Annotated in this window: 87 protein-coding genes (1 of these 87 running past the window's edge); 57 read left to right on the top strand and 30 right to left on the bottom strand. The window is 51.3% G+C overall.

What is annotated here, in order from left to right; genetic code table 11:
- The 4 genes from V8I28_RS04550 to V8I28_RS04565 form a co-directional block, all read left to right on the top strand.
- Positions 1-204, top strand: partial view of a PTS transporter subunit EIIC gene (locus V8I28_RS04550; protein WP_341778930.1) — the 3' end only. It extends 1,089 nt beyond the left edge of the window; 204 of the gene's 1,293 nt are visible here — the last part of the coding sequence; the start codon falls outside the window, past its left edge; the stop codon is at positions 202-204.
- The gene (locus tag V8I28_RS04555; protein ID WP_341778931.1) at positions 185-994 is read left to right on the top strand and encodes an alpha/beta hydrolase; all 810 of its coding nucleotides are present in this window, start codon (positions 185-187) and stop codon (positions 992-994) included. The genes V8I28_RS04550 and V8I28_RS04555 overlap by 20 nt, the downstream gene beginning before the upstream one ends.
- Positions 995-1,055: 61 nt before the next feature.
- Positions 1,056-1,871, top strand: coding sequence for a Cof-type HAD-IIB family hydrolase (locus tag V8I28_RS04560; protein ID WP_341778932.1), 816 nt, complete (start codon positions 1,056-1,058; stop codon positions 1,869-1,871).
- Positions 1,872-1,953: 82 nt separating this feature from the next.
- Positions 1,954-2,604 carry a hypothetical protein gene (locus V8I28_RS04565; RefSeq protein ID WP_341778933.1) on the top strand — a complete coding sequence of 217 codons (651 nt, stop codon included), beginning with the start codon at positions 1,954-1,956 and terminating at the stop codon, positions 2,602-2,604.
- Positions 2,605-2,820: 216 nt separating this feature from the next.
- On the opposite strand, the gene V8I28_RS04570 is transcribed toward V8I28_RS04565, so the two are convergent.
- Positions 2,821-3,777, bottom strand: a complete 957-nt coding sequence (locus V8I28_RS04570; protein WP_341778934.1) for a nucleoside hydrolase — start codon at positions 3,775-3,777, stop codon at positions 2,821-2,823.
- Positions 3,778-3,934: 157 nt separating this feature from the next.
- Between V8I28_RS04570 and V8I28_RS04575 the strand changes: the two genes are divergently transcribed.
- Positions 3,935-4,978 carry a PrsW family intramembrane metalloprotease gene (locus V8I28_RS04575; RefSeq protein ID WP_341778935.1) on the top strand — a complete coding sequence of 348 codons (1,044 nt, stop codon included), beginning with the start codon at positions 3,935-3,937 and terminating at the stop codon, positions 4,976-4,978.
- On the opposite strand, the gene V8I28_RS04580 is transcribed toward V8I28_RS04575, so the two are convergent.
- On the bottom strand, positions 4,963-5,718 hold the full coding sequence (locus V8I28_RS04580) for an alpha/beta hydrolase (RefSeq protein WP_341778936.1): 756 nt from the start codon (positions 5,716-5,718) through the stop codon (positions 4,963-4,965). The two genes, V8I28_RS04575 and V8I28_RS04580, sit on opposite strands and share 16 nt — an antisense overlap.
- Before the next feature lie 45 nt (positions 5,719-5,763).
- Here V8I28_RS04580 and V8I28_RS04585 point away from each other — a divergent pair, with 45 nt between their 5' ends.
- Positions 5,764-6,756, top strand: coding sequence for an NAD(P)/FAD-dependent oxidoreductase (locus V8I28_RS04585; RefSeq protein WP_341778937.1), 993 nt, complete (start codon positions 5,764-5,766; stop codon positions 6,754-6,756).
- 282 nt (positions 6,757-7,038) lie between these two features.
- Here V8I28_RS04585 and V8I28_RS04590 read toward each other — a convergent pair whose 3' ends face one another.
- Positions 7,039-7,353 (bottom strand): hypothetical protein, encoded by a 315-nt coding sequence (locus tag V8I28_RS04590; protein ID WP_341778938.1) that lies wholly within the window; start codon positions 7,351-7,353, stop codon positions 7,039-7,041.
- A 139-nt stretch (positions 7,354-7,492) separates the two neighbouring features.
- Positions 7,493-9,583, bottom strand: coding sequence for an LTA synthase family protein (locus tag V8I28_RS04595; RefSeq protein WP_341779016.1), 2,091 nt, complete (start codon positions 9,581-9,583; stop codon positions 7,493-7,495).
- Positions 9,584-10,427: 844 nt separating this feature from the next.
- Between V8I28_RS04595 and V8I28_RS04600 the strand changes: the two genes are divergently transcribed.
- Together V8I28_RS04600 and V8I28_RS04605 are read left to right on the top strand one after the other, a co-directional pair.
- Positions 10,428-11,093: a histidine phosphatase family protein gene (locus V8I28_RS04600; protein ID WP_341778939.1), complete on the top strand. Its 666-nt coding sequence runs from the start codon at positions 10,428-10,430 to the stop codon at positions 11,091-11,093.
- 15 nt (positions 11,094-11,108) lie between these two features.
- Positions 11,109-11,543 carry a GNAT family N-acetyltransferase gene (locus tag V8I28_RS04605; RefSeq protein ID WP_341778940.1) on the top strand — a complete coding sequence of 145 codons (435 nt, stop codon included), beginning with the start codon at positions 11,109-11,111 and terminating at the stop codon, positions 11,541-11,543.
- Positions 11,544-11,693: 150 nt separating this feature from the next.
- On the opposite strand, the gene V8I28_RS04610 is transcribed toward V8I28_RS04605, so the two are convergent.
- Positions 11,694-12,173, bottom strand: coding sequence for a C40 family peptidase (locus V8I28_RS04610; RefSeq protein WP_341778941.1), 480 nt, complete (start codon positions 12,171-12,173; stop codon positions 11,694-11,696).
- A gap of 202 nt (positions 12,174-12,375) precedes the next feature.
- Between V8I28_RS04610 and V8I28_RS04615 the strand changes: the two genes are divergently transcribed.
- Positions 12,376-12,846: a MerR family transcriptional regulator gene (locus V8I28_RS04615; protein ID WP_341778942.1), complete on the top strand. Its 471-nt coding sequence runs from the start codon at positions 12,376-12,378 to the stop codon at positions 12,844-12,846.
- A 57-nt stretch (positions 12,847-12,903) separates the two neighbouring features.
- Here the strand turns inward: V8I28_RS04615 and V8I28_RS04620 are convergent, their stop codons facing one another.
- On the bottom strand, positions 12,904-13,545 hold the full coding sequence (locus tag V8I28_RS04620) for a methyltransferase family protein (RefSeq protein WP_341778943.1): 642 nt from the start codon (positions 13,543-13,545) through the stop codon (positions 12,904-12,906).
- 131 nt (positions 13,546-13,676) lie between these two features.
- Between V8I28_RS04620 and V8I28_RS04625 the strand changes: the two genes are divergently transcribed.
- Together V8I28_RS04625 and V8I28_RS04630 are read left to right on the top strand one after the other, a co-directional pair.
- Positions 13,677-14,213, top strand: coding sequence for a PadR family transcriptional regulator (locus V8I28_RS04625; RefSeq protein WP_341778944.1), 537 nt, complete (start codon positions 13,677-13,679; stop codon positions 14,211-14,213).
- 2 nt (positions 14,214-14,215) lie between these two features.
- Positions 14,216-15,658 carry an MFS transporter gene (locus tag V8I28_RS04630; RefSeq protein ID WP_341778945.1) on the top strand — a complete coding sequence of 481 codons (1,443 nt, stop codon included), beginning with the start codon at positions 14,216-14,218 and terminating at the stop codon, positions 15,656-15,658.
- Between the two features lie 420 nt (positions 15,659-16,078).
- On the opposite strand, the gene V8I28_RS04635 is transcribed toward V8I28_RS04630, so the two are convergent.
- Positions 16,079-18,859 (bottom strand): MMPL family transporter, encoded by a 2,781-nt coding sequence (locus V8I28_RS04635; RefSeq protein ID WP_341778946.1) that lies wholly within the window; start codon positions 18,857-18,859, stop codon positions 16,079-16,081.
- A gap of 202 nt (positions 18,860-19,061) precedes the next feature.
- Here V8I28_RS04635 and V8I28_RS04640 point away from each other — a divergent pair, with 202 nt between their 5' ends.
- Both V8I28_RS04640 and V8I28_RS04645 read left to right on the top strand, forming a co-directional pair.
- Entirely contained in the window at positions 19,062-19,304 is a 243-nt protein-coding gene (locus tag V8I28_RS04640; RefSeq protein WP_341778947.1) for a hypothetical protein, read from the top strand.
- 93 nt (positions 19,305-19,397) lie between these two features.
- Positions 19,398-20,375 carry a linear amide C-N hydrolase gene (locus tag V8I28_RS04645; protein WP_341778948.1) on the top strand — a complete coding sequence of 326 codons (978 nt, stop codon included), beginning with the start codon at positions 19,398-19,400 and terminating at the stop codon, positions 20,373-20,375.
- 304 nt (positions 20,376-20,679) lie between these two features.
- On the opposite strand, the gene V8I28_RS04650 is transcribed toward V8I28_RS04645, so the two are convergent.
- Positions 20,680-21,666, bottom strand: coding sequence for a YdcF family protein (locus V8I28_RS04650; RefSeq protein WP_341778949.1), 987 nt, complete (start codon positions 21,664-21,666; stop codon positions 20,680-20,682).
- Positions 21,667-21,782: 116 nt separating this feature from the next.
- On the opposite strand from V8I28_RS04650, the gene V8I28_RS04655 reads away from it, so the two are divergent.
- Entirely contained in the window at positions 21,783-22,406 is a 624-nt protein-coding gene (locus V8I28_RS04655) for a glycoside hydrolase family 73 protein (RefSeq protein WP_341778950.1), read from the top strand.
- Positions 22,407-22,852: 446 nt separating this feature from the next.
- Here V8I28_RS04655 and V8I28_RS04660 read toward each other — a convergent pair whose 3' ends face one another.
- Positions 22,853-24,160, bottom strand: coding sequence for a serine hydrolase (locus tag V8I28_RS04660; protein WP_341779017.1), 1,308 nt, complete (start codon positions 24,158-24,160; stop codon positions 22,853-22,855).
- Positions 24,161-24,416: 256 nt separating this feature from the next.
- Between V8I28_RS04660 and V8I28_RS04665 the strand changes: the two genes are divergently transcribed.
- The 3 genes from V8I28_RS04665 (at position 24,417) to V8I28_RS04675 (ending at position 27,421) form a co-directional block, all read left to right on the top strand.
- Entirely contained in the window at positions 24,417-25,208 is a 792-nt protein-coding gene (locus V8I28_RS04665; RefSeq protein ID WP_341778951.1) for a TerC family protein, read from the top strand.
- 763 nt (positions 25,209-25,971) lie between these two features.
- Positions 25,972-26,838: an NAD(P)-dependent oxidoreductase gene (locus V8I28_RS04670; RefSeq protein WP_341778952.1), complete on the top strand. Its 867-nt coding sequence runs from the start codon at positions 25,972-25,974 to the stop codon at positions 26,836-26,838.
- 163 nt (positions 26,839-27,001) lie between these two features.
- Entirely contained in the window at positions 27,002-27,421 is a 420-nt protein-coding gene (locus V8I28_RS04675) for a hypothetical protein (protein ID WP_341778953.1), read from the top strand.
- A 68-nt stretch (positions 27,422-27,489) separates the two neighbouring features.
- Here the strand turns inward: V8I28_RS04675 and V8I28_RS04680 are convergent, their stop codons facing one another.
- The 5 genes from V8I28_RS04680 to trpX are packed head-to-tail and all read right to left on the bottom strand — an operon-like array spanning position 27,490 to position 30,918.
- The gene (locus V8I28_RS04680; RefSeq protein ID WP_341778954.1) at positions 27,490-27,807 is read right to left on the bottom strand and encodes a hypothetical protein; all 318 of its coding nucleotides are present in this window, start codon (positions 27,805-27,807) and stop codon (positions 27,490-27,492) included.
- Positions 27,808-27,818: 11 nt separating this feature from the next.
- Positions 27,819-28,250 carry a GNAT family N-acetyltransferase gene (locus tag V8I28_RS04685; RefSeq protein ID WP_341778955.1) on the bottom strand — a complete coding sequence of 144 codons (432 nt, stop codon included), beginning with the start codon at positions 28,248-28,250 and terminating at the stop codon, positions 27,819-27,821.
- Positions 28,251-28,260: 10 nt separating this feature from the next.
- The gene (locus tag V8I28_RS04690) at positions 28,261-29,031 is read right to left on the bottom strand and encodes an ABC transporter ATP-binding protein (protein ID WP_341778956.1); all 771 of its coding nucleotides are present in this window, start codon (positions 29,029-29,031) and stop codon (positions 28,261-28,263) included.
- Positions 29,024-29,923, bottom strand: a complete 900-nt coding sequence (locus V8I28_RS04695) for an ABC transporter permease (RefSeq protein ID WP_341778957.1) — start codon at positions 29,921-29,923, stop codon at positions 29,024-29,026. Before V8I28_RS04695 ends, V8I28_RS04690 begins: the two co-directional genes overlap by 8 nt.
- Positions 29,923-30,918 (bottom strand): tryptophan ABC transporter substrate-binding protein, encoded by a 996-nt coding sequence (gene trpX / locus V8I28_RS04700; RefSeq protein WP_341778958.1) that lies wholly within the window; start codon positions 30,916-30,918, stop codon positions 29,923-29,925. Before trpX ends, V8I28_RS04695 begins: the two co-directional genes overlap by 1 nt.
- Before the next feature lie 829 nt (positions 30,919-31,747).
- Here trpX and V8I28_RS04705 point away from each other — a divergent pair.
- The 7 genes from V8I28_RS04705 (at position 31,748) to V8I28_RS04735 (ending at position 39,908) form a co-directional block, all read left to right on the top strand.
- Positions 31,748-32,650, top strand: a complete 903-nt coding sequence (locus tag V8I28_RS04705; RefSeq protein WP_341778959.1) for a DegV family protein — start codon at positions 31,748-31,750, stop codon at positions 32,648-32,650.
- A gap of 679 nt (positions 32,651-33,329) precedes the next feature.
- Entirely contained in the window at positions 33,330-34,301 is a 972-nt protein-coding gene (locus tag V8I28_RS04710) for an ABC transporter substrate-binding protein (RefSeq protein WP_341778960.1), read from the top strand.
- 24 nt (positions 34,302-34,325) lie between these two features.
- Positions 34,326-35,294: an ABC transporter permease gene (locus V8I28_RS04715; RefSeq protein WP_341778961.1), complete on the top strand. Its 969-nt coding sequence runs from the start codon at positions 34,326-34,328 to the stop codon at positions 35,292-35,294.
- Positions 35,224-35,994: an ABC transporter ATP-binding protein gene (locus V8I28_RS04720; protein ID WP_341778962.1), complete on the top strand. Its 771-nt coding sequence runs from the start codon at positions 35,224-35,226 to the stop codon at positions 35,992-35,994. Before V8I28_RS04715 ends, V8I28_RS04720 begins: the two co-directional genes overlap by 71 nt.
- Before the next feature lie 594 nt (positions 35,995-36,588).
- A complete protein-coding gene (locus V8I28_RS04725) occupies positions 36,589-37,926 on the top strand; it encodes an APC family permease (RefSeq protein WP_341778963.1) in 1,338 nt (445 codons plus the stop codon).
- Positions 37,927-37,998: 72 nt separating this feature from the next.
- Complete coding sequence (locus V8I28_RS04730) at positions 37,999-38,781, top strand: cyclase family protein (RefSeq protein ID WP_341778964.1); 783 nt, start codon at positions 37,999-38,001, stop codon at positions 38,779-38,781.
- Between the two features lie 14 nt (positions 38,782-38,795).
- Positions 38,796-39,908: a 5-methyltetrahydropteroyltriglutamate--homocysteine S-methyltransferase gene (locus V8I28_RS04735; protein ID WP_341778965.1), complete on the top strand. Its 1,113-nt coding sequence runs from the start codon at positions 38,796-38,798 to the stop codon at positions 39,906-39,908.
- A gap of 1,036 nt (positions 39,909-40,944) precedes the next feature.
- On the opposite strand, the gene V8I28_RS04740 is transcribed toward V8I28_RS04735, so the two are convergent.
- Together V8I28_RS04740 and V8I28_RS04745 are read right to left on the bottom strand one after the other, a co-directional pair.
- Entirely contained in the window at positions 40,945-41,637 is a 693-nt protein-coding gene (locus V8I28_RS04740) for a CPBP family intramembrane glutamic endopeptidase (protein ID WP_341778966.1), read from the bottom strand.
- A 76-nt stretch (positions 41,638-41,713) separates the two neighbouring features.
- Complete coding sequence (locus tag V8I28_RS04745) at positions 41,714-42,097, bottom strand: VOC family protein (protein WP_341778967.1); 384 nt, start codon at positions 42,095-42,097, stop codon at positions 41,714-41,716.
- 215 nt (positions 42,098-42,312) lie between these two features.
- Between V8I28_RS04745 and V8I28_RS04750 the strand changes: the two genes are divergently transcribed.
- Both V8I28_RS04750 and V8I28_RS04755 read left to right on the top strand, forming a co-directional pair.
- Positions 42,313-43,836 (top strand): ABC-F family ATP-binding cassette domain-containing protein, encoded by a 1,524-nt coding sequence (locus V8I28_RS04750; protein ID WP_341779018.1) that lies wholly within the window; start codon positions 42,313-42,315, stop codon positions 43,834-43,836.
- A gap of 102 nt (positions 43,837-43,938) precedes the next feature.
- Complete coding sequence (locus tag V8I28_RS04755; RefSeq protein ID WP_341778968.1) at positions 43,939-44,475, top strand: L,D-transpeptidase; 537 nt, start codon at positions 43,939-43,941, stop codon at positions 44,473-44,475.
- An 84-nt stretch (positions 44,476-44,559) separates the two neighbouring features.
- On the opposite strand, the gene V8I28_RS04760 is transcribed toward V8I28_RS04755, so the two are convergent.
- The 3 genes from V8I28_RS04760 to V8I28_RS04770 form a co-directional block, all read right to left on the bottom strand.
- Positions 44,560-45,471 (bottom strand): proline-specific peptidase family protein, encoded by a 912-nt coding sequence (locus tag V8I28_RS04760; protein ID WP_341778969.1) that lies wholly within the window; start codon positions 45,469-45,471, stop codon positions 44,560-44,562.
- 260 nt (positions 45,472-45,731) lie between these two features.
- On the bottom strand, positions 45,732-48,170 hold the full coding sequence (locus V8I28_RS04765) for a Xaa-Pro dipeptidyl-peptidase (protein ID WP_341778970.1): 2,439 nt from the start codon (positions 48,168-48,170) through the stop codon (positions 45,732-45,734).
- Between the two features lie 547 nt (positions 48,171-48,717).
- The gene (locus tag V8I28_RS04770) at positions 48,718-50,124 is read right to left on the bottom strand and encodes an APC family permease (RefSeq protein ID WP_341778971.1); all 1,407 of its coding nucleotides are present in this window, start codon (positions 50,122-50,124) and stop codon (positions 48,718-48,720) included.
- A gap of 413 nt (positions 50,125-50,537) precedes the next feature.
- Here V8I28_RS04770 and V8I28_RS04775 point away from each other — a divergent pair, with 413 nt between their 5' ends.
- The 9 genes from V8I28_RS04775 to V8I28_RS04815 all read left to right on the top strand — a co-directional run bounded on the left by V8I28_RS04775 (position 50,538) and on the right by V8I28_RS04815 (position 57,667).
- Entirely contained in the window at positions 50,538-50,963 is a 426-nt protein-coding gene (locus tag V8I28_RS04775; protein ID WP_341779019.1) for a bis(5'-nucleosyl)-tetraphosphatase, read from the top strand.
- Positions 50,953-51,513, top strand: coding sequence for a guanylate kinase (locus V8I28_RS04780; RefSeq protein ID WP_341778972.1), 561 nt, complete (start codon positions 50,953-50,955; stop codon positions 51,511-51,513). The genes V8I28_RS04775 and V8I28_RS04780 overlap by 11 nt, the downstream gene beginning before the upstream one ends.
- Positions 51,514-51,595: 82 nt before the next feature.
- Entirely contained in the window at positions 51,596-52,054 is a 459-nt protein-coding gene (locus V8I28_RS04785; protein WP_341778973.1) for a Fur family transcriptional regulator, read from the top strand.
- Between the two features lie 107 nt (positions 52,055-52,161).
- Positions 52,162-52,701: a hypothetical protein gene (locus V8I28_RS04790; protein WP_341778974.1), complete on the top strand. Its 540-nt coding sequence runs from the start codon at positions 52,162-52,164 to the stop codon at positions 52,699-52,701.
- Between the two features lie 20 nt (positions 52,702-52,721).
- A complete protein-coding gene (locus V8I28_RS04795; RefSeq protein ID WP_341778975.1) occupies positions 52,722-53,663 on the top strand; it encodes a DUF6681 family protein in 942 nt (313 codons plus the stop codon).
- Positions 53,664-54,761: 1,098 nt separating this feature from the next.
- Positions 54,762-55,502 (top strand): amino acid ABC transporter ATP-binding protein, encoded by a 741-nt coding sequence (locus V8I28_RS04800; protein WP_341778976.1) that lies wholly within the window; start codon positions 54,762-54,764, stop codon positions 55,500-55,502.
- A 20-nt stretch (positions 55,503-55,522) separates the two neighbouring features.
- Positions 55,523-56,359, top strand: a complete 837-nt coding sequence (locus tag V8I28_RS04805; protein WP_341778977.1) for a transporter substrate-binding domain-containing protein — start codon at positions 55,523-55,525, stop codon at positions 56,357-56,359.
- The gene (locus V8I28_RS04810; protein WP_341778978.1) at positions 56,356-56,994 is read left to right on the top strand and encodes an amino acid ABC transporter permease; all 639 of its coding nucleotides are present in this window, start codon (positions 56,356-56,358) and stop codon (positions 56,992-56,994) included. Before V8I28_RS04805 ends, V8I28_RS04810 begins: the two co-directional genes overlap by 4 nt.
- 19 nt (positions 56,995-57,013) lie before the next feature.
- A complete protein-coding gene (locus V8I28_RS04815; protein WP_341779020.1) occupies positions 57,014-57,667 on the top strand; it encodes an amino acid ABC transporter permease in 654 nt (217 codons plus the stop codon).
- 643 nt (positions 57,668-58,310) lie between these two features.
- Here V8I28_RS04815 and hflX read toward each other — a convergent pair.
- Complete coding sequence (gene hflX, locus V8I28_RS04820; RefSeq protein ID WP_341778979.1) at positions 58,311-59,588, bottom strand: GTPase HflX; 1,278 nt, start codon at positions 59,586-59,588, stop codon at positions 58,311-58,313.
- Positions 59,589-60,024: 436 nt separating this feature from the next.
- Here hflX and V8I28_RS04825 point away from each other — a divergent pair, with 436 nt between their 5' ends.
- The 7 genes from V8I28_RS04825 to V8I28_RS04855 all read left to right on the top strand — a co-directional run bounded on the left by V8I28_RS04825 (position 60,025) and on the right by V8I28_RS04855 (position 70,502).
- Positions 60,025-61,656: a peptide ABC transporter substrate-binding protein gene (locus V8I28_RS04825; RefSeq protein ID WP_341778980.1), complete on the top strand. Its 1,632-nt coding sequence runs from the start codon at positions 60,025-60,027 to the stop codon at positions 61,654-61,656.
- A 272-nt stretch (positions 61,657-61,928) separates the two neighbouring features.
- Positions 61,929-63,554, top strand: a complete 1,626-nt coding sequence (locus V8I28_RS04830; RefSeq protein WP_341778981.1) for a peptide ABC transporter substrate-binding protein — start codon at positions 61,929-61,931, stop codon at positions 63,552-63,554.
- A 1,086-nt stretch (positions 63,555-64,640) separates the two neighbouring features.
- Complete coding sequence (locus V8I28_RS04835) at positions 64,641-66,269, top strand: peptide ABC transporter substrate-binding protein (RefSeq protein WP_341778982.1); 1,629 nt, start codon at positions 64,641-64,643, stop codon at positions 66,267-66,269.
- A 193-nt stretch (positions 66,270-66,462) separates the two neighbouring features.
- Positions 66,463-67,392 (top strand): oligopeptide ABC transporter permease, encoded by a 930-nt coding sequence (gene opp3b / locus V8I28_RS04840; protein WP_341778983.1) that lies wholly within the window; start codon positions 66,463-66,465, stop codon positions 67,390-67,392.
- Between the two features lie 11 nt (positions 67,393-67,403).
- Complete coding sequence (locus tag V8I28_RS04845; protein WP_341778984.1) at positions 67,404-68,429, top strand: ABC transporter permease; 1,026 nt, start codon at positions 67,404-67,406, stop codon at positions 68,427-68,429.
- A gap of 13 nt (positions 68,430-68,442) precedes the next feature.
- The gene (locus tag V8I28_RS04850; RefSeq protein WP_341778985.1) at positions 68,443-69,543 is read left to right on the top strand and encodes an ABC transporter ATP-binding protein; all 1,101 of its coding nucleotides are present in this window, start codon (positions 68,443-68,445) and stop codon (positions 69,541-69,543) included.
- Entirely contained in the window at positions 69,543-70,502 is a 960-nt protein-coding gene (locus V8I28_RS04855) for an ABC transporter ATP-binding protein (RefSeq protein WP_341778986.1), read from the top strand. The genes V8I28_RS04850 and V8I28_RS04855 overlap by 1 nt, the downstream gene beginning before the upstream one ends.
- Positions 70,503-71,101: 599 nt before the next feature.
- Here the strand turns inward: V8I28_RS04855 and V8I28_RS04860 are convergent.
- Both V8I28_RS04860 and V8I28_RS04865 read right to left on the bottom strand, forming a co-directional pair.
- Positions 71,102-71,758, bottom strand: a complete 657-nt coding sequence (locus tag V8I28_RS04860) for a histidine phosphatase family protein (RefSeq protein ID WP_341778987.1) — start codon at positions 71,756-71,758, stop codon at positions 71,102-71,104.
- Between the two features lie 99 nt (positions 71,759-71,857).
- Positions 71,858-73,714, bottom strand: a complete 1,857-nt coding sequence (locus V8I28_RS04865) for a cation:proton antiporter domain-containing protein (RefSeq protein ID WP_341778988.1) — start codon at positions 73,712-73,714, stop codon at positions 71,858-71,860.
- Positions 73,715-74,536: 822 nt separating this feature from the next.
- Between V8I28_RS04865 and helD the strand changes: the two genes are divergently transcribed.
- From helD to guaA, 4 genes are all read left to right on the top strand, one after another.
- Entirely contained in the window at positions 74,537-76,834 is a 2,298-nt protein-coding gene (gene helD / locus V8I28_RS04870; protein ID WP_341778989.1) for an RNA polymerase recycling motor HelD, read from the top strand.
- Between the two features lie 268 nt (positions 76,835-77,102).
- Positions 77,103-78,026: a type I pantothenate kinase gene (coaA, locus tag V8I28_RS04875; protein ID WP_341778990.1), complete on the top strand. Its 924-nt coding sequence runs from the start codon at positions 77,103-77,105 to the stop codon at positions 78,024-78,026.
- Between the two features lie 11 nt (positions 78,027-78,037).
- The gene (locus V8I28_RS04880) at positions 78,038-78,628 is read left to right on the top strand and encodes a hypothetical protein (RefSeq protein WP_341778991.1); all 591 of its coding nucleotides are present in this window, start codon (positions 78,038-78,040) and stop codon (positions 78,626-78,628) included.
- A 141-nt stretch (positions 78,629-78,769) separates the two neighbouring features.
- On the top strand, positions 78,770-80,311 hold the full coding sequence (guaA, locus tag V8I28_RS04885) for a glutamine-hydrolyzing GMP synthase (RefSeq protein ID WP_445928182.1): 1,542 nt from the start codon (positions 78,770-78,772) through the stop codon (positions 80,309-80,311).
- A gap of 155 nt (positions 80,312-80,466) precedes the next feature.
- On the opposite strand, the gene V8I28_RS04890 is transcribed toward guaA, so the two are convergent.
- Entirely contained in the window at positions 80,467-80,820 is a 354-nt protein-coding gene (locus V8I28_RS04890; protein WP_167850142.1) for a helix-turn-helix domain-containing protein, read from the bottom strand.
- Positions 80,821-80,992: 172 nt separating this feature from the next.
- Here V8I28_RS04890 and V8I28_RS04895 point away from each other — a divergent pair, with 172 nt between their 5' ends.
- Complete coding sequence (locus V8I28_RS04895; RefSeq protein ID WP_341778993.1) at positions 80,993-81,949, top strand: CAP domain-containing protein; 957 nt, start codon at positions 80,993-80,995, stop codon at positions 81,947-81,949.
- A gap of 257 nt (positions 81,950-82,206) precedes the next feature.
- Here V8I28_RS04895 and V8I28_RS04900 read toward each other — a convergent pair whose 3' ends face one another.
- Positions 82,207-82,782, bottom strand: coding sequence for a hypothetical protein (locus V8I28_RS04900; protein ID WP_135367609.1), 576 nt, complete (start codon positions 82,780-82,782; stop codon positions 82,207-82,209).
- 136 nt (positions 82,783-82,918) lie between these two features.
- On the opposite strand from V8I28_RS04900, the gene V8I28_RS04905 reads away from it, so the two are divergent.
- The 6 genes from V8I28_RS04905 to V8I28_RS04930 all read left to right on the top strand — a co-directional run bounded on the left by V8I28_RS04905 (position 82,919) and on the right by V8I28_RS04930 (position 88,001).
- Complete coding sequence (locus V8I28_RS04905) at positions 82,919-83,299, top strand: hypothetical protein (protein ID WP_135367608.1); 381 nt, start codon at positions 82,919-82,921, stop codon at positions 83,297-83,299.
- Between the two features lies 1 nt (position 83,300).
- Complete coding sequence (locus V8I28_RS04910; RefSeq protein WP_135367607.1) at positions 83,301-84,371, top strand: cell division protein FtsK; 1,071 nt, start codon at positions 83,301-83,303, stop codon at positions 84,369-84,371.
- 2 nt (positions 84,372-84,373) lie between these two features.
- Positions 84,374-84,937: a hypothetical protein gene (locus tag V8I28_RS04915; protein WP_135367606.1), complete on the top strand. Its 564-nt coding sequence runs from the start codon at positions 84,374-84,376 to the stop codon at positions 84,935-84,937.
- 204 nt (positions 84,938-85,141) lie between these two features.
- A complete protein-coding gene (locus V8I28_RS04920; protein WP_341778994.1) occupies positions 85,142-86,290 on the top strand; it encodes a Rep family protein in 1,149 nt (382 codons plus the stop codon).
- 258 nt (positions 86,291-86,548) lie between these two features.
- A complete protein-coding gene (locus V8I28_RS04925; protein ID WP_404819915.1) occupies positions 86,549-86,758 on the top strand; it encodes a DUF3173 family protein in 210 nt (69 codons plus the stop codon).
- Positions 86,745-88,001, top strand: coding sequence for a tyrosine-type recombinase/integrase (locus tag V8I28_RS04930; protein WP_318531298.1), 1,257 nt, complete (start codon positions 86,745-86,747; stop codon positions 87,999-88,001). Before V8I28_RS04925 ends, V8I28_RS04930 begins: the two co-directional genes overlap by 14 nt.
- A 219-nt stretch (positions 88,002-88,220) precedes the next feature.
- On the opposite strand, the gene V8I28_RS13105 is transcribed toward V8I28_RS04930, so the two are convergent.
- The 6 genes from V8I28_RS13105 to V8I28_RS04955 form a co-directional block, all read right to left on the bottom strand.
- Positions 88,221-88,322, bottom strand: coding sequence for an IS3 family transposase (locus V8I28_RS13105; RefSeq protein WP_445928183.1), 102 nt, complete (start codon positions 88,320-88,322; stop codon positions 88,221-88,223).
- A gap of 418 nt (positions 88,323-88,740) precedes the next feature.
- Positions 88,741-88,971: a helix-turn-helix domain-containing protein gene (locus tag V8I28_RS04935; protein WP_341778995.1), complete on the bottom strand. Its 231-nt coding sequence runs from the start codon at positions 88,969-88,971 to the stop codon at positions 88,741-88,743.
- A gap of 58 nt (positions 88,972-89,029) precedes the next feature.
- Entirely contained in the window at positions 89,030-89,374 is a 345-nt protein-coding gene (locus tag V8I28_RS04940) for a hypothetical protein (RefSeq protein ID WP_341778996.1), read from the bottom strand.
- 204 nt (positions 89,375-89,578) lie between these two features.
- On the bottom strand, positions 89,579-90,088 hold the full coding sequence (locus V8I28_RS04945; protein WP_341778997.1) for a hypothetical protein: 510 nt from the start codon (positions 90,086-90,088) through the stop codon (positions 89,579-89,581).
- 372 nt (positions 90,089-90,460) lie between these two features.
- Entirely contained in the window at positions 90,461-93,178 is a 2,718-nt protein-coding gene (locus V8I28_RS04950; RefSeq protein ID WP_341778998.1) for an FtsX-like permease family protein, read from the bottom strand.
- A 10-nt stretch (positions 93,179-93,188) separates the two neighbouring features.
- On the bottom strand, positions 93,189-93,893 hold the full coding sequence (locus tag V8I28_RS04955) for an ABC transporter ATP-binding protein (protein WP_135367601.1): 705 nt from the start codon (positions 93,891-93,893) through the stop codon (positions 93,189-93,191).
- A gap of 128 nt (positions 93,894-94,021) precedes the next feature.
- Here V8I28_RS04955 and V8I28_RS04960 point away from each other — a divergent pair, with 128 nt between their 5' ends.
- The 4 genes from V8I28_RS04960 (at position 94,022) to V8I28_RS04975 (ending at position 99,872) form a co-directional block, all read left to right on the top strand.
- Positions 94,022-94,633, top strand: a complete 612-nt coding sequence (locus V8I28_RS04960) for a TetR/AcrR family transcriptional regulator (protein ID WP_341778999.1) — start codon at positions 94,022-94,024, stop codon at positions 94,631-94,633.
- 514 nt (positions 94,634-95,147) lie between these two features.
- Entirely contained in the window at positions 95,148-95,678 is a 531-nt protein-coding gene (locus V8I28_RS04965) for a hypothetical protein (protein WP_341779000.1), read from the top strand.
- Between the two features lie 398 nt (positions 95,679-96,076).
- The gene (locus tag V8I28_RS04970; protein WP_341779001.1) at positions 96,077-99,382 is read left to right on the top strand and encodes a mucin-binding protein; all 3,306 of its coding nucleotides are present in this window, start codon (positions 96,077-96,079) and stop codon (positions 99,380-99,382) included.
- Positions 99,383-99,548: 166 nt separating this feature from the next.
- The gene (locus V8I28_RS04975; protein WP_341779002.1) at positions 99,549-99,872 is read left to right on the top strand and encodes a hypothetical protein; all 324 of its coding nucleotides are present in this window, start codon (positions 99,549-99,551) and stop codon (positions 99,870-99,872) included.
- The last annotated feature ends 182 nt before the right edge of the window (positions 99,873-100,054 follow it).

A 100,054-nucleotide genomic window follows, 5' to 3' on the forward strand; every position in this document is an offset into this window, starting at 1 on the left:
CTTCACTGGGTACCAGCGGCGGCATATCCCTTGGCCAATGGGACGCCGGGGATCTTGCAGGCCTATCTGGGTACCGGCGGCAGTTTGGCCGCTTTGACCTTATCGGTGGTCGAATTAGCCCTGAGCACGGCCATTTATTACCCGTTCGTCAAGTGGGCGGGCATCGCGGAGGAGGTGGTCGCTCATGAAACGACGATTTCGTAGCGTGTTGGTGATTATCCTGGGATTGGTGTTACTTTGCGTTCCCGGTTTTCTGTGGCGCCCGCAACAGCGTACCGCCGTTCAGGCGACCTACCGTAGTGCCATGGCGCCGGTCTTCTTGGTGCCCGGGTCCAGTGCCACGCAGAACCGCTTCAACGCATTGGTCGCGGGAATTAACCAGAAGGCGAAGCATCGGCACAGCCTCTTACGCGTAGAGGTCATGACCGATGGCACCCTGAAGTACACTGGGAGTATCCGGGCCAACGACACCCAGCCCATCATTGTGGTCGGTTTTGAGAATCATCATGATGGGTATGCCACGATTCAGAAGCAGGCGAAATGGTTTACGATTGCCTTTCAAGCCCTACAGCGGACCTATCACTTCAATCACTTCTCGGCGATGGGGCATTCCAATGGCGGGCTGGTTCTAACCATCTTCTTGGAGGACGACTTGGCCAAGACTAAGGCCCACGCCGACCGCTTAATGACGATTGCCTCGCCGTTTAACCTCGAGGAGTCGGACCAGAACGTCGATACGCCACTGTTCAAACAACTCAGTGCGGGGCGGCAACGATTGCCTAAGGAACTGACCGTCTATTCTATTGCCGGAAGTCAGGGCTACTCGGGCGATGGCATCGTGCCATTCGACAGTGTCAATCGCGGAAAATTAATTTTTCAGGGGCAAGTCAAAAGTTTTACGCAGATGACGGTGACCGGCGCGAACGCCAATCACGCCGATTTGCCGGAGAACCAGCAGATTCTCGCCCTCATTCGTCAGGACCTTTTAGCGTAGTCGAGGTTCACTTCGCGGCCACTAACGTGTAAACTAGAGGGTATACGGAGGACGAAAACGAATGATAAAAATGATTGCACTCGATCTAGACGAGACGCTACTGAATACCGATAAGACGATCAGCGAAGAAAACGCCGCGACTTTACGGCGGTTGCACACCGCGGGGATCAAAGTGGTGCTGTGTACCGGCCGGCCAATCAATGCGATTTGGGGTTATCTGGAGCAACTTGGTTTGACCACGAGTGAGGACTACACGATTACCTTCAATGGCGCGCTGGTGATTCAAAACACCACGAAGGAGGCCCTGGCCCAAAGCGGGTTGAGTAAGCACGACTTTCAACCCCTGCACGCCTTTGCTCATGAGAACGGTTACCCGTTGGATATCCTGGACTTTGATCAGGTTTATCCGGTGTCCGACCTGACGCCATCGGTGTATCAGCACATGCTTAAGGCCCCAATGGACTTTGTCCCGACTAAGTTTGCGGATTTGCCGGATCATCTCTTCAGCAAGGCCGTGATGGCAACGGACGCGCCCGTCTTGGACGCGGTCGTTAGCAAGCTGACGCCGGCGCTAAAGGATCGCTACCACGTGGTTCGGTCGCAGCCCAAGATTCTCGAATTCTTGGCGGCGGACATGGATAAGGCCGTGGGCTTGGGTCAGCTATTGACGCACTTTGGCTGGGACTTTAGCAACCTGATGGCCTTCGGTGATGCCGAAAACGACCTCGGGATGATTAAGGCCGCCGGAGATGGCGTGGCGATGTTGAACGGTCAGCCGGAGATTAAGGCGGCCGCCGACCACCAGACGCCGACCACTAATAACGAGGCCGGTGTGGCGGCTTATTTGAAGCAGCGTTTTGTCGATATCCTGAGTTAAGGGTAGCGATTGTTTGCAATTTCTGAGGAACAATGGCACTATAAAAATTATAATGTGTGGATTAATAAGGAGGAGTATGGTCATGAAACGTTTATTGGTTAAGTTAGGACTAACAGTGATGGCATTGGGTACTTTGGGTGGCGTCGTTGCGCCCAGCATCTCTGCTAGTGCGGCGAAGAAGCCAACGATCAACAACACCGATTTAAAACGGTATTATAAGAATGCCAAATCCAAGACAGCCTTTTACTTTAAGACGTACAAGTCAGGTGGCAAGACCGGTTCGCTACTGATTTTCGGTGACTTCGGGTCCACCCCTAACGTGAAGTATGGGGTGCCAACGTCGACTAAGCTGAGCAAGAATCGTCAGACCTTGACCACGAAATACAAGTTGATCCAATTCAAGACGGTTGATAAGAAGACGACCACGTCTCTGACCAAGAAGACGTACACGTTCAAGCTAACCAAGAAGTCTAGCACGAAGTTCACGGCTAAGATTGCCGGGACCAAGGCCAACCGGCGTTTAGCAACGACTGGTAAGACCTACACGTACACGAAGACGAAGACCAGCCCCGCAGCGGCTTATGGCAAGAAATACGTTAAGCCAGTGCTCTACAAGGAATACATGAAGGCCTTCGACTCACTGTCAGCGGCCAACCAGAAGAAGTTCGCTAACCAATACGCGAACGCTGGGGTCAAGACCATGACCAACAACTTCAATTACAAAGTTAAATAACGCAAGAGAAAGGGTCTGGGGATAAAATTCCCAGACCCTTTGTGTCTCTGAATTTCTGGTGTTGAAGCCGGCTGCCGTTTGTTGCCCTCTTTTTTTCGGAAGTGGGTGAGGACTGGCGGAATTTCCGGTAGCCACAGCCAATCGCGATAAGCCTCGCCTAATCAAAAAAGCCACACCCACCGTGATTGATGAGTGTGGCTTTAGCTGTTAAAAGGGTTAGTTCTTCTTGAACAGAGCCGTCAAGTATTCCATGAAGGTCTTCAGGTAACGGTCCTTATCAACCGCTACGGCGACCTTGACATTGGTTGGTTCGTTCAACCGGTTGTCGTCACCGATCGTCCGACCATAAGTTTCCTTGTTGTAGTTAACCACCATGTTCAAGTCAATCGTGGTAACGAAGCTTGGGTCCAAAGCAACCCCAACGGCAAGTGGGTCATGCAAAGCACAGCCCCCTAAGTTATCGTTAACGTCGACGTAGGCTTGAATGTAGTAGTCCACGATGTCGGCAAATTTTTCACCGGCTTCGGTCCCTAAGTCACGCCATTGTTGGGTCTCCTTCTTGGTTAAGAGGGTCCGCAACGTCACGTCCAGACCAACCATAGTTGAATGCATTGGGCTAGTCAGAACCGCGTTAGCCGCTTCGGCATCTTGGTTGATGTTAGCTTCGGCATAGGCCGTGACGTTACCAGGAACCGTTAAGGCCCCACCCATGAAGGTCATGTTGCCAATTTCCGTGGCGATTTCTGGAGCCTTCTTGAGGGCCGCTGCCAGGTTGGTCATTGGGCCAGTTGGGACTAACGTCAAATCTTTGCCGTACTTGTGAACGGCGTCGATTAAGAAGTCCACACCGGATTCCTTTTCGATAGCCCGCTTGGGTGCGGGTAAGTCAACTTGGCCGATCCCGTTTTCACCGTGAATGTCGGCACTAACTTGCATCCGGTCAAAGTGATCGCTAGTTGAGGAGTGACTTTCACCTAAGTATACGGGAATGTCGGTGTGACCGAGCAGTTCCAAAATCTTCAATGAGTTTTGGCCACCAGCTTCGACCACCACGTTACCGTAAGAACCGATAATCCCGATTAAGTCTACGTCTGGAGCACCTAAGGCGTAAGCAATTGCCAAGGAATCATCGATACCTGTATCTAAGTCTAGAATCATTTTACGTTTTGCCATGATTTCGTACGTCCCCTTTGATCGATATATATTAAATGGGCTGAACACCTACACTAACTATAATGTAACGGTTTACATTTAGCAACCCTTCTTGGAAGCAAGTTGAAGCGCGACGCTATTCACGGTAAACTAGAACGCGAATAAGGGGGAGTGTACCATGGCCAATAAAGAGTCCGTTAAGCCGGTCAAACGGCATTTTGAGTATCACAACCATTTACTAGATGACGCCACCAAAGAGATGAACGAGTGGACGGGCGAAAATAAAGTTGTGGAAATCCATTTATTTTCCATGTTTTCCGCCGTGTTTAAACACCACGATTTAGACGATGCCGAGTCGTTATTTATCGTCGGCACCAAAGAAACCACGCCATCGCTGGAGGCCGTCTCGGCGGCGCCGGTGAAACCGTGGCTGTTTTCGCGCGTCTTTGCCGTACTCGGGGCCAGCTTCGTCTTGCTGGCGCTTCTGTTCTTGGGATTTCGTAGCAACAATGCCGTGCCGGGGATGATTTTCATCGGCTCGCTGACCGTCCCGTTTTCATTAATGATTATGTTTTTTGAAATCAACGTCTTTCGTAACATTTCCGTCTACCAATTGATGGCGGTCTTCCTGGTGGGGGGCATCCTGTCGCTGGTGGCGACCATGATTCTCTACTCGCTGATTCCGTCCGGTAACGGCGTGTCATGGGAGTCGGCGCTCATCGTGGGCTTTATCGAAGAGACCGCCAAGATGCTGGTGATTGCCTTTTTCGTCAACCGTTTTCGCTTAAATTATATTTTTAACGGCCTGCTGATTGGGGCCGCCATCGGGGCGGGTTTTGCCGTCTTCGAAACGGCGGGGTACACCGGTCAGTATGGTCTGGTGACCCTGCTGATGCGCAGTTGGCAAGCCATCGGGACGCACACCATTTGGTCGGCCATCATGGGCGCGGCGATTATTCTCGCCAAGGATCGGCACCAGCCTGTGACCGGGAGTAACATGGTCGCGCCGAAATTCCTGCGGTTTTATTTACTGGCGATTCTGTTGCACGCCGGCTGGGATTGGAACGCGCCATTTGCCGTGCTGGACATCCTGTATCTTCAGCAGTGGGCGCTGATTGCCATCGGCTGGTTGGCCATCTTCGTGTTGATTAACGCCGGCCTGCGGGAGGTGCGGACGCTCCAGGGACAACGCATCCTGAAGAACAGTCAGCTTGGCGGATAGAGAAAGTTAATGATTTGCCGGTCGATGCCGGGATTCTCGTGGAGGAGCGAGTGCTGCATGTCCCAGACGGGGCCGTCGAGCTCTTCGAAACGGTAGCTGCCCACGCGGCCGGCCACCAGTCGGTGCATCGGCGTGGTGGTGTCCACGGGCACCTCGCTATCGTTGCCGATTCGGCCAATGTTGCCGGCTAAATTAAGAATATGAAGCTGGGGATAGCTGGTATGCAGGGGGGCGCGACCGGGGAAGTCGGCCCCGATGCAGACCAGTCGGCTGACGGTGACCGGCGCGTGTTGGCGTTGATTGAGATAGTCGTAGGCGATGGTACCGCCCGAGGAGTGGCCGACGAAGTTGACGTGGGTAATGCCGTAGCGGTCGTGGAGTTGTTGGAGGACGGGCACCAACTGCCTGGCCTCGCGCCGGGCATGGGTGTTATCCTTGAAGAGCACGGGGACCAGGACGTTGGTAGTCAGGCGTTGGTGCTGTTGCCAGCGGACGTGGCCGTCGAAGGCCACCTTGGCCGTTAAGCCGAAGTGGCCGAGGTGGGGCCGGTTCAGACTCAGCACCATATCTCGCATGGACAGCCACCCGCCACTGTTGCCCGGTAGAAATAGGGTGGCCGTACGGGTCTGGGGCACGCGGACATTGGCCAAGGCGGCCTGGCGCGCATGCCAAGCCCCAACGAGGCCCCCGAGAGTGAGTAATGCTGTGAATAGAATAGTCAGACCACGCAGGTGTTTCATGACGACCACCTCCTCATCGTGTGGTTAAAGAATGGAGTTAAAATAATGACAGAAACTTATGATATTACCATTGTTGGCGGCGGCCCAGTCGGCATGTTTGCGGCCTTTTACGCCGGGATGCACAACGCCAAGACGCAGGTCATCGAAAGCTTGGCGGAACTGGGCGGCCAGGTGAACGCCCTGTATCCGGAGAAGACAATTCTGGACGTGGCCGGGTTTCCCGGCATCAAGGGCCGCGACCTTATCGCCGGCCAGCGCGATCAGCTCAAGCAATTCCCGTTGACGATTAAGACGGGCGAGGCGGTCACCAACGTGGTGGCTAATACTGACGGCTTTGCGGTGACGACGCCCAAGGGCACCAGCCAAACGCGAGCGATCATCGTGGCCGTGGGCAACGGAGCCTTTGCGCCACGTAAGCTCAACGTGGCCAATGCGGACGCACTGACGGGCAAGCACCTCTTCTACAGCGTACGTGACCTCGAACATTTTCGCGGCAAGAACGTGATGATTGCCGGGGGCGGGGATGCCGCCATTGATCAAGCGTTGCTGCTGGAAACCGTGGCTAAATCCGTGACGCTCCTGCATCGCCGGGCCCAGTTCAGGGGGTTAGCTCACATGGTGGACTTGCTCGAAGCGTCCACGGTTAACGTCAAGACGCCGTACTTGATTCGCGACCTCCAGACGACGCCGGACGGGACCGTGGACGTCACCCTCAAACAGGTGGGGTCGACCGATGAGTTGACCCACCAAGTCGTCGACGATCTGGTGGTCAGCTATGGCTTTACGGCGGACCATTCGGCCTTGGCTGCGTGGGACGTGGACCTGGCCGAGGATCACCGTTTGATTGCTGTTGACCGGCAGATGACGACCAGCGTTCCCGGCATCTATGCGATTGGTGACGGGGCGACCTATCCCGGTAAGTCGCCGCTGATTGCGATCGGCTACGGTGAGGCGCCCATCGCCGTGCAGGCCATCATGAGCACGTACTTCCCCGATCGCCGTGGGCCGGTGCACAGCACGTCAATTTCACTGAAGTAAGTGGCTCCCTGTTGTTGGCGACATAGCTCTTGCTGGCCGCCTTGCCGTTCGCGGAATCTAGGCTGGATCGCTGGGGAAGGACGGCCCGAGCCACAGGGCGGTCTCGGACCTTGCTTTGAGCCGGAAAACCACCGTCTCAAAGTCACCGATTTAGCGGCAAAGCCCACCGCTAAATCCCCCGGCTGAGCCTAGATTCCGCTTCACTCACGGCTCCGGTACGTGTTATCCCGCTGCGTTTGGCTGAACCCATTACACGTCAGCCATCGACGGTCAATGTTAATATCAATTTCTCGTGGCGGCCACCCGACCACTGCCGGCAGACACCAGCATTTCACGACAAGTCAGTGGTGACTCACGACCCGCACTGAACCAATTGCTGCGGCCGACCGCTAACCTAGCCGGGAGTGAAGCCCCAGATGAGCTCAGCCGTGGGATTCCCTTAGCGGCTGGTTTTGGCCGGTTAGGGAATGGCGACTTGGAAACGCCGGACTTTGGCGGTTCCAAGCGAGGACTGAGACCGCTTCTCAGGCTCAGGGCGTCCTGCCCACCGCGTTCCAGCTCATCTGGGGCGAACGGCGAGGCGGCCAGCTCCAACAATGGTCGCCAAGAACATCTGGCCGGTGTCCCTGACCTTCAGGTAAACCTTAGAATGCACGCTGATTAAATGCAAAGAAGCTATCCGCTCAACCTGATGATTGAACGGATAGCTTCTTTATTTTGACTTCAGCTGGCCAGCTTACTTGCCGCTGGTGTCGTCCGGATTGGTAATCTTGATCCGGTTGGAATCGGTTTGCTTGTGGTTCAGTTCCGGTGCATCGGTCTTGTAGAGGCCCTGCGTGGACTTGTCGCCATTCCGGGAGAAGAGGCTTGTAGACTTCAAGCCCAGCTTCTTCTCAATCTTTTCAGCCTTCTGTAAGCCATCGGAATAGTTGTAATCGCTGGGATCAACCGCGGTGAAGCCTTTAGGATGGTAGAAGCGTAACAGGTTCTTGGAGTTCAGGGAATCCGAGTAACTCAGTCCCTGGTTCACGTGTTGCTGCATCTTCTCAATCTTAGCCTTGAGCTTGCCGGTCGGGTGAATCTCCTGCTTGGTCTTATTACTGTAAATCGTGCCGTCAACGGACGTGTAGCCGGGGCTTTCCCAATCCCGGTTCCGGAAGGCCACGACCTGGTTATGTTCGCTGGAGAACAGGTCGGTGCCGAACTGCAGGTACTTCTTGGTACTCATCCCCATCAGGTGCATCAGCGTTGGCAGAACGTCAATTTCGCCGCCGTAGGTGTGTTCAACCTTTCCCTTGGTGTAGCCGGGCATGTTAAACATCAACGGGACCCGTTGGAGCTGGGCGTTGTCGTAGTCGTTCCAGTCGTCCGGATCGACGCCTAACAACTTCGCCAGGCTCTTGTTGGAGGAATTAGAAATCCCGTAGTGGTCCCCGTAGATCATAATCAGCGAATTCTTGGCCAGCCCCGATTTGTTGAGGTAGTGGTAGAATTCCTTGATCGATTGGTCGAGGTAGTTGGCGGTCTTAAAGTAATTATCGACCGTCTTATCGCCGGTATCTGGCGTCTTAAAGGTGCTGTCTTCACTATCCAAGGAGAACGGGAAGTGGTTGGACACGGTCAGATACTTCACGTAGAACGGCTGTTGGAGGTGTTGCAGGTATTTCACGGAATCGTTGAACAGCAGTTTATCCTTCAAGCCATAGCCCAGCGACTTATCGCCCGAGGTATCGTAGTAGCTGGCGTCGAAGAAGTACTGGTAGCCGAGGTTCTTGTAGGTGTTGTTCCGGTTCCAGAAGCTCCCCACGTTTCCGTGGAAGACGGCGGTGGTGTAACCGGCCTGGTCAAAGATGGCCGGCGCTGCCTGGAAGGTGTTGTCGTTGCCCAGCTGGGTAAACAGCGACCCCTGTGAGAGGCCATACGTGCCGGTCTCCAACATAGTTTCGGCATCAGAGGTCTTACCTTGGCCGACTTCGTGGAAGAAGTTGTCGAAGCTGTAGGTGGCTTTACTCTTGTAGAGCTTATTCAGAAATGGCGTAACTTCCTGGCCGTTGACCTTCTTGTTGATCAGGAACTGCTGGAAGCTTTCCAGGTGAATGATGATAACGTTTTTCTTCTTAGCCACCCCGTAGAGCTTCTTATCGGGAGCGGCGTAATTCTTGTGGACGTATTTTAGAATCCCACTGAGCTCGGACTTCTTGGCGTGGGAGCGCATCTCGCTGGTGTGTCCGGACTTGATGCCGTCGTAAACGGTGAAGGCGTCCAGCCCGAGGTATTTAACCACGTAGGTCCGATCGAAGGTCCGCGTTAACAGTTGCGGCCGGTCCATTTCCCCCAGCGTCAGGTTGACCGAGAAGGCCAGTAGGGCAGCGGAGGTCACGGCCAGGCCGACGCGCTTGTTGACCGGCCGCGGGTCCACGTAGATTCGCCGCGTCAGCATCAGAATCAAGACGATGACTAAATCCAGCCAGTAGAGAATATCGTGCGGCGAGGTCAGGGCCAGCGAACTGCCGGAGAGTCCTTGGTCCACCTTGGAATAGCCCAATACGGTGCTCACGGTCATGAAGTCGGTGAATTCCCGGAAGTAGATGACGTTTATGTAGAGCAATAGCGTATTCAGAATATCGATTAAAAATAAAAACGGATAGAAGAATCGGGCCCGCTTGAGATATAGGGCCAATCCGAAGAGTAAGACGGTCGTCGCAATGGGATTCAAGACGACGATGAGAAACTGGAAGGGGTCGCTCAGCCCCAGTTTGAAGTCGACGAAATAGGCGACTAATGTCTTTAGCCAGAAGAGCACGACTAGGAGGGTGACAAAGCCCATCCGTGTGCCGGTTCTGGCCCAGATTCTTTTGAAACGTTCCAAGTTATTTCGCTCCTTCATTTATAAATAAGTAGTCTTATTCTACCATAGTTAGGTCGTGTTGGCTGGCGTTGACGAAAATGGCATTTTCCCTATCCTAGCAAATAATGCGGTGGGATAGTCGTTCTGCCGCCAAGTTTAGGAAAAGTTTAAGTCCCAGCCAAATTTTTCGGCAACACGGGACGGGCTGGCCGCCTACCGTTCGCCCCAGATGAGCTGGAACGCGGTGGGCAGGACGGAGAAAGCCTGAGAAGCGGTCTTTTTCCTCACTTGGAACCGCCAAGAGTCGACGTTTCCAAGTCGTCATTCCCTAACCGGCGAGAACCAGCCGCTAAGGGAATCCCGCATCTGAGCTCATCTGGGGCTTCATTCTCGGCTCCGGTAGCGGTTGACTATCAGATTGGCTATGCTTGGTGGTGTTATCGTAAAATTGGGCTAACGCTAATTTTGGGGGTAACCACCTATCCTGCCGGAGATCGCCAGTAGTGGAGCCAGCTGTGACAACGCCGTTAGCTGGCGTTTTTAGCCAGGTTACAGCGTGGACGACTTGGGAGACTTACGATCTGTGTAAGGCTTCCAAGCGAGCCGGAAGCCCGTTTCTTGGCTGTAGGCGGTCCCCACAGCAGGCGGAACTGCTGGCAGGCGTAGGCACCTGGTTTTACCAGTTTCGTGGTTATCGGCAAGGTTAGACTAGCTTTGGGCGAACGGTAGGCGGCCAGAGCAAAGAAATCAATACCATTATTGGCGTTATTTGGTACACTAGAGTCAGACAAACCTGTCAGTAGAAGAAAGGTGTGAAGGCGTTATGGACAAGCAAATCACGTTGTATGTGGTACGGCACGGACAGACTTATTTCAACATCTATAATAAATTGCAGGGGTGGAGTAATTCGCCGCTAACCGAAGCGGGGATTGCGGATGCCCAGGCGGCCGGTGAGCGGCTCAAGGATGTCCAGTTTGCGGCGGCCTATTGTAGCGATACCACGCGAGCCGAGCAGACGGCCAAGACGATTCTGGCCGCCAACCATTCCCAACCGGCGGCCAAGTTGACCACGGCCCCGTATTTTCGCGAGGAGTTCTACGGTTACTACGAGGGCACCGACATGGCCCAGGCGTGGTACGTAGCCGGGGCGCCTCACGGGGTGCCGACCTTTAAGGCCATCGAGGAGAAATACTCCATCGGGAAGGCCAAGGACTTCTTAAAGGAAGCCGATCCCTTCCGTCAGGCCGAGAATAACGAGGAGTACTGGGCCCGCGTGGACCAGGCCTTCGACTTGATTCGGGCCAACCCGGACCTAAAGGATGGCGACAAGGTCTTGATGATTAGCCACGGCAATACGCTACTGAGCCTGATGGAACGTTACGGGCAGGGAAAATACGACCTGAGCGTGCGGCCGGCGAATGGCAGTTTGACCAAATTATTACTGACACCGGACGACATTCAGGTGTTAAGCTACAACCAAAAAGATTAGAACGAGGATGGTTTGATGGAAATTAGAATGGCTTGGGGAAAGTTGAACCCTGTCTACCAGAACGCTGTGCAGATTCGAAAGGACGTGTTCATTGCCGAACAGGAGATTGACCCGCAGGTAGAGCTGGACGGCACGGACGAGGATAAGATGCACTACGTGGGTTACGTGGACGATCAGCCCGTTACCACAGCACGAATCGACATGTTGGCGGGTAACCGCGTCAAGATTCAGCGGGTCGCCACGGAAAAGGCGGCGCGCCATCACGGGTACGCCGGTGAATTGATTAAACAGATTATGGCGGATGCCAAGAAGTCCGACGTGAGCCGCGTGGAACTGGATGCTCAGCTAACGGCCATGGATTTCTACAATGAACTCGGGTTTAAGCCCGTTGGTGAGGTCTTTGAAGAAGCAGGAATTTCTCATCGGACCATGCGCTATACCGTTAAATAAAGCAGTTTAAAAAACGTCATTGGTTAAGTGGGAAACCCACTAGCAGATGACGTTTTTGGTTACAAAAAACACGTTACCGTAAGCCAATTGCTTACGCGTAACGTGTCAGAATTATAATCGTTCAGTTGAATTCATGAGGTTCAGTTAGAACTAGTCGGCGTCAGTAGCCGTGGTTACGCGAGCGTAACCCACAGCGTGCCACCAAGGGGCATGAACGGCTTCGCGAACGACACCACGGTTTTGGGCATCAATCATCTTACCGTTACCTATGTACATCCCAACGTGAGAGATAGAACTCTTGCTGTAACCAAAGAAGACTAAGTCACCCTTTTGGATGTTCTTGTAACTAACGTGCTTGTACTTGTTGTATTGAGCCTGTGCGGTCCGTGGCAACGTGGTCTTAGCGCCCTTCTTGTAGATGTAGCTGGTGAAGCCAGAGCAATCGAATGCGGAAGGACCAGTTGCACCGTAAACGTAACGAGCACCTAAGTGGGACTTAGCTACCTTGTAGACTGACTTGAAAGAACTGTTGGAAGCGGCTGATGCGGTGGTCGTGGTGCTCATCGAAACGGCGAAGACCCCAACCAAAACTAATGCAAATGCGGCTAATATTTTAACAACTTTCTTCATTCCTACTAACAACTCCTCATGAATTATTACAGTTATTAGCCTACCAATGTAATGTGACAAATATGTAACAGGTCGTTTGCAAACGGGTTAAATGTCTTAAACAAATCGTTACTTTCTGCAATTTAGTTGCAATATTACCCGAAACCTTGGTATTATCTAACAGGATTGGTAAGTAAGTTAACATGGGGAGGAAGCGTGAGCAATGGCAGTATTTTCAGAACAGATTCGCGAAGCCTTTGACTTTCATCGGTTAGTCTTTCGCATCGGGGAGTTATCAGCGATGACCGATGTGTCTGCTAGGCAGCTCCGTTACTGGGAGAAGAAAGGGCTGATCACCTCTCGTGAACGAGACGATGGCCAGCAAGCGCGGGTCTATACCTTCAAGACCTTTATTAAGGTGTCGATCATGAAGTATTTCATCGATAACGGGTACACCCTGAACGGGGCGGCCAAGCAGGCCCAGGCGCGCGAAGACCGGGTTAAGGATATCCACCGGTTCATCTCAACTGGCATGAAGGGATTCGCCCAGATCGATGGCCGGATGGCGCTTAATCTGGGTCGTTTCGATGACGACCGGACGTTGATGGCCGTGTTACCGGACGAGGGCGACGTGCAGTATAAATTATTACCCAACGCCGAAGCGCAGCGATTGACCGCTGAAATTGACATGTAACATTAAATAAACGGGTCCAGGATGGCATTCATCTCGGACCCGTTTTCATGTGCAATTTTACCAGATAAACGGAATTAGTTCCTTGGTCTCCCGTTGGTAAGCGGTGAAGGCCGCGCCATACTTGTCGGCGAGATACCGATCGGCCGTGGGAATGTAGGAGAAGATGAAGAGCGCCAGCAACATCAGCGGAATCAGCAGGGCGAATGGATTGCTCGTTAAGAGCGCACAGCCCAGGACCCAGAGGACGTCGCCGAAGTAGTTGATGTGAATAGCGTACTTAAACAGGCCGCCTCGGTAGAGTTTGCCGGCATTTCGGGGGTCGGCCTTGAAGGGCTTGCGCAGGAGCTCGGCGGTGGTATTGATTAGACTCCCCGCGACAAAGCAGATGAGTCCCAGCACGTAAGCGACCAGGTTGAAGTGACCGCCATGAATCAGGAGAAGCGGAAAGCCCAGGTAGTAGAGCGCAAAGGCTAGACTATTGCCGAGCGCTTCGGGCCAACCGATTCCTCGGGGCAGCCAGAGAAACATCATCGCGTTGAGCCGGAAGAAAATTACCGCCAGGCAGCCGGCCATTGTCCAGGTGAGCAAGCGTGATTGGTTGCCGGTCGTTAACCAGTAGCCGCTCAGGCCGAGGTACAGGCATTGCGCCACGAGAATGGTGAGCTTAGCGCCACTGGCGGAGTGTTTTAAACCATACATGGGATCATCTCCTTTAAGCCAGCGTACACCTTCAGTCGGCCGAAATAAAGGTGATACCCATTTCGGGAGATTTTTGCTGGTATATATCGGGACGATATACTATAATGAGTCAGCGATAAGGAGTTGACGAGATGTACGAATTATTTATTCTGGGCCAGCTGATGGACCACGCCATGTCGGGCTACCAGCTCCGCAAGGCCTTGGCGACGGTGGTCGGGCCGGAACAGACTGTCAGTTACGGCGTGCTCTACCCGTTGCTGGAGCGTCTGGCCCAGCGCCAAGAGATTACGCTGGCCACCGAAACGGAACGGCCACGACCCAAGAAGGTAGCCACGATTACCGCCCAGGGGCGTACCCACTTTGCCCAGCTGGTGATGGTGCCGGTCGCCATTAACAAGCAGGCGCAGTTGGCGTTTCAGATTAAATGTAACTTTTTACACTTACTGTCACCGGCGGCTCAACGTACGATTCTCTTGAATTTTCAGCAATTTAGTCAGTATCAGTTACGAAACTTACAGAACGTCCGCGATTATTTAACGGACCATCCCCGCATGGTACCGACCGACGTGGCCGATGCCTGGCAGGTCAATCAACTTCAACAATTACGGGCGCAGGCGCAGGCCGACTGGATAGTAGCGCGGCTGGCCGACCGATCAAAGGAGCACTGAGTATGGCAGTGAAAAGTTTTGCGGACAACCCGCAAATTCAGAAACATCGTTGGTGGATCTTGGTGGCAGTCTGTCTCTTTACCTTTATGTCCACGCTAGACGCGAGCATCGTCAACATTGCCTTGCCGGTCATCAGCAAGGACTTAGCCATCCCGATGAATCAGGCGGAGTGGGTCGTGTCCATCTATCTGATTGTCATCTGCGCGTTACTCCTGCTCTTTGGCAAACTGGGCGACACCCGCGGTAAGATTCGCATCTTTAAGATTGGATCCGTGCTGTTTACGGGGGGCTCGTTACTCTGCGGCTTCCGGTTGGGTCTAGGCTTTCTGCTGGTCACGCGGGCGATTCAAGCCGTGGGGGCTGCCATGACTATGGCCACCAATAGCGGCATCATCACCGAGGTCTTTCCGTTTAACGAACGGGGACGGGCCTTGGGGATGATTGGCTCGTTCGTCGCGCTCGGCAGTATCGCGGGGCCCGGCGTTGGCGGCTTGATTCTGGCGCATCTGAGCTGGGGATACATCTTTTGGATTAACGTGCCGATTGGCGTCGTCGCCTTTCTCATCGGCCAACGCATCCTGCCCAGAGATATGACGATTAGTCGCCAACCGATCGACCGGCCCGGCGCCGCGCTGTTTGCGCTGATGATGGTCACCATCTTTGTCGGCGTCTTCGTGGGCCAAGAGATTGGCTTCATGCGGCCCGTGATTCTCGGACTATTCGTCGTTGCGGCGGTGACCACGGTCGTCTTCGTGCGGTTGGAACTACGGGTGGCTCATCCGATTCTAGCCCTGCACCTCTTTGAAAATAAACGCTTTGCCGTGAGCATTCTCTGTGCCTTTCTGATCTTCGTGGCCAACTTCTTCTTCAACGTGGTGGCTCCGTTCTACCTGGAAAACGCGCGAAACATGCCCGCCAATTATGCCGGGTATGCGCTGATGACCTTTCCCATCGTGCAGGTCGTGGTGGCGCCCATCGCCGGGAGTATCTCGGATAAGATTGGCCCGGAAATCCTGACGTTCGTGGGTCTGATCTTGATTTCCATCAGTCAGGTCGGGTACATGCTGGCCAACTTAGCCACACCGCTGTGGGTGTTCATGTTCTTCGTGGGCCTGGTCGGCTTCGGCAACGGGGTCTTCATGGCACCCAACAATTCGATTGTCATGAGCGCCGTGCCGCTGAAGGACCTGGGTGTGGCCGGTGGGGTCAACGCGTTAGCCCGTGAAATGGGGATGATTGTGGGTATCTCGGTGGCCACCACGGTCCTCTTCGCCGCGATGGGGCACTACGCCGGGCATAAGGTCACGGCCTATCTGCCGGCGCACCCGGAAGTCTTCATTGCCGGGATGCACGTGGCGTTCATGGTCTCGCTGGCCATCTGTTTGGTCGCCAGTGTCATCACCGGCTGGCGGGTGTTCCACCGAACGACCTCGATTAAGGGCTAGTCACCATAGTCGTGGCTGGCCGCCTTGCCGTTCGCGGCATATGAGCTGGAACACTGGACTAATCCGAGCCTGCGCCTGCCAGGGGTTCCGGCAGGGTAGTGGCTTTCCCCGAAGGTGAGGGCTACCGGCAACAACTGGTGTGACGCCAAATCAAGTACTGCGGACAAATTGCCATCATAGCCGAGAATGAAGCGAAATATGAGCTCAGCCGTGGGATTTTTCAAATGGTTCCTTTGGAAAATGGCGCCTTGGAAACACCGGTTTTGGGTGGTTCCAAGCGAGGGACGAGACCGTTTCTTAGGCTCGTCCCGGTCTTTCCCACCGCGTTCCAGCTCATATTTGGCGAACAGTAGGGCGGCAATTCAACACAGTCTAAAAAAGCAGCTCCCACATCTGGTGGGAGCTGCTTTTGCTTAACATTTACTTGGAATCATCACTTGATTGCTTACTGCGCTTAGATGCGCGCGTCTTTGGCTTGCGGGCTGTCCGCTTGCGTTTCCGGAATTGCATCGGCTTTTGTGCCGGGATAATCACGGAAAGCTTACCGAAGGACGCGGCCATCAGCGGCAAGGCTAAGTTGAAGATAATCGCGGTGAAGATGGTGATCAGCGTTACAGCGGTCAACGTCTGGGACTCTGCGGCTAAGAGGCCGAGTACCCCGGCGATGATGATGAACAGTGAATGCCGCATGGTCTGACCCACTTCATGGATGCCTGGCAGTAACCACTCGAGCAGTGGGCCATCGTTCAAGCGGTAGCTCAGTGCCAGTTGGGTTAATTCAACCACGGCGAGCACGGTCAGCGGAATGAAGGCTAACAGTGGCACTTGCCAGTTGAATTCGTTGTTCCCGGTCAACCAGCCCATGATGAGCAGGGTCAATTGGTAACCAGCCGCAGCGGAAGCCAGGAACGTTAAGAACCAGTAGCCGGCTTGCAGCAGGGAACGACTGAACAGGACCAAGAGGAGTAACGTAATCCCGAAGACCAGGATTAAGACCCGTGGCAAGTCGTGTTGATACTGCGTTTGAATGGTGCTGGCGACGACAGGTTGGCCGCTAAAGGTCAAGGTCGCGTTGCTCAGAATGGTTCCGCGCAATTGACTCTTGGCCACTTGCTTCAGTTGGGTCAACGTCTGCGTGGTGGTTTTGGCGTTCGGCGCCTGCTTCAACGTAATGGTTAAGTAAGTCGTCTGAACTTTTGCGTCCGTGTAGTTAGTCAGCGCTTGTTGGAAATCACCGCTGGCAATCTGGGTGGGCGACAGGTACAGTGACTTGGCCGCCTCGGAGGACTGCAAACCACTGAGGTACAGGTAAATCTTGTTCAGCGACGTCTGCATGCTGGCCACTTGCTTCTTCGATGAGTTTAAGCTATCGCTGATGGCCTTGATGGCTTCGGCGTAAGCACTCAGGTAGGTATGCGCGGACGTGGCGTCGGTGTTGACGGTGCTGATGGAATTGGATAACGTGGTCAGGTCATTGACGGCGGTATTCAATTCGGTGTTGACGGCGTTCAATTGGTTAATGTATTGCGTAATGCGTTTGGACGTGCTGGAGGTTCCAGCGGCGGTCGAACGACTCAGTGCGGACTGGAGCGACGTTTGTAAGGTGCTACTATCGCTCATCAAAGCGCTGGTCTGCTTCGTCAGCTTGTTCAGCCGCTTGACTTGGGACTTCAGAGTACTGCGCTTCAGGTTGGTCCGGTCGGCCTGCAAATCATTCCGGACGGTGCCTAATTGGCCCACGATTCCGGTGATATTTTGGTCGAGCGAACTCAGTTGACTCGAGACGTAGTATTGCGTGATGGGTTGCCCACCAGGCTGGGTAACGGAAGTGACGGCTGAAACGCCCGGTTGGGCCCGGAGCTTCTTGGTCAGGTTATCCAGTTGATAGAGTTGATTTTGATTGTCGAGGCGTTGGTTGGTCGAGATGTACAGCGTGACTGGCGTTGCTTTCCCTTGACCAAAGTGCGCACTTAATACCCGAGCACCCTGCACGGCTTGATTATTCGGAATATCTTGAGCGTTGTCATAATTGAGGTGGGTTCGATCGGCAAAGACGACGGGGACGATTAAGTACAGAACCACCGCTACGGCGATCCAAGGTTGCCACAGACCGAACTTGGTCAGGTGGAACCATAACTTATGATCCTTGAGCCGTGGCCGCGTCTTCTTCGGCCAGAAGAGGCTATTCCCCAGCATCCCCGTAAAGACGGGCACTAAGGTTACGCTGGCAATCCCGGTGATGGCAAAGCCAATGCCGAGTAAGCCGAACGCCCGAATCGTGGAGAAGTCGAAGAGCATGAGACTGCCAAAGGCAATCGTCAGGCTGAGCGTGCTAATCAGAATCCGGTAACCCAGATCGTTGACCACTTTGGACGTGGCGGCCTGACTGTCGGCCCCATCGTCAGTGAGGTTCCGCAGTTCGCGGAAGAACCAGAAGCTGGTTAACAGCGTAAAGAGGCTGATGCCGAGCAACAGGAAGATCGGCGTGTACTCGGAGTACGCGAAGTTCCAGTGGTAGGCCAAGTTCGTTGCCAGGGAGAGCGTCGTCACGTAACTAATTAAAATAGCTAAAAATGTAATAATTGGGGCAATAATCGACGCAAATAAAATTCCCATGGCAATTAACGCAATCAGCATGGTCATCAGAATGACGATCAGGGTGAAGGACGAAATGTGAGCGTTAGCCGCATCGCTGATAATCTCGGGGCTCGTGACATAGGTGTTTAAGCCCGCGGTCGAGATTTGCGATTTCAGCTGGGACGTCATTTGCCGGACGGTCCCTTGGTTGTGGCTAACCTCTAACTGGACAATTTCCGTGGATTTATCCTTGGAAAGCAGTTGGGTCTTGCTCGTTGGCGTGTTGGTCATGGTCGTGATCTTTTGGACGCCGTAGTAACTCGAGCGCTTCTGCAATTCGGAGACCGTCTTGTTGACGGAGGCGAGTTGCTTGTTGGTTAAGGCGCCGTCGGGGTTGTTAAAGACCGCGTTGACGGTGTAGGTGCCGTTAAGGTTGCGTCCCCAGTTGTTCTTAATCTGGGTCGCCTTAACGGGTTGACTCGTATTCGCCAATTGTGGTTGACCATCATATTGGATGATAGTCTTAACGTTTGGCAAGGTGACGATGGCCGCGAAGACCACGACTAACCAGAATACGAGTGCAAAAATTCGGTTATGGTGAAGCTTTCTTATCCGTTCTCGCATATGTAATCTGAGTCCTCTCTATCTAATCATTTTCCCGCCGTGCAAGCAGGGTGCAGTTCACTCTCAATTTTACCATATTGGGGGAAGATCTGGCCGATTTCAGCGTTATTTAAGAAAGTTTAAGAAACCCTTTCGTTGACACGTCAGATAATTCGGGTAAAGTAGAAGACCTTGTACGAATTAAAAGAAAGAACGTGAGAAAATGACGAAGCACCATCAACCTTATCACAGCCCCTTTGCGGCGATGCTGACCCCTGAACGCTTTGCGCTGGCGACCCAGCTCGCGGCGCAATACCACCTTGATGAGAGTCAAGTGATGTTTGCTTACCTACAGATTACGGCAGCGGTGGCGGAACCCGGCCAGACGGTGACGGCGCGCCAAAAAGAGATCGATCGGCGGTTCCAAGCCTTTCTGGAGGATGCGGGGACGCCCAAACCACTTTAATTGCGGTTTAGGTCGTTTTCACGTAAACTTAATTAACTAGATTAATCTTGTGTGGACTAATGGGCTAGGCGGTCATGAAGGAGGGTGTTTGTCGTGTGTACCAGTATTTTACAAATTGCCAAGGATGGCAGTCATATCCTGGCGCGGACGATGGATTGGCATGCGCTCTACGTGCAGCCGCTGTTCGTACCGCGGGGTTACCGGTGGCAAAGTGTCTTTGACAATCATTGGCATACCAATCGTTACGCGATGATTGGTGGTGGGGGCGCCCACCATCATGAAATTGATGTCTCCGATGGCGTCAATGAAATGGGACTGAGCGTCCAGAAGTTGACGTTTGCCAACGGGTCACGGCTGGTCGAACGCCCCACGCCAGGGCAGGTGCACCTGGCGCCGTATGAATTTTCCTTTTATTTGCTGGCCAACTTCGCCTCCGTGGCCGATATCGAGGATCATCTGGCGGAGATTGAGTTGATGAGTGGGGCCTACGCGGTCAACGATATTGGCGATTCCGAGCTGCATTTCGCCGTGGTTGACCGGACGGGGCGCACCGTGGTCATTGAGCCCACGCACTTTCCCATGCGCATCCGCGAGAATCCCCTGGGCGTGGTGACCAATAGCAAGGACTTCGAACTTCAATTGGCGCGGTTGGGGCAGTACGTCAACTACACCGACGACTTCGAACAGGGGACGGTTCCCCTGAATACGCCGCGGGTCACGACCGGCCGCTTCTCGGGCAAGCCGGTGCCAAGTGGATCGTTTACGCCGGGCGGCCGCTTCGTGCGGGCCGCGTACTACAAGGAACGCGCCGATTTGCCGGCCGATGAGGCGGAAGGCATCATCAGCGCCTGGCACCTTCTGGACAGCGTGGCGGTGCCTAAGAGCCACCGCTACCGCCCCACGTATTCCGTTTATCGGGCCGCGACGTGTAGCGAATCGCTGACGTACTATTTCCAGCCGTATGATCGCCTAGACGTGGTACAGCTCAAGTTGACGCCGGAGATGTTGACGTGGACGAAGCCGAAGTTCTACAACGTATCCAACCAACTGGCGGTAACAGCCTTGAACTAAGCGGTTGATGACAAATGAAAGTTAATACTAAAAATAAGGGGTTCGGGCGAAGCGTCCGAGCCCATTTTCTTTTATAAAGAGAATGTTTAGACTAGTGGCCTGCGTCTGCCAGGGGGCTCGGCTCGCTTGGAAGCGGCGCCAAGTACGCGTGTCTCCCAAGTGGTCCCACTCCTGGCGAACTCCGGCATGATAGCGACGATTATGCAACGGTTTAAACCGAACAGGAACCGTGGCAAAGACGATACGCATTGTAGCCGGGGCGAACGGCAAGGCGGCCAGTTCAATCAGTGTTGCCAAATGCTCGTCAAAAGGCCATCCATAAGAAGTTCGTTGCCAGCATGGCAATGAGTATGCCGCGATGGAGCCTGGGCTGTAACATGATAATCGCCAGGAACTCCCGGGCCCAGCCAATCGGTAGGTAGCCGGGCCGTGTGGGTGCCGGATAACCGCCGGCGTGAATGCCGAGACGATGGGCCAACAGGCGCGTGCGGAAAAGGTGGTAGCCGTTGGTGATGAGCACCACACGGCCGCCTTGATTGGGGAGCCGCCACCAGAGTTTCTGACTGTTGATGAGGTTGGTCTGGGTATTGGTTGCGGTGGTTTCCTGAAGAATTAGGTCGGCGGGATAGCCGTGTTGTTGTAAGTATGCGGCCATGGCGGCGGCCTCACTCGTGGTTTCGTCTGCGCCTTGGCCACCGGTGACGATTAGCGTGACGGGGTGGTCTTGTCGGCGAGCAAAGGCCAGTGCCGTATCCAGCCGCGCACCGAGTACCCGGCCAATCTGATCACCATTTAACAGGCCGGCGCCTAGGATGACCAGCGTATCGGCGTGGCGGGCGCGAAAACAGATGACGCGCAGGTAGCCGACGAGTCCCGCACCAAAGAGCACGCCCAGATACAGGCTAAACGCCGGGATGAAGCTCAGCCACGGCCAGAGAGTATCGTTGAAGTTGCCGTGACCCACGGCGTAAATCCAGGCGCAACCCAGAAAGACCCACACCCAGATGCCGCCAATCAGCCCCAGCGTTAGGCGTTCGCGTTTTCGAACGACAAGGCGGGGCGTTCCGATGATGAGAAATAAGGTGAAAAGCCCCCAACAGCCGATGAAAACGGTGATGAGGGTACCGGCACCGGCGAGGATGGGCGCCCACGGGCGTTGCGAAAAGGTGGCCAGTAGGGTGATGAGTCCGCCACTGAGGATGGTGATGACCGCGCTAAATAGGCCGTGGGGCTCCCAGACGGTTAGTAAGAGGGTGAGACAAATTAAGATAACACTTGCACTCAGTAGCATGTCGAGCTCCTTTCATTTTAAAGTTTAAGTTTTGTTGAGGCTTTGGATAATTAATTCTATCTAAAGAAAAACTGGTTATAATTGAGAACATTATAACCGAGATTGGAGGAATCCGGGTGCCTAAGCGTCGAAGAACAAAAAGAAAGGCAAATCATAACCCCGCAACCGCCACCTGGATCTTTGTCATGGTCCTGCTGGTGCTGGGTGGCGGGCTATTAGTCCGCGGAAAAATCAAGACCGTTACTCAGTCGGAACGCGTTACCCAGACGGCGAACAGTTCCTCGGATAACGAAACGGCCGCTCAGAAAAAGTTTATCACGAAAATGGCCAAGCCGGCAGTCCGGGTCTATCGACAAAACGGCCAGGTCCTACCTAGTATCGTGATTGCGCAGGCCATTCTGGAGTCTAGTTGGGGAACGTCACAGCTCTTCTTGCAGGCCAACAATCCGTTTGGTGTGAAGGGAAGCTATGAGGGGCGGACCAAGTCGTTTTTAACCAATGAATATGTGAATAACAAGAAAATTTCCGTGCACGCTAATTTCCGGGATTACCCGAATCTAACCGCGGCGATTCTGGACCACGATGCGTTGCTCAAGCGGGATTACTTTAAGCAGACGGTGACCGATTACCAGACGGCGGCCAAGCTCCTTCAGGAAAATGGCTACGCGACCGATCCCAGCTATGCCAAGAAGCTCACCAACCTCATCGCCACCTACAACCTGAACCAGTACGACACTTAGACGTCAGTAGTGGTTTTCATGCCGCCTTACCGTTCGCCAAATCTGGGCTGGAACGCTGGGGGAGGACCGAACTGAGCCTGAGAGGCGGTCTCAGTTATCGCTTGGAACCACCACAATTCGGTGTTTTCAAGACGCCCGCCTAAGACTGGAAACTCACCAGTCTTAAGCGTCCCGGCTGAGCCCAGATTTGGCTCACTCACGGCTGGGCGAACGATAATTGTGAAAGTGATTCAAGTGGTGTTGTCTCAAGTGGGCTGTTTGGACCTTGCTAGGTATGGTTTCGATCGTATTGGTTATACTGGCAGGTAGCGCATCTGGCGGCTCATGTTACCAATTTAATTGTGCGATGTAAACCCAAACGGGGCAGTACCGGCGATGAACCGGTGCTGCCCCGTTTGGTGTGATTGGGAATGCCCCCAACTTCGTGAATCAGAGACAACTAACGTTTAGTTTTCGTCATAGTAGCGGGCCAAGTCGTAGAGCGTTTTGGCTAGGCTATCCATCGCCTGAGTTGGCGCCTGGTTAGCGAAGAGGATAACTCCCGATTTGTTGCCCTCGGACCCGTACAAGACGGTTTCATAGCCCGCGCCGCTGAGTGTACCGCGGACGCGTTTGATACTCCCGCTGTAGTGGTACAAGCCACCACCATAAGTTAACTTGTAATCGTTGGCCAAGTCGTAGTACTGGTTGGTCGTCAGAATCTTCCCGTTTCGCAGTCCCTTTTGAATCTTATAGTAGTCCGCCGGGGTTGAGTAATAGTTGCCGGCTCCCAGAAGTGATGAAACCAACTTCTGGGAAGCGTTGTCAACGTTGTTACTCTTCCCGTTGGCGTAGCTGTAGCCCATCGCCACGGTGCCGGTCCGTGGTAGACCGTCCCAAGCGAAGGTGTGCTTCAGGTTCAATGGCGCGATAATCCGCTTTTGCACCAACTGATCGTAGGTCTGGCCTGTGACTTTAGATGCCACACCGGCCAGCAGGGTGAAGTTGGCGTTGGTGTAATTGAAACTGCCCGCGCTGCCAACCTTAAGCTGGTTTAGCGTGTAGTTGATCTCGGCGGATTGCGTGGTCAGAAGAGACGCTGGCGTTGACTCCGCCATGTCGATTCCCGACCGTTGGTTCAACAGTTGTCGCAAGGTGATTTTACTGCTGTTCTTAACGCTCGGGTAGTAGCGACTGAGTTTATTATTTAGCGACAGCTTTCCCTGATCGGCCAATTGCTCAATAATGGCCCCCGTCATCACTTTTTGCAGAGAGGCGATCGGATAAATGGTGTCGCCCGAATTCAGCGTCTTCGTGGCGGCATCGGCATAGCCCACGCTAACGTGGCTCGCGCCGGTCGCGTAGTGATTAAAGAGCATGGCCGTTCCTTGAAAGTGGGCATTGTTCAGCAGGACCTTGGCGTTTTGACTCCGGCTGAATTTCTCCAGCGCCCGAACGTCGACCCAACCGATGGTGTCCCCATACCAGGAGAACTTCGCAAATTGCACCCCGTTAGACAGCGTATCGATCTGCGTGACCTTGACGAAGCGGTGTTGCCAGTTCTTACCGCTGGCATCCCGCGTCTTGGCCGACCGTTGCGTGTAGTAGGGGCCGTAGTAATAAATGCCGTCGTTACGGCTACTCTGGTTCACAAACCGTGCGTTGTAGCTGGTTTTCTTGGTGCTCGTGATCCCCAAATAGCTGCTCGCGTCAGCGGAGATCGTTGAGAGGCCACCGGCGAGCGCACAAGCAAGTGATACCCCCAAGATTGTCACAAATTTCTTCAAAATCATCATCCATTCCCTTAAAGTTGTTCCAGTTTCTCAAAGGCCAGTCCTATGGTAACGCGGGTTGGTTACATTTTCAACCTTTTATTTCATGAACGAGTTAGGTGAACTTACTAACTGCTTAATTGGTTGTGGGGCACACTGGATAAAACAGTCGCAAGTTCACAGGGAGTGTGGTAAACTGATCCAGATAAAAATATATTTATGATGGCAAGCGTCATCAAATGAGGAGCTGAAGACACCGTTGTTACACTTTCTGGGCCAACTCTATGGGCCTTTCTTTGATCTTCACAATTGGGAAACCGTGATTACCTCGGGTAATGACTGGCTGATCATCTTTTCGCTGGTTTTAATCGAGTGCCTGTTATCCGTGGATAACGCCGTGGTGCTCGCCGCCCAAACGCAGTCGTTGCCAACCCGTAAGCAGCAGGAAGAATCCTTGTTTTACGGTATTTGGGGAGCCTACCTGTTCCGGTTCATCATCATTGGGCTGGGGACTTATCTCATTAATTTCTGGGAAATCAAGGTCATTGGGGCCCTCTATCTGGTCTTTCTGGTCTTCCAATATTTCACCAAAACCCGGGTTAAGCATACTCGGAAACTGGTCAAGGATAGAAAGAAACGGTTACTCCCGTTGTTCTGGTCGGTGGTGCTCCAGATTGAAATGATGGACATCATCTTCTCCGTGGACTCCGTGTTAGCTTCGCTGGCTATCTCCAGTAATCCGGTCATCGTGCTGATCGGGGGACTAATCGGGATTCTGGCCATGCGGGGCGTTGCCGAAGTGATTATGAAACTCATGCGGCGCATTCCGGAGCTGGAACCGATGGCATATATCCTCATCGCTTTGATTGCGGTGAAGCTGTTTGTCTCGATTCCCGCTATTGATATTGAGATCCCGGCCACGGCCTTTGGAATCGTGGTCCTGGGGGCGATTGTGATCACACTGATTATTCACGTGATTCGCAAGCACCGGCATGCGACCAAACAGGAAAAGTCAAAAACGAAAGAAACGTCAAATTCAACTGAATCGTAAAGTTAGGGGGCAGCCTGTGGGGCGGCTCCTTTTTTGTTTAAAGAGTGTGGCGTAAGGCGGTTAGAAGCCGAGCATTAACGTCATTAAGGTGAAAATCCCGGGCTTGGATTTTTGACTTAATGGGGTTAAGCGCAGGCTTCTGCCTTGCGACGCACGTTTCCGCTAGGTTGCGTCGAAGAGAAATTATTGTTTCATTGCTGTCCCTAACGCCGGGCTTGGCTTTTGGACTTATTGGGGTTAAGCGCAGGGGCCTGCCTGATGGAACACGTTTCGGCTAGGCTGCATTAGAGAAACCTGATTGTTTCATTGCTGTCCCTAACGCCGGGCTTGGCTTTTGGACTTATTGGGGTTAAGCGCAGGAGCCTGCCTGATGGAACACGTTTCGGCTAGGTTGCATTAGAGAAACCTGATTGTTTCGTCGCTGTCCCTACCCCCGGGCTTGGCTTTTTGGCTTAATGGGGGGCTTAGTCCTGACTATGAGGCCCCTCTACTTACTACTAATGTAATTTGCCAGCTTTTCGTTGCACGATTTTAGTGAATTTAGAAAAAATTCGACTTAACCCCGTATTCGTTTATAGGGGAAGCGAGTGGCTCGGGCGGTCATCCCCGCGCGTCAAGGGGCGACGACGTCAACTGATTGGTGCCGATCCGACCGGTGGCTTGGCCCGTTTGTCGGTGAACATTCGGCCGGCGGAGACTTTCCACCCCGGCCAGCGGGCAACGTGGTACCATTAAAGACAAATGGTGAAGGAGGCAGCGATTTATGCAAATTGGATTTATCGGAACCGGTGTGATGGGCACCGGCATCGTGTCAAACCTACTGAAGGCGGGCAATGCGGTCGTGGTCTACAATCGAACGAAAGCCCACGCCCAACGCGTTCTGGACGCCGGGGCCGCCTGGGCCGATTCGCCGCAGGCCGTGGCGCAACAGGCTAAGCTCGTGATGACCATGGTCGGCTATCCCAGTGACGTGGAGGCCGTTTATACCGGTGAACACGGCGTCTTTGCCGGGATTCAGGCGGACAGCATCATCGTGGATATGACCACGAGTACGCCGGCACTGGCCGTTAAATTGACCGGGCTGGCGCACGACCACCACATTCAGGCGCTGGACGCACCGGTCTCCGGCGGCGATGTGGGTGCCAAGAATGCCACGTTAACCGTCATGGTGGGTGGTGACCGGGCCGCCTATGATCGGGTCTTGCCGATCTTTGAGCAGATTGGTCAACGCGTGAATTACTTTGGGACGGCCGGTAAGGGACAACACACCAAGATGGCCAATCAAATCATGATTGCCGGGACCATGACCGGCTTGACGGAAATGCTGGTTTACGCCAAGGCGGCGGGACTCGATCTGCCTCAGGTCTTGGCCACGCTGAGTAGCGGGGGTGCCGATAACTGGAGCATGGATAATTACGTGCCGCGCATCCTGAAGGGCGACTACACGCCGGGCTTCTTCGCTAAACACTTCCTCAAGGATCTGCGAATTGCCTTGCAGGAAGCCGACCGGATGAAGTTGGATCTGCCGGCAACCAAGCAGGCCAAGTTGCTCTACGAAGCCATGGTGGATGACTTCGGCCTGGGCGATGATGGGACGCAGGGTTTGATTAAGACCTACGAACAGAAGTAAGGTTAAGCAATGCCGTTCACGCTATCAGGAGGTGAACGGCATTTTTAAAAGGGAAAATCCCATAGAACAAAAGGTTTAACCCACTTGTTAATGAGGGGGATAAACGGTATCCTTAACAAGGCGTTTACCATGACGCTGGTTTAAGGAAGCGTGGGTGAGTCGCATGATTAAGACGTTTTTAAAGGGGCTGTTTCCGTTTGCCTTCATCTTTTTTATCAATAATTTGAATACCCAGACCGGCGCGTGGACGCTGGAATTCTCGTGGTGGAATCTTTGGCTGGTGGTGAGCTATCTGGTCTTCTTCCCGTTGCTTTACGGGCAGTCCTGGCAGCACGTGGATCGCTCGGTTGATAAGGGTAAGCAGATCAGTCGCTCCCGGCCAAATGCCGAACAGGAGTCATTGCGACTGGGGTCCAACTATGGGAATACGGGACACTTTGGCTTTGCCCGGATCGGGGACGCCGATGGTAAGGAGAATGCGGTCAAGCGCTGGGGCATTAATCTGGTGATTCGACTATTCTTAGTTTTAGCGGGTCCTTTGGTCTGGGGCTACCTGTGGCTCAAGCAGCAACGAAAAAAATAAGCGACGTAAAAGACGCCGTTCACCGCTACTTATGAGTAGACTGTGAACGGCGCCTTTTGGATTTAGCGTTAGTGATTTAAGACGTCTGGAAAGCGGCCTTCCGCTAAGGCCGCGTGTTTAAACTGGTCAACGAATTCGGCGGCAAACTTAAAGCCGGGTTTAATCTGGGCGACCTGCTCGGCACATTGTTGCTTGGATAGAGGTTGACGTTTAACCTGCTTTTCAGCCACAAAGTCCATGATGACCTGACTTTCTTGAGCTGAGAAGTCAAAGTTCAACAGGACCAGCCTGATGCAGTCGAGATGGGCCGAGTCGGCGAGGCGATTTAGCACGTCCAGCATCAAAGCGGACCGGTCAAAGGCATTAGTGGTTATGAGGTAACGCATCCTTTCTAGGGTTAAAAGTTCTTATGTAGCACCACGACCGGCGCACCGTCTTCATCGAAGGGTCCGGCCGTGACCACGTAGCCACAATGTTCGTAAAAGCCCTGCGCGCTGACCTCACCGTGAATGACCCCGGTGCGGTAGCCGTGATGACGCGCCCACTCCTCGGCGGCCGTCAGCAGGCGACTGCCCAGACCCTGACCACGCAAATCCTGTCGGGTGCAGACCCGCCCGAAGCGCATCTCCGTGGGGGATTGGGGTTCCAGCCGTAACGTGGCCACGGGATGGGTGGCATCCTGATAGAGTGTGACGTAGACCCGGTCGGGGGTGTCACGGTCGTCGAACTCGACGTCGCGGGGAATCCCCCGTTCGGTGACGAAAATGGCTTGGCGCAGGGACAACGCAGCGGCGCGGTTAAAAGGGGCATTAGAAATCACGAGTTCCATGGACGACCTCCTACTCAATCTCGGCGAAGAAGCTGTAGAGCTTCTCGGTCGTCAGGGCTTGTTTGGCATCGCCCGCCACGTCAAAGGTGACCTTGCCGTGGTGGAGGACAATCAGGCGGTTGCCGTAGGTGAGGGCGTCTTCCAGGTGATGGGTAATCATCAGGCAGGTCAGCCGTTGTTCCTGGACGCGCTCGTTGGTGAGGTGCATGAGATCCTGGCTGGTCTGTGGGTCCAACGCCGCCGTGTGTTCGTCTAGGAGTAAAATTTCCGGTCGCTTGAGCGTGGCCATGAGAAAGCTCAGGGCCTGGCGTTGGCCCCCGGAAAGGTTTCCGGTCGCCGTGGTCAGTCGCTCATCCAGCCCGTTGTGCATGGTGGCGGTGATTTCCTTGTAGCGATCGAGTTGCTTATTGAGGTGCCGGGGGGCCAGCGTCCGGCGTTGCCCGCGGCGTTCGGCCAGCAGGAGATTCTCCGCCACGTTCATCCGCGGCGCCGTCCCCAGCTTGGGGTCCTGAAAGACCCGGGCGAGAAACCGCGTGCGTTTTTCCACGGATTCGTGAGAAATGTCCTTGCCGTTGAGCAGAATCTGCCCGCTATCAATGCTGAGGTCGCCCCCGATGGCGTTGAACAGCGTGGACTTTCCGGCCCCGTTAGACCCCAGCACGGTAATGAAGTCGCCGGCGTTGATGGTCAGGTTTAAGTGGTCGAGAATCATGATTTCTTCGGGCGTGTTGCGATTGACCTTGAGCACGACATTTTTTAATTCGAGTAATGGTTTAGTCATTGGTATCCAGCCCCCGTTTCAAAATATGCTTGAAGTTCAGCGTCTGCTTGAAGACCGGCAGCATCATGCACAGAGCCAGGATGATGGAGGAAATCAGGTTGAGGTCGTTGGCGCTGAAGCCCAGCTTGAGGACGATTAGCAAGACGAAGCGGTAGAGAATACTCCCCAAGGTGACCGCCACGAGGCGTTGGTTCAACGTTAAATCCCCGAAGGCCACCTCACCAATGATGATGGAGGCCAGGGCAATGACGATGATCCCAATTCCCATGTTAACGTCGGCATACCCGTTGTTTTGGGCGACCAACGCCCCACCAAAGGCAATCAAGCCGTTGGAGACCATCAGGCCCATGATTTTCATGTTGTCGGTGTTAATTCCGAGCGACCGCGCCATCGTCTGGTTGTCTCCCGTGGCGATAAAGCCTTGGCCCAACTGGGTTTGTAAGAAGTAAATGACCAACCCGGTGATGACCACCATGACCAGCGTCCCCAGGAAGACACTGTCGAAGTATTGCGGGAGAGATGCGAGGAAATGGTTCTTAAATAACGTGGATTTTCCCAGCAACGAAACGTTGGCTCGGCCCATGATCCGCAGGTTAACGGAGTAGCAGGCGGTCATGACCAGAATGCCGGCCAGCAGGATGGGGATGTGGCCCTTGGTGTAGAGCAACCCGGTCATCAGTCCGGCGATGGCCCCAATGGCAAAGGCCAGTAGCGTGGCCAGCAGGGGGTTCATCCCGTTACTGATGGCGGCAACGGCGGTCGCGGCCCCCAGAGGAAAGGTCCCTTCGACGGTCATGTCGGCAAAATCCAAGATTCTAAAGGTGAGGAACAAGCCCACACCCAGGACGGCCCAGAGTAGACCCTGTCCAATTGCAGATACGAATAAACCCATTAGCGGTATACCTCCCCGTGTTGTTTGGCTTCCTTTACGACCGAAGCGGGTAATGTGATCCCGAGCTTCTTGGCCGTCTTCAAATTAATCGTCATTTCACCCTTGCGGACAAAGTGAATAGGCGTGTCCGCGGGCTTCTTACCTTTGAGAATGGCGGCGGTCATCTTCCCGGTCGTCACCCCTAATTTGTACTGGTTGATGCTCAACGTGGCCAAGCCACCAGCCTTCACCATGGTATCGACGGCGGGGAAGACGGGCACCTTCTTGGCGGTTGCGGTCGCCACCAGCGTTTGCATAGCGCTGGCCACGGTGTTGTCGGTCGGGACGTAGACGGCGTCGACTTGGCTGACCATCTGTTGGCTCACCTGATTCAGGTCGTTGGTGTTGGCGATGGAGTAGGCCTTGAGCCGAACGTGTTCGCGTTTGCACAGGGCCGCAAACTGGTGATACTGAGCGGTGGCCGAGTCATCGGAGGACGTGTAAATAATCCCCAGCGTCTTCATGTTCGGCATAATCTTTTGGATGAGCTTGAGTTGCGAGGCGAGTGGCGCCTGGTCGGAAACCCCGGTGACGTTGTTGCCCGGGTGGGTGTTGCTTTTGACCAGGTGGGCGCCCTTAGGATCGGTGATGGCCCCCAGCACGATGGGCGTGGTGGAGCTGGCATTGGCCAAGGCTTGAGCAGCCGGCGTGGCAATCCCGATCATGGCGTCGGCGTCTTCGTTGACGAAGCGCGCGCTCATGGTTTTCAGATTACTCTGGTCGTTCTCGGCATTTTGGAAATCAATCTTGACGTTCTTGCCGACGTGATAGCCCTCTTCGGCGAGCCCGTGGACGATGCCCTTGTGAATGGCGTCGAGCGCCGGGTGGGAGAGGAGCTGCAGAATGCCTACGGTTGGCACTTTCTTAGTTGTTGCGGCTTCCTGATGACTTTCTTGGACGAAGGCGAAACCGAGAAAGACAATCAGAATAGCGATGAGTCCATACAATCTTTTCATGGTGTAATCAACCTCAATTCTCTAAGTGTTAGGTGGTCTTGTGACGGATTATGTAGATGGTAAGGTGACACGGCGGAAACGTGCGCCATCAGGCAGGCTCCTGCGCTTAACCCCATTAAGTCAAAAATCCAAACCCGGGATTTTTACCTTAATGACGTTAATGCTCGGCTTCTAACCGCCTTACGCCGCACTCTTAAACAAAAAGAGCACCCAGACCGGCTGGGTGCCCAAGAAAAAGGCCCGCAATACCGGAAAAGATATCCGTGCGGGCTATTGCATCAGAAAGTTAGCCGGCGCAGATACGAAGATCGCTCTGGGAGCTCAAGTCGCATCTACCGCGATGACGACTTGATTACCGGCTTTGCCAACGTCCATTAAGTTGAATACGAGACAGTAGCATTAACTTTCCTTCCTTTCCGTTTTTCGAATATTTTTAGTGTACGGCATTGCTGAAAAAGCGTCAACCTTATTTTCAGGTTTTTCCAATTAAACCGGCGGCTTTCTTCGGAAAATGACCGCGGACTGGAGGCTGAAAGTAGAATTAATGTAGCGACTCCCGTAATGGCAGTGCCCTGTCTACTAAAGTTAGTGAAACCAGGAGTCTACGCCTGCCAGGGATTTCCCCCACCGCGATCCAACCCATATTTGGCGAACGGTAAGGCGGCCGATTTCCGCCTTTGCCTGAGGACTAGCGTCGGCATCAACCGGTAATTGCTTGGTGACTCGCAAGAGACTTTGGTATACTGTAGGGTAATACTTAAATGGCGCGCGATGGTTAGGGACTGGTAATCATCGGCGGACGTGAACCTCAAGGGGGCTGCCTGAAAAGATGAAAATTGCAGTTATGACGGATACCTCGGCCGGCATTGATTTTGCCGAGGCCGAGCAGCGACACATTACGTTATTACCGGCGCCGATAATGTTCGGCAACCGCCAATATCATGAATATCAAGACCTATCGACGGCCGACTACTATCGCCTGATGCGGCTGGCCAAGACGAAAAAGGTGGTGCCGACCGCGCCGCAACTTTCGATGAAGACGATTCAGGCGGCTTGCGATGACTTGGTCAAACAGGGGTATACCGACGTCATCGTCATTGGTCCGTCGCTGGGGATTTCCGGCTTCGTCAATACGCTGGCGGCCTTTGCCGAAAGCATCAGCGATATTCACGTTTGGCCGTGGGATTCGCGCGGTATTCTGACGGTGATGGGCGACCAGGTGCGGTTGGCGGCGGCGTTGGTCAGTCAAGGCGCCGAGGTGCAGGCGATCTTTGACCAACTTTCCTTATTACGGCAAACGATTCACAGCATTTTCGTGGTGGATTCCATCAAGCCGCTGCTGCGCACGGGAGAGGTTAACCCCAGTCGTGGTCCCGGAAGTACGCCGCTACACGCGGGGAAGCCGATTCTAGCCTTCGACCCGTCCGGGAAGATGCGCTACGCCGGGAGTACCCTGCGTTGGCGTGGTGCTCGGGGTGATTTCTTGGACGACTTGGCCCAGGACCTCGCCGCCACGGTGCCGGTCAAGGCTACTATTCTCAACGCCGATCAGCCGGAGGCCACCCAACATTGGCTGGCCGCGGCCCAGGAACGTTTTCCCACGGTTAAATTTGACGTGGCGCTGATCGGCCCCAGCTTCGGCGTGCACGTGGGGGATGGCGCCATGGGGATGGCGTGGTCCCAAGATTTTCGGAGCCTCGTTAATGATAATGAGAAAAAGATTAGAAAATAAAGGTTGACACGGCTATTTTTTAATGGTTTACTAGTAATTGTAAATTGATAAATGAAAGGAACTTCACTCATGAAGCAAAATAACCTCACTCATTTGAATAGCCAATTTGCCTTTAGCTTTTTCTTTAGATAGCGTTTGTATTCACCTCGTTGGATACGAACGCGCCGCACAACTGCGTTTGTATCTATCGATGAGCTAAAGTTTTTCAACATGACTTAAGCGCCAGATAGATACGGGTACAAATCTATCTGGAGAAATAATATCGGGCCCGATAACACCAGGTAGATTCTACTCAGAATCTATCTGGTGTTTTTTTGTTTAGAGCGTGAGCCAAGGCCGCGGGTTTCCGAAACATCGAATGCAAGAGCAGATTAGCAGAAGGGCTAACAACCAGCCTCGCATTTACCCAGAACCCGCGACTTAGACCTGATCCGGAGCAGGTCTAGGGTTCAATCGAGTCACACTTCAGCGGACGCGCCGAACGCCAGTGACTTGCCGTGGAACCGCGCTAAACAAACGTCGCGTTGAAACAATCTGTGGGCTGGTTTGCCAGAATACCTGGTGAGCCAAACGGATTCATTTACCAAATAACCAAACGTTTTCAGCAAGTTGTTTCGCTTACCCAATGGCACCATCACATACGGTCGTCGTGACCACACAAACTCTGGAGGAATTCACTATGAAAAAATTATTATTAACCAGTATCGCCTTATTAGGTTTAGGTCTAACGTTAGCCGGCTGTTCCAGCAAATCGTCTGCCAGCAGCAAGAGTACCCTCAACGTCGGAATTTTACAGGTCGTACAACACGGGTCGTTAGACGAGGCCCGGCAAGGTTTCAAGGCCGGCTTGAATCACGAACTCAAGGCGCACAACAAGTCCGTGAAGGTCAAGTATCACTACTTAAATGCCCAGGGCGACCAATCCAACTTAAATACAATGAGTCAACAGCTGGTGCAACAGAAAAATGACCTACTGGTGGGCATTGCCACGCCAGCCGCTCAGGCCTTAGCCAAGAAGACCACGACTACGCCGACGCTGGTGACGGCCGTGACGGACTTGAAGGCCGCCGGATTGGTTAAGTCGAACAGTCATCCCAACACCAACGTCAGTGGGACCAGCGATTTAACGCCGGTGGGCCTGCAACTGAAGCTCCTCGCCAGCATGCGCAAGGGCAACCAGCCACTGGGCATCATGTACAACTCATCGGAAGAAAATTCGGTGCTGCAGGTTAAGCTGGCCAAGGCTTACGCCAAGAAGCACAATCTGAAATTAAAAGTGGTGAGCGCCACCAGCACCAACGATGTCACCAGCGTTCTGGCCGGTCTGGCGGGCAAGATTTCCGGTCTGTACCTACCCACGGATAACCTGATGGCGAGTGCAATGAAGACCATTGGCCAAAAGGCGAAGGCCGACAAGTTACCGGTCGTGACCGGATCTATTGAAATGGCGCAAGACGGGGGGACCGCGACGTACGGCATTAACTACTACGACCTCGGCAAACAGACCGGGAAGATGGCTTACGATGTTTTGGAAAACAACAAGAAACCGCAAAGCCTCGCCGTTCAGACGTCCAAGAAGCTCCACATGTACATCAACAAGGCCAACGCTCAGGCAATTGGCTTGAAGACCAGTCAGATTCAGAAGCCGTAGCCACTAGAAAGAAGGAGAAGAGTTATGTTAATCACGAGTATCGGCCAGGGGCTTCTGTGGGCCCCGCTGGCCATCGGCGTTTTCATTACATTTCGCATCTTAGATATTCCCGACCTGACCACGGAGGGGAGCTTCCCGTTGGGGGCGGCTGTGACGGTCAGCGCCATGGTAAATGGCCAGTCGGCGCTGGTGGCCAGTCTCCTTGGGTTTGTCGCGGGGTGTCTAGCTGGCTGGGTGACCGGGGTGCTGGACACGAAGCTACGAATGCCCTCACTACTGGCGGGGATTCTGACGATGACCGGCCTGTACTCGGTCAACATGCACGTGATGGGCAAGTCTAACGTGCCGCTGTTGAATCAGCGGGTATTGACGGCCTACCTGCCCGCCGGTTGGTCGGTTGACCTGCAGACGATCGTGGTCGGCGCCGTGATTACCGGGGGGGTCATGATCGCCTTGATCTGGCTGTTCAAGACGCGGCTAGGGCTATCGCTGATGGCGACGGGAAATAATTCGGCGATGAGTGCCGCCAACGGGATTTATACCGACCGCATGGTGATTATCGGTTACATGGTCTCCAACGGGTGCATCGCCTTATCCGGGGCACTGATTGCCCAGAGCAACGGCTATGCCGATATCGGCATGGGCATTGGAACCATCGTGATTGGGCTAGCATCCGTCTTAGTCGGTGAAATCTTCTTACGCGGTCGGCAGATGTGGTTGCGGTTAACGGCCATGGTCGTGGGGGCTATTATCTACCGGTTCCTCCTGACGGTGGCCATGGGTCTCGGCTTCCCTGTCGATGACCTCAAAATTTTATCCGCCGGCATCTTAGTCGTCGTGATTTGCCTACCACTGTTACGGCAGAAGTATCAAACGAAGCAGCAGTTGAAACGTTATCTCAAACAGATTGGAGTCGATTCGAATGCCACAACAACCAGCAGTCTTAAGCGTCAAGCATCTCCAGAAGGTCTTCTTTCCCGGGACGGCAAATGAACGGCACGTCTTAAAGGACGTCAACCTCACGATTGAACCGGGGGATTTTGTCGCCGTCATCGGCAATAACGGGGCCGGTAAGTCAACGCTCCTCAATACGATTGCCGGGACGTTGCCGGCGGATGCCGGAGAGCTGACGCTGGCGGGCCACCGGATTACCCGTAAGCCGATTGCCTACCGGTCGCGCTGGCTGTCGCGGGTCTTCCAGGATCCCAAGATGGGGACGGCGGGGGAACTCAGCGTGGCGGAGAACCTGACGCTGGCCGCCCAACATACCGGGAGTATGAGCCTGAAACGCTATCGCCGGCACGGCCAAACGGCGGCCTACCAGGACTTACTGCGACCGTTAAACATGGGGCTGGAGGATCGGCTGACCACCCAGGTCAAGTATCTGTCGGGGGGCCAACGCCAGGCGCTGTCCCTGTTGATGGCGACGTTGAGCCAGCCGGAACTATTACTACTGGATGAACACACGGCGGCACTGGACCCGCGGACGAGTCAAAAGGTGATGGCGCTGACGCAAAAGATTGTGGCGCAACACCATTTAACCACGATGATGATTACTCACAAGATGAGCGACGCCTTGAAGTATGGCAATCGCCTGGTCATGGTTCAGGACGGTCAGATTAAGTTAGACGTCCGCGGCGAGGCCAAGCGTAATCTGCGGCAGGAAGAGTTGCTGACGCTGTTTGCGGAGTAACTCATTGATTGAGGTAGCTTTGAAACGGTCAGTGGCGGTCATCATTCTTGGGAAGAGTCAGCTCGTTATGCAATTAAATCTCAATGATTAGAAAACAATGTGATTCTTGCTCTTGACAATGAGAAACAAACTCATTATTATCTAATGTATTGAATCGCTGCGCAGTGATTTTTTAAAATAAATTGAAAATGTCGCGAGAAGAAGAGTAATCAAGTCGATTTCTTTTAAGAGAGCCCCCAAGGTGTGAACGGGTAAGAAATGATTTGGTGAAGATGAGCTTCGAAATGACCGGAGTTAGTGCAAGCTATCTCCGCGGAAGGATCCGTTACCATCCCTGGTATCTATAGTGTACTGTTGAGGCGTCAAGTAATTGATGCGAACAAAGGGTGGTAAAGCGATAATTCGCCCCTTAATCGTTGTGTTGAACAACGTTTAGGGGGCGAATTTTTTTGTCCTCAGTCAATGTGGCTAACTGCAGTAGTCAGATTTTTCAAAGATAGGTGTCAGTCACCCTAAGAGAATTGATTCAGTTCCATCCGGCTATGTTGAGAGTCGCGTAACCGGCATTAATAATTTGCATAAGAAGATGACGTTATGGAAAGTACCACTTCAGAATTAAAAGTTAGTTTATCGACCAAAGATTTAGTTATTTATGGGGTGACCTTCATGATCCCCGTTGCACCGCTGGCCTTTTATGGCTCGTTTTTAACGCCGGCCAATGGGATGGTCTCCCTAGCTTACCTGGTCGGGATGATTGCGATGCTGTTCACGGGTTTTAGCTATGCCACGATGGCTGGACGGTATCCATTTTCCGGGTCCGTCTATACGTACGTCCAACAGGGAACGACCGCGGGGCTGGGGTTCATTAGTGGTTGGGGTATCGTTCTGGATTACCTGTTGATTCCGACCATTACTTATTTGATTACCCAGTCTTTCGGGCATTCCCTAATCCCCGGGATTCCGGGCTGGGTGTGGATTGTCGCCTTGGTTCTTTTCAATACGACGATTAATATTTTAGGCGTTAATATTGTGACCAAGATTAGCTGGGCGTTGATTGCCCTTCAAGCGTTTGTGCTACTGGCTTTTGTGGTTGGTACCATCACAGCATTGCTTCACGGTGCTATTCATCCCAACGTTGTGGCTTTTTACAATCCGGCACATTTTAACTTTCAAGGCGTCCTTCAAGCTACAGGGATTGTGATTGTTAGTTATCTCGGCTTCGATGCGGTGAGCACGTTATCGGAAGAGGCAGAAAATCCATATCATTCGGTTGGTCGTGCGATTATTTTATCTATCGTTAGCATTGGGTTACTCTTCGTCTTCATTACGGCACTGGCAGGCTTTGTAGCGCCGGACTATCAAAACTTAGATCCCAATACGGCCTTTCTGGGGATTCTCAATCGGGTTGGCGGCCCTTGGTTGGTCAAACTAGCCGATATGACAATTATTCTCTCGTTTGGTTTTGCTAGTGGCCAGGAAGGGCAGACCGCGGTCTCACGGATTCTCTACGCAATGGGGCGTGACGGCGTACTTCCATCTTCCCTAGCTAAGTTACACCGACGCTATCAAACACCAGTGGTGGCCATTATTCTAGTGGGCGTTGTTTCTTTGATTCTTTCACTCGCTTTGTCTCAGGATATGGTATCCAACTTAGTTAGTTTTGGCGCGTTGTTTGGTTTCATGATTCTTAATTTATCCGTTATCTGGAAGTTTTATATTACGGGTCAGCATCAGACGTTGAGCGATCTACTGAAACACTGCATTTCACCATTAATTGGCTTTGGCGTCAGCGCCTGGATCTTCTTGAATTTGTCGATTGATGCCAAATTAGTAGGGGCTTCCTGGTTAGTTGTCGGCTTAATTATCTTAGTGATCAAAACTAAATTTTTCAGAGTCAAGACGCCCCAGTTGGACTTTACCAATAAAAATTAATGCTAAGCAGCAAACACTAGCTTAATTGATGAGTCACACCTATTTTCAGAATAATCATTGGAGGACTGCTTTATGACAACTAAAATTAATGAACTCGCAACAACAGAATCTGTCGTTTCTCCCGTAGCGCAAACGGTGAATCAATTAAAGGCCTATAAATGGGTGGATTTAACCCATACCTTTGGCCCCGATAGTCCACGCTTCCCATCATTCGCAAAGCCAGAATTCAAGACGATTTTCACCCACGCAGATGGTTTCTTCGTTAAGGAATATACCTTCCCCGGTCAATTCGGTACGCATATTGATCCGCCCATCCACTTCGATGCCCATCAAGATAAGTACGTGGAAGACTTAGATCTTAAGCAATTAGTCTTGCCACTGGTTGTGATTGATCGGTCGGCTGCGGTTGCGAAAAGCCCAGATGCTTCATTGAGTGTAGCCGATATTCAAGAATGGGAAAAGCACCACGGTAAAATTCCGGCCAATTCCTTCGTTGCACTCCGTACCGATTGGAGCAAACGTTGGCCAAGTCAGGCTAAGTTTGAAAATCTGGATAAGCATAACCAAGCTCATTATCCGGGTTGGGACTTAGCGGCTTTAAAGTTTATTTACGAAGAGCGGCACGTGACGGCCAATGGACACGAAACGTTCGATACCGATACGGCTGTTAAGCAAGAGAATGGACTAGTGGGCGAGTACTACGTCTTATCTCACGGCCATTATCAAGTAGAATTATTAGATAACCTAGACCTGGTTCCGGCAACAGGGGCGTTTATCTTTATTTCCGTCCCTAAAGCGGAGAAGGCACCGGGCTTTCCAGTTCGAGCGTTTGCTGTTGTTCCGGATGTTAAGTAAAGGGGGTGTCACCTATGACTGAAGCAACGCGTATCAAGTTTCCTTATCATTACGATGTCGTGGGAAGTTTACTGCGAACGGCTGAATTGAAACAAGCCTTAGCGCAGTTTGAGCGGGGGGATATCTCGCCAGAAGCATTAAAGGAAGTTCAGCGCGCCGAGACCAAGAAAGTCGTCGACCGAGAAGTCGCCTTGGGTCTAAAGGCGGTTACTGATGGTGAATTTAATCGAAATTGGTGGCACCTCGATTTTTGGAAGCATCTGACGGGAATTAGTGAGCATTTCAAGGAATCAATCTCCTTTGCCGGTGGGGGAAACAAACTTCACACGGCACAACTAGTCGATAAGGTGGCCTTTAATCCCGAGCATCCGTTCTTCTCGGACTTTAAATATACGCAATCATTAGTGCCGGCAGAGGTAACCGTTAAGCAGACGATCCCGTCACCAACCCTGTTGTTCGGCGCCAATTGGCACGATGTCTATGCGGACTGGGATACCTATCTGAGTGACCTTGCGGAAGCTTATCACCAGACAATTCTACAGTTCTATGCTTTGGGTAATCGTTATCTTCAGTTGGACGATACCAACTGGGCCTATCTCATTAGTGAGCTGAACGCGACGGAAGATGATCCCAATGCTCACGCTAACTTTGAGAGTCAAGCTAAGGATGCGGTGGCCTTGGTCAATGCCGTTCTAAAGGATTTACCGGCCGATCTGACAACCACAACCCACATTTGCCGAGGAAATTTTAAGTCCACCTATGTCTTCTCAGGCAGTTATGATGTCGTCGCGAAGTACTTAGGTCAACTAAACTATGATGGATTGTTCTTGGAGTATGATAGTCAGCGTGCGGGTGGATTCGAACCGCTCGATGAAATCTGGAACAATGATAAAAATAAGCGTTTGATTCTAGGCCTAGTAACTTCTAAGACGCCTGAACTTGAGACGAAAGAGTCGCTGGTTACGCGACTAAATGAGGCGGCAACGCACGTCCCTTTGGAAAACCTTGGGCTATCAACGCAGTGTGGCTTTGCTTCTTCCACAGTGGGAAATCTGTTGACGCAAGAAGAGGAATGGCGAAAACTGCAGCGGATAATCGAAGTTGCCAAGCAAGTTTGGTCCGTTTGATGAGAAGCGACTGCCTGAGTGAATAGCTAAAGGTTGAAAAATAGAAATCGACTAAAACTATGGTCATTGCGCAATTCATGGCGTTAATGTTAGTCGTTTACAATTTCGTAGTGGAAATCGGCCGCCTTGCCGTTCGCCAAATAGGGGTTGGATCGCGGTGGGCGGACCGGACCGAGCCTGAGAGGCGGTCTCGGCCTCGCTTTGAGCCGACAGCCCACGTCTCAAAGGCGCCAGTCCCCTAACCGGCAAGAACCACCGCTAAGGGAACTCCCACGGCTGAACCCATATTTGGCTCACTCACGGCTACTGAAGGGCTGGTCAGTAATCAGCGGTTTAGCTCTAGGTAACGGCTAAGCTGATGACTAACTCAGATCTTGGTGATAAACACTATCTCGCCGGAGATCGCCAGGGGTGGAGCCGGCTGTGTCGACGGTGTTAGCTGAGGGCCTTTCTCAGCTTACAGCGTGGGGCGACTTGGGAGACTTGCGGGCTTAGCAAGGCTTCCAAGCGAACCGGAAGCCCGCTTTCCAGGCTGGAGGTGTCCCCCATAGCAGGCGGAACCCCTGGCAGGCGCAGACCACTGGTTTCACTAATTTTAGTGGACAGAACACCGCCATTACGGGAAGCAGTGTGTTAAGTCTACTTTCAACCTTTAGGGAATAGCTAAAGTCGATGTGAATTGCCATAGTGCTAAAGACTTCGGTGGTTGCTTGGCCGAAGTCTTTAGCTTGTCTTCATGACCACACGGCACCTTGCGCGATATGTGGGAGTTTCCTTTCTAAGCAGACGGACATGGTCTATACTGTAACCAGATTCAAGGGTTATTCAGTATTGGGTGACTCGAATCCGTATTTAAAGTTGGGTGAAGCGATTGTGACGCGCATCAAGTGGAAATTTCCGCGAGCGGCACAAGAAAGGCGTTAAGGACGCTAGCCATGAACACTAGGAAATCATGGATCGGCGGCCATACATAAAAAGGCTCGGGGCGATGGCCTCGAGTCTTTTGTGTGCTGGGGAAGTTTCTTCCCAGATGATTTTAGATAAGTGACATCGCGTTATTCAAGAAGTGGAGCGTCATGTCGTAACGGATATCGCGGAAATGCAGGTAGCTGTAGCCCAACACCCAGCCCAATGCCGAGTACATCAGCAGGGTGGGCGTGAAGCTGGCGACGTGCATGAAGCCAAAGATAATGCCCGACACGAAGATGCCGAGAAAATTCATCAGCTTGGTATTCTTACTGAAAAAGTAGTTGAGAAAGATTCCACGGAAGATTAATTCCTCAATCACCGGGGCCAGCAAGATGGCGTAGGCCAGGTTCCAGAAGGGGAGCTGCGTGACCTGCTGGTTAATCGCCTGTTGGTTGGCAGGGTTCGGTAGAATGTGGGTGGCGATTAAGATCGACCACGAATACTGAATCGCCAGCATCAGGATGAAGAAGCCGATCAGTTGGCTGACGGTCTTACCGGTAAAGGGCGTGCGACCGAACTGCCGCGGATTGTTTTGCTGGAGTTGTTTTTGGTAACGCCAGGTGATGAAGCCCAGTAGTAGGCCGGTATAAATCAACATCATCCCAATGGTCCGATTGGTGGCGGTTCCGTGGCTCGCCTGTAGGGTAGCCTGCGTCAGGAAGAGGCTGTCGATCAGGTAGAGTAGCAGAAAGCCCAACCACTTGAGGTCTCGAAGCACCCAGTCCAGTAGCCAGTTGAGACCCTTGTTCAACGAATTCATGCAAGCAGTCCTCCAATATTAGTGAGTTAATGACGACAGAAATTAACGTTTCAGTCTGTCGGCCTTGGCAAACGCGTTACTTATCGTATTTGCCAATCTCGATGAGGTTCTCATCGGGGTCGCGGACGTACACGGAGGTCATAGGCCCCAGGGCGCCCTGCTTGGGGATGGGACCGTCGACGATCTCGACCGCATAGTTGGTGAGGTGGGAGAGAATGTTGGCCAGCGGATCGGTCGCGATGATGGCGAAGTCCGCGCCACCCACCGTGGGATGCTTGGCCACGGGCAGGTGGGGGTGGTCACTCTGTTGGAAATTCAACTTTTGCTTACCCAATTTCACGCCGCGCCGGCCATCGTCAAATTCGATGATGGGCAGGTCAAAGACCTCGTGATACCAGCGTACGGAACGCTCGACATCGCTAACGGTTAGGGTAAGATGATCGATGTTACGAATATTCATGAAAGCTTCAGTCCTTAGAAGTAAATTTTCACTATTATAGCATAGTTTTCACGAGACCCTAAGCCATGAAGTTGACGAACCCGGGCGTTTCGTGGTAAGTTACTACTTATATATTACCGTTTGGGAAGAGGCCTTGACGTTGTCGGGGCTTTTTTCTTGCATGAGAGCAGAAGGGAAGGATACACGTGCCATTACTAGAAGTTGACGACCTGAGCATGAGCTTTGCTGATAAGAAGCTCTATGAAGGGGCCAGTTTTACCCTGGAAAAAGGCGAGCACATGGGTGTCGTCGGGCAAAACGGGGTCGGTAAGTCAACCTTAATCAAGATTATTACGGGGCAGGAGTTGCCACTGACGGGTTCAGTGAAGTGGCAAAAGAAGACCCACGTGGGCTATTTGGACCAGTACGCGGACATTCCAGCCGGGATGACGCTGATTGACTTTCTCCATACGGCTTACGCGGACTTATACGAAATGAATGACCGGATGACGGCCATGTACACGGAATACGCCGAGAGCATGGATGACAAGCTCCTGGAGCGGGCCGGTCGAATTCAAGAAGAATTGGACGCCCGTAACTTTTACGACGTGGAAACGCAGATTGAACGGGTCATCTCCGGGTTGGGCCTGGACGACATGGGTCGCGACCATGAAGTGGCTAAGATGTCCGGGGGCCAACGGTCGAAGATTATTCTGGCCAAATTACTGCTGGAAACGCCGGACGTTATTTTACTGGACGAACCGACCAACTACCTGGATACGGCGCACATCGAGTGGTTGGAAGACTATCTGAACGGCTTCGATGGGGCCGCGCTGATCGTTTCCCATGATTACGATTTCTTGCAGGACGTGACGAACTGTATCATTAACGTGGCGTTCGGACAGATTACCAAGTACCGGGGGAACTTCAAGCAGGCCATGCGGCAACGGGCCGAGAAGGAAAAGGCCCAACAACGGGAATTCGATAAGCAACAGGTGGTTATTGAAAAGGCCGAACGGTTTATCCGTAAGAACAAGGCCGGTTCCAAGTCGACCATGGCGAAGTCTCGAGAAAAGATGCTGAACCGGATGGACCGGGTCGATCCACCTTCGACCAACATTCAGGCGCACTTCGATTTTCCTTACCAGGAAACCGGGTCGCAGAATGCCTTGGTGGTGGACCAACTGTCCGTGGGGTACGATCGGCCGCTGTTAAAGCCGGTGACCTTCTCCGTGACGACCGACCAAAAAGTTGGCCTGACCGGGTTCAACGGGGTCGGAAAGTCCACGTTGATCAAGTCGATCTTAGGCATTATCAAGGCCAAGGGTGGGGAGGCATCCTTCTCGCCATCCGCACGCATCAGCTACTTCAGTCAGGATTTAGTTTGGGATAACAATCGGCAGACGCCACTGCAGATTATCCAGGCGAAGTACGAGAAGTTACCGCAAAAGGCCATCCGCGGGAAATTATCCAAGTGTGGTCTGGATTCCGCCAATGCCATGAAGCCGATCGGTGAGCTCTCCGGGGGCGAACAGACCAAGGTTAAGCTGGCATTGATGGAATTTGAACCGGCGAACTTTCTCATTATGGACGAACCGACGAACCATTTGGATGACGAGACCAAGCAGGCTTTGAAGGAAGCCATCGCAAACTTTCCGGGTAATGCGATTATCGTCAGCCATGAGGCCAGCTTCTACACGGGCTTAGTCGATAAGATTTTGAACGTTGAGAAGCTGAGCTTGAAGAACGTCCAGAACTAATCTTGCACGAAGATTATGTTTCGGTAAAAGTCGTTTTCTTTTTTAGAGAAATCCGTTACAGTTGACGGTAGAGTAAATCTCAGGAGAAAGGGACGGCGGAGCATGAGATATTTCAGAAAATTATTGGTGATCGTGATCTTAATCGTGATCGCAGCGGTGGGGATCAATCAGGTAATCCAACGCACTGCGGCCAAGCAGATTAATTGGCGTGAGCCTTCCGAAAGTAAGGCGTATCCGGACCTAACGCAACACCCGAATGCCTGGTTGGACGTGAATACCAGTAAACAACGGGTGTACATTAAGGACGGCAACCGGGTGCTCTACACCATGTACTGTTCCACGGGAACGGGTAAGGAGAACGGCACGCCGCACGGAACCTTTTATATTCAAGCCGAACGCGGGAAATTCTTCTACAATCAGTCTTCTGGTGAAGGGGCCAAATATTGGGTTTCCTGGAAGGATCACGGGGTCTACCTGTTTCACAGTGTTCCCACGGATAAGAACGGAAATTACATCAAGAGTGAAGCCGAAGAGCTAGGCAAGACGGCCGCGTCACACGGCTGTGTCCGGTTGTCGGTGGCCGATGCCAAGTGGGTCTACACCAACGTGCCTTATGGGATGAAGGTTGTGATTCACTAGGTCGCGTCAGTTGTTAAGCAAATCAAATTAAAAATCGTCCAGTCAATTCTCAATGGAATTGGCTGGGCGATTTTAGTTTAGCGATTAAGCGTTAAAATTATCGTTTTCCACATCGCGGATAAACGTGGCCAAATGATCGTAGTAAACCGGTGCGTTATCGATCATGTGGTGGTGGCCCCCTTCAGGCGTGGTGACGAAGCGAGAGTGGGGGATGAGTTCGGCCATCTTCTTACCGGTGGCAATGGGCATGGTTTCGTGTTCCCCGAAGGTCAACAGGGTGGGAACCTTGATTTCCTTCAAGTGATCACGGAAGTTCCATTCCTTCAGCTTACCCTTGATGACAAACTCGTTGTCGCCTTGGAAGGCACCGTAGACGTCGGTAGCCATCGTGCTGATTAAGTGGGAAATGGCGGCCGGCTTCTTCCGGTCCACGTAACCATCGTTTAAGATGTCCACGTAACTCTGGTAAGTTGGGTCATCGTAGTTGCCTTGGGCTTCAATCTTCTTCATGTAGGCCACTTGGTCGGCGGACAGAACCGTTTCACGAATATGATTGATGCTCTCAACGTATTCGTCGATGTTATCAACCATGGACGAAATGATTGCGCCCTTCAGGTGTTGACCGTATTTAGCGGCGTACATCTGAACTAAAGCACCCCCCCATGACTGGCCAATCAGGTAGAACTTGTCGATGCCTAACTTTTGGCGAACTTCTTCGACCTCATCCAGGAAGTAGTCGTAAGTCAGATACTTCTTGGCCGTCTCGGGGTCGCTATAGTCGGGTTGATCGGAGTACCAGGAGCCGAGTTGATCGTACATGTGGACCTGAACATTGAGACCTTGGGCGGCTAATTGCTTGGCCGTGTCTTCCCAGTATTCGTGGTTGCCACCGGGGCCACCGTGGAGGGCGAGCAAGTGAATGTCGCCGGTTCCTTGGGTGTTGGTCCAGAGGTGGTAGCCGTTGTCTAAGGTAATGATCGTCGTGCCTTGTTTCATAATGAAATTCCCCCGTTTCTAATGAATTATCTAATAGTTTAGCACTGTCGGCTAAAATCCGAAACTAAAGTTAATGGTTACTGGGTTGTGCGGATGGGTCGCAGGAACGGACGAAATCGCTCACGATGGGTCATGCCACTCATGGCGTTAAGCTTAGTCGTTGACCGTTTCGTCGTGGAAAGCGGCCGCCTAAATATGGGGTGGATCGCGGTGGGCGGTCTTGGCCTCGCTTTGGGCCGGAAGCCCACGTCTCAAAGACGCTATTTCTCCACGAACGGAATCGTCAGTGAGGATTCGCCGAGTTGGACGGAATATTGCAGATCCTGATTACCCCGAACCGTCATGCCAAAGTCCGTGGCATAGATGACTAGCCCCAGTTGGTGGCCCGCCAACAACTTGTAATGCGTGGGCTGTAAGGTCACGCTGAGATCGTAGAACTGGTTGGGCTTAAGAGGATCGACGTGGTAGGCGTTGGTCCGGTTCTGCAGGTTGCGGTGGCCCTTGGTAATCATCTTCCACGGGGTCGCCTTGGTCGTTTGAAATTCCCGCAGGTTATCCTCACGCCAACGGTACCCTTCGTCCAGACTCAACCGCAGTGGGGTGGGGCTGACGCCGAGTCGCTTGGCCTCGCCATAGTCCACGACCTGGAAGCTGAGCATGCCGACCGGTTGGTTGACGGCCACTTGAAGCTTAACGGTTGGCTTACCGTCCAAGATGAGGTCGTCCTTTAAGACGGCGGACTTGAAGATTAAACGGTGGCCAAACATGTCGTTGTGCTTGTCGCCCAGCAGCGCCGTTTGCCAGGCCGCAATGTCCTTGGTGTAGCGTTGATATTGTGCCGTGGGCAGTTGGTCGCTGAAGCTGGTGGCGAATTCCATGGGTTCGTGCGTCGCTTGGTCAACGAGCTCGTCGTGCTGCAGGTTGAAGACGCGTTGCGGATTGCTAGGCGCATCCCAGTCGCTGGTGGCGTGCCACGTTTCCGGTTCGACGTTGTCCTGAATAATCACGTTTGGCAGGAGCGTTTCCGCCTGGTTATCCACGCCGAGCAACTCGTGGGTCAGCCACAGGTTAACGATGTCCGTGTAGTCAATCGACCGGAAGGCATTGATGTAGATGTGTTGACCCTGGTGAAGGATCAGCTTCTTCGTGACCGGCAAATCCCGGACGGCATTCCACAAGTTATTGACGTTGCGGGGCTTGACGTTCCAGTCATTGAGGCCATGGACCAGCAGTAAATCGGCCTTGATGTTGGGCACGTTTTTGAGGTAATTCCGGGCGTCCCAGAAGCGGTTGTAGTTGCCGGTTGCGCGGTCCTGACCGTGCGTAATGGCGGCCAGGTCGGCCTGCCATTTAGCCTGAATCCGGTGATAGTCGCCGGCCTTGAGTTGCCGACTGAAGGTTTCTTCAGCTAACACATCGGTATCTTCGCCAGGGAAGCCGCCGGGGGCGATGACCAGTCCGCCATCGCGGTAGTAGTCGTACCAGTTAGAAATGGCAGCCTCGGAAATCACCGTCTTTAGTCCGGTGACGCCGGTGGTGGCGGCGGCCGTGGCCAGCGTGCCCAGGTAGGAGCGGCCAGTCATGGCCACGGCATGGTTGCTCCACCAGGCGGGGATGGCTTGGGTCGCAGCCCGGCTAGTAAAGGCCGTGCGGTTGCCGGCCAACCACTCGATGATGGCGATGGTCGAGGTCGTTTCCTCGGGGTCACCGGTGGTTCGGACGCCATCGGAATCCAGCGTTCCAATCCCGGCGGCGTAGACCACCGCGAAGCCGCGGGCCAGGAAGTAGTCGTTTAGCGTATAGGATTGTTCGCGCGCAAAGGTTTCCTCGGCGGTCTTGGTCGTCGCGGTGACGGGCCGTGGGTCGGGTACCGGCGTGGTTGCTGGTTGGGCCGTGACGTCGGCTGCCGTTAGATCGTTGGGTTGCTTAGGCTCCAGAGGCACGTTGACGTTGTGCATCATCTGATCGCCGGCCTCGTCGTTGGTGCCTTGGTTGTAAGGACTCGCCGTGTAGAGGACGGGGACCTTTAGGCCGGTTTCCGTTTCGGCGGGGCGAATGACTTCGGCCTTGAGCAGGTCGCGTTTTCCATCGCCATCGGTGTCTTGGGGACTCTCCACGTAGACCACTTCACGAATCAGCTGCGTGGTGTCGAAGACGGCCTGTGATTTCCCGTTAAAAATCAGGGGTTTCTCGACACTTTCATCGTGAACGAAGGGGGCGAAATACCCGTGGGTGGTTAGGTGATCCAGGAAGGTCTGGCCGTTCTTGGTGTGGGTCGTGAGTAACAAGTACCACGCCTGCTTGAGTTCGGCCAGCGTGAAGACGTCGTTGGCGTGATCGGCCACGGGCAATTGAATCTTGGCCATGGCGGCTAGTGGGTCGGTTAACTGAAAGTCCAGGTCGGGCAGAAAGCCCAGGCGTTGCAGGGCCAGGTTGTAGAAGGCGTCCACGGCCACGTCGTCGTGGTACGTCAGATAATCCAAGCCATCGCTATCGGGCGTGGCCATGAGGTCGGCCAACTGTTGACGGACCACGTCGACGGTGGTGTATTCCGGCCAACTCTTATCGTAGAAATCTTGCAGTAACGCACTGCCGCTGGTCAAGTCTTGATTGGCCGTGGTTAAGAAATGAATCCGTTCAAGCTCGCGCAAGGCGTCCGCCGGTTGTGTGGGCCGAATAGCAAATTGTTGATTACGCAAATGAATCACCCTCCTAAATGAATTTGAAATTATTGATTTGTATTAGATGATCGCCTATGGCCGGCAGGGGTTCCGCCGTAACCATGGCTAATATTGTCCGCCTTACCGTTCGCCAAATCTGGGCCGGAACGCTGGGGGAGGACCGGGACGAGCCTGAGAAACGGTCTCGTCCCTCGCTTGGAACCACCACAGAACGGTGTTTCCAAGACGCCCATCCTCAACTGACGATCGTCAGCTGAGGATGCCCCGGCTGAGCCCAGATTTGGCTCACTCGCGGCTACGTTGGTGCGTGGCCCAACGATTCGTTTTGGCTGAAGCAAGGATGACCAGTCCAGTTATACCAATGTTAGTCGGCCGAAGGAGGCTAGGGATGGAGCCAGCCGTGAGTGTGAAGTTAGCTGGCGTTTTGGGCCAGGTTACTTCACCGGACGACCTTGAAGACGTGAATTATCGGCTTCAAGGCGAGGAGAAAGACCGCCCTGTGGCTTTCTCCGGTCCTCACAGCAGGCGGAATCCCTGGCAGCCGCAGGGCAGCGACTGTAAAAGTTTACTTGGACTCTGGCTGGTCATCGTTGAGGCGGCTGTGGCGCAGGCCGTAGGTGAAGTAGATGACGAGGCCGAGGACGAACCAGATGGACGAAGCAATCCAGGTCTCCGCCGGCAATTGAAGCATCATCCCGAAACACAGTAGCCCGGAGACAATCGGTAAGACGGGATACCAGGGAACCTTGAACCCGGAGTTGGCCGGCAATTCCTTGATGTGTCGGAGTCGAATGATCCCAAAGGACACGAAGAGAAAGGCCACCAACGTCCCAATATTAACCAGATTGGTCAGTTGGGCGAGGGGCACGAAGCCTCCCAGTAGCGCGATGACTACGGTAATCAGCGCCAAGCTGTTCTTGGGCGTGCCGTTAGTCTGGTCGATTTTACCCAAGAACTTAGGCAACAGGCCGTCCCGACCAATGGAGTAAATCAGCCGTGAGGAGCTGTAAATCATGGTCACCATCATGGTAAACATCCCCGCCAGCGCCCCCAGCGAGATGATGCCGGACGTCCAGTTCTGGTGAACCAGCGTCAGTGCGAAGGCTACGGGGTCGGCCACATTGAGCTTGGTATAGTGGACCATCCCGGTTAGGACCACGGCCACCAGCATGTAGAGCACGGAGGCCACGATCAACGTCCCGATAATCCCAATGGGCATGTTCTTCTTGGGATTCTTAACCTCGGCAGCCGAGGCGGAAACCACATCGAACCCGAGGTAGGCGAAGAAGACGGTCGAGGCGCCCTGCAGAATCCCTTTGGTTCCAAACGGTGCGAAGGGTTTCCAATTGGCCGGCTTGACGTAGAAGATGCCCACCAGGACGAATAAAATAATGATGGCAATTTTGACGAAGACGATGGCGGTATTAATCCGCATCGACTCGCGCATGCCCCGGTTGAGCAACCAACTAATCAGTAGGACCACCAGAATGGCCACCACGTTGCCGTACGTCCCGTGTGCGGGGTCGTAGGGACCTGCGAGGGCCGTGGGCAGGGCGAGGTGGAAACCGGCGAGAAACGAGTTAAAATAGGCGCCAAAGGAATTGGCCACCGCGGCCACGGCGAGCACGTACTCCAGAATCAGCGCCCAGCCGAGCACCCAGCCAATGATTTCGCCGAAAACCAGGTTACCGTAAGAATAAGCGGAGCCGGCAACTGGCAAGACGGAGGCAAATTCGGCGTAACACATGGCCGCTGTCGAACAGACAATGGCCGCTAATAGAAAGGATAAAACAATTCCGGGCCCACTGTACTGTGCGGCGATGGTTCCGGGGAGAATGAAAATCCCGGTCCCAATCACGGCCCCAATGCCCAGTGACATCAGATCTTTTGCCGTCATGGTCTTGGCAAAGTGCTGGTCACTTTTTAAGTAATTATCTAAGCGTTCGCGGCGAAAGATTCGCGAAATACCCATAAAAAGCCTCCTTAATAATGATGATATCTCGGATAGTGTACCCTAGACTTAAATTAAAAGTCAATGAGAGTTGGCGAGACTTTTGAGAAAAGGCGGTTAAAAGTTCCCCATAACCGGTGATTTCGGGATAAAATAGAACAGATATGGCCATGCCCCCCGCATCAATGTAGCGGTTAAACGTCAGCAATGCGCTGGTGGCTTAGTCAACGAAAGCCCATGGTGGCGCGATTAGTCCGTCTGACGCCGACCGTCAAAGGTTGCTGATGGCTCGACTTTAGCGGCGGCGATGGTGGTCACCGAAAGTTTTTCCTGAAAAATTGACCCGTTTAGCGGTCGTTCGTGGTAAGGTTGAACTTCATGAGGTGGCCGTTGCCGAGGGGGATGGCCCAGCGAAAGAGGAGGCAGTTTTAAAAATGATTACTGAAAATGCAAGCGGTGCGGTGGTTTATCGATTAGTGGACGACCAGCCACAGTATTTACTCTTGAAGAGTGCGACCAGCAATTTCTGGGGGTTCCCTAAGGGCCACGTTGAGGGCCAGGAGACCGACATCGAGACGGCCGTGCGGGAAATCCGGGAAGAAACGCAGCTCCACGTGACGGTCGACCCAACCTTCCATGCCGATCTGGATTATGATATGCAAAATGGTCATCACAAGCACGTGGTCCTGTACACCGCGCAGGTTCCGGCCGACGTGACCATCTCGCGGCAGGTCGAGGAAATCAGTGACTTTGGCTGGTTCGACTTTGCCACGGCTCACGAACGCCTCAGCTATCCGAACCTGCAGGCGCTCCTGACGCGGGCCAACGCGTACGTAGTGGGGGACCGTCATGACCAATAAAGTTCTCGTGATTACCGGGGCCACCGGAACGGGCAAGACCACGGTTCAGGATTATCTGGTCAGTCAGTACCCCGTGACGAAGGTCATCACCCACACCACGCGGCCGCCACGGCAGGGCGAGGTCGACGGGCGCGATTACTACTTCGAGACGCCCGAGAGCTTCCCCAAGAACCATTACCTCGAGTCCGTTTACTATGCGGGTTTTCACTACGGGTCATCTCGCGAAGGATTGGCTGCCGGATTTGAGCGAGCCCCTTTTGTGGCGATCGTGTTAGATACCAAGGGCGCCATCACCTACGCGCAGGAGCTGGGCGATCAGGCCGTCATCATCTTTCTGACGGTCAGCCAGCCAGAAGAGCTACTGGCACGGGTGACCCAGCGCGGCGACGACCGGGCGATGTTGAAGCAACGCTTTGCCAGCCCGGAATATCGGCGTGATTTGACCATGCCGCTGGCTTTGCGGGGCAAGGCCATTCAGCTAAACAACGATAATTGGCAGCAGACCCAGATTAAGCTGGATGCGTTGATGAACCGCTTACAGGCGAAATAGGGGGGACTTTGGTTGAGTTTCGTTGGAAAGTGTGCGAAACTAATGAGGATTTCGGACTAAATTTAAGAGGAGGCCGCCCATCATGGCAGACACATTGACCGCCGCCGTGGCGATTTTAAGAAAGAATAAGTATAAATTGACCAAACAGCGCCACGCGTTGCTGGATTTCTTGGTCACCAATCAGGGCCATTACACGGATGTGGTGACGGTCGATGCCTACATGCGGACCGAATTTCCGGGGATGAGTCATAACACTGTTTACCGTAATCTCAAGGAATTTGAGGAAGTCGGGATTGTCGAGCAGAATACGGAGCAGGAACGGACACGGGTCAAGTACCAGTGTGACTTTCACCACCAGCACCATCACCACTTTATCTGCCAAAATTGTGGCAAGGTCACCGAGCTACAGATGTGCCCGATGGACTTCTTTAGCGACCAGCTGCCGGGCTACGAGATTACTGGCCATAGCTTCGAACTCTACGGGAGCTGCGCGGAATGCAAGGCAGCCGGCGTCACGGCGGCGCCCAAGCCACTGACGTAAGCTTGCGGGCCTAACTTAGTTAAAAATTAACAGAAACTTGAGAAACTTTTGAACTTAACGTGCGATAATAAAAGACATTGCATTAAGTGTAGAAGGAGGAATGTAGTATGGCGTACCGGACACCACCCTTTATCACGCCGTTTGCCATTGTGTCGATGGCCTTGGCACTGGGGGCAACCAACGTGGTGACGAATACCGTCACGAAGACCAACGAAGGGGCTTCACGGACGTCGACGAGTTCGTCGCTAGTCGTCAATCAGTCCAACGATTCGAAGAAAAAGGCGAGCGATGACAGCAAGAAGAAGGATTCGGATTCTTCTAAGAAAGACAGCAGTGATTCATCTAGCAAGGATAGTAGCAGTAGTAGTTCTTCAACGGATACGGAAAGTTCATCGGCTAATTCCACGTCCGAAACGGAGAACAGCACGGCCGGCACCACCGGTTCGACGGGCACGACGGGGTCAACTACGTCTAAGAAGAAGACGTCATCTAGCACGACGAGCTCGGCCACGACCGACAATGACACGACCACTGACGATACCGGGTCGACCAGTGATGATACCACTGACGATACGGGCTCTGGCACTTACAGCCACGCCACGACTTACAACAACACCAACAATACGACTGACACGACCGGTCAATAACGAAGAAAGGGGGACCGACAATGCTTAGTTTTCTTGATATGGTCAACCATTACCTGGGCTACATCAATGTGAGTGTTAAGATTAAAAACCGCATTTACGTAATTCTGGGTGCGTTAGGGGACCTCTACCTGTTCTACATTGGGGTGCGGTACCTGCAAAATGGTCATCCATTCTGGGGCCTCTTGATTCTGTTGGTGGCCCTGATCCTACTGTATTTTGCCTATCTTAATACGGTTTATTACTTTACGAATAAGAAGGCACCCTTTGACATTTCGCCGAAGATTGAAAAGCTCCTCCACATGAAACCCAAGGAGGCCGATTTGGACCAGCCGAAGCGGACCGTGGGTGGCCGCAATATTCCGGCGAACGGATACTTCGATGAGAAGAAGATATTACCCGGGAAATTAACCTCGACGCCGATTGAACAGGCCAATATCCAACAACTGGCGACGCGCCTGCAACAAAATCAGTTGCTCCAACTGGATTACTCCGGTTTAGGCGACCGCGAGATTACGGAACAGACGCGGCAGACGGGCAAGCCCGTCTACGCCTCCGGCCCCGGGGCCTTGATTCCTTACTTCGACATGCAGACTGAAAACGATCAGTTGGTCGTGTATGCCGGGATGAACCAGGCCGAGAAGCAACGGGTTGGGGTGGTCAGCACGGTTGGCCTCCAAAACGTCGCTGATGTGCGCGACCAGTTCGAACTGTACCTGGCCAACGCCACGCTGGTGGGAGGACCCTTCAAGGTTCTGGGGCGAACCACGGTGATTGAGCAAGAAAATGAATTCCAAGTTGCCGTTCAATTGGCCTACAAGCATCAGGGTGACAGCAATCGGACGACCACGCCACAGGCGACGCGTGAGACCAGCGCCACGTCTCGGCGGACCAGATACGATCAGGCGCCGCGGACGGATACCGATTCGGAACCGATGACACGGACCTCGCGGTATCACCACTAATTGAAAAGTTTAAGCTGAGCACACTGCCAACGATGGTTGACGGTGTGCTTTTGTTAGCAACTCAAGGTTAAAAGTGAAATTAGCGCGCTAATTCCCGGAGTAACTGGATTCATCCCATTAAATTAGTGAAACCAGGTGTTAATTCTAGTCGTTTACAGGTTCATAGCAGGAATTGGCCGCCTTACCGTTCACCAAATATGGGGTGGATCGCGGTGGGCGGACCGGACCGAGACTAGGAAGCGGTCTCGGCCTCGCTTTGAGCCGACAGACCACGTCTCAAAGACGCCAGTTCCCTAACCGGTCAACCCCGCCGCTAAGGGAACTCCCACGGCTGAACCCATATTTGGCTCACTCACGGCTACGACAATACTGACCAGCAACCAGCGGCTTAACATGACGTAACGACTGATTTGCCGATAAACTTTGTCGTTGCTGGTAAGCACCACCTTGCCGGAGATCGCCGGGGATGGAGCCAGCTATGTCGACGGTGTTAGCTGAGGTTTCTTCTCAGCTTACAGCGTGGGGCGACTTGGGAGACTTGCGGGTTTGGCAAGGTTTCCAAGCGAACCGGAAGTCCGCTTCTCAGGCTGGAGGTGTCCCCCATAGCAGGCGGAACCCCCGGCAGGCGTAGGCTCCTGATTTCACCATTTTAGTGGATAGAACACCATCGTTACGGAAATCAACGTTTACCAGCAAGGTCACATTGGCACGTCATGATGGGGAACGATGTGGTGATCATTTGGTTGTGGGCGAGAGCACCAATGAACCGGATGAGCTGGTCTGAATTGCTTCAAGCTCAATCCGATAGCTTAGCCGACCGGAATGTTCGGAAATCAGTGACGCCTATGTTATATTTTCTGACATGGTAATGCTACCTGGCCAAAAAATTTTTACAGGTAACGTGCAGGCCCTGAATCCGTGGTATGCCTAATCTTTTTGGCTTTGAATCTTTCGCGGGGGTGGTGACACCGGGAGTGTTTATTTTGACCGCGTTATTTTTTTGGTTTAGACTCTATTTTAGACACAAAAAAATTCAGACGCGCGGGTGTAGGGAACGCCGACCTGGCAACTACTTTAGTTATGTGGAGGGAAAGACTTATGTCAATGATTGAATTTCACAACGTTGAAAAATACTACGGTAGTTTTCACGCATTACACAACATTAACTTGACGATTGAAGACGGGGAAACCGTGGTGCTGATTGGGCCTTCTGGGTCGGGTAAGTCCACGTTGATTCGGACCATCAATGGTCTGGAATCGATTCGTCACGGTCAATTGATTGTAAACGGCCAAGACCTCGCTAACCCGAAGACGGATATGAACCGTATCCGGAAGAACGTGGGCATGGTCTTCCAGCATTTTAACTTATATGCCAACAAAACCATTCTGGAAAATATTATGTTAGCGCCACGAATCGTCCTGCACCGGCCGGAAGACGAAAATAAAAAGGTCGCCATGGAAATGCTCGACCGAGTGGGCCTGGCCGATCAGGCGCCCAAGATGCCATCGCAGCTCTCCGGGGGGCAACAACAACGGATCGCAATCGCCCGTTCACTGGCGATGAAGCCGAAGTGTCTGTTGTTCGATGAACCGACGAGTGCCCTAGACCCCGAAATGATCGATGATGTGCTGAACGTTATGAAGACCATCGCCCGAGATTCCAGTATGACCACGCTAGTCGTGACCCACGAAATGGGTTTCGCCCGTGAAGTGGCCAACCGGGTTATCTTCATGGCCGATGGTCGGATTCTAGAGGATGATTCTAAGGAAACCTTCTTCGATGGCCAGCCAACCAACGAACGGGCACGCCAATTCTTGAGTAAGATTATTACACACTAGACCGGGGGAGGAATTTTGCGATGAAAAGATTGATTCGAAATCTTAGTCTCTTGCTGGCCCTGGTGGCGGTCTCACTGATGGTGACGGCGTGTGGCAATCAGTCACTTGCCAAGAAGAACGTGTTAAAGACCGATCAACAAGAGAAGACCATTACGTGGGGCGTTAAAGCCGATACCCGCTTATTTGGTCTATTGGATACGAAGGATAACAAGATTAAGGGCTTTGAAATCGACTTAGCCACGGCCCTGACCAAGCAGATGCTGGGAAAGGACGCCAAGGCCAAGTTCATTCAGGTGACGAGTTCTACGCGGATGCCGATGCTGAAGAACGGGAACATCGATGCCATCATGGCCACGATGACCCCGACGCCCGAACGGCGGAAGCAAGTTGCCTTTTCCGATCAATACTTCATGGCCGGGCAATCTCTGCTGGTCAAGAAGGGCAGCAGCATTAAGAACGTCCATGATTTGAATAAACAAAAGGCCACGGTACTTGGGGTTGTCGGCTCCGATTCCGTGGAAAACGTGGCCAAGGTCGCCCCGAAGGCCAAGGTGTTACAACTGACCGACTACGCCCAAGCCATGACGGCCTTGAAGTCCGGGCAGGGGCAAGCGCTGACCACCGATAACGGGATTCTCTACGGGATGTCGCTACAGAACCCCGGCTATGAAGTGACCCGTGGCTCGTTTGTTTCCGAACCCTACGGTATTGCGATTAACAAGAATCAAAAGGACTTCCGCTTAGCCATCAACAAGGCGCTGAAGCAGGTTCGGGCTAGCGGCGAATACAATCAGATCCTACACAAGTGGTTCCACAATGTGAAGGGATTCGACTATAAGGAGGCGGCTAAAGAATGATCCATATCTTTCAAGCTTATGGCGGCACGTTACTTTACGGGCTCGGCCAAACATTGCTGTGTAGCTTCATTGCCCTCGTGTTTAGTTTGATTATCGGGACCTTCTTCGCCTTACTAGAAGAGTCCCCCAGCAAGATTGCTCGGCGAATTGCCCGGGCCTACATCGAACTGTTCCGGAACATTCCATTACTGGTGATCACGATGTTCTTTTACGTGGTGTTCCCGCTTTACGTGGTCAAGATGAACGGGTTTACCGCCGGCACGATTGGTCTGACACTGTACACGTCTTCATTTATCGCCGAAACGGTCCGCGCGGGGATTCAGTCCGTGGATCCCGGCCAAATGGAGGGCTCACGGGCCAATGGTCTGACCTACTGGCAAGCCATGCGCTACATCGTCTTGCCGCAGGCCTTTCGCTACGTGATTCCACCACTGGGCAACCAGTTCGTTAACCTAGTCAAGAACTCCTCGACGTTAGCCTTCGTTGGGGGCTTCGACCTGATGTATCAGGGGAACGTGATTGCCTCGAGCTCCCTGCAAACCATGGCGGCCTACGCCTCGGTCGGGGTGCTCTACCTGATTATCACGATGCCGATCAGCTATTACATGCGCTATCTCGAAAAACGGTTAGCTTAAGGGGAGGAGAATAATTATGCTGCAGAACTTTATTGATGCCTATTCTCCCGACAACCTCCGCTACCTGTTCGGTGGACTGGGCATTACGCTTTTAGTGTCCGTGATTTCGATTATTGGGAGTTTTATCATCGGGTCCATTCTCGGTGTGATTCGTTACGTGAAGATTAAATACGTCTCGGCAATTGTCGGCTTCATCATCGATGTTATTCGCAATCTGCCGTTACTGTTGATTCTATTTTTCACTTACTTTGGCCTGCCCAACCTGGGGGTCAAGCCGGAAATTATCCCGGCGGCCATCCTGGCCATGACGATCTTTGAATCTATGATGCTGGCGGAAATCGTCCGTTCGGGGATTCAAGCGGTCGATCCCGGCCAGATGGAAGGGGCCCGCGCCAATGGCCTCACGTACTGGCAGGGACTGTGGCACATCGTGTTGCCGCAGGCGCTGGTGAAGATGATTCCGGCCATCGTCAGTCAGTTTATCTCGCTGGTCAAGGATACATCACTGGCGACCATCATCCTCTTGCCAGAAATGTTGTTCCGGTCACAGATTATCTACGGCCAGAACACCAACTACATTATCCCGATGTTCGTGGCGATTGCGTTGCTTTACTTCATCGTCTGCTACCTACTCTCATTACTGGCACGGTACTTGGAACGACGCCAGGCTTAAGTCATTAAAAATAAACAGCGACTGATCATCCGTGGTATCACGGGCGATCGGTCGCTGTTTTTGTGCGGTCAATTGGAACTACGCGTTTGCCTTCCGTTCAGCCTCTGCTGGCCACGTTGCCTGCGGCTGTCAGCAATTCCGTCTGCTGTGGGGAACGGTTCCAGCCAAAGAACGGGCTTCCACCTCGCCTGGAAGCCTTGCTAAAACTGCAAGTCTCCCAGGTCGTCCCCCCCAGTAACCTGGCCCGGAACGCCAGCTAACTGGGTTGTCACGGCTGGCTCCATTGCTGACCTCCTCCGGCGTTGTGCCATGGCTCACCGAAGTGGTGCTCGAGACTGACGTCCACAGCAGCGATGGTGGTCGTTAGCTGGGTTGGTGGCGACCGCCAATTTTAGCCGAGAGTGAAGCGAAATATGAGCTCAGCCGTGGGATTCCCTTAGCGGCGGGTTGGGCCGGTTAGGGAATGGCGACTTGGAAACGCCGGGTTTGGGCGGTTCCAAGCGAGTGCCGAGACCGCTTCCTCAGGCTCGGCGCGTCCTGCCCACCGCGATCCAGCTCATCTTTCGCGAACGGAAGGCGGCCAATATACACCAAAAGCCGCCAAGCAGATGCGGCTTGGCGGCTTTGATGATAGGGGTGGGCGTTAGTCCGTGACCACGAACTTTTGGAAACGGTCGAAGTCGGCCTGTTGTAGCTCGACCTTCAGCGCGGTTCCCTCGGCTTCGTAGTTGGTGTCCAGCACGTTAGCATTTTCATTGAGGTACGACACGATTTCACCATCGGCGAATGGCACTAGGAAGTTAGCCGTCACGTAATCGCGGAAGACCTTTTCCTTCATGGCCTTCACCAGAAGGGCCACCGAGTCGGGGTCCTTGGCCGATAGGATGAGTTGGTCACCCACTCGGCTGGGGTAGCTGGCCTCGGTCAAATCGGCCTTGTTGAAGACGGTAATCATCGGCACGTCGGTCACGCCAATCTCTTCGAGCGTCTTCTCCGTGGTCGCCATCATGGCCTCACGATTCGGGTCGGCGTAGTCTACGACCTGAACCAACAGGTCGGCGTTAGCGGCTTCGGCCAACGTAGAACGGAAGGCCTTGACCAGTTGGGTCGGTAATTGGCTGACGAATCCAACCGTATCGCTGAGCAACAGCTTCTTCTGGTCGGGGAAGACCAGTTGCCGCACGCTGGTATCCAGTGTGGCGAAGAGCATGTCCTTGACGAAGACCTGCTTGTCCTCACTCTTACCAAATTCGCGGACCAAGGCGTTCATCAGCGTTGATTTACCGGCGTTGGTGTAGCCGACCAGGGCGACAGAAGGGAGTTGGTTACGCTCCCGCTGTTGCCGTTGGGTGGCCGCAGCCTGGTTGATTTCCTTTAATTCGTGGTTCACGTGGTTGATGGCACGCTGGATGGTCCGGCGGCTCATTTCGGTCTGGGATTCACCGGAACCACGGTTGGTGAAGCCACCGCCGCCACCGCTACCGGTCTGTTGGTCCAGCCGTTGTGAGGCACTGGTGTGTAGCCGGGGCAGTTGGTATTGCAGCATCGCCAATTGCACCTGTAACTTGGCTTCACGAGACTGGGCCCGGTTAGCGAAGATTTCCAGAATTAGGCCGGTCCGGTCAATGATTCTGGCCTTGGTGCCGTTTTCCAAATTCCGAATCTGGCTCGGGGTCAGCTCATCGTTGACGACGATGATGTTCACGCCATCATCGGCCACGATGGTCGCCAGCTCCTCAACCTTTCCCGTCCCAAAGTAGGTGCCGGGGTTGGGCTTGGTCAGCGACTGTTGAATCTCCTCGGCCACGGTCATGTTGTTGGCCTCCACCAAGTTTCTCAGTTCCGTCATGGAATAGTTAAACGTGGCCTGACCAGCGTTTAGCCCAATCGTAATGACGGGTGTTCGTGGGGTTTCTTCCAAAAGATCACCCTCCTTTAAAGTCTATGCCTTGAGTATAACATGTTTAGTCGTGAGCGAATAAGGATTAGCCGGGGTAAGTGCGGGCGACCGGTTAACTGATGTGGTGAGGTCCTTCGGTGGGGGAGTGGACAACGGGAAATGAGTTGACTTTAATTTATTAGGAAAAACTGATGGTTGTGTTAAACGACCATAAAAGGCCGTTCAAGTGCGCATTTATGGCAACTTACACCGGTCCACATCGGCTAGATTGACGTTATTTTTTTGAATAAAATTGCAAATAATTAAAATATAGTATTGATTCTAATTTAATTTTAATCTACAATAATTCCTGTTGCACAAGTTACTTGTGCGGCCGTTGATTGGGGCTGATTGACGCCGATGGTGTGGGTTAGCCGCAAGCAGCGGTGAATTACATATTTAGAGGGGTCGGAATTTTATGAAGGTCAAGTCAATCGTCAAGTTAGGGACGGTGGCGACATTAGCAGCAATTTCGTTAGCTGCTTGTGGCACGTCTTCTAGCAGTAACAAGCAGGCTAAGGATCAAACCTTAACCTGGATGGAAAGTTCTACCTTGCCCACGATGGATAATTCGTTGGCAACCGATGTCGTTTCTGGTGAAACCCTGAACAACACGGGCGAAGGTCTGTTGAAGTTTGGCAAGAACAGCAGCACTCATCCCGGGGTCGCCAAAAGCTACAGCAAGTCCAAGGACGGCAAGACTTACACGTTTAACCTGCGGAAGTCCAACTGGAGTAACGGGGACAAGGTGACCGCGCAAGACTTCGTCTACGGCTGGCAACGCACCGTCAACCCGAAGACGGGGTCCCAATACGCCTACCTGTACGCCGATGTTCAAAACGCCAATGCCATCATGAAGGGCAAGAAGGCCGTCTCCACGTTGGGTATCAAGGCCGTGGGGGACTACAAGGTTAAGGTCACCTTGGTTCACCCAGTCAGCTACTTCCCAACGTTGGTCGCCCAAACCGCCTTCTTCCCACAGAACGAAACGGTGGTTAAGAAGTACGGGAAGAAGTACGCCACGAACGCCAAGAATAACGTTTACAACGGGCCGTTCAAGCTGACTTACTGGACCGGGACGTCCGACAACTGGACGTTGACCAAGAACAGTAAGTACTGGAACGCCAAGAAGGTTAAGCTCCACCAGATTAAGTTCAGCGCGGTCAAGGACCCGCAAACCGCTTTGAGTCAGTACCAGAGCGGCAAATTGGACGCGATTTACCTGAGTGGCCAACAACCGAAGAACTACAAGAACAATAAGGATTACCATGCCCGGAACAGCTCACGGGTCACTTACATCGAATTAAACGAAAAGAAAGATTCTATGCTGCGGAACAAGAAGGCCCGGCAAGCCTTGTCTCTGGTCTTGAACCGGAAGCAATTCGTCAACAAGGTCATGGACGATGGGTCTAAGGTCGCTACGGGAATCGTGACGAGTGGTCTGGCCATTCGCAACGGCAAGGACTTTGCCAAGGAAGGCACGATCCCGGCCGCAACCGAACACAACGTGGCTAAGGCCCAGAAGTTGTGGAAGGAAGCACTGAAGGAAACCGGTCGGAAGAGCTACTCGTTAACCTTGATGGCCGATGATACGGCGCAAGGGAAGAGTACGACCGAATACGTGCAGAGTCAATGGTCCAAGCTGGATAACTTCAAGGTTACCAATTCTAACTTGCCATACAAGACCCGGTTATCTCGGTCGGCTTCTGGCCAATTTGATGCCGTCGTGACCCTCTGGGGGGCCGACTTCCCAGACCCAATCACCGACCTGTCGCTGTTCACGTCCGACAATTCCTACAACAACGGGAAGTGGTCGAACAAGACTTACGACAAGTTGATTAACGAAGCCACGACGACCAACGCCAATAAGCCAGCCGCCCGTTGGCAGAACCTGATCGATGCCCAGAAGGTCTTATTGAAGGACCAAGGGATCATCCCAGTTTCGCAAAGCGGCAAGCCCCAACTGGTTAAGTCCAAGGTTAAGGGTGTGATTTACTTCCCTGTCAGCTCTAACTGGGACTTCAGCCGGGCTTACATTGCCAACAAATAATTAAAACGAACTAGGGCGCCGTGAAACGCCGGTTCTCCCAAGCTCTCAGTAGGTCTATAGGCCTACCGGGGGCTTTTTGGGTCCTTTGAAAAAAGGGGCAAACGGGGTCGACCGTTATTTTTTAGAGCCGCTAGAACCCTGGATTTGCGGCATTTGCGGGGAAAAACTAAATTGAACATTAAAATTCACTATTGATTCTAATCGTTTTGTCATTTAATATGTTATTCAACGTTATGTTACCTGAGGTTAATTTGTGAAGGGGTCGGAATTTTATGAGGATTAAATCAATTGCCAAGTTGAGTGCGGTGGCTGGGATTGCCACGCTGGCGTTAGCGGCGTGCGGGTCCAGTTCCCAATCCAACGAGGCCAAGGATCAAACGATTCACGTGATGGAGACCTCGGCGTTATCATCCATGGATAATGCCAAGGCCACGGATATTATTTCCGGTGAGACGCTGAATAACACGGGTGAGGGCCTGTTGCGTTTCGGCAAGAACAGTAAGACCTTGCCGGGGCTGGCGAAGAGCTACCACAAGTCGAAGGACGGCTTGACGTACACGTTTAACCTGCGGAAATCGCAGTGGAGTAACGGTGAGAAGCTGACCGCCCACGACTTCGTCTACGCCTGGCGTCGGACGGTTGCGCCAAAGACCAGTTCCCAATACGCTTACCTGTACGCCGACATTAAGAATGCCAACGCCATCATGAATGGGAAGAAGGCGCCGGCCACCTTGGGCGTTAAGCAGGTCGGTGATTACAAGTTGGTCGTCACGTTGGCCCACCCGGTCAGCTACTTCCCGACGTTGGTCGCCCAGCAATGTTTCTACCCGGTTAATCAGGGGGCCGTTGAGAAGTACGGCAGTAAATATGCCAGCAACGCGAAGAGCAACGTTTACAACGGTCCATTCAAGCTAACCTCATGGTCCGGGACGTCCGACAACTGGACGTTGACCAAGAACAAGAAATACTGGAACGCGAAGGTCGTGAAGCTCCAGCACGTCAAGTACAGTGCCGTCAAGGACCCACAGACCGCGTTGAGCCAGTACCAGAGTGGTAAGCTGGACGTCATCTCGCTGAGTGGCCAGCAACCGAAGAATTACAAGAATAACAAGGAATTCCACTCACGGAAGAGTTCCCGGATTAACTACATTGAACTGAACCAGCGGAAGGATACCATGTTGAAGAACACCAAGGCCCGGCAAGCCCTTTCCCTGGTACTTAACCGGAAGCAGTATGTAAATAAGGTGCTGCAAGATGGGTCAACCCCGGCTACGGGGATTGTCTCGACGGGACTAGCCATTAGAGACGGCAAAGACTTCGCTAAGGAAGCCACCGTCCCTTCGGCCACTTCCTACAACTTAGCCAAGGCCCAGAAGCTCTGGAACCAGGCATTGAAGGAAACGGGACGGACCAGTTACAGCCTGACGCTGTTGGCCGACGACACACCGGCAGGGAAGTCGGCGACCGAGTACATTCAGAGTCAGTGGAATAAGCTCGATCACTTCAAGGTGACGAACTCAAATATTCCGTACAAGACCCGGTTGTCGCGCTCGCAGAATGGGCAGTTCCAAGCCGTGGTTAGTGGTTGGAGCGCCGATTTCCCAGACCCAATCACCGACTTGTCGCTGTTCACGACCGGCAATACCTACAACAACGGCAGATGGTCTTCAAAGGCTTACGACAAGCTGATTAACGAGGCCACGATTACCAATGCAAACAACCCAAGCGCCCGGTGGCAGAACCTGGTAGACGCCCAGAAGGTCCTGTTGAAGGACCAAGGGATTATCCCAGTTTACCAGACGGGGATGCCGCAATTGGTTAAGTCGAAGGTCAAGGGCATCGTCTACTTCCCGGTCGGCGCCAATTGGGACTACAGCCGCGCTTACGTGGCCAAGTAAAGTTTCTGCAAGGCGGCCATTCACAGCTAATGGTTGAAGGATAGAGATCGACTAAAACTGTTGGTGTCGTACAACTTATGGCATTAATAGTAGTCGATTACAGTTTCTCAGTGGAAAGCGGCCGCCTTACCGTTCGCCGAATAGGGGTTGGATCGCGGTGGGCGGACCGGGCCGAGCCTGAGAAACGGTCTCGGCCTCGCTTTGAGCCGACAGCCTACGTCTCAAAGACGCCAGTTCCCTAAGCGGCATGAACCGTGCCACTAAGGAAACTCCCACGGCGGAACCCCTGGCAGGCGTAGGCTCCTGGCTTCACCAATTTAGTGGACAGAACACCGTCATTACGGGAAGCAGTGTGTTAATTCTACTTTCAACCTTTAGTTCACAGTAAGATCAGTTCTCAACTCCTCAGAGGGTGCCGCTACCTTCTGGGGAGTTTTTGTCTGGTCGCTAGATGCCATGAGGAGAGGCTGACGTGGTTTAACGGGAGCGAGGACCAATTACGCAATTGGCGGGCAAAACGGTCATCAACGGGATTTTAAACCGATTTAAGACGGCGCCAGGGACTGTTTAGTTTCCCATCCGAAGCAGTGGCAGTTTTCTCATAAATGTCCTAATGTCAAAAATTGCATATTAGGCCGTGAATTAAAGGAGAGTGACCGGCCGGGAGTTGGTCACCGTGGTGGTCTAGCCCGGCGAGATAAACGATAAACGAGCGAGCTTTCCCGGTTTAGCGAATTACGGATGAACCGCGGTCTAGGGCGGATAAGCCAATGGGGAAGTCGCCGGGTCAGGGCCTGCGGGGCACGCGCAAAAATCGCGTGCCCCGGTCAGAACCATTATGAATGTATAATAGGTAAATATTTATGTAAGCGTTATCTCGAATTTATCGATAAAATGAGAAAATTTAGGGTCTTTAATTTTATTTTTGCACCCCCAACGCCTATACACCGGCATTCTTAATTGTATATTTAAAATTTATTAGTTTTTACCATTGATTTTAATTGTTTTCTAATATACAATTGGAAACATCAAATTTGAGGATGTCAATTTATTTCACCATACAACACATAGAGGGGTTGGATATTAATGAAAATCAATTCGGCAGTCAAACTCGGGACGGTGGCGACGTTCGCGGCAGTCTTGCTCGCAGCGTGTGGGTCATCGTCGAGTAGTTCTAATGAGGCTAGTAAACAAACGTTAAATTGGATGGAAAGTTCCGCTTTACCATCCATGGATTCTTCCACCGCGACCGACGTGGTTTCCGGTGAGACTTTAAACAACACGGGTGAAGGTCTGTTACGGTTCGGGAAGAACAGTAGCATTCACCCCGGGGTTGCGAAAAGCTATAAGGTCTCTAAAGACGGGAAGACCTATACCTTCAACTTACGGAAATCTAACTGGAGTAACGGGGATAAGGTAACCGCCCAAGACTTCGTTTACGCCTGGCAACGGACCGTTAATCCTAAGACCGCTTCGCAATATGCTTACATGTACGCACCGGTGAAGAACGCCAATGAAATCATGAAGAGCAAGAAGCCCGTTTCTAGCTTAGGGGTCAAGGCGGAAGGCAACTACAAGGTGGTGGTTACGTTAACGCAAGCCACCAGCTACTTCCCATCCTTAGCCGCCAGCCCAATGTTCTTCCCACAGGATAAGTCAGTCGTTCAGAAGTACGGTAAGAAGTACGCTACGAACGCGAAGAGCAACGTTTACAACGGGCCATTCAAGTTAACTTATTGGACCGGGACTTCTGATAACTGGACCCTGAGTAAAAACACTAAGTACTGGAACGCAAAGAATGTTAAACTAAAGAAGATTAACTTCAAGACGGTTAAGGATCCACAAACTTCTCTGAGTCAATACCAGAGCGGCAAGCTGGATGCAACTTACTTGAGTGGTCAGCAACCTAAGAACTACAAGAACAGTAAGCAATACGTTGAACGTAAGGGGGCCTCGACTTTCTACATTGAACTGAACCAACGGAAAGACAGTATGATGAAGAACAAGAAGGCGCGGCAAGCATTATCCTTAGCCATCAACCGGAAGCAATTCGTCAACAAGGTCTTAGCCGATGGCTCAACTGAAGCTAAGGGTCTGGTCTCAACCGGGTTAGCTTCATACAAGGGTGAGGACTTCACCACGGCCGCTGCGGTACCTTCAGCTTACACGCAAAACTTAACCAAGGCTAAGAAGTTGTGGAAGGAAGCCCTGAAGGAAACGGGTCGTTCAAGTTACAGCTTAACCCTGATGGCCGATGATACGCCAGCCGGTAAGAACGCCACTGAATTCGTCCAGAGTCAATGGTCAAAGCTGGGCAACATCAAGGTTACCAACTCTAACCTGCCATTCAAGACGCGGTTAAGCCGTTCCGAAAATGGTCAATTCCAAGCCGTTGTTTCTGGCTGGGGTGCTGACTACCCAGACGCAATTTCCTTCCTTGAAATGTTCACGTCAACCAACTCATACAACCGTGGTCAATGGAAGAACAGTTCCTACGACAAGGATATCGCGGCTGCTGATGGCAAGGATGCCAACAACAAGGCTGCGCGTTGGAATGACATGGTGAGCGCCGAAAAGACGTTGATGAAGGAACAAGGGATCATCCCACTTTACCAACAAGGGAAATCACAATTGGTTAAGTCCAAGGTTAAGGGAGTTATCTACTTCCCAACCGGCGCCAACTGGGACTTCAGTAAGGCATACATTGCCAAATAACAGCATTTAAATTCGTCGTAAAGCGTTAGCGTCAACCTTATAGTCACAATCGGGGAGTAAGGATTAACGAGGCAGTTAGTCCTTACTTTTCGATATTTAGCAATCATTTATCGTCTTGTTGTTTTCATATAATTCTGGTTAAGCGTAACAACTTAATGGTAACGAATAAGTCTATTGATTGAGAGGTAAACAAATGGCAAAGTACCTAGCAAAACGGATCTTCTACCTGATCCTGACCTTATTCATCGTGATTACCGTCACCTTTTTCCTGATGAAGTTGTTACCGGGGACGCCATTGACCAACCAAGCTAAGCTATCCAAGAGTCAGATTGCGTTGATTTACCAGCAATACGGCTTGGATAAGCCCGTTTGGCAACAATACCTGCTGTACCTAGCGGGTGCCGTCAAAGGTAACTTCGGGACATCATTCCAATTCAGTGACCAACCCGTGTCCTACCTGCTTTCGAGCCGGATCGGACCTTCCTTACAGATTGGGCTGCAAGCCATGATTTTGGGGGTCATTCTTGGAATCATCATTGGTGCTCTGGGCGCGATGCGGCAGAACACGTGGGTCGACACCACGACGACCGTTGTTTCAATTATTGGGATTTCAATTCCTTCCTTCGTCTTGGCCGTGCTGTTACAGTACTACCTGGGATTGAAGTTGGGCTGGTTCCCAATCGCCGAATGGGGCGGCTTTATCTACACGGTATTGCCGACCTTGGCGTTGGGCGCGACCCCGCTGGCCGAGTCGGCGCGGTTCGTCCGAACAGAAATGGTCGATGTGTTGAGTTCAGATTACATTGAGTTAGCCAAGGCTAAAGGACTAAGTCGGATGGGGGTTATTTACCACCATGCGCTGCGGAACAGTTTGATTCCGCTGATTACGATTGTCGGGCCTTTAGCGGTTAACATCATGACCGGGTCGATGGTTGTTGAAAACATCTTCTCGATTCCCGGGATTGGGGAACAATTCGTGAAGTCCGTCTTGACGAACGATTACCCAACCATCATGGGCTTGACCATCATCTATTCATTCATGTTGTGTGTCGTTCTGTTGATCACCGATATCCTTTACGGAATCGTTGACCCACGGATTCGGATCACAGGAAAGGCTAACTAGGAGGTAAATAAATGGCAGATACAGTAAAACTCCCAGAAGATAGCTTTAAGCCGATTACGGCCGATGACCGGGCGGCTTTAGATAGTGAAAAGATTGCGGCACCGTCACTAACCTTTACACAGGATGCATGGCGGCGGTTAAAGAAAAACCGGGGCGCCTGGATCTCATTAATTATCTTAGGCATTATCTTCATTATGGCTTTTGGTTCCATCTTCTTTTCACCGCACAACCCCAATGCCGTGAACCCCTCATACGCCAACTTACCATCTAAGATTCCCGGTGTGAACATCAACGGGTTCAACGGGACGTTGGTTCAGGCGGGCGAACGCGTGGATGCCTACAAGCAAGCCGGGGCTTCCAGCTTGCACTACATCATGGGGACCGACTACTTAGGCCGGGACCTGTTCTCTCGGGTGTTGTACGGGACGCGAATTTCTTTAATCATTGCGTTAGTCGCGACGTTATTTGACCTGACCATCGGGGTGACCTACGGGTTATTCTCCGGTTGGAAGGGTGGCCGCGTAGATACCATCATGCAACGGATCATTGAAATCATCTTGTCCATTCCTAACCTGGTCGTCATCGTTCTGTTGATTTTGATTCTGAAACCCGGGATGACCTCGATCATCATCGCCATTGCGTTAACCTCGTGGGTCAACATGGCCCGGCTGGTGCGCGCGCAGACCATGGAGATAAAGGAACAAGAGTACGTCTTAGCGGCCCGCACGCTGGGTGAAAGTTCGCTGAAGATTGCGTTTAAGCACCTGTTACCGAACTTGTCGAGTGTCATCATCATCAACACGATGTTCACCATCCCAAGTGCGATCTTCTTCGAAGCCACGCTGTCCTACATCGGGATCGGGATTTCCTCACCACAGGCTTCACTGGGGACCCTGTTAAACGATGGGCAAAAGAACTTCCAGTTCTTGCCTTATCAGATGTGGTGGCCGGCACTGATCCTATGTATCATCATGTTAGCCTTTAACCTCTTGGGTGATGGGTTGCGGGATGCATTCGATCCGCGGACGAAAGAGTAGGTGAAATAACGTCATGGATAACGAAAAAGATATTTTAGAGGTCCGGAATCTACAAGTTAACTTCAAGACCTATGCCGGTGACGTTAAGGCGATCAGAAACGTTAACTTGGATTTACGGAAGGGTGAAACCCTGGCTATCGTGGGGGAATCTGGTTCTGGTAAGTCCGTGACCACACGGACCATCATGGGGCTCAACGCCACCAATGCGGACATCGTCAGTGGCTCGATTCTCTTCAAGGGTCAAGACCTGTTGAAGAAGAGCGAGAAGGAAATGCAGGCCATTCGAGGCCAAGACATTGCTGAAATCTTCCAAGACCCGATGACTTCGCTCGACCCCACCATGAAGATTGGCCGGCAAATCGCCGAGCCTCTGATGGTGCACAAGGGCATGAAGAAGGAAAAGGCCTTGGCGCAAGCTTTAGAAATGATGAAGCTGGTCGGAATTACGGATGCCGAAAACCGGATTAACGACTATCCGCACCAATTTTCCGGGGGGATGCGGCAACGGATCGTGATTGCGATTGCGTTGATCAACTACCCGGAAGTGCTGATTGCCGATGAACCCACCACGGCTCTGGACGTGACCATTCAAGCGCAGATCCTGAACTTAATGAAGGAATTACAAGACAAGATTTCAACGTCAATCATCTTCATCACCCACGATTTAGGGGTGGTGGCCGGGATGGCTGATCGGGTCGCCGTCATGTACGCGGGTAAAATCGTGGAATACGGCACCGTTGACGAAATCTTCTACAACCCAAAGCACCCATACACGTGGGGGCTGTTGAGTTCCATGCCAACCCTAGATTCGAGCGGCGATTCATTGCCATCGATTCCCGGGACGCCACCGGACTTACTGGACCCACCAACCGGGGATGCCTTTGCTGCCCGGAACGCGTATGCGTTGAAGATCGACACGGAAAAGGAACCGCCGTTCTTCAAGGTTTCCGATACGCACTACGCCGCTACCTGGTTGCTCCATCCGGATGCGCCTAAGGTGACGCCACCGGCTCAAATCGTGGAACGACAAAAGAAGTATGCGAAGATGCAAAAAGATTGGTTAGCGGCCCAAAAGGCGTCGACGCCGATTGAAGAAGAGGAGGAACAGCAATAATGGACTACGAAAATGCCGAAAAAATCCTCGAGGTCAAGCACCTCAAGCAATACTTCAACGTGGGCAAAGCCGATGAGGTCCGGGCCGTGGATAATATTTCATTTGACATCTACAGGGGCGAGACCTTTGGGTTAGTTGGTGAATCCGGGTCGGGGAAGACCACGACCGGACGGGCCATTATTCACCTGTACGAACCAACCTCCGGTGAAATCCTGTTTGACGGGAAGAACGTGGATTCGTTTACCAGTAAACAGGATCAACACGACTTCCGCCAAGAGATGCAGATGATCTTCCAAGATCCTTACGCATCACTGAATCCGCGGATGAAGGTCAAGGATATCGTGGCCGAGGGGATTGATATCAACCACCTCGCCAAGGACGATGCCGACCGGACTAAGCAAGTGGAAGACCTGCTGGAAACGGTTGGGTTGAACAAGGACCACTCGAGTCGTTACCCTCATGAGTTCTCCGGTGGTCAGCGGCAACGAATCGGGATTGCCCGGGCGTTAGCCGTGAACCCCAAGTTCGTGATTGCCGATGAACCCATCTCCGCGTTGGACGTGTCGATTCAGGCCCAAGTCGTTAACTTGATGAAGAAGCTACAACGCGAACAGGGCTTAACGTACCTGTTCATCGCCCATGACTTGTCGATGGTGAAGTATATCTCCGATCGAATCGGCGTGATGCACTACGGCCGGATGTTAGAGATCGCCGATGCCGACGAAATCTACGCTCACCCGTTACACGATTATACTAAGAGCCTGTTGTCGGCGGTCCCAGTGCCCGATCCAGAGTTCGAACGGACACGAGAAGAGATTGCCTACGATGGTAGCGGTGAAAACGACGGCAAGGAACGCCGCTTGGTCGAAATTGCCCCGCATCACTGGGTCCGTGCAGCCGATGATGAGGTTGCCATGTACAAGCAACGCGCTCAGGAAGCGTCGTTGATTAAGGAATAAGAAATAAGAGTGTGAGGAAGGGCGGTTAGCCGGTGAGCATTAACGTCGCTAAGTTAGAAATCCCGGTCTTGGATTTCTGGCTTAGTGGGGTTAAGCGGAGCCGGCTGCCCTGACGAACACGTTTCGGCACCGTAATTGAAGAGCCACGCTTTAAAGTAAGGTCCAAGAGCCAATAGGGTTCTTGGGCCTTTTGCGAAATCCCGGTCTTGGATTTCTGGCTAGTGGGGTTAAGCGGAACCGACTGCCTCGCGGAACACGTTTCGGCACCATAATTGAAGAGCCACGCTTTAAGTAAGGTCTGAGAGCCAATAGGGTTCTTGGGCCTTTTGTGTTTCCCTGAATTCTGCGATCTTCATTCAATCGCCACCTCTCCGCCAAGTTCTTCAGGTCCGCTCAGGATGAGCGGACCCTCTACTTACTACTAATGTAAAATGACGGGATTTTGATGCGGGTAAATTTTAGAATTTAAGCATTCTTAATCTTTGGCGGTGAGCTGGAACGTTAAGCGGTCGGCTAACCCGCTCTTAACAATCTTCCAACGAAAAAGGACGCCCAACCAGCCAAAACTGGTTGAGCGTCCTTTATTTAGCAACAGGGGCTTATAGCGTTCCCTGAGAATTATTGTAGTAATCCACGTGATACTGCCCGTTGGTAACGGTGATCTTCGTGATGCTTCCGTTGTCCACGGGGACCGAGATATCAATGTTAGAGTACTTCGACACCGTACTTCGAATAGTGGTGCTGTGGGTGGCAATTAAGATTTTATCGCCATCGTTAGCCGCCGCAATGGCGCGGTCGAAGCCCGGTTGGAGGCGGGCCCAGAAGGCGGCGTTGTCTTCGGCATCGCCGTAGGGGTCCTGGGCGTGGAACATGTCCTTGGTCTTTTCAATCGTCAGGCCGGCAATCATGTTGTCGAAGGTGTGAAAGCCCTTGGGACTACCCACGGTGTGCCAGGTCTCGCCTTCGTCCATGCCTTCGAAGAACCCGAAGCTTTCTTCACGGAAAGCGGGATCAATCTGTAAGGCACTGGCGTCGAGAGGGTTGGCGGCCAGAATCAGTTCAGCCGTCTTTTTGGCACGCGACATGTCACTCGAGTAAGCCGCCGCGAAGGGGATGTTGGCGAGTCGTTCGCCGGCACGCTTGGCATCGGCCAATCCCTTGTCGGTGAGGGGGGCATCGATCCACCCCTGAATGCGGAAATACTTGTTCAAAAAGGTTTGGCCGTGACGCACCAAATAAAGTTCAACTGTCGCCATGTCATTCGCTCCTTTTAAGTGTTAAGCAACGTGCTAGGTTCCGGAGAAAATCATGAGGTCCAGACCAATAGCAACGGTGCGGTTTTCATTGTAACAGTTTTAGTTCAGAATGCCTAGTTCGCGTCGAATTTCACGAGCCTTTTCCGGCGTGCTGGTGAAGATGATCCGGTCGTTAAATTTCAACAGGGTACTCCCGGTTGGCCGAACAAAGTGGCCGTTGCGGAAGATCTGACTGATGGTGACATCCCCCACAAAGTCCAGGTTGCGAATCTGTTGGTCGGTGTAGCGCCGGTTACGCAGGGCGACTTCGTACACCGCGGAGGTCGAGGCCGTCATCAGCCGGAGCGTGGTTGGCGCTTCGATCAGGCTCCGGAGCATGGCGATGTTGACGTTAGGCGTGTTGTAGACCTCGATGCCCAGGCTAGTCAGCTCGTCCTCCCGCTCGTCTAAGACGTTGCGGTCCTCGAAGCGAACGATGACCCGGTTGACCCCGTAGGCCTTGGCCGCTTTGGCCAGCTCGTAGTTCTTGTTGGCGTTGAAATGCCCAAGGACCACGATGTCCGCATCGAAGACGTCGTGGTCGGTGACGTAGTGGGTGTCCAGCGAATCCAGTAGCGAGACGTTGACCTCGGAATTGTAGGTCTTGTAATTGGCGGGCTTATCGGTGTACATGCTGATGTCGTACCAGCTGTCGGCCAGTTGCTGGGCAACCGGTACCGTCAGGAGGTTGGTCCCGATGAAGTGAACCGTGGATTTCTTCAGGTCCTCGGCCTCGGCGGAGTAGCCGGTGTTAAACAGCAACGGTCCCAGCACACAGGTCAGGATGGCCGCTAACAGGAAGGCTCCGGATTGTTGACTGGTGACGACTTTCATGGTCTTCGCGACCTGCAAGACGGCCAGCACCATGGTAATCGTGGCGGACGTGATGGCCATGCCGGCGAAGGCGTTGCCGCGCTTGAACCGGAGCCGCAGGATGAAGTAGACCGCGGCCTTGGCCAGCAGGTAGGCGACCAGAAAGGCGGGAATCAAGAGGATGGTAGCTGAATCGGACAGTAACGTCCGTAAGTTCAACTCGACCCCACTCATCATGAAGAACATCGGGATGAAGAAGCCGTAGCCGATGCCGTCCAAACGGGTCCGGGTGTCTTCTTGCGGTTGCAGTAGTTTCATCACAATCCCCGCCACGAAGGCTCCCAGGATGCCCTCGGCGCCCACGGATTCAGCGATGACGACCATGCTGAAGATTAGGAAGAAGGCGAGGCGAATGTCCAGTTGCGTGGTGGATTTGTTGATCCGTTCGAAGAAGGTGAAGAATGGCTTGAAGCGGCGGAAGAGAATCCCGGCCGCCAGGAAGACCAGCAGGAGTAGCCACAGCGACTTGCCGCCCTTGCCGAAGATGGACGCGTAGATGGTCAGGGCGAATAGGGGCACGATTTCCCCCAATGCCGCGATCAGCAGGATCGTTTGGCCAAAGGGCTTACTCAGGAGTTCCTTTTCCTTAAGGGTCGCGATGAAGATCCCTAGAGAAATGGTCATGAAGATGATGGCCGCTAACCAGGGGTCCTTGAAGAGCCCGGTCCACTGGCAGATGAAGCCCAGTAGTAGCGCGCTAATCGCGATGGCCACGTAACTGCTGACGGCGATGAAAACGGGCGAGTACTTGGGCGCATTTCCCGCCACCTTAGCGGCCAGTGGCGTCTGCGGACGCTTGCGTCGGTTGAAGAGGCTAAAGTCGATTTCCATCCCACTCAGGAACATCAAAAAGATAACCCCGGTGTTGGAGAGTAAGGTCAGCGTATCGTTGGTGTGAACCACGTTGAAGAGGCTGGGCCCCAACATGATGCCGACCAGGATTTCCACCACGGCGGTCGGTAGCACGGTGAGCTTGAATTTCGCCATGACTAGCGGCGTCACTAATGCGGCGGTTAAGATAATTAATAGAGAAACTTGATCCATAGAGTCACCCCCGAAAATTTCCCCTCAATTATACCAAAGTTGTCGGCGGATAACTGGAATTAAGGTGTCGCGATAGCCGAAAGTTGACGGTTAGTCTGGTAAGTCCTCAGCTATAATCATACGGTAGTTGTTGCTGACCGCCTTACCATTCGCCAAATTTGGTCTGGAACGCGGTGGGCGGACGGGCCAAGCCAAAGAGCGGTCTTGTCCCTCGCTTTGAGCCGACAGACCGCGTCTCAAAGTCGCCATTTTACCAAGTAGAGCACTTGGTAAAATCCCACGGCTGAGATCAAATTTGACTCACTCACGGCTAGATGGGGTGTTACCAATTAGGCTGGATAAACGCTACCATCTCAGCAATGCTAGCGCAATTCTTTTGGCTTCCGTCGATCGTACACCGGAGTCGACCAGAGATGCTGGCAACCGTGATAGCGGTGTTAGCTGATGTTCTGGGTCAGCTTACAGCGCAGGACGTGTTTGGAGACTGACGGGTTTTGTCAGGCTTCAAACCGAGCCGAAGGACCGTTTCTCAGACCGCGGGCGGACAGCTTAAATTATGCCGGAATCTCTGGCAGTCGCAGGTGGTCCATGACGACTAACTGAATGGTGCCCAACTGGGTTAGCTGAGGGTGAGTCAGCGTTTTCAAGTTTTCAATCTTTAGGCGGTCACATTTCTTTATTTATAAGGGGATTAAGTGTAGAATTGAAAGTCGAATTATTACCACCTATCGGGTCACCACGGGGGAGCACGGGGATGCGGTGGGTGCTGATAATTGCTGATTTTGATGGTTGATTAGCCCATTAATTCGAGGAGGGATTGGCTTGCCAGATTCAATTAAGGCTCATGAGCAAAAACATTTAGATGCGGTGGTCGCGAAGATTAAAGTCGCGCAAACCGAGTCCAAGAAGCGGATCGATTCTGCCGAGGATGACGAGGCGGGTATTCGCAAGAACTTTGTCAATGACTTACGAATCAAGACAGACAGTTACGAAGGAATTTTGGAGACGGCACTCTCCGTTCGCCAGCAACAACAGATGTTGGCCGAACGGCAGAATAGCTGGCAACACGCCACCACGGAGCTGAGTACCCTAAAACGCCTAGAGAAGAAGGCCTACTTTGCCCGAATTGATTTTCAAGAGGGCGCGAAGGCCAAACCCGAAACCATTTACATCGGGCTGGGGTCCTTCTCCGATTCACCCGACCACTTTCTCATCTATGATTGGCGGGCACCCATCTCCAGCATCTACTATGATGGGGAGTTGGGAAACGTTAGCTATCAGACGCCGGACGGGGAACAGACCGTCGACGTACAATTAAAGCGGCAATTTCAAATCGAGGACGGCACCATCGTGACCCTCTACGACACTGATCAGACGGTGACCGACCAGATGCTGCTGTCGGCGTTGAGCGAGCACTCCGACACCAAGATGAAGAGCATCGTGACGACCATTCAAAAGGAACAGAACCGCATCATTCGGGATACCGGGTCCGACCTGCTATTCGTGCAGGGGGCCGCGGGTTCCGGAAAGACGGCGGCAATTTTACAACGGGTGGCCTACCTGCTATACCGTTACCGGGGGCATTTGACGGCCGGACAGGTCATGCTGTTCTCGCCGAACCAACTCTTTAACGACTATATCGACCAAGTGCTGCCCGAATTGGGTGAGCACAATATGGTCCAGATGACCTACTACCAGTACGCAGGGCGCCGCTTGCCCAAGATTGATGTGGAAACGTTGGCTCAACGCTTCGGCGAGTCGAATACGCCGGCCCAGCGTCGCGTCAACCGATTGAAGGGTAGCCTCGACTTCTTCGATGCCGTGACGGGCTATGCCGATCATCTGGAGAGTCGCGACATGGTCTTCCGTAATATTAAATTTAACGGGAAAGTCTTTATCCCGAAAGAAAAAATTCAAGAAATTTACTACAGCTTCAACCGCAACTATCACTTGGCTAACCGGTTGCAGGCGACCAAGGAAGCCCTGATTCGAATTCTCAACCGGCGGATTTCTAGCGAGATGCGGACCAAGTGGGTTGAAGAAAAGATTCAGGACCTCGACCGTGAACAACTGAACGCGTTGTACGGGGATGACCCGCGGGAATTCGAATCTGCCGATAAGGAGTTCCAATTCTTAGCACGAAAGGTGGTCATGCAGGCCTTTAGCCCGATTCGTAAGGCCATTGTGCGGGCCCGCTTTCTGAGTATCAATAACCAGTACGTCCACATGCTGCGTGATATTCCCAACCGGGTGGCGTTGCGGGACTATCACATCAGCGTTGCCGATTGGCAGGCTAGCGTGGAAGAGACCATCGAGAAGCTCAAGGACCACACCATGCAGCTGGTCGATACCACACCGTACCTCTACCTTTACGACAAGATGACCGGTAAGGAAGGCGAGCGGGACATGCGCTACGTCTTCTTGGATGAAATTCAGGACTACAACGCCTTTCAACTGGCCTTCCTGAAGTTTAGCTTCCCACGGGCACGGTTCACCATGCTGGGTGACCTGAACCAGGCCATCTTTACCAAGGAAAATAGCCGCACGTTGCTGCAAGAACTCAGTACGATGTTTGACCCGGACAAGACCAAGGTGGTCCAGTTGACCCAGTCGTACCGGTCCACGCAGCAGGTGACCGACTTCACCAAGCATATCTTGAAGAACGGGGAAGCCGTCACGGCCTTCGATCGTGAGGGAGAACTACCAACGTTGACGGTGGCGCCGGATGAGGCTGCGGCTCTGCAGCGGGTCATTCAACAGGTTAAACAAAACAACGCCGAGGACGAGACGACCGCCATCATTGGTAAGGACCTGGCGGATTGCCGGGTACTGACCGAACAGTTGCGTGATCAGGGCGTGGCCGTGACGCTGATTCAGTCGGAAAATCAACGCCTGGCGCCCGGGGTCATCGTGGTGCCGTCGTTCTTGGCCAAGGGACTGGAATTCGATGCCGTCATCGTTTGGCATGCTTCGGCCAGTCGCTATGGGGCGGATGATGAGCGGCAATTGCTTTACACCATCTGCTCGCGGGCGATGCACCGCTTGAGTCTCGTGGCGGTGGACGAGCCGTCACCACTCCTGAGCGACGTGCCAACCGATGAGTACGAGGTGCTGAGCTAGAAAAAACAAAAGCCGCCGCGTTCTGTGCTTGCGCCAATGGTTTGATGATCATTTAAATAAAAATGCCTATCGGAATAGTCATCCCCCCATTGACGTCGCGTCGATACGGGGGCAACGACGGGGGCTACTCTCTAGTGATGGGGAGTAGCCCCTTTTGGTATTTCTTAGGCGGAAAAGTTCCGCCATTTTTCTGGCAGAAGGACAAAAAAATGGGGCTCATCTGCGGTATAATGGGGCTAATTATTTCTGAAAAAGTTGAGGTGTCCCCATGTCAGATCCCATCAATTACAATGCCTTTACCCGTGCGCAGTGGCGGGCGTTTTCCGATGACGCGACGTTACCGTTAACCCAGGAAAGTCTGCGGCAGATTAAGGCCTTTAACGACCGGATTTCCCTGCAAGACGTTCAGGATATTTATATTCCGCTGATCCATCTGTTGCGACTGGAATTCGACCACTATCAGCAGTTGCAGCAGGATAAGGCGCGGTTTCTCCAGCGACCGCCGCACCGGGTGCCCTTCATCATTGGGATTGCCGGGAGCGTGGCGGTGGGGAAGAGTACCACGGCGCGGCTGCTTGAGGTCCTATTGAACCACTACTTCCAGGGGCAGCGAATCCAGCTGATCACGACCGACGGCTTCCTGTATAGCAACGAGGAACTGAAGAAACGCAATCTCATGGCGCGCAAGGGTTTTCCCGAAAGTTATGATATGGCCGGACTGATTCAATTTCTCAACGACGTGAAGGCCGGTAAGCCGTTGATTAAGGCGCCGGTGTACTCGCATAAAATCTATGATATTGTGCCGGAACAATTTGATTATATTGTGCACCCGGACGTGTTGATCGTGGAGGGGATTAATACCCTCCAATTGCCGACCAATGAGCAGATTTATGTGAGCGACTTTACCGACTTTTCACTGTACGTGGACGCCGACCCGGGGCTGATCGAGGATTGGTTTTTGGAACGGTTCGACTTGTTGTTGAACACGGCCTTTCAGGACCCCACGAACTACTATTATCCGTATGCGATCGGCGGGCACGACCAGGCGATTGCCAAGGCCAAGCAGGTGTGGCACGACATTGATTTGAAAAACCTGGAAGAGTACATCCTGCCCACTCGGAACCGGGCGGATATGATTATTCACAAGACGTTCCATCATCGAGTGGATCGGCTGTTGTTGCGGAAATATTAGGAGGTGGTCGAATGCTACGGGATGCAACCATCGTGGACGCCGATTCGGTGGCGATGCTGGTGCTTCACGAACTGGAACGCCGTCAGTTGCGCCGTTTGCGGCGGTTGAGTAAGGAACAGCTCTCCCAGTTACTCTTCGTCGGTTACCACCAGCCGCAGTTTCGTTACGGTTATCCGCAGGCACGAGTTTACCAGAATCAGGGGGTGGCCGTGGGCGTGGCGTATGGCTACCCGGCGGCGGTCGAACGAACGCTGGACAACCAGTGGTCGGCGCTGTTTGAACGCCTGCAGGTCGCGCCGCCCCAGCAGGTGGTCGTGACGCCGCGGGCCCGACCGGACGAGTGGTTCTTAGATATGCTGACGGTGCGGGGCCGTTACCGGGGCAAGACCTACCAGCAGAAATGGTTCGACGAGTGGCTGATGGGCGATGCGATCCACCGGGCCCGGCTGAGCGGGGCGTCGGCGATGGGCATGGACGTGCGCCCGGGCAGTGCGCTGGCCAAGTTGGCGGCCCAGTACGGTTTTGTCGCGGTCGAACGGCGGCGAATTGACCGGCAGACGACCTTTCATTTACGCTTGAACTTACAGGGCAACCGCTGGTAGCGGGAGTCCCACAACCAATTAACGGGTGAAGTAATTCTGCCGCTTTTCTGTTAGATTTAGATTGACCCGCGTTTCAGAAATCGGTATGATAGATACAATGTTGAGAAAGAAGAAAGGGTGAATGGCTTGGCAAACGTGGATATGTCCAAATTCGATAAGATTATCGTCTTGGACTTCGGAAGTCAATACAATCAATTGATTACGCGCCGGATTCGTGACATGGGCGTTTACTCCGAACTGAAGGCCCACACGATGAGTGCGGCCGACATTAAAGCTTGGGGTGCCAAGGGAATCATCTTCTCTGGTGGCCCGAATAGCGTGTACGACAGTAGTGCCTTTAACGTCGACCCAGAGATTTACAAGCTGGGGATTCCTATCTTGGGAATCTGTTATGGGATGCAACTGATGGCCTACGATCTGGCCGGTGGGAAAGTCGAAGCCGCCGATAACCGGGAATACGGGCGGGCAGAAATCACCGTATTGAGTGATGAAGCCAAGCTCTTTGCGGGCACGCCTAAGAAACAGACGGTGTGGATGAGTCACGGCGACTTGGTCACCCAAGTGCCGGACGGTTTTGAACGCGTGGCGACGAGCGAAAACTGCCCGATTTCTGCGATGCAAGACGTTGACCGGAACTTCTACGGTATCCAATTGCACGCGGAAGTTCGAAATACGGAATACGGCAACGAGATCTTGAAGCACTTTGCTTTTGATGTCTGCCACGCGGAAGCCAACTGGTCGATGGATGACTTCATCGACTTACAAATCGAACACACCCGTGAGACGGTCGGTGATAAGCGCGTCTTGCTCGGGTTGTCCGGTGGGGTCGACTCCTCCGTGGTCGGGGTGCTGTTGCACAAGGCCATTGGGACGCAATTGACCAGTATCTTCGTGGACCACGGTCTGTTGCGGAAAGGCGAAGCCAAGCAAGTCATGGATAGCCTGGAAGGCAAGTTCGGGCTGAACATCGTCAAGGTCGATGCCCAAGATCGTTTCTTGAGCAAGCTGGCCGGCGTGACCGAGCCCGAAAAGAAACGGAAGATCATCGGTAACGAGTTTATCCAAGTCTTTAACGATGAGGCCCAGAAGCTCGATGGCATCGACTTTTTGGCACAAGGTACGCTGTACACCGATGTCATTGAAAGTGGTACGGATACGGCGCAGACTATCAAGTCCCACCATAACGTGGGCGGGTTGCCGGAAGACATGCACTTCCAGTTGATTGAACCGTTGCGCTCTTTGTTCAAGGATGAAGCCCGTGAATTGGGTGAAAAGTTGGGGATGCCGAGCGAATTGGTTTGGCGTCAGCCGTTCCCAGGTCCTGGTTTAGGGATTCGGGTCTTAGGTGAAATCACCCCAGAGAAGTTGCAGATCGTCCGCGATAGTGACCTCATCCTGCGAGAAGAAATCAAGAAGGCCGGCCTCGACCGCGATATTTGGCAATACTTCACGGTCTTGCCAAACATCAAGAGTGTCGGCGTCATGGGGGATGGCCGGACCTACGACTACGCCGTGGGTATCCGCGCCGTGACCTCCATCGACGGCATGACCGCCGACTTCGCCCGCATTCCGTGGGACGTCTTACAGGCGATTTCCGTGCGGATCGTTAACGAAGTGGATCACGTAAACCGCATTCTGTATGATGTGACGAGTAAGCCGCCTTCGACGATTGAATGGGAATAATTCACATAAATAAATTGAGTTGTGAACGCCGATAAGACGGTGTTTTAAGGGGCTATACCTAGTCGAAATTGATTTAAAATCAAGTAGTTCCCTACCAAAATCCCTACCAGAAGTTTGATGGCGGGTGCTAAAAAAAGACAGATGCTAGAGTTATTCTAGTACCTGTCTTTTTTGTTTTGAGTGTTTTCGAGTATGTCTTCAAGTTGAACAACGGTACCCTCTAAATCATGAACTAGACGTAATAGTTTTTTTCGCTGAAAAGTAGTGTCATCATTATTAATTTTAGGTTCGGAACCAAAGTCAAAAAATTGTTGGTAACTAACGCCCAGCGCATGAATGATTTTCTCCAGAGTAGCGATTGTGAATCCCGTTTTAAAGTTTTCTATCCTGTTGATATACTTAATTGGCAAATCAGCTAATCCCGAGAGTTGGTCTTGAGACATCTTTCTTTGGTGACGAATATCTTTTATTCTTTTAACGACAAGTTCATTTAAACCTTTATTATTCATAGCGTCACCTCTTAAAGTAAAGTGTACGTAAAGTGAGAGAAAATAATAATGATTAAAAATGAACGTATACATTTATGAACTATTATGATAAAATTAATATTAGCTTTATTTGTATATGGGGTTAATGGTACAATTATCTTCGTATTAATGTTATACATAGGAGGAAATTATCATGTCAAAACTCACCAAATTAATCGCCATTATGGCCGCATCAGCTGGGGTCGCCGGGGGCATCATCACCACAACTAACCCCATCAACGCTTCGGCTGCCACTAAGTTCCGCTACTATAAGAACATCAAGAACCACACGTACAAAGTCGCCAACAAGAAGGCCGTTATCTACACCAACGGCAAAATTAAGCACAAGACCGGTGCCAAACTTGGCCAATACGGCAAGTACGTCACCGGCTACTACGCTTCTCACGTCACTGTGAACGGCCACAAGAAAGTTTACTACAAGTTTAAGACCGCTTCGGGCCATACGGGCTGGGTTTGGCACGGCTGGTTAAAGAAGGTCTCTAACAAGAAAGTCTCAGTTAACGCCAATTCTAATAAACCACTGACCGGTTCCGCTGCTGAAGCGGCTAACGGCTTTGGACCATCGGACTTTGAACGCTTATCCAAAGGCAAGCGTTTCAAGATGAACATCTCTGAATACCGCCAAGGCTTCTTAGACACCGTCAACGCCGAACGGGCTAAACGTGGGATTTCTGCCTTAAAACAAGACACGGGCTTAAACCAAGTCGCCATGCAACGAGATCTCGAATCTAACATCAACGGGTCCCATGAAACCGCTGACGGCCGATTCGCCGCCAAAGTCGAAGCCGAAAAAATCGGCATCCACTATGTTCATGCTGAAGTTCTTGGCATGAACAGTGTTAACATGATTTCTCATGGACTTAACGCCGATGAAGATATTGACCCCAACACTAAACTTAATACAGTCGTTGACTCCGCTTACAATGCTGGTAAAGCTATGGCCTTAGCTTACATCTATGATGATGCCGAAAGTAACTGGGGACACCGGGACGTCTTGCTTGACTCAGCTTACAATATTATCAGTATTGGTGCCCACGCGATTAGCGACAACACCGTTGCGACTAACGCCGCCGTCCTTGGCACCAAGTAAACACAAAATTTAACTAGGTATGACCTAACGCCTAAAAGCCCCTCAACATTTCTGTTGAGGGGCTTTTATTTACCGTTCGCTTAACCGCTTAGCCACGAACTAACGCTTAATGAAACCACTTGTTGTTCCCACCAGTCGTCGCAAACGTTGGCCGGGCAGCTGAGTGCTTGGCAGCTGGCGTCGCCGTTGAACCGGTCGTGCCACCGGTTGAGCCTAAGCCAGCCGTACCGTTGGAACCAGACGTACCGCCACCGTTGTTATTTATGCTCTATTTTTGGTTTTGAGTTTTTTGATTGATTTTTTTCTTTGAGCCATAGAAGGAACTCGTCGTAAGTATTACCGGGCATGAAAGTGTACGTACCATAAAATGGATTAGTTACCTTTACTATTGCGGCGCTATCAACGGTTGCTTGCAGGTCAGCAATCTGTTGTCCTGCCGACAAATCCAAAGAGTGAAGAGTACCGAGGAGAAAATCCGCTGAAGCTGATTTACCTTTTTCGGTGGCCTCTTTATTTAAATGGTTTTTGGCCTCTTGCAAGTCAACGGCATATTTTTCATCTTCATGTTCGAGTTGTTCAAGCGTTCCTACATAAGTTTTAAATCCGTTTAAGGTAATTCCAGAAGTCGTAGCTCGTTGACCGGGTACTCTAATGGATTCATTAAATGAGTTATGAAAAATAGCTTCTGTGTTCTTGAAGTCACGATTTATTCTTCGATAGGCCGATGCCCTAGATTCATGAAAATACTGCATGAGAGTTTTGACACCTACATACCGGTTACCATCTGTATCAATTATTAATGATTCGAAAATTTTGCGCTTGCTGTCTTGCATATCTGTAGCCTCCTATTTTTGATATTCTCAATTTAAATTAATATATAGGGATTCTATATCGTTTATGATACGGGACGTGTTAGACTTATGTCAAGGTGATATTCTCATCGCCTTTAATTAAAAGGAGGGATAAGTAATGTTACAATCCAACTCAAAATCGCAAGGAACACAGGAAGGTTATCGAGGCTACATGAAAGAAGAGACGGTATTTTGGGCGGGTATGAATCCAAACTTAGAGTTCAGATATGCGGGCGTAGCACCTGAACCAATCCAGACTTGGGACGAGGCAAGTCGCAAGTACGTGGACCCGATTGTGGGGTACCGATACCCCGTCGTGCAAGAGGCAAAGGGTGATGGTGCGAAAGTGTTCCGCCAAAATCCAGTGATGGTTCGGGTAGATGGCGCCCCAGTTAACCTTAGTTTCGGCGACTTGATTACATTCAGTGGAATGTTAGGCTATCGGAATAAGTCGTACAAATATAGTTTTCAGGCCGAGTCCGTTCAAAAGGTGAAGTAGTATGAAGCATCTTGGATTGGAGGAGACACGTACGTTACTGGTCCAGTCGCTAAATATGGGATTGGACATCAGGGGTGAGACAACATTCACCAATAGTTTCGACGTTATAGTCTCTGAAGATGGTTTCCAGTTTGTTCCACGTATCCCGGCTGGATATGTCCTGGATGATGCTCTATATCAACGAATATTCGGAATAGCTAGTGGTGCACTCTATCCGTACTACACAATGTTGAAACAGAATGGTGCTTATTTTGTTCCACTTCCTGAGAATAGCGTGCATACCGCCAGGGCTTTTTTCTTCCCGTGGCTGGAGGGCATTCCAACGCGACTGGACATTACTGACATGGAAAAATTCAAAAGTGGAATAGCGGAAGGGGTTCTTCCAGTCATGGCCAATTTAGCAATCAGCATTGGTGACATAGCGCATCTTGTCATTGCAGGGAACAGCGGAGCAGGGAAATCATATGCTCTAACTTATCTCCTTGAGATGATGAAGGAACAAACAACTCTAAAGATTGTTGATCCAAAAATGGATGCTCCAACTCGGTGGGCCGAGAAAAATGATGTTGACGTGTTAATACCGGATGGTGACCGGTCACAGAATGACTTTGTCAACCTTGTGTGTGATTTGTTGAGTGAAGCGTTGCAAGTTGTGCGAACACGACAATTGGCGTTGAAGGATAATGCTAGGTCGCAGTTTACACCATATATCCTGGTGATTGATGAGTTGCTAGCGTTGACTAGTTCGGTCTCAAAATCAATGAAGGATACCTTTTTTGGACTGCTAAGCCAAGTCGCACTTTTGGGTCGGGCTACTGGAGTTAAGCTAATCTTGTTGTCACAGCGTTTTGATGCTAATGCACTTCCGGTAGTTGTAAGAGAGCAGGCTAATGTAATGATTCAGCTTGGTAATGTGAATAGGAAGACGACTCAGTTTTTGCTTCCGGACCTTAGTAACCTCGATGGGATAGTCATTCCGCCTGGTAAAGGAACAGGCTTGATTCAAATAATTGACGGTAAACATCCAGCTAATGTGATGCCATTGCTGATGCCAACATACGGGGAGGTCTAGTTGTGAAACGAAAAAAAAGAATAAGGTTACTTAGTCAACTATATTTGGCGGTTGTCAATCTGGGATTATTGCCGTTGGTCTTACTCTTTGTTTTTATGATGAAAGAGCAACTCGAAAGTAATGGGATTTTGGTTACCTTAATTGGAGCACAAGCGGTACGAACGCAATACTTAATCTTATGGATAGTCTTCATGTATTTGGTTGTCTATCTTATGTACTATCTATTAAAAGGAATGTATCTCTTTGATTGGGAGTTAGTCAATCTGTTCAACTCTCTAAGAGCTACGTTCAATGTTCGCTACTCGCTTTTCCGTCAACCATCAAGATTAGACGCTGACCGAGTTGTTCGTGATTTTAATTTGGCTGTAAAACGAGCAACGTTGAGTATTTGGGATGACGTACTAGAGTTGGTAATCCCACTGCCTAGGACTGTAGGAGCACAAAAGATGTTTGACATGCAATCTGATGAACTACGTCAGCGGATAAGCTTAATGTTTCCCCAGTATGCCATGTCATCATTTGAGCAGGAGGGGATGACACTAGTCTTAGTTGGTTCACGTCATTAGGCAGAGGTGTCGTTATCATCAGCGGCGGCCTTGCTTGCCGTCAGGCAGAAGCAAGGCCGCCGCATAGCATCAATATAAACATCCAATATGTTCTCAAACTTATCTAATATCGGGTGGGAGAGGGCTTGTTATCCTCCCACCCCTTATCCGGACAAAATTCAGACTAAACACTGTACCATCAGTGTTTCGAGGGGGATTAAAATAATGAGCGAATTAAAGACGAGTGCGCCAATGTATGTTCAACAATTGTCTAGGTTGCCTTTTAGTGATGTCGGTGCCTTGCACACGCGGGTGAAGACTCTTCATGCTAAACGGTACGGCATTATTGTTCACGATAAAGATGTCGACAAGGATGGCAAGCCAGTGGCACCACATGTACATGTTATGATGCAGTTTGACTCGGCACAACGTATCAGTTCTCTTGCCAATAAGCTTAACGATTCGGAGCAGAACTTCGAAAGCATGACAAAGCAAAATCGAAAGAATGGTGCCAATAATGGTTTTGCGTATCTTACGCATCGGACTGATAATGCATCTGATCGGTATCAGTACGACTTTTCGGAAGTTATTGCCAATTTTGATTATTTAGAATTTATGCGTAAATTGGAAAAGCGAGTCAGAAGCCCGTCAGTCGAATCTGACCGCATCTTGGAAGAGCTTAAAGATGGTGAGCTTACTCTTTTAGAGGCGAAGAATGAGTTGTTGGAACTGGGACCCAAGGTGTACTCAAGCAAGGCTAGAGCAATGAGGGAAGTTAATGCCGCCGTTCAAGACATTAAAGCCGAAAGATGGCGAGATGAAATGCGCCAGCAGGGGAAGAGTATCAAGACGATTTGGCTCTATGGAGCCACTGGTACTGGTAAGACTCGATTCGCTGAAACTATTGGTGGCAAGCTTGACGCCCCAGGAGCATGCTTTATTACTGGAGGCTCTAATGACCTGTTCCAAGACTATTCCGGTCAGCACAATGTAGTGTTGGATGAGCTTCGTCCTAACGTATTGCAGTATGCTGACTTGTTGAAAATTCTTGACCCGTTCAATTACGACATGCGAACGGTATCACGCTACCATAATTTACAACTTCAGGCTGAACAAATAATTATTACCTCACCATACAGCCCAGCTGATTTCTTCGAGCGTCAAAAATTTGTTTCGACAATTGATGGCTTTGGTCAATTAAATCGACGTATTGCGTTAACTATTGAAGTGACACCCGATGGTTTGAACGAGGTCGAGTTTACTAAGGGTAGTTACGTAGTAATTAGCACTGAACCCAATCCGTATTACTCACCCGATGTTGCCGTGAACAAAATAGGATTAAATCAACTATTAACTGAATTGGGGGACAACTAAAATGTATTTTGGTGACGAAGACCTGGCTCAGGCACGTAAAGACTTAGCAAAGCATGCTGTTCTCAAGGAACTAATTAATGTGCAAAAATTGATTCAACGAGACTAACCGTAGTGGTAGTGCACAATAGCACGGAAAAAGTGGATACAAAAAGCGCTGCTAATTGCATAGCCGCAAGCAACGCCTCTGATAGTTCGAACTATCATAAACAGTATCGCATTTTCGTGCCGGCATGGAAGGGGCGAAGCATATTGAAATCAATGGTAAACGCCAGTGACCTTGAGGCAATAGGATTTAAGAGGTACCAAGCGCAAACAATTATACGTCAAGCAAAGTTACTTATGGTCAAGAAGGGATTTGGCTTGTATAATGGTAAACGACTAGGCGTAGTACCCTTGGATCCGGTCGAAAAAATTATTGGCGTCAAACTCGAGTTTAATGAGGACGATGATAATAATGGCAACGACTAAGTATCCAGGAGTCTATACTGGTAACGATGGTAGAATTTTTTATCGCGTGGAATTAGGGACAGACAAGGTAACAGGTAAACGCATCCAAAAGACCAAGCGGCGTTCTAAACAAGGGCAGCCATTCCGCTCTGCGCATGAGGCTTACAAAGAGCTGATGGCAGTCAAGAATCAGTATCTTGAACAGCGAGGGTATGCGAATTATAGGATTAGTTATCGCACATTTATGCATGACAACTATATTCCGTCCTATAAGGCTGATGTGGAGAAGAGCACGTATTCATCTCGTAAAAGCGTGTTTGAACACTTGGTCGATAGATTTGGGGATACTACGTTGAGGGATATAACAGTCCTTCAATGTGAGCAGTTTAGGAGCTACCTTTTAAGCGATAGTGGTTACTCACAAGGTTTCAGTCATTTAGTATATGGGAGCTTCCGAAAGAGCCTTGATTATGCCGTGCAAGTGGGTTTCTTGAGCGAGAATGTATCCAAGAAAACTAAGTCGGTTGCCAAAGGAAAGTCACAGGTTCCGATTTGGACAAAGTCTGAATTTGAGCAGGTAATTTCAAAAATTTATCTCCCCAATTACTATGAGCACTTCTGCTTCGTGATGTTATGGGTTTACTTTATGACGGGGTGCCGCGTAGGTGAAGGCCTTGCACTCCAATGGAGTGACGTTGATTTGAAGCGACAGAAATTGAAAATTCATCGAACCCTGGACATTAGGAATAAGATGGACTATGATTTGAAACCGTACACAAAGACTGAGAGTGGTATGCGGACTATTTCCATTGATGGGGATACGTGTAGCATCCTGTCTGAGTGGCAGAGGATTCAACGTAAGCGTGGCGTTAAGCATTTCGTCATCTCATATGATGATACGCCGACCATCCGATCTAGCGTGCAGAACATCATACGCAGGTATGCTGACATGGCTGGAGTACCACGTATCCAAGCGAAGGCACTTAGACATTCGCACGTTAGTTACTTGATTAATGAGTTTAATATTGATGTGTTGAGTATATCGCAACGATTAGGACACTCTAGCCCTGATATTACGTTGAAGTACTATGCACATCTTTGGCGAGGTAGTAACGAGAAGGTAGCCGAACAGCTAACCGGCAGTATTAATGTGATACCAGCTAAGAGAAGTAGTCTTAGCTTTACTGGTAACCAAGCGGTGAAAAATCCTATGCAAGGTCTATTCCCTACCAGTTCCCTACCAGACAAAGATTCGGTGGGTTAAAATGTTGATGTAGCAAGGATGGTAGAGGGCGTCGTTGATTGAATGGGAATAGTGAAGTGAGTGAAGTTGAAACCGGAATGTTGATTTGATAGCTTTTGAGTTGGTACAAAAAGACTAAGTTTAGTGGGTATTTAGATGGTTCCCCACCAAAATGCCCACCAAAAAAACACGACTGCCAGTTATGGTAATGAAGTGAAACCTTAAAGTTGGACACATAATTTAAGCTGCTTGCTGGATGGCGAGTTCCCGGTATTCTTCCGGGGACTTGCCATCCAGTTTTGTTTTGATTCGACGCTTGTTGTAAAAGTTAATTCCACTCAGTCATGGCTTGAATCAGGTCTTCCTTGTTCTTAAAGTGTTCATCCATAACTTCAACCTTCATAATGTGAAAGAATGACTCAACTGCCGCATTATCCAGGCAAGTTGTTTGCGTGACATGCTTTGAAATACGCGATGCTCTTTGAGTGTTTCTCGCCAGAATTTATGTTGATATTGGAACCCTTGATCCGTGTGGACGGTTGTTCGATACCCTAATCTGGGCAGTCCTTCTAAAGCTTCTCTAAGCGGTTTTAAAGCGAACTCCACTGTCTACTGATGTTGAAAGCTAATACTTCGCCTGAGAAGAGGTCAATAACCGGCTCTAAATAGACCCGTTCGCTTTGGCTCATGCTACCGTATCGAAATTCACTGACATCTGTAACGAGCTTTTGGTAAGGCCAATCGGTTTTGAATCTTCGGTTTAACCGATTAGTCGCAATTCCACCAACGGTTCCTTTGCATGAATTGTACTTACGTTCTTGCGATGTTTTAACTTCAATCCGTCCATACCGTACTTTTGGAAGCGACTAGCCCAAAGGAGAATGGTTCCCTCCTCACTGATTCGGTATTTCTTAGCTAGTGAAGTTGAGCCAATACCACTTAAATATTCAGTGGTGACTTTAATCCTAAAATCTAAATTAAGCTTAACCATAGTAAACCCCCAAGATTGGATTTTCTGTCCAACCTTGGGGGTTCACCTCAGAAAAGGCTTAATTGCCTTTCAGTTGTATATTAATTTCAACTTCTTCAACTTGCTGTTTTTCTTTCACCAACTCCTGCACAACGCTGGTATAGATTATGACTATGTCTTGCATTAAACTAAATACCTCATAAATAGTACATAGCTCCTCCATGTTGTGTGAAATGGCAAATTCATTACATTGTTTCAAAAGTTCAACTGTCTTTTCTTCGGTTTCATCATCAACGGAGTTATCTTCACTTAGAGTATAGTCGACAATATAACTGCCTAATGTGTCGAAAAGTTTCATTGCGAAAAGTTTCATGGCGAGTGGCGATTTCTTCATTGCATTGAGGGTAAAAATATTTACAGACATAACTTAAACCTCCATTTTTAATAGGCATTAGTAGCGAGCAACTATTCAAATTTTAAGGAACAATAGCGTGAGAAAGTTCATTACCTCCTTTATTTCTTCTCCAATTATTCCATAATATTACTCGATCTCACTTTTTCTGTCAATATTTTTTCTCCTTAAATTTGACAAAATAAAAAGAACTCTTTTTAGAGTTCTAAATGGTGGCTATAGTAAGTCATCTACTTCGAGTTTTGTTAAAAGTTCGTCAGTATATTTTTGTAAAATTTCTTTTATATCATCTGGTAACTCCTTAGCTAAGTATTCATCTAGAGTATCATTCACGACACTTTCGATTGAAACGATATCTTCATGTTGAATTTTGTAAATTGCCTGACGTAGAACAAACTTAATTGCGACACCAATAGTTACAGACCTTGCGTCAACGCTTTGTTTAATGATTGTTCTTAATTCGTCAATTTTAGAACCTGCACTATTTGATAATTGAAATTTGGGCCTTTGTGAACCAGAATTAATGTCGTATTTTTTTTCAATTTTTATTGGTAAAATAAGTGTTTTACTCCAATCTACCTTTTTCCAATCAACATAAGTATCTAAAATTGCTTTGGATAGTACATCACCTTTAGTAAAGTTAATGCCATTTTGTTTTTGATAGTGCTCTTTGAGCAACTCTAACATTTCAGCGGTTTCATAAGCTATCCTAACTTGCAATTCCATGCCATCATCTCCAATTTAGTTTTATCTTTCAGAAAGTGCATATATAAAAACCAGATAGTTTACAAAATTGTTAACTTTTGTACTGGTTTTAAGTCTTCGTTTCGCCACCCCAATTATATGCTTTTTTATTGAAAAATTGTAATTCGCCCATTTTTTGATATTCCTTTTGGCATGTAGACAGGTGAAAGTCAAAAGTAGAAATTAAACTAAATCTGGAATGAGTCGAATATTAGTGAAAATGGGCAAAATAAGACCGCCAAGCCGAGAGGGCTGAGCGGTTCATTGAGGATGTTCATCACAAATCTTCGGTTTCGTCGTTGGATGACGATACTAGTACTATTCGGCGGTCTTTACGCAACGAGAATCAGCAGACTAATCAACAGATTTAAGCGCTTCTAGCATATCCACGCTTTGAATCTTGCGGTTCATCATGAACATCACGACCAGAGAAAATACGATTGTTAAACCGACAGAAATGATAATGTTGATCCAAGTTAGGCCAGGTGCGACCATTGCTGTTGCAGGTGGGAGAAGCGCCATAATGTAAGCGTGAAAAGCGTATCCCACCCCAATGCCGACGATGATCCCCGCACCGGTTAAGATATTGGTTTCACGATAGATATACATCAGCACCTCCTTAGGGTAGAAGCCGAGCACTTTGAGTGTGGACAATTCGCGCACCCGCTCTGACACATTGATATTGGTTAGCGTGTATAACACGACCAGCGAGAGCAGCGAAGCACTAAGCACCAGGACAAGGATCAGGTTGTTCAGATTACTTAAGATGTTAGTGATTGTCTTCTTGGTTTCCTTAGACTGGACGGTTTGAACGGCCGCGGCTGTTCGGTTGAATTTGGCAGCAAAAGCATTCACAGATTTAGCAGTGGCATGTTTCAGCGTCACTAGATAGGCGTTAGCGGTGACGTTAGTGTCGTAAACCTGATTATAGTAGGCTTTGCTCATGTAGATGCCGTGCCCAGCATACATCTTGGTAATGCCGGCGACCTTTATTTTGTGACTGGTTCCATCAGTGTCTTTGATTGTGAATGTGTCGCCAACATTCACATTTTGAAGCTTGGCAAGTTTTTGTGATACGATTGCGCCATTCTTGCTAAGGGTCATCTTCTTATTGGTCTTGTAGTCTCGCAATTTGATATATTGATCAAGTTGCGAGGTTGAACTTGGGACAAGTAAAGAAATGTTTTCACGCGAGTTAGAGTCGCTACTTGTTGCGTAAACATTGGCAAAGTAAGCCGAGCTGTGCCGCTTGACGGTGTTGGCTTTGGTAATGCTCTCTTGAGCAGAGGTAACGTCACTTCTTTTAGCATTAGGATTGTACACGGCTACAAGATCGTACTGGCTAATTTGACTGAACTGGCGGTCAATAATTGTATTGAGCGAATCGCGGATGCCAAAGCCGGTGATCATTAGTGCAGTGGCCCCTGCCACCCCAATGATGGTCATGAGCATGCGACCCTTATAGCGGAATAGGTTACGAGCGGTGACTTTGTGGGAAAAACTCATTCTCTTCCAGATCGGTGTGATGCGTTCCAACAAAATTCGTGAACCACTGACGGGGGGCTTGGGCAACATGAGCTCGGCGGTGATTGTTTTTAGGGAAGCGTGTGCGGCCAGCCAAGAGGCCAGTACCGTCGAGAATAAAGCGATGGCGAAGCCGGCAGCAATGAATCCCGGATGTAGTGCTAGTTGGAGACTCGAGAAATTAAAGTTGGCGGTATACGCGCGGAAGATGATTTTAGGCAACACGAGTAGGCCGAGAATACTGCCAAACACCGTACCCGTAACCGCAGTGGTGATACTGTAAATGAGGAATTCGCGCATGACTTCGCCTTTGGTGTACCCAAGCGCGCGCAAGGTCCCCATTTCAATGCGCTTTTCCTCAACCATTCGCCGCATCGTGGTGAAGCTAACTAGAATAGCAATCAGGAAAAAGAACGCAGGGAAAGATTTGCCCAGCGCGTCAATGCGCTCTGCGTCTTCGCCGTAGTTGTTGTAGCCATCGTTGTAGTCGTTGCGGCTGGCGATGGTTAGGGACACATCATTGAGCTGACGCTTAGTAGCCTTCGCGTCGACTACTTTAGCCTTTGCGGTCTTGAGTGCTTGCTTTTGCTTCTTTAATGCCGTTTGCTGTTGATCCAGCGTTTTCTGTTTGGCTGTTAGGGTCGTAATGGCGCTTGAAGACTGAGCAGCCTTTGCTTGGGCCATTTGGGTGTTTAATTGCTTTTGGGCGGTAGCTAGCGTTGTGTCTGCGTTTGCGATTGTCGTTGTGTTCTTAGCAATGCGCGTCTTGGCATCGTTAATTTGTTGGGTTAGATCTTTGCGAAGACTTGCTACTCGCGCGCGATTGCGTTGGTTAAGCTTTCGTTGCAGTTTTGCCACTTGCTGGGTGGCATAGTGTTCATAGGCATTGGAATAGGCGGCACCTTTGACATTCGTAAATGCTAAGCGGGCAACGTTGGGCTTGCTGCTAGAAAAAGCCCCAGTGGTGGTATAGGCAAAACCGTATAAGGTACCGCTACCAAGACTTGTCGAACCGAGGTTGTCCTTTTTTAGATACTCTGTTGAGGTCGCAAAGCCAACGATGGTAAATGTTTTGTGTGTCAGCCCAGTACTCCCATTAGCCTTACCGGCGGCTACAGTAATATGATCACCGAGCTGGTATTGACCGCGGAGCTTGTCACTTAACACAATTTGTTTAGCAGTGGTTGCCTTGTGTCCTTTAGTGAGGGTCATTTTAGATAAAGTTTTAGGATTGCTTTGAATACGTAGCACGCGCTTGGTGTTCTTAATGACTGTGTCCGTTGTATGGCCAAATTCGGTCTTTTTGATGCCCGCAAGGTTTTCAATCGTCGTTCGATCTTTTGCGTTCAAGCTCACGGTTGATGTGACCTTAGCATCTGCAAGCTGCTCAGCGTTGTATGCGGTTTGCGCGGTTTTGCGCATATTTGGTCCAGTGACGTTCAACCCGATGAAGACGAAGACGCCCAGCATCAAGAGCGCTGATACCGAGATATACCTTGCAAGAGACATTTTGAATTCGCGCGCAATATTTTTGTTTAGCATTTTCATCAGTTATCACCTACCATTCTAATTCGGCAACCGGCGTTGGATTCTCATTGCGGGTGTCTGCTTTTACTTGGCCGTCAGCTATTTCGATGACATGATCAGCCATTGGTCGAATCATTGAATTATGGGTAACAATAATCACATTCTTATCGGACTTACGCGTGAAATCTTGAAATAATTGCAAAATCTTTTTGCCCGTGTGATAGTCCAGCGCGCCAGTTGGTTCATCAGCCAATAATAGATCAGGATTCTTCGCAATCGCGCGGGCAATCGCGACGCGTTGTTGTTCACCGCCTGAAAGTTGGGCGGGGAAGTTTTGGATACGTTTCTCTAGTCCGACAGCAGCCAAGGCTTCTTCGGCTGGCATGGCTTGATCTGCAATTTCGGCCGCTAATTCAACATTTTCAATCGTCGTTAAGTTTTGTACCAGGTTGTAGAACTGGAAAACAAAGCCGACCTGTTTGCGGCGATAAGTTGTTAAGCCACGTGAGTCGAGTTCACTAAGCTCAACGCCATTCACATTAACCGTGCCACTGGTCAGATGATCCATTCCGCCAAGTACGTTGAGTAACGTTGACTTGCCGGCGCCAGACGCACCGAGAATGATCGTTAGTTCACCGGGAGCAATTTCAAAGCTGATATTTTTGTTTGCGGTAACAGCGTGATCACCACTACCATAGGTTTTGGTTTCATTTTGTACTGAGATGAAAGATGTCATTGATTTTTTCCTCCAGTCGATTATAATGGACAACGTGTTAATCAAACTACACGATTATTAAAACACATAGATTGCTGAATTCTATGACCATTTATTTGAAAAGTGTCAATTAAACAGAGGAGGTTGACATGCCAACCCATCAAGAACAAATTGCACAGACTGATGCAGCTATCTTGAATGCATTGGTTACCGTGGGAAAAACGAAATCGCTAAACCAAATTACGGTGAGTGATTTAACCCGTCTTAGTCGTATTAGTCGCGGAACCTTTTATTTGCACTACCTTGATAAGGATGATTTGGTAACAAATGTTGAAAATAGTCTTTCTTCCAAGTTTCGGTTGATGTTAGATACTGGCATTGACGGGACGATGAACTATCAAGATTTGAGTTCCGGTCAACCGTATCCTGTGGTAGAAGATATTGTTGCTTTTGCGGCCGAGAACAAAGCAATTCTTAGCTTTCTTTTTGGCCCCAATGGTGATCCGGCTTTCGCAAACGCAATTACAGCTTTGCTTCAGAAATCAATTTTAAGCGAACTAAAGCGCGTCAAGGGGGCTGCAATATTTAGAAATGACTTGCCGCAAAAATATGCGTTGTGCATAGTCACTAACGCCATCATGTCAGTCATTCTTACCTGGCTGTCCAATGAGGATTCATTAACGCAAAGCGAACTTTCAAAAGTAATCATGCGAACCTTGTATCTGTCACCGTATGATGTGCTGGGTATCAAGGCGCAGTAACTGCCATCGTAAAGTCGTTGTGGTGCGCCAGTACCTTTGCGATGGGTACGGTTATGCGATTGTTGAATAACCTTTTTCTCAACAACGGATTGTCCAACCAAGTGCAATACTAATTGATTAAAAAGATCCATAGCGGGGACAATTCCTTAATGACCAAGAAAGCAAAGAAATCCCCACTATGGGCCATTGCCATCTTATTGTGAATGAACGGGGAAGCATTCTAGAACTTTTAGCCTATCTTCCAACCGTTAGTTGAATTTAATGACGATTGAACGACTGGCGGGAAATATGACAAAAGAGTGGGAATGTATTAAGAAAATCATATTGATATTTATTGTGTAATGTTAACGTTTTACGCATTGAATAATATTTTCTTATCTAGTATGCTGACTTGGGTAGGTTGATGGAACGAGATATAATCTAGCGGATTGCATCTTTCGTTCAGGCTTTTACCTATTCATATTCTTAGAATGTCGTTAACTAGTCAGCCGTTTTCATCGGAGGAGGCATACGGATGAAAAAAGAAAGCGTTATCGCTATAGGGGCCGTGTTGGTGGGGGTATTTAGTCTATCTTTTTCAGTCACTGAGCGTGCACAAGCACAAGCAATTCATCTTAACCGGGCGCCTAAAGTGCTTAAGGGCGTTTGGGAAACTAACGATCGCAAGTTGAAAGTACATAGTGATCCGCGCATTCATTACGTTGTTACGGATCTTTATGTCGCGAATAAGGAATTTCATTTAGAAGATTTTACGATGGACAAGCATAAAGAGAATTTATTCAACAGTGGGCCCTATGGTTCGTTCGCTAGAAAGCATCATAAATTAGCCTTTAGGAAGATTAGTAACCGGCATTATGTGATTACTGGCGACTATTCAGCGATGTCTGGCGAATATAAATCAGGATATCAGGTCTATTTATCTAAAAATCACCGATCGATGAAGGTTTACCGGTATGCCAAGATTAAACGCCCGGGGTATGTAAAGGGGCATCGTTATACCGTCGGCAATTTTCACAAGGTAAAAATAAGGTCGACAGCGGAGTGATAAAACTGTGATTTAGTTGAGCGTGATTATTAGCAAATGAATCATTTAGTGTGATAGGGTCTAGTCCTCAAGCCGTGAGTTGGTCTTGAGGACTTTTGTGTTGAGCATCAAATTCAGTAAATTTGGAATCCCCTAGACGGTTTATAAGACCGTACCAATTAATGAGTATATGTTATTAGTTAATAAGCTATGTTTAAAAATTACGCGTATTGGTAAGCTCACTAAAGCCTGTACTATCGGGGATAACAGTAACGCCGGGAAATGTTTTTGCACCATAAAACTTTATCATGTTGATTGTTTCTCACACTATGGCTATAATGGGTAATGACAACGATAAAAATAATGATTTCGCTGCTGTTTCGCCTGATTTTGGTCATAGTTAAAGAGGGGGACCAATCATGAGAAATATTGAACGTAAAACGCATTACAAGATGTACAAATCGCATCGGGGGTGGCTGGTAGCCGGGATTACGGTAACCAGTATGGCTGTCGGGATCATTGCGGGCCCACAGGCAACGCCAACCGCTCAGGCGGCCGATAACGCGCCGGTGACGGCAACGGACGGTAACAAGACCTCGGAGAGCCAGTCACAACAGGTAGTCTTGGAGTCATCGAAGAATGCCAGTGAGTCGACTGACAATGATGAAAGCGCTGGCACAAATAATTCTGTGGCTCCGTTGACGTCTGATGGCAGTTCCGTCAAGAAGTCCGGGGACACCGGTAGCGATGTTGGCGCTGATAATTCTGGCGCTAGCGATAACGGCGGGAGCGAAGGGACTGAGACGCGGGCCGCTAACGATGGCGTGAGCGCTGGTGATCAGAATTACGAGAACATTGGTAACGGTTCAAATAATACGTCAGATCAAACTGGCGAGACAACTGGTAGCGACCAGTTGAAGAAACAGGCTCGGACCGCGACGACGCCGTCCGTTTCCACCGGGATTACGGTTCAGAATCCGGATAATTTGACGGATAAGGTGACGGGACAGCCAGTGTTTCACGTCAGCAAGACCCAGCGGCTTCAATATACTTATGATCATACGGATGCTGACGGTGTAAGCACTGACTTGCGGGCCTATGACGGCTACAACGCCAAGTACCAAGCACAGGGGGCAGGCACCTGGTTGGGAGAGACCTACGCGACTAATATCGCTCAAGACGCCAAGGGAATGGATATGAACTCCCCACTCCAATATGCTGATGGGACCCATCCGCTATATATTGATGAATGGATGCCGGACTCTGGGCTCCAATACTTCATTTGGCAGAACAACTTTTCTAAAGAGTATGCGACGATTGCGGACTTTAGAAATAATTTCACGAAGGCAGAATTGGGGACCGTCACGAGTATTTCTTCCAATCAACTAATGCAATCTGTTGACGGCAAGCAAGCACAGTACACGAACTATTTTATTGCGCTCATGTCGATGACCACCTTGGAGGGTCTGCAGAACGCAACTAACTTGCAGAGCCTCAATCTCTATCCAGATGAGATTGTCAGTTTAAATACTTTTGGCAATGCGATGCAGTCTGGGAACCTCTGGGATATTCGCGCCCTGAGTGCGTTGGCCAATCTACAGCGTATTAATATCACCCTGTTTTCTGTAAATGATATTTCGGCGTTGAGCAATAAAGATAAATTGACTGAGGTTAACATGCCGTACAATCAAATCACTGATATCTCACCGTTGGCTACGGATAAAAACTTGGATATTAAGGAGGGCACCAGCCTATTTAATCAGCATGTTTTGCTAGCGCCAATCACGGTTAGTACCAAGCTGGGTAAAGGCCAAAGCACGACGACCGATGGCGTATTGACCTATACGACCCCATCGTTTATTGTTAAAGATTTAACCGCCAATAATCTACCAGTCAAGGGGTTTGATAACGCCGAGGGGACGCTTTATCCTTCTCTCTTTCCATCCAGTGCCGATGCAGGTAACGTCAATAGTAATACGCTATCCTGGTATAACTTATTAGCGGGGACGAGCGATGACTACGGAAGCCTCTCAACGACCTGGTCAGACACCAACAGCGACTTCGGTGGTTACATCGTCCAGCCATACGATTTAGCCGAAAATGTCGGTGATTTAAACGTCAATGTTCAGCTCTTACAGGCTGACGGGCAGCAGTTAAGCTTAGGACCGGCTACCTTGATTTCTGGCGAAGTCGGGTCGAGTGTCAACGTTCAGCAGAATGCGACGGTGATGACCTTATTAAATCAGCAAATTTCGAAGGGATACACGTTCTCCGGATTAATTTTAGATGGCACGGGTCTTTATTCAGATTATTTAGCCGGTAACGGTAAGGCCAACGCACAGAGATCTTGGACTGCCACGTTGAGCGATGATTCTCAGAACTGGACGATTCTGTTCTATAAAGATGTCATGCCGTGGACGATCTCCGTTGGCTATGGGATGAAAGATGCAGATGGCAACTACACGCCAATCACGAATGCGGATGGAACGCCCGTAACGGCCAATTACAAGGGAACGTCGACTGACAAGCTGGCGCTGACCGATTACGAAAAGGACTTTGACGATTACGTTTACGTTGGCGCCGAGACGAGTGCCGACGGTCAAAACTGGACCGACATTAGCCAAACGGCCGATATTCCTTACATCAGCGATACGCAAGCGGTGCGGATGGTTTACGCGCAAGCCAAACAGGCGACGGTCACCCTTAAGGACGCCACGACTGGCCAGACGATTCAGGTGTTGGACGCGACGACCAATCCCGAGCTGAAGGGTGCTATCGGGACTACGAGCACCTTTGATTCCAGTGCCGTCATTGCACCTGAACTGGCCAAGGGCTACCAGCTGGTCAGCGACACCACTAAGAATGCCGATGGCAGTAGTGCCATTGTCTTTACCCCGGACGGTAGTGGGGACCAAGCCTACACGATTACGTTAGCCCACGGTTTTCAAACGACCGTAAAGACGGTAAAGGAACAAATTAGCTACCAAGATCAACAACAGAAGCAGGTTGCCGCACCGGTCACCCAGACCATGGCGTTCGCAACCATCACGGATCAGGTCACGCGGGACGTGACGACCTACAGTAATGCCACGTCAGCGGAGGCCCCAGAACTAGACGTTACGGGTCAGCCGACCGATACGAATTGGGTCGTTTATCAAGACGGGGAGTCCGTGACGCTGGCCAGCGTGAAGAACCCAGCGATTACGGGGATGCATGTGGTGACCACGACCGATCCAGCCAACGACTTGACTCAGACGACGGCGCAAAGTGTGACGCCGGATAGTGCCGATTTGGCGATTGTGGTGACTTACGCGGTAGACAGCACGACTGGCGGTGGTGGCGATGTGACGCCGCCAACCACGCCGGAAACGCCGGAGGTACCAGGAACGCCGAATACGGATGGTGATGGCGCCCAGGTCGCTGATCAAGGAAACGGCGAAAAGCCAACTGGCGAGGTGCCGGACGATGCGACGACCAACCAGAAACCAACGGCCAAGCCCGGTGTCGTGGTTACGGTCGGTGGCCAGGCGGCACGGGTTCAGCCGGCAGTCGCTTCGAAGGCCACGGTTCACCGTGCGGTTACGCCGCTGAAGCAGGCCGCAACAGCTGAGCAACCGACGTTACCGCAAACTAACGATCAACAGGAACGGACTTGGACAATCGTTGGCCTGGCGCTGTTGGGGGCTGTTGCGGGTGTGTTTGGTTGGAAGAAACGAGAAGAATAGTTAAATGAATCATGAGAAAGTGCTAGTCGGGTGACCGGGTAGTGCTTTTTGTTTTCTTTGAGCGACGTAAATTGGTGAAGTGTTAATGAAAAGCCACGAGTCGGAGCTGTGGTATGCTTAAAACCAAAGCGGTTAGCTAAATTCAGTGAAGGTGAGGAGAGACTGTATGAGTCGTCATGAAGCATTTGAAGATTTGCCGCGGCGGAAACAAGAGATACTGGTGATGCCTGAAATTATTAAATCTTTGCGGAAGCTGATTTGGTCGCCAAATGCCAGCTATACGTGGAGCCAGTTGTGGCGTTTGAACGCGATGACTTCTTTAAGAATGTCGACTAATTCAATGATGACTCATTGTTCAAGACAATTGATTTTTAAACGATTGATGATCAGTATTAACGGAGATCTTACGAAAAATAACCCGGCAACCAATTATTTTGGCTGTCGGGCTATCCTGGATTTACCTTATTTCACATTAGAATCAATGTATTAGTAGCTGGTTAGTGGGAGAGGTCTTCTATTTACCAAAAAAGATTTGGCACTCCCTGTATTTCGTCGTAACTAGACCAGTTTATTTAACATTGACTAAAGGTTGAAAGTTAAAAAGTACAGTAAAAGCCCGGTACGCCGGGCTTTTACTGTATAAAAATAGACATGGATTGCTCCACGAGTATA

The sequence above is a fragment of the Levilactobacillus sp. HBUAS70063 genome, from assembly GCF_038374745.1.
Lineage (GTDB): Bacteria > Bacillota > Bacilli > Lactobacillales > Lactobacillaceae > Levilactobacillus.

What these genes read in the sequence shown, in the direction of transcription:
- V8I28_RS04975 (WP_341779002.1), top strand. Translation starts at nt 99,549, where the DNA reads ATGAGTCGTCATGAAGCATTTGAAGATTTGCCGCGGCGGAAACAAGAG.
- V8I28_RS04570 (WP_341778934.1), bottom strand. Translation starts at nt 3,777, where the DNA reads ATGGCAAAACGTAAAATGATTCTAGACTTAGATACAGGTATCGATGAT.
- V8I28_RS04890 (WP_167850142.1), bottom strand. Translation starts at nt 80,820, where the DNA reads ATGAATAATAAAGGTTTAAATGAACTTGTCGTTAAAAGAATAAAAGAT.
- V8I28_RS04690 (WP_341778956.1), bottom strand. Translation starts at nt 29,031, where the DNA reads ATGACTAAACCATTACTCGAATTAAAAAATGTCGTGCTCAAGGTCAAT.
- V8I28_RS04770 (WP_341778971.1), bottom strand. Translation starts at nt 50,124, where the DNA reads ATGGGTATTTCGCGAATCTTTCGCCGCGAACGCTTAGATAATTACTTA.
- V8I28_RS04760 (WP_341778969.1), bottom strand. Translation starts at nt 45,471, where the DNA reads ATGAAACAAGGCACGACGATCATTACCTTAGACAACGGCTACCACCTC.
- V8I28_RS04925 (WP_404819915.1), top strand. Translation starts at nt 86,549, where the DNA reads ATGGTAAACGCCAGTGACCTTGAGGCAATAGGATTTAAGAGGTACCAA.
- V8I28_RS04740 (WP_341778966.1), bottom strand. Translation starts at nt 41,637, where the DNA reads ATGAATTCGTTGAACAAGGGTCTCAACTGGCTACTGGACTGGGTGCTT.
- V8I28_RS04880 (WP_341778991.1), top strand. Translation starts at nt 78,038, where the DNA reads ATGCTACGGGATGCAACCATCGTGGACGCCGATTCGGTGGCGATGCTG.
- V8I28_RS04635 (WP_341778946.1), bottom strand. Translation starts at nt 18,859, where the DNA reads ATGCGAGAACGGATAAGAAAGCTTCACCATAACCGAATTTTTGCACTC.
- V8I28_RS04950 (WP_341778998.1), bottom strand. Translation starts at nt 93,178, where the DNA reads ATGAAAATGCTAAACAAAAATATTGCGCGCGAATTCAAAATGTCTCTT.
- V8I28_RS04835 (WP_341778982.1), top strand. Translation starts at nt 64,641, where the DNA reads ATGAAAATCAATTCGGCAGTCAAACTCGGGACGGTGGCGACGTTCGCG.
- V8I28_RS04830 (WP_341778981.1), top strand. Translation starts at nt 61,929, where the DNA reads ATGAGGATTAAATCAATTGCCAAGTTGAGTGCGGTGGCTGGGATTGCC.
- V8I28_RS04800 (WP_341778976.1), top strand. Translation starts at nt 54,762, where the DNA reads ATGTCAATGATTGAATTTCACAACGTTGAAAAATACTACGGTAGTTTT.
- V8I28_RS04745 (WP_341778967.1), bottom strand. Translation starts at nt 42,097, where the DNA reads ATGAATATTCGTAACATCGATCATCTTACCCTAACCGTTAGCGATGTC.
- V8I28_RS04610 (WP_341778941.1), bottom strand. Translation starts at nt 12,173, where the DNA reads ATGAAGAAAGTTGTTAAAATATTAGCCGCATTTGCATTAGTTTTGGTT.
- V8I28_RS04580 (WP_341778936.1), bottom strand. Translation starts at nt 5,718, where the DNA reads ATGAAACACCTGCGTGGTCTGACTATTCTATTCACAGCATTACTCACT.
- V8I28_RS04715 (WP_341778961.1), top strand. Translation starts at nt 34,326, where the DNA reads ATGTTAATCACGAGTATCGGCCAGGGGCTTCTGTGGGCCCCGCTGGCC.
- V8I28_RS04735 (WP_341778965.1), top strand. Translation starts at nt 38,796, where the DNA reads ATGACTGAAGCAACGCGTATCAAGTTTCCTTATCATTACGATGTCGTG.
- opp3b (WP_341778983.1), top strand. Translation starts at nt 66,463, where the DNA reads ATGGCAAAGTACCTAGCAAAACGGATCTTCTACCTGATCCTGACCTTA.
- V8I28_RS04605 (WP_341778940.1), top strand. Translation starts at nt 11,109, where the DNA reads ATGGAAATTAGAATGGCTTGGGGAAAGTTGAACCCTGTCTACCAGAAC.
- V8I28_RS04845 (WP_341778984.1), top strand. Translation starts at nt 67,404, where the DNA reads ATGGCAGATACAGTAAAACTCCCAGAAGATAGCTTTAAGCCGATTACG.
- V8I28_RS04795 (WP_341778975.1), top strand. Translation starts at nt 52,722, where the DNA reads ATGCTTAGTTTTCTTGATATGGTCAACCATTACCTGGGCTACATCAAT.
- V8I28_RS04615 (WP_341778942.1), top strand. Translation starts at nt 12,376, where the DNA reads ATGGCAGTATTTTCAGAACAGATTCGCGAAGCCTTTGACTTTCATCGG.
- V8I28_RS04905 (WP_135367608.1), top strand. Translation starts at nt 82,919, where the DNA reads ATGTTACAATCCAACTCAAAATCGCAAGGAACACAGGAAGGTTATCGA.
- V8I28_RS04945 (WP_341778997.1), bottom strand. Translation starts at nt 90,088, where the DNA reads ATGGAATTGCAAGTTAGGATAGCTTATGAAACCGCTGAAATGTTAGAG.
- V8I28_RS04575 (WP_341778935.1), top strand. Translation starts at nt 3,935, where the DNA reads ATGGCCAATAAAGAGTCCGTTAAGCCGGTCAAACGGCATTTTGAGTAT.
- V8I28_RS04625 (WP_341778944.1), top strand. Translation starts at nt 13,677, where the DNA reads ATGTACGAATTATTTATTCTGGGCCAGCTGATGGACCACGCCATGTCG.
- V8I28_RS04910 (WP_135367607.1), top strand. Translation starts at nt 83,301, where the DNA reads ATGAAGCATCTTGGATTGGAGGAGACACGTACGTTACTGGTCCAGTCG.
- V8I28_RS04650 (WP_341778949.1), bottom strand. Translation starts at nt 21,666, where the DNA reads ATGCTACTGAGTGCAAGTGTTATCTTAATTTGTCTCACCCTCTTACTA.
- V8I28_RS04565 (WP_341778933.1), top strand. Translation starts at nt 1,954, where the DNA reads ATGAAACGTTTATTGGTTAAGTTAGGACTAACAGTGATGGCATTGGGT.
- V8I28_RS04895 (WP_341778993.1), top strand. Translation starts at nt 80,993, where the DNA reads ATGTCAAAACTCACCAAATTAATCGCCATTATGGCCGCATCAGCTGGG.
- V8I28_RS04960 (WP_341778999.1), top strand. Translation starts at nt 94,022, where the DNA reads ATGCCAACCCATCAAGAACAAATTGCACAGACTGATGCAGCTATCTTG.
- V8I28_RS04930 (WP_318531298.1), top strand. Translation starts at nt 86,745, where the DNA reads ATGGCAACGACTAAGTATCCAGGAGTCTATACTGGTAACGATGGTAGA.
- V8I28_RS04775 (WP_341779019.1), top strand. Translation starts at nt 50,538, where the DNA reads ATGATTACTGAAAATGCAAGCGGTGCGGTGGTTTATCGATTAGTGGAC.
- V8I28_RS04755 (WP_341778968.1), top strand. Translation starts at nt 43,939, where the DNA reads ATGAGATATTTCAGAAAATTATTGGTGATCGTGATCTTAATCGTGATC.
- V8I28_RS04970 (WP_341779001.1), top strand. Translation starts at nt 96,077, where the DNA reads ATGAGAAATATTGAACGTAAAACGCATTACAAGATGTACAAATCGCAT.
- V8I28_RS04675 (WP_341778953.1), top strand. Translation starts at nt 27,002, where the DNA reads ATGATTAAGACGTTTTTAAAGGGGCTGTTTCCGTTTGCCTTCATCTTT.
- V8I28_RS04620 (WP_341778943.1), bottom strand. Translation starts at nt 13,545, where the DNA reads ATGTATGGTTTAAAACACTCCGCCAGTGGCGCTAAGCTCACCATTCTC.
- V8I28_RS04865 (WP_341778988.1), bottom strand. Translation starts at nt 73,714, where the DNA reads ATGGATCAAGTTTCTCTATTAATTATCTTAACCGCCGCATTAGTGACG.
- V8I28_RS04900 (WP_135367609.1), bottom strand. Translation starts at nt 82,782, where the DNA reads ATGCAAGACAGCAAGCGCAAAATTTTCGAATCATTAATAATTGATACA.
- V8I28_RS04640 (WP_341778947.1), top strand. Translation starts at nt 19,062, where the DNA reads ATGACGAAGCACCATCAACCTTATCACAGCCCCTTTGCGGCGATGCTG.
- V8I28_RS04630 (WP_341778945.1), top strand. Translation starts at nt 14,216, where the DNA reads ATGGCAGTGAAAAGTTTTGCGGACAACCCGCAAATTCAGAAACATCGT.
- V8I28_RS04685 (WP_341778955.1), bottom strand. Translation starts at nt 28,250, where the DNA reads ATGGAACTCGTGATTTCTAATGCCCCTTTTAACCGCGCCGCTGCGTTG.
- V8I28_RS04730 (WP_341778964.1), top strand. Translation starts at nt 37,999, where the DNA reads ATGACAACTAAAATTAATGAACTCGCAACAACAGAATCTGTCGTTTCT.
- V8I28_RS04920 (WP_341778994.1), top strand. Translation starts at nt 85,142, where the DNA reads ATGAGCGAATTAAAGACGAGTGCGCCAATGTATGTTCAACAATTGTCT.
- V8I28_RS04965 (WP_341779000.1), top strand. Translation starts at nt 95,148, where the DNA reads ATGAAAAAAGAAAGCGTTATCGCTATAGGGGCCGTGTTGGTGGGGGTA.
- V8I28_RS04935 (WP_341778995.1), bottom strand. Translation starts at nt 88,971, where the DNA reads ATGGTTAAGCTTAATTTAGATTTTAGGATTAAAGTCACCACTGAATAT.
- V8I28_RS04705 (WP_341778959.1), top strand. Translation starts at nt 31,748, where the DNA reads ATGAAAATTGCAGTTATGACGGATACCTCGGCCGGCATTGATTTTGCC.
- V8I28_RS04750 (WP_341779018.1), top strand. Translation starts at nt 42,313, where the DNA reads ATGAGCTTTGCTGATAAGAAGCTCTATGAAGGGGCCAGTTTTACCCTG.
- V8I28_RS04955 (WP_135367601.1), bottom strand. Translation starts at nt 93,893, where the DNA reads ATGACATCTTTCATCTCAGTACAAAATGAAACCAAAACCTATGGTAGT.
- V8I28_RS04585 (WP_341778937.1), top strand. Translation starts at nt 5,764, where the DNA reads ATGACAGAAACTTATGATATTACCATTGTTGGCGGCGGCCCAGTCGGC.
- V8I28_RS04805 (WP_341778977.1), top strand. Translation starts at nt 55,523, where the DNA reads ATGAAAAGATTGATTCGAAATCTTAGTCTCTTGCTGGCCCTGGTGGCG.
- V8I28_RS04670 (WP_341778952.1), top strand. Translation starts at nt 25,972, where the DNA reads ATGCAAATTGGATTTATCGGAACCGGTGTGATGGGCACCGGCATCGTG.
- V8I28_RS04560 (WP_341778932.1), top strand. Translation starts at nt 1,056, where the DNA reads ATGATAAAAATGATTGCACTCGATCTAGACGAGACGCTACTGAATACC.
- V8I28_RS04780 (WP_341778972.1), top strand. Translation starts at nt 50,953, where the DNA reads ATGACCAATAAAGTTCTCGTGATTACCGGGGCCACCGGAACGGGCAAG.
- V8I28_RS04600 (WP_341778939.1), top strand. Translation starts at nt 10,428, where the DNA reads ATGGACAAGCAAATCACGTTGTATGTGGTACGGCACGGACAGACTTAT.
- V8I28_RS04790 (WP_341778974.1), top strand. Translation starts at nt 52,162, where the DNA reads ATGGCGTACCGGACACCACCCTTTATCACGCCGTTTGCCATTGTGTCG.
- V8I28_RS04695 (WP_341778957.1), bottom strand. Translation starts at nt 29,923, where the DNA reads ATGGGTTTATTCGTATCTGCAATTGGACAGGGTCTACTCTGGGCCGTC.
- V8I28_RS04860 (WP_341778987.1), bottom strand. Translation starts at nt 71,758, where the DNA reads ATGGCGACAGTTGAACTTTATTTGGTGCGTCACGGCCAAACCTTTTTG.
- V8I28_RS04785 (WP_341778973.1), top strand. Translation starts at nt 51,596, where the DNA reads ATGGCAGACACATTGACCGCCGCCGTGGCGATTTTAAGAAAGAATAAG.
- V8I28_RS04555 (WP_341778931.1), top strand. Translation starts at nt 185, where the DNA reads ATGAAACGACGATTTCGTAGCGTGTTGGTGATTATCCTGGGATTGGTG.
- coaA (WP_341778990.1), top strand. Translation starts at nt 77,103, where the DNA reads ATGTCAGATCCCATCAATTACAATGCCTTTACCCGTGCGCAGTGGCGG.
- V8I28_RS04720 (WP_341778962.1), top strand. Translation starts at nt 35,224, where the DNA reads ATGCCACAACAACCAGCAGTCTTAAGCGTCAAGCATCTCCAGAAGGTC.
- V8I28_RS04825 (WP_341778980.1), top strand. Translation starts at nt 60,025, where the DNA reads ATGAAGGTCAAGTCAATCGTCAAGTTAGGGACGGTGGCGACATTAGCA.
- V8I28_RS04710 (WP_341778960.1), top strand. Translation starts at nt 33,330, where the DNA reads ATGAAAAAATTATTATTAACCAGTATCGCCTTATTAGGTTTAGGTCTA.
- V8I28_RS04680 (WP_341778954.1), bottom strand. Translation starts at nt 27,807, where the DNA reads ATGCGTTACCTCATAACCACTAATGCCTTTGACCGGTCCGCTTTGATG.
- guaA (WP_445928182.1), top strand. Translation starts at nt 78,770, where the DNA reads ATGTCCAAATTCGATAAGATTATCGTCTTGGACTTCGGAAGTCAATAC.
- V8I28_RS04855 (WP_341778986.1), top strand. Translation starts at nt 69,543, where the DNA reads ATGGACTACGAAAATGCCGAAAAAATCCTCGAGGTCAAGCACCTCAAG.
- V8I28_RS04725 (WP_341778963.1), top strand. Translation starts at nt 36,589, where the DNA reads ATGGAAAGTACCACTTCAGAATTAAAAGTTAGTTTATCGACCAAAGAT.
- V8I28_RS04595 (WP_341779016.1), bottom strand. Translation starts at nt 9,583, where the DNA reads ATGGGCTTTGTCACCCTCCTAGTCGTGCTCTTCTGGCTAAAGACATTA.
- trpX (WP_341778958.1), bottom strand. Translation starts at nt 30,918, where the DNA reads ATGAAAAGATTGTATGGACTCATCGCTATTCTGATTGTCTTTCTCGGT.
- V8I28_RS04850 (WP_341778985.1), top strand. Translation starts at nt 68,443, where the DNA reads ATGGATAACGAAAAAGATATTTTAGAGGTCCGGAATCTACAAGTTAAC.
- V8I28_RS04940 (WP_341778996.1), bottom strand. Translation starts at nt 89,374, where the DNA reads ATGTCTGTAAATATTTTTACCCTCAATGCAATGAAGAAATCGCCACTC.
- V8I28_RS04810 (WP_341778978.1), top strand. Translation starts at nt 56,356, where the DNA reads ATGATCCATATCTTTCAAGCTTATGGCGGCACGTTACTTTACGGGCTC.